General features: G+C 34.8%; 91 protein-coding genes (1 of these 91 cut by a window edge). 59 read left to right on the forward strand and 32 right to left on the reverse strand.

Annotation, left to right across the window (positions count from 1 at the left end; all coding sequences use genetic code 11):
- A protein-coding gene (locus FLP_RS11375) for a type II toxin-antitoxin system RelE/ParE family toxin (protein WP_065449631.1) crosses the window boundary here: on the forward strand, window positions 1-39 show its 3' portion. Its footprint begins 252 nt before the window's first position; 39 of the gene's 291 nt are visible here — the last part of the coding sequence; its start codon lies beyond the left edge, outside the window; it ends in the stop codon at window positions 37-39.
- A gap of 99 nt (window positions 40-138) precedes the next feature.
- Window positions 139-1,026 carry a carbon-nitrogen hydrolase gene (locus tag FLP_RS11380; protein WP_065449632.1) on the forward strand — a complete coding sequence of 296 codons (888 nt, stop codon included), beginning with the start codon at window positions 139-141 and terminating at the stop codon, window positions 1,024-1,026.
- A 128-nt stretch (window positions 1,027-1,154) separates the two neighbouring features.
- On the opposite strand, the gene FLP_RS11385 is transcribed toward FLP_RS11380, so the two are convergent.
- Both FLP_RS11385 and FLP_RS11390 read right to left on the reverse strand, forming a co-directional pair.
- Window positions 1,155-2,420: an OmpA family protein gene (locus FLP_RS11385; protein ID WP_065449633.1), complete on the reverse strand. Its 1,266-nt coding sequence runs from the start codon at window positions 2,418-2,420 to the stop codon at window positions 1,155-1,157.
- 220 nt (window positions 2,421-2,640) lie between these two features.
- Window positions 2,641-4,170, reverse strand: a complete 1,530-nt coding sequence (locus FLP_RS11390; RefSeq protein WP_065449634.1) for a choice-of-anchor I family protein — start codon at window positions 4,168-4,170, stop codon at window positions 2,641-2,643.
- A gap of 186 nt (window positions 4,171-4,356) precedes the next feature.
- Here FLP_RS11390 and FLP_RS11395 point away from each other — a divergent pair, with 186 nt between their 5' ends.
- On the forward strand, window positions 4,357-5,397 hold the full coding sequence (locus tag FLP_RS11395; RefSeq protein WP_065449635.1) for an agmatine deiminase family protein: 1,041 nt from the start codon (window positions 4,357-4,359) through the stop codon (window positions 5,395-5,397).
- 411 nt (window positions 5,398-5,808) lie between these two features.
- Here the strand turns inward: FLP_RS11395 and fahA are convergent, their stop codons facing one another.
- A complete protein-coding gene (gene fahA / locus FLP_RS11400; protein WP_065449636.1) occupies window positions 5,809-7,092 on the reverse strand; it encodes a fumarylacetoacetase in 1,284 nt (427 codons plus the stop codon).
- A 108-nt stretch (window positions 7,093-7,200) separates the two neighbouring features.
- Here fahA and glyA point away from each other — a divergent pair, with 108 nt between their 5' ends.
- The 4 genes from glyA (at window position 7,201) to FLP_RS11420 (ending at window position 11,101) form a co-directional block, all read left to right on the forward strand.
- Window positions 7,201-8,475 (forward strand): serine hydroxymethyltransferase, encoded by a 1,275-nt coding sequence (glyA, locus tag FLP_RS11405; protein WP_065449637.1) that lies wholly within the window; start codon window positions 7,201-7,203, stop codon window positions 8,473-8,475.
- 166 nt (window positions 8,476-8,641) lie between these two features.
- A complete protein-coding gene (locus tag FLP_RS11410; protein WP_065449638.1) occupies window positions 8,642-9,235 on the forward strand; it encodes a MiaE family protein in 594 nt (197 codons plus the stop codon).
- Window positions 9,236-9,540: 305 nt separating this feature from the next.
- The gene (locus FLP_RS11415; RefSeq protein ID WP_065449639.1) at window positions 9,541-10,581 is read left to right on the forward strand and encodes a GMP reductase; all 1,041 of its coding nucleotides are present in this window, start codon (window positions 9,541-9,543) and stop codon (window positions 10,579-10,581) included.
- Window positions 10,582-10,603: 22 nt separating this feature from the next.
- On the forward strand, window positions 10,604-11,101 hold the full coding sequence (locus FLP_RS11420; protein ID WP_083195848.1) for a GNAT family N-acetyltransferase: 498 nt from the start codon (window positions 10,604-10,606) through the stop codon (window positions 11,099-11,101).
- Window positions 11,102-11,287: 186 nt separating this feature from the next.
- On the opposite strand, the gene FLP_RS11425 is transcribed toward FLP_RS11420, so the two are convergent.
- A complete protein-coding gene (locus FLP_RS11425; protein WP_065449640.1) occupies window positions 11,288-11,866 on the reverse strand; it encodes a pentapeptide repeat-containing protein in 579 nt (192 codons plus the stop codon).
- 330 nt (window positions 11,867-12,196) lie between these two features.
- Here FLP_RS11425 and aspA point away from each other — a divergent pair, with 330 nt between their 5' ends.
- From aspA to FLP_RS11460, 7 genes are all read left to right on the forward strand, one after another.
- Complete coding sequence (gene aspA, locus FLP_RS11430) at window positions 12,197-13,606, forward strand: aspartate ammonia-lyase (protein WP_065449641.1); 1,410 nt, start codon at window positions 12,197-12,199, stop codon at window positions 13,604-13,606.
- A 160-nt stretch (window positions 13,607-13,766) separates the two neighbouring features.
- Window positions 13,767-15,032, forward strand: a complete 1,266-nt coding sequence (locus tag FLP_RS11435; RefSeq protein ID WP_065449642.1) for a BamA/TamA family outer membrane protein — start codon at window positions 13,767-13,769, stop codon at window positions 15,030-15,032.
- Window positions 15,033-15,159: 127 nt separating this feature from the next.
- Window positions 15,160-15,780: an outer membrane beta-barrel protein gene (locus FLP_RS11440; RefSeq protein WP_065449643.1), complete on the forward strand. Its 621-nt coding sequence runs from the start codon at window positions 15,160-15,162 to the stop codon at window positions 15,778-15,780.
- 168 nt (window positions 15,781-15,948) lie between these two features.
- Complete coding sequence (locus tag FLP_RS11445) at window positions 15,949-16,623, forward strand: response regulator transcription factor (RefSeq protein ID WP_065449644.1); 675 nt, start codon at window positions 15,949-15,951, stop codon at window positions 16,621-16,623.
- Window position 16,624: 1 nt separating this feature from the next.
- On the forward strand, window positions 16,625-18,028 hold the full coding sequence (locus FLP_RS11450) for a sensor histidine kinase (RefSeq protein WP_065449645.1): 1,404 nt from the start codon (window positions 16,625-16,627) through the stop codon (window positions 18,026-18,028).
- A gap of 77 nt (window positions 18,029-18,105) precedes the next feature.
- The gene (locus FLP_RS11455; RefSeq protein ID WP_065449646.1) at window positions 18,106-18,828 is read left to right on the forward strand and encodes a hypothetical protein; all 723 of its coding nucleotides are present in this window, start codon (window positions 18,106-18,108) and stop codon (window positions 18,826-18,828) included.
- Between the two features lie 48 nt (window positions 18,829-18,876).
- Window positions 18,877-19,824 carry a bestrophin family protein gene (locus FLP_RS11460; RefSeq protein WP_065449647.1) on the forward strand — a complete coding sequence of 316 codons (948 nt, stop codon included), beginning with the start codon at window positions 18,877-18,879 and terminating at the stop codon, window positions 19,822-19,824.
- 250 nt (window positions 19,825-20,074) lie between these two features.
- On the opposite strand, the gene FLP_RS11465 is transcribed toward FLP_RS11460, so the two are convergent.
- The gene (locus FLP_RS11465) at window positions 20,075-21,493 is read right to left on the reverse strand and encodes an aminotransferase-like domain-containing protein (protein WP_065449648.1); all 1,419 of its coding nucleotides are present in this window, start codon (window positions 21,491-21,493) and stop codon (window positions 20,075-20,077) included.
- A gap of 102 nt (window positions 21,494-21,595) precedes the next feature.
- Between FLP_RS11465 and FLP_RS11470 the strand changes: the two genes are divergently transcribed.
- Together FLP_RS11470 and FLP_RS11475 are read left to right on the forward strand one after the other, a co-directional pair.
- A complete protein-coding gene (locus FLP_RS11470; RefSeq protein ID WP_065449649.1) occupies window positions 21,596-22,513 on the forward strand; it encodes an EamA family transporter in 918 nt (305 codons plus the stop codon).
- A 456-nt stretch (window positions 22,514-22,969) separates the two neighbouring features.
- A complete protein-coding gene (locus FLP_RS11475; RefSeq protein ID WP_065450255.1) occupies window positions 22,970-25,231 on the forward strand; it encodes an acyl-CoA dehydrogenase family protein in 2,262 nt (753 codons plus the stop codon).
- Between the two features lie 267 nt (window positions 25,232-25,498).
- Here FLP_RS11475 and FLP_RS11480 read toward each other — a convergent pair whose 3' ends face one another.
- Window positions 25,499-25,843 carry a 5-carboxymethyl-2-hydroxymuconate Delta-isomerase gene (locus FLP_RS11480; protein WP_065449650.1) on the reverse strand — a complete coding sequence of 115 codons (345 nt, stop codon included), beginning with the start codon at window positions 25,841-25,843 and terminating at the stop codon, window positions 25,499-25,501.
- Window positions 25,844-26,082: 239 nt separating this feature from the next.
- Between FLP_RS11480 and FLP_RS11485 the strand changes: the two genes are divergently transcribed.
- From FLP_RS11485 to FLP_RS11495, 3 genes are all read left to right on the forward strand, one after another.
- Window positions 26,083-27,726: a DUF6377 domain-containing protein gene (locus tag FLP_RS11485; protein WP_065449651.1), complete on the forward strand. Its 1,644-nt coding sequence runs from the start codon at window positions 26,083-26,085 to the stop codon at window positions 27,724-27,726.
- A 212-nt stretch (window positions 27,727-27,938) separates the two neighbouring features.
- On the forward strand, window positions 27,939-30,155 hold the full coding sequence (locus FLP_RS11490; protein ID WP_065449652.1) for a glycoside hydrolase family 3 C-terminal domain-containing protein: 2,217 nt from the start codon (window positions 27,939-27,941) through the stop codon (window positions 30,153-30,155).
- 336 nt (window positions 30,156-30,491) lie between these two features.
- Entirely contained in the window at window positions 30,492-31,625 is a 1,134-nt protein-coding gene (locus FLP_RS11495) for an acyltransferase family protein (RefSeq protein WP_065449653.1), read from the forward strand.
- Window positions 31,626-32,274: 649 nt separating this feature from the next.
- On the opposite strand, the gene FLP_RS11500 is transcribed toward FLP_RS11495, so the two are convergent.
- Together FLP_RS11500 and FLP_RS11505 are read right to left on the reverse strand one after the other, a co-directional pair.
- Window positions 32,275-33,381, reverse strand: a complete 1,107-nt coding sequence (locus FLP_RS11500; RefSeq protein WP_065449654.1) for an NADH:flavin oxidoreductase — start codon at window positions 33,379-33,381, stop codon at window positions 32,275-32,277.
- Between the two features lie 6 nt (window positions 33,382-33,387).
- Window positions 33,388-33,690, reverse strand: coding sequence for an ArsR/SmtB family transcription factor (locus FLP_RS11505; RefSeq protein WP_055097872.1), 303 nt, complete (start codon window positions 33,688-33,690; stop codon window positions 33,388-33,390).
- A 249-nt stretch (window positions 33,691-33,939) separates the two neighbouring features.
- Here FLP_RS11505 and FLP_RS11510 point away from each other — a divergent pair, with 249 nt between their 5' ends.
- The 3 genes from FLP_RS11510 (at window position 33,940) to FLP_RS11520 (ending at window position 35,410) form a co-directional block, all read left to right on the forward strand.
- Complete coding sequence (locus FLP_RS11510; protein ID WP_065449655.1) at window positions 33,940-34,434, forward strand: TlpA family protein disulfide reductase; 495 nt, start codon at window positions 33,940-33,942, stop codon at window positions 34,432-34,434.
- Between the two features lie 197 nt (window positions 34,435-34,631).
- Window positions 34,632-34,913, forward strand: a complete 282-nt coding sequence (locus FLP_RS11515) for a lysozyme inhibitor LprI family protein (protein ID WP_165606665.1) — start codon at window positions 34,632-34,634, stop codon at window positions 34,911-34,913.
- A gap of 23 nt (window positions 34,914-34,936) precedes the next feature.
- Entirely contained in the window at window positions 34,937-35,410 is a 474-nt protein-coding gene (locus tag FLP_RS11520) for a hypothetical protein (RefSeq protein ID WP_065449657.1), read from the forward strand.
- Between the two features lie 139 nt (window positions 35,411-35,549).
- Here the strand turns inward: FLP_RS11520 and FLP_RS11525 are convergent, their stop codons facing one another.
- From FLP_RS11525 to FLP_RS11535, 3 genes are all read right to left on the reverse strand, one after another.
- Window positions 35,550-36,305, reverse strand: coding sequence for an SDR family oxidoreductase (locus FLP_RS11525; protein ID WP_065449658.1), 756 nt, complete (start codon window positions 36,303-36,305; stop codon window positions 35,550-35,552).
- A gap of 299 nt (window positions 36,306-36,604) precedes the next feature.
- Window positions 36,605-38,011 carry a dihydrolipoyl dehydrogenase gene (gene lpdA / locus FLP_RS11530; protein WP_065449659.1) on the reverse strand — a complete coding sequence of 469 codons (1,407 nt, stop codon included), beginning with the start codon at window positions 38,009-38,011 and terminating at the stop codon, window positions 36,605-36,607.
- A 369-nt stretch (window positions 38,012-38,380) separates the two neighbouring features.
- Window positions 38,381-38,770, reverse strand: a complete 390-nt coding sequence (locus FLP_RS11535) for a hypothetical protein (protein WP_065449660.1) — start codon at window positions 38,768-38,770, stop codon at window positions 38,381-38,383.
- Window positions 38,771-38,980: 210 nt separating this feature from the next.
- On the opposite strand from FLP_RS11535, the gene galA reads away from it, so the two are divergent.
- The gene (galA, locus tag FLP_RS11540) at window positions 38,981-41,815 is read left to right on the forward strand and encodes a beta-galactosidase GalA (protein ID WP_065449661.1); all 2,835 of its coding nucleotides are present in this window, start codon (window positions 38,981-38,983) and stop codon (window positions 41,813-41,815) included.
- A gap of 131 nt (window positions 41,816-41,946) precedes the next feature.
- Here the strand turns inward: galA and FLP_RS11545 are convergent, their stop codons facing one another.
- Window positions 41,947-42,396, reverse strand: a complete 450-nt coding sequence (locus tag FLP_RS11545) for a PaaI family thioesterase (protein ID WP_065449662.1) — start codon at window positions 42,394-42,396, stop codon at window positions 41,947-41,949.
- A 73-nt stretch (window positions 42,397-42,469) separates the two neighbouring features.
- Entirely contained in the window at window positions 42,470-43,060 is a 591-nt protein-coding gene (locus tag FLP_RS11550; protein ID WP_065449663.1) for a TetR/AcrR family transcriptional regulator, read from the reverse strand.
- A gap of 369 nt (window positions 43,061-43,429) precedes the next feature.
- On the opposite strand from FLP_RS11550, the gene FLP_RS11555 reads away from it, so the two are divergent.
- From FLP_RS11555 to FLP_RS11580, 6 genes are all read left to right on the forward strand, one after another.
- Window positions 43,430-44,299, forward strand: coding sequence for a helix-turn-helix domain-containing protein (locus FLP_RS11555; RefSeq protein WP_065449664.1), 870 nt, complete (start codon window positions 43,430-43,432; stop codon window positions 44,297-44,299).
- 187 nt (window positions 44,300-44,486) lie between these two features.
- Window positions 44,487-44,903, forward strand: a complete 417-nt coding sequence (locus FLP_RS11560) for a (R)-mandelonitrile lyase (RefSeq protein ID WP_065449665.1) — start codon at window positions 44,487-44,489, stop codon at window positions 44,901-44,903.
- Window positions 44,904-44,996: 93 nt separating this feature from the next.
- Window positions 44,997-45,401 carry a cupin domain-containing protein gene (locus FLP_RS11565; RefSeq protein WP_065449666.1) on the forward strand — a complete coding sequence of 135 codons (405 nt, stop codon included), beginning with the start codon at window positions 44,997-44,999 and terminating at the stop codon, window positions 45,399-45,401.
- A 202-nt stretch (window positions 45,402-45,603) separates the two neighbouring features.
- Complete coding sequence (locus FLP_RS11570; RefSeq protein WP_065449667.1) at window positions 45,604-46,656, forward strand: NAD(P)-dependent alcohol dehydrogenase; 1,053 nt, start codon at window positions 45,604-45,606, stop codon at window positions 46,654-46,656.
- Window positions 46,657-46,905: 249 nt separating this feature from the next.
- Window positions 46,906-47,754: a helix-turn-helix domain-containing protein gene (locus FLP_RS11575; RefSeq protein WP_065449668.1), complete on the forward strand. Its 849-nt coding sequence runs from the start codon at window positions 46,906-46,908 to the stop codon at window positions 47,752-47,754.
- Window positions 47,755-47,891: 137 nt separating this feature from the next.
- Window positions 47,892-49,250, forward strand: a complete 1,359-nt coding sequence (locus FLP_RS11580) for an amidohydrolase (protein ID WP_065449669.1) — start codon at window positions 47,892-47,894, stop codon at window positions 49,248-49,250.
- 260 nt (window positions 49,251-49,510) lie between these two features.
- Here the strand turns inward: FLP_RS11580 and FLP_RS11585 are convergent, their stop codons facing one another.
- Window positions 49,511-50,098 (reverse strand): DUF4142 domain-containing protein, encoded by a 588-nt coding sequence (locus FLP_RS11585; RefSeq protein ID WP_065449670.1) that lies wholly within the window; start codon window positions 50,096-50,098, stop codon window positions 49,511-49,513.
- Window positions 50,099-50,272: 174 nt separating this feature from the next.
- On the opposite strand from FLP_RS11585, the gene FLP_RS11590 reads away from it, so the two are divergent.
- Complete coding sequence (locus tag FLP_RS11590; RefSeq protein ID WP_065449671.1) at window positions 50,273-51,157, forward strand: XAC2610-related protein; 885 nt, start codon at window positions 50,273-50,275, stop codon at window positions 51,155-51,157.
- A 98-nt stretch (window positions 51,158-51,255) separates the two neighbouring features.
- Here FLP_RS11590 and FLP_RS25465 read toward each other — a convergent pair whose 3' ends face one another.
- Complete coding sequence (locus tag FLP_RS25465; protein WP_165606666.1) at window positions 51,256-51,405, reverse strand: hypothetical protein; 150 nt, start codon at window positions 51,403-51,405, stop codon at window positions 51,256-51,258.
- A 330-nt stretch (window positions 51,406-51,735) separates the two neighbouring features.
- Here FLP_RS25465 and FLP_RS11595 point away from each other — a divergent pair, with 330 nt between their 5' ends.
- The 6 genes from FLP_RS11595 (at window position 51,736) to FLP_RS11615 (ending at window position 58,421) form a co-directional block, all read left to right on the forward strand.
- The gene (locus FLP_RS11595) at window positions 51,736-52,053 is read left to right on the forward strand and encodes a hypothetical protein (protein WP_065449672.1); all 318 of its coding nucleotides are present in this window, start codon (window positions 51,736-51,738) and stop codon (window positions 52,051-52,053) included.
- Window positions 52,054-52,230: 177 nt separating this feature from the next.
- Entirely contained in the window at window positions 52,231-55,764 is a 3,534-nt protein-coding gene (locus FLP_RS11600) for a T9SS type A sorting domain-containing protein (RefSeq protein WP_065449673.1), read from the forward strand.
- A 190-nt stretch (window positions 55,765-55,954) separates the two neighbouring features.
- A complete protein-coding gene (locus FLP_RS11605; RefSeq protein WP_065449674.1) occupies window positions 55,955-56,194 on the forward strand; it encodes a DUF7218 family protein in 240 nt (79 codons plus the stop codon).
- Between the two features lie 134 nt (window positions 56,195-56,328).
- On the forward strand, window positions 56,329-57,414 hold the full coding sequence (locus tag FLP_RS11610; RefSeq protein ID WP_065449675.1) for a DNA topoisomerase IB: 1,086 nt from the start codon (window positions 56,329-56,331) through the stop codon (window positions 57,412-57,414).
- 109 nt (window positions 57,415-57,523) lie between these two features.
- A complete protein-coding gene (locus FLP_RS25130; protein ID WP_078007499.1) occupies window positions 57,524-57,685 on the forward strand; it encodes a DUF1328 family protein in 162 nt (53 codons plus the stop codon).
- An 88-nt stretch (window positions 57,686-57,773) separates the two neighbouring features.
- On the forward strand, window positions 57,774-58,421 hold the full coding sequence (locus FLP_RS11615) for a DUF5661 family protein (RefSeq protein WP_065449676.1): 648 nt from the start codon (window positions 57,774-57,776) through the stop codon (window positions 58,419-58,421).
- Between the two features lie 221 nt (window positions 58,422-58,642).
- Here FLP_RS11615 and FLP_RS25470 read toward each other — a convergent pair whose 3' ends face one another.
- Window positions 58,643-59,158 carry a hypothetical protein gene (locus tag FLP_RS25470; RefSeq protein WP_065449677.1) on the reverse strand — a complete coding sequence of 172 codons (516 nt, stop codon included), beginning with the start codon at window positions 59,156-59,158 and terminating at the stop codon, window positions 58,643-58,645.
- A 184-nt stretch (window positions 59,159-59,342) separates the two neighbouring features.
- Window positions 59,343-59,654: a hypothetical protein gene (locus FLP_RS11625; protein ID WP_065449678.1), complete on the reverse strand. Its 312-nt coding sequence runs from the start codon at window positions 59,652-59,654 to the stop codon at window positions 59,343-59,345.
- Between the two features lie 191 nt (window positions 59,655-59,845).
- On the opposite strand from FLP_RS11625, the gene FLP_RS11630 reads away from it, so the two are divergent.
- From FLP_RS11630 to FLP_RS11640, 3 genes are all read left to right on the forward strand, one after another.
- The gene (locus FLP_RS11630; protein ID WP_065449679.1) at window positions 59,846-60,418 is read left to right on the forward strand and encodes a YciE/YciF ferroxidase family protein; all 573 of its coding nucleotides are present in this window, start codon (window positions 59,846-59,848) and stop codon (window positions 60,416-60,418) included.
- Window positions 60,419-60,492: 74 nt separating this feature from the next.
- A complete protein-coding gene (locus tag FLP_RS11635) occupies window positions 60,493-61,224 on the forward strand; it encodes a DNA-formamidopyrimidine glycosylase family protein (protein ID WP_065450256.1) in 732 nt (243 codons plus the stop codon).
- Window positions 61,221-61,934 carry a DUF72 domain-containing protein gene (locus FLP_RS11640; protein WP_065449680.1) on the forward strand — a complete coding sequence of 238 codons (714 nt, stop codon included), beginning with the start codon at window positions 61,221-61,223 and terminating at the stop codon, window positions 61,932-61,934. Before FLP_RS11635 ends, FLP_RS11640 begins: the two co-directional genes overlap by 4 nt.
- A gap of 252 nt (window positions 61,935-62,186) precedes the next feature.
- Here FLP_RS11640 and FLP_RS11645 read toward each other — a convergent pair whose 3' ends face one another.
- Window positions 62,187-62,687: a pyridoxamine 5'-phosphate oxidase family protein gene (locus tag FLP_RS11645; protein ID WP_065449681.1), complete on the reverse strand. Its 501-nt coding sequence runs from the start codon at window positions 62,685-62,687 to the stop codon at window positions 62,187-62,189.
- A gap of 255 nt (window positions 62,688-62,942) precedes the next feature.
- On the opposite strand from FLP_RS11645, the gene FLP_RS11650 reads away from it, so the two are divergent.
- Window positions 62,943-63,374: a response regulator gene (locus FLP_RS11650; protein WP_065449682.1), complete on the forward strand. Its 432-nt coding sequence runs from the start codon at window positions 62,943-62,945 to the stop codon at window positions 63,372-63,374.
- Window positions 63,375-63,382: 8 nt separating this feature from the next.
- On the opposite strand, the gene FLP_RS11655 is transcribed toward FLP_RS11650, so the two are convergent.
- Complete coding sequence (locus FLP_RS11655; protein ID WP_065450257.1) at window positions 63,383-66,586, reverse strand: PAS domain S-box protein; 3,204 nt, start codon at window positions 66,584-66,586, stop codon at window positions 63,383-63,385.
- A gap of 228 nt (window positions 66,587-66,814) precedes the next feature.
- On the opposite strand from FLP_RS11655, the gene FLP_RS11660 reads away from it, so the two are divergent.
- Together FLP_RS11660 and FLP_RS11665 are read left to right on the forward strand one after the other, a co-directional pair.
- A complete protein-coding gene (locus tag FLP_RS11660) occupies window positions 66,815-67,153 on the forward strand; it encodes a hypothetical protein (RefSeq protein ID WP_065449683.1) in 339 nt (112 codons plus the stop codon).
- 464 nt (window positions 67,154-67,617) lie between these two features.
- Window positions 67,618-68,451, forward strand: coding sequence for a hypothetical protein (locus FLP_RS11665; RefSeq protein ID WP_065449684.1), 834 nt, complete (start codon window positions 67,618-67,620; stop codon window positions 68,449-68,451).
- A gap of 479 nt (window positions 68,452-68,930) precedes the next feature.
- Here FLP_RS11665 and FLP_RS11670 read toward each other — a convergent pair whose 3' ends face one another.
- Together FLP_RS11670 and FLP_RS11675 are read right to left on the reverse strand one after the other, a co-directional pair.
- On the reverse strand, window positions 68,931-69,194 hold the full coding sequence (locus FLP_RS11670) for a SemiSWEET family sugar transporter (RefSeq protein WP_065449685.1): 264 nt from the start codon (window positions 69,192-69,194) through the stop codon (window positions 68,931-68,933).
- A 206-nt stretch (window positions 69,195-69,400) separates the two neighbouring features.
- Window positions 69,401-70,249 (reverse strand): SDR family oxidoreductase, encoded by an 849-nt coding sequence (locus FLP_RS11675; RefSeq protein ID WP_065449686.1) that lies wholly within the window; start codon window positions 70,247-70,249, stop codon window positions 69,401-69,403.
- A gap of 301 nt (window positions 70,250-70,550) precedes the next feature.
- On the opposite strand from FLP_RS11675, the gene FLP_RS11680 reads away from it, so the two are divergent.
- From FLP_RS11680 to FLP_RS11700, 5 genes are all read left to right on the forward strand, one after another.
- Entirely contained in the window at window positions 70,551-71,765 is a 1,215-nt protein-coding gene (locus FLP_RS11680; RefSeq protein ID WP_065449687.1) for a hybrid sensor histidine kinase/response regulator, read from the forward strand.
- A 97-nt stretch (window positions 71,766-71,862) separates the two neighbouring features.
- Complete coding sequence (locus FLP_RS11685; RefSeq protein ID WP_065449688.1) at window positions 71,863-75,432, forward strand: response regulator; 3,570 nt, start codon at window positions 71,863-71,865, stop codon at window positions 75,430-75,432.
- A gap of 164 nt (window positions 75,433-75,596) precedes the next feature.
- The gene (locus FLP_RS11690) at window positions 75,597-75,962 is read left to right on the forward strand and encodes a response regulator (protein ID WP_065449689.1); all 366 of its coding nucleotides are present in this window, start codon (window positions 75,597-75,599) and stop codon (window positions 75,960-75,962) included.
- 5 nt (window positions 75,963-75,967) lie between these two features.
- Window positions 75,968-76,777 carry a CheR family methyltransferase gene (locus FLP_RS11695; RefSeq protein WP_065449690.1) on the forward strand — a complete coding sequence of 270 codons (810 nt, stop codon included), beginning with the start codon at window positions 75,968-75,970 and terminating at the stop codon, window positions 76,775-76,777.
- The gene (locus tag FLP_RS11700; protein ID WP_065449691.1) at window positions 76,759-77,343 is read left to right on the forward strand and encodes a chemotaxis protein CheB; all 585 of its coding nucleotides are present in this window, start codon (window positions 76,759-76,761) and stop codon (window positions 77,341-77,343) included. Before FLP_RS11695 ends, FLP_RS11700 begins: the two co-directional genes overlap by 19 nt.
- Before the next feature lie 187 nt (window positions 77,344-77,530).
- Here the strand turns inward: FLP_RS11700 and FLP_RS11705 are convergent, their stop codons facing one another.
- Together FLP_RS11705 and FLP_RS11710 are read right to left on the reverse strand one after the other, a co-directional pair.
- Window positions 77,531-78,304, reverse strand: coding sequence for a porin family protein (locus tag FLP_RS11705; RefSeq protein WP_065449692.1), 774 nt, complete (start codon window positions 78,302-78,304; stop codon window positions 77,531-77,533).
- A 10-nt stretch (window positions 78,305-78,314) separates the two neighbouring features.
- The gene (locus FLP_RS11710; RefSeq protein ID WP_065449693.1) at window positions 78,315-79,436 is read right to left on the reverse strand and encodes a hypothetical protein; all 1,122 of its coding nucleotides are present in this window, start codon (window positions 79,434-79,436) and stop codon (window positions 78,315-78,317) included.
- 318 nt (window positions 79,437-79,754) lie between these two features.
- Between FLP_RS11710 and FLP_RS11715 the strand changes: the two genes are divergently transcribed.
- From FLP_RS11715 to FLP_RS11735, 5 genes are all read left to right on the forward strand, one after another.
- Window positions 79,755-80,078, forward strand: coding sequence for a DUF6660 family protein (locus tag FLP_RS11715; protein WP_243397529.1), 324 nt, complete (start codon window positions 79,755-79,757; stop codon window positions 80,076-80,078).
- Window positions 80,079-80,174: 96 nt separating this feature from the next.
- The gene (locus FLP_RS11720) at window positions 80,175-83,357 is read left to right on the forward strand and encodes an efflux RND transporter permease subunit (protein WP_065449695.1); all 3,183 of its coding nucleotides are present in this window, start codon (window positions 80,175-80,177) and stop codon (window positions 83,355-83,357) included.
- 154 nt (window positions 83,358-83,511) lie between these two features.
- Window positions 83,512-84,708: a TolC family protein gene (locus FLP_RS11725; RefSeq protein ID WP_243397528.1), complete on the forward strand. Its 1,197-nt coding sequence runs from the start codon at window positions 83,512-83,514 to the stop codon at window positions 84,706-84,708.
- Between the two features lie 145 nt (window positions 84,709-84,853).
- Window positions 84,854-86,041, forward strand: coding sequence for an efflux RND transporter periplasmic adaptor subunit (locus FLP_RS11730; protein WP_243397527.1), 1,188 nt, complete (start codon window positions 84,854-84,856; stop codon window positions 86,039-86,041).
- A gap of 284 nt (window positions 86,042-86,325) precedes the next feature.
- Window positions 86,326-88,332 (forward strand): heavy metal translocating P-type ATPase, encoded by a 2,007-nt coding sequence (locus FLP_RS11735; RefSeq protein ID WP_065449697.1) that lies wholly within the window; start codon window positions 86,326-86,328, stop codon window positions 88,330-88,332.
- Between the two features lie 70 nt (window positions 88,333-88,402).
- Here FLP_RS11735 and FLP_RS11740 read toward each other — a convergent pair whose 3' ends face one another.
- The 9 genes from FLP_RS11740 to FLP_RS11780 form a co-directional block, all read right to left on the reverse strand.
- Window positions 88,403-89,053, reverse strand: coding sequence for a GNAT family N-acetyltransferase (locus FLP_RS11740; RefSeq protein WP_089477438.1), 651 nt, complete (start codon window positions 89,051-89,053; stop codon window positions 88,403-88,405).
- A gap of 44 nt (window positions 89,054-89,097) precedes the next feature.
- On the reverse strand, window positions 89,098-89,496 hold the full coding sequence (locus FLP_RS11745) for a tautomerase family protein (protein WP_065449698.1): 399 nt from the start codon (window positions 89,494-89,496) through the stop codon (window positions 89,098-89,100).
- A 62-nt stretch (window positions 89,497-89,558) separates the two neighbouring features.
- Window positions 89,559-90,209 (reverse strand): VOC family protein, encoded by a 651-nt coding sequence (locus tag FLP_RS11750; RefSeq protein ID WP_065449699.1) that lies wholly within the window; start codon window positions 90,207-90,209, stop codon window positions 89,559-89,561.
- 369 nt (window positions 90,210-90,578) lie between these two features.
- On the reverse strand, window positions 90,579-91,721 hold the full coding sequence (locus tag FLP_RS11755; RefSeq protein ID WP_083195882.1) for a cytochrome-c peroxidase: 1,143 nt from the start codon (window positions 91,719-91,721) through the stop codon (window positions 90,579-90,581).
- A 140-nt stretch (window positions 91,722-91,861) separates the two neighbouring features.
- Window positions 91,862-93,211, reverse strand: coding sequence for a hypothetical protein (locus FLP_RS11760; RefSeq protein WP_123921668.1), 1,350 nt, complete (start codon window positions 93,209-93,211; stop codon window positions 91,862-91,864).
- A 100-nt stretch (window positions 93,212-93,311) separates the two neighbouring features.
- Window positions 93,312-94,769 carry a RagB/SusD family nutrient uptake outer membrane protein gene (locus tag FLP_RS11765; RefSeq protein ID WP_243397526.1) on the reverse strand — a complete coding sequence of 486 codons (1,458 nt, stop codon included), beginning with the start codon at window positions 94,767-94,769 and terminating at the stop codon, window positions 93,312-93,314.
- A 4-nt stretch (window positions 94,770-94,773) separates the two neighbouring features.
- The gene (locus FLP_RS11770; protein WP_065449702.1) at window positions 94,774-98,133 is read right to left on the reverse strand and encodes a SusC/RagA family TonB-linked outer membrane protein; all 3,360 of its coding nucleotides are present in this window, start codon (window positions 98,131-98,133) and stop codon (window positions 94,774-94,776) included.
- A gap of 10 nt (window positions 98,134-98,143) precedes the next feature.
- Window positions 98,144-99,247, reverse strand: coding sequence for a FecR family protein (locus FLP_RS11775; RefSeq protein ID WP_065449703.1), 1,104 nt, complete (start codon window positions 99,245-99,247; stop codon window positions 98,144-98,146).
- A 67-nt stretch (window positions 99,248-99,314) separates the two neighbouring features.
- The gene (locus FLP_RS11780) at window positions 99,315-99,914 is read right to left on the reverse strand and encodes an RNA polymerase sigma-70 factor (RefSeq protein WP_065449704.1); all 600 of its coding nucleotides are present in this window, start codon (window positions 99,912-99,914) and stop codon (window positions 99,315-99,317) included.
- Between the two features lie 789 nt (window positions 99,915-100,703).
- On the opposite strand from FLP_RS11780, the gene FLP_RS11785 reads away from it, so the two are divergent.
- The 7 genes from FLP_RS11785 to FLP_RS11815 all read left to right on the forward strand — a co-directional run bounded on the left by FLP_RS11785 (window position 100,704) and on the right by FLP_RS11815 (window position 115,297).
- On the forward strand, window positions 100,704-102,719 hold the full coding sequence (locus FLP_RS11785; protein WP_065449705.1) for an alpha-amylase family protein: 2,016 nt from the start codon (window positions 100,704-100,706) through the stop codon (window positions 102,717-102,719).
- A 10-nt stretch (window positions 102,720-102,729) separates the two neighbouring features.
- A complete protein-coding gene (locus tag FLP_RS11790) occupies window positions 102,730-104,700 on the forward strand; it encodes a sialate O-acetylesterase (RefSeq protein WP_065450261.1) in 1,971 nt (656 codons plus the stop codon).
- A gap of 15 nt (window positions 104,701-104,715) precedes the next feature.
- Entirely contained in the window at window positions 104,716-106,920 is a 2,205-nt protein-coding gene (locus FLP_RS11795) for an alpha-galactosidase (protein WP_065449706.1), read from the forward strand.
- Between the two features lie 62 nt (window positions 106,921-106,982).
- Window positions 106,983-107,999 (forward strand): GntR family transcriptional regulator, encoded by a 1,017-nt coding sequence (locus FLP_RS11800; RefSeq protein WP_065449707.1) that lies wholly within the window; start codon window positions 106,983-106,985, stop codon window positions 107,997-107,999.
- Between the two features lie 3 nt (window positions 108,000-108,002).
- A complete protein-coding gene (locus FLP_RS11805) occupies window positions 108,003-109,595 on the forward strand; it encodes a solute:sodium symporter family transporter (RefSeq protein WP_065449708.1) in 1,593 nt (530 codons plus the stop codon).
- Between the two features lie 1,117 nt (window positions 109,596-110,712).
- Window positions 110,713-113,739 carry a SusC/RagA family TonB-linked outer membrane protein gene (locus FLP_RS11810; protein ID WP_065450262.1) on the forward strand — a complete coding sequence of 1,009 codons (3,027 nt, stop codon included), beginning with the start codon at window positions 110,713-110,715 and terminating at the stop codon, window positions 113,737-113,739.
- A gap of 25 nt (window positions 113,740-113,764) precedes the next feature.
- Complete coding sequence (locus FLP_RS11815; RefSeq protein ID WP_065450263.1) at window positions 113,765-115,297, forward strand: RagB/SusD family nutrient uptake outer membrane protein; 1,533 nt, start codon at window positions 113,765-113,767, stop codon at window positions 115,295-115,297.
- The last annotated feature ends 46 nt before the right edge of the window (window positions 115,298-115,343 follow it).

The raw sequence follows: 115,343 nt of genomic DNA on the forward strand, positions 1-115,343 counted from the left end.
ATATTTTCAACAAAACGGGATTCTGTAAAGCAAATATAAAAGGGCCTAATGGGCTCTTTTTTTATTACTACTAAGTACATAAAACGCACTTTGCCATTCCTTTAAAAATTACTATTTTTGCACTCTAAATTTTATGTCATGCCGAAAAGAAAATATAAAATAGCCGTTATCCAGTTAAATCTGAACGACGTTGCCGAAAATAATCTTAAAAAATGTATCAGCTGGGTTAAAGATGCTGCAAATAAAGGTGCAGAAGTAATCTTGTTACCTGAATTATATAGCAGTCATTATTTTTGCCAAAGCGAAGATGTAGACAATTTTGCATTAGCAGAACCACTTTACAGTACTTCATTTATTGCTTTTAGCGAATTGGCAAAGGAATTGGGTGTAGTAATTATTGTTCCTTTCTTCGAAAAAAGAATGGCTGGAATTTACCACAATAGTGCTTACATAATTGATACTGACGGAACAGAAGCTGGATTATACCGCAAAATGCACATTCCGGATGATCCCCATTTTTATGAAAAATTCTATTTCACACCGGGAGATTTAGGTTTTAAAGCAATTGAAACCAAAAAAGGAAAAATTGGAACTCTTATTTGTTGGGACCAATGGTATCCGGAAGCAGCGCGTATCACAGCTTTAAAAGGAGCTGAGGTATTGTTTTATCCAACTGCAATTGGATGGCATCCTAAAGAAAAAGAACAATATGGCGAAAACCAATATGGTGCCTGGATGAATGTAATGAAAGGTCATGCTGTAGCAAATGGTGTTTTTGTTGCTGCTGCAAACAGAATTGGTTTAGAAAAATATATCGAAGGAACAGAAGGAATTCAGTTTTGGGGAGCATCGTTTATTGCAGGACCACAAGGCGAGATTTTAGCTCAGGCTTCTCACGATCAGGAAGAAATTCTAATTGCTGAGGTTGATTTGGATCTTCAGGAAAATGTACGTCAGAACTGGCCGTTTTTCAGAGACAGAAGAATCGATGCTTTTGGTGATATTACTAAAAGAGCCATTGACTAAATTCAGTTAATTCAAATAAAACAAAAAGGACGAAATCTACATTTCGTCCTTTTTTTTATTCTCTTAGAAACAAAAAAAATCCGCTTCAGAATATTCCGAAGCGGATTTTTAGAAAATATATAATAAGATTATTTTACTTTAAAAGTAACTCTTCTTACGATTTGACGAGCTTCTTTAGAATCTTTGTTCACAGAAGTATCTTCACCGTTAGCAATTACATTTAATCTTGAAGCATCAATTCCAGCGTTTTCAGCTACTTTTTTCACAGCTTCAGCTCTTTTTCTTGATAATTCAGTGTTGTAGCTTGAACTTCCAATTTCGTCAGCATATCCTACGATATCAGCAGATTTTCCTGGATTGTTTTTCAAGTATTTTACTAAGAAGTCAACACCAGATAAAGAAGCATTTGTTGGTTTAGATGAGTTAAAGTCAAAATAAACATTAACATATCCTCCGTTGATCAATTCTTCAACAGTATTGTTTGTTGCAGTTTGACTACCTTGTCTAACATAAGTTTTATCTAAGTAGCTTTCTAATTCATCCGGAACACCATTTTGGTTGGTATCAATAGATTGTCCTTTAGTATTTACAGCAACTCCAGAAACAGTATTAGGTTCTAAATCGTATAAATCAGCAACACCATCTTTATCAGTATCAATAAGACCAGTTTCGATAGTTGTTACTCTGTTTTCTAATTGGTTTAATCTTTCATTTTCTTCAGAATACCAGTCAGCATGTTTTTCGTTTTTACCTAAGTAGAAAGTCAAACCAACAGAAGCGTTTAATAACACACCATCTAATGAACCTGTAGTTGGAACTCCATGACCATCAAAGTTATGATTTTGTCTTCCGTTAACAATACCAGTAAGGTCTCCTGTTAAAGCGATTCTGTTACTTAGTCTCACTTGACCTGTTAATCCCATGATTCCATGCCCCATGTAATCTTTTCCGTCAAAACCGTCATCATTGCTTAATTGAGAAACACCAAAACCACCATGTGCTAATAAACCAAAAGTGTTTGTCCAGGTTTCAAAGTTTAAAGCTCTACCAAGGTTAATTACCCCTTGTAAACTTGCTCTGTAATACTTGCTGTCGAATTCCGGCGTGTTGTCGCGCTCTTGAAATTGGTCGTACCCAACATCCAGTTTCAAACCAAATTTAGGATTAAACATATATCTTACACCTAAATCTGCGTGAAACGGACTAGCAGTTTCTGTAGAATAACCAGGAGTTATTGCTCTAAGAGGTTTGTTTAAACCACCATTTAACTCTATAGACCATCTATTGTATGCAGGTTTTTCAATTGTAGGTTGAGCTGACGTCGTTGCCATATTTTGTGCACCCGCAGCAAATGTTAGTAGTAAAAGTGATACTGAAGCTAATTTCTTTTTCATGATATCCAAATTTTAATTTAATTGTGATTATTACGAGTTTTTCGTTTTAAACTCAGGACAAAATTATACTACGAGTTTCAGAATGTGTTCTATTTGGTCTTACATAATTCCCACCTTTTGGGTTTTATTTATGTAAATCCGTTAAAAGAATCAGAATTTTGAACAAAAAAAGGGAGCTAAATTTATATTTAGCTCCCTTCTCTAATTGTAAATGTGAAAGTTATTTTAAATCTGGCTGGTAGATTTTTATTGTTCCATCTCCCTCACTACTAACAACTAACAAACTTCTTTTTGTTGGACTTTTAGAAGCAGGAATGAATAATATTCCTTCTGGAGCATCTCCGGTTTTTACAGTTTGTAAATATTGAGGCGATGCAGGATTTGTTACATCATAAGTCATAAAAACATCTGATCTTTCTAAGCCAACAAACAGAATATTCTGACTTCCCATCTTAACAGCTACTACAGCTTCAGGTTCTGAGCCTTTATCATCGCTGCGTTTGTTGTCATAAGTTCCAAAATCATTTGATTTTTTATCAAGGTCATTTTTACTATCGTAAACAATTTTTCCGGTATTTCCGTTCCAGATCGAGAAAGAACGTGCTCCAAAAGCGACCATTTCGTCAAGATCGCCGTCACCATCAGTGTCCCCCATGTCGGTAATTAAATTTAATCTTCCTAAATTGGTTTCTAATTTTAAAGTTGCAGCATCAGGAAAAACAGTTGCATCAAGCTTCATGTCTTTCATTCTTTTAATGTCACTATATGCAGTATATTCTCTGGCGTCGCCTTCGTTTGCTGTAACAAAATAAGGAACATTATTGGCAGAAAAATGACTAATTGCGTCTGGCATGAACATACCTTTTACTTTCCATGGACTAAAAACGGCTGTTTCATTTTTGTCACTTACAGCAATAGCATTTTCGGCAGTATTAAAGTCTTTAAAACCTAAAGGATAAATAGCTGTAATGGTTTTAGATGTCAAATCTACTTTTGCCACACCATTATTTTCCTGTAATGTTACCCAGGCAGTTTTAGAATCATCAGAAATCGTTACATATTCAGGTTCGATATCCTGAGCGAAGCTTTTAGCGAATTTAGAAACTCTAAAACCTTCTTTTTGTAAAGCAGCAGACTGGCTGGCAAAAGAAGCGAAATCTAAAGTTGTAACCGCATAATTATTAGCGACTTCAATAATAGAGATAGTTCCGTTAGGATCTTGTAAATAATCGGTGCTTGGTTCCCCTTCATTAGCGGTCATAATATATTTTCCGTCAGGCGAAAAAGTAATCATATCAGGCAATGCGCCAACAGTAATTTGTTTGATTAAGCTATAATCAGTAGTATTAAAAACAACCACTTTACCATTTCCTTGTTTATTTACGGTTGATTCTAACGCAACGGCTAATTTCCCATCAAATACTGCCACACTATTAGAAGCGCCTTCATAAGGAGTTAGATCTATTTTACCAATTTTAGTTGGTTTTGTAGGATCCGTTAAATCAATTACATCGATTTGGTTTGTTCCGCTATTGTTTACAGTAAAAAGTTTTTTTGTTTTTTCATCGAAAGCTGTAATCTCTGCTGCACCTTCGCCGCCAATAGTTACAGAACCAATTTCTTTAAAGGTTCCCGGGTTTTCATTTACAACAACTTCAGGTTCTGGTTTGCTTGAATTCTCATCATCATTATTATTACAGCTTACCATTATAGATAAAGCGGCTAATAACGTAATACTTAGTTTCTTCATTTTTGTGTTTTTTAGTTTTGCCAAATGTAATTAGCAGATTTTGGTCATATATTAAGGCTGTATTAATTAATCTTTAACTTAAATTTTATCAGATAATTAATCTAAAACCAATATCATTTTGTCTCGACTATTTTATAATCCTTCCGAATGCTTATCTTTGTATACTTTCAAAATTAGAACCTCTTTATGTCAACAAATAATAGAAGATTTCCAGCAGAATGGGAAAAACAACAAGGAATTGTATTATGTTTTCCGCATAATGGTAACGACTGGCCAGGAAAATACGAAGCTGTTCAATGGGCTTTTGTAGAATTTATAAAAAAAGTAGCCACTTTTGAAACTGTTTTTTTGGTCGTAGCCGATGAAAAACTAAAAGAAAAAGTAGCCGAAATGTTAGAAAGAGCACGCGTAAATAGTGCGAATGTATCTTTCATAATTCATAAAACAAACCGAAGCTGGATGCGTGATTCCGGACCAATTGTAGTAAAAAATGGTTCGAAAAGGGAAGCGTTGAATTTCAATTTTAATGGTTGGGCAAAATATAAAAACTATCAGTTAGATAAATTCGTTCCTTCTAAAATTGCTGATTTTATAGATGTTCCCTTGACACAAGTTGTTTATAAAGGAAAACCGGTAATTGTAGAAGGCGGTGCAATAGATGTAAACGGAAGAGGAACTTTACTAACTTCTGAAGAATGTTTGATGCATCCATCAATTCAGGTTCGAAATAAAAATTTTACCAAAGAAGATTACGAAGCTGTTTTTAAGGAATATCTGGGAGTTACAAACGTAATTTGGCTTGGAGACGGAATAGAAGGAGACGACACACACGGACACATCGACGATTTATGCCGATTTGTAAATGAAGATACGATTGTAACAATTGTTGAAACGGATAAAAATGATGCTAATTATAAGCCATTACAAGATAATTTGAAACGTTTGCAAAATGCAAAATTAGAAGACGGAAAATCGCCTACAATCGTAGCATTACCAATGCCAAAACGTGTAGACTTTGAAGATTTAAGATTACCGGCAAGTTATGCTAATTTCTTAATCCTGAATAATTGTGTTTTGGTTCCTACTTTTAATGATAGTAATGATCGTGTAGCTTTGAATATTTTATCAGAATGTTTCCCTGACAGAGAAGTAATAGGAATAAGCTGTATTGATTTTATCTGGGGATTCGGGACTTTGCATTGTTTGAGCCAGCAGATTCCGGCTTAGGTTTAGCCACGAAGACACAAAGGCAATAAGTTTTTTTGTGTTTTATGTATAATTTAATCTCGCAATCCTGATAGCTATCGGGAGCAGAGTAGCAAAGATTTTATTTCTAAGTTTTTTGCATAGCCCCTAGCTTCAGCTAGGGGAAAACGATTTGAATATAAATAAGGCTTTAGCCAAACTAGATTAGTTTGGTTAAAGCCTTTTTGTTTGCGTTAACTATTTCCATCCAGCTAAAGCGGGACGCTATTTAATCTTATTTTTTAAATAAAATTTTGAATCTCGCAATCCCGATAGCTATCGGGATTGCGAGATTCAAACATAAAAGTATTTGCTCAAAATAAAGCATAAAAAAACCTTGGCGACAACCAAGGTTTTATATTTTTATATCTCTTCAGATAATTTATCTGCTCTTCATGGTCTGATAAAGGGCGGTAACAATTGGCTGGCTACCTCTCCAAAACCAAGTCTCACTTCAGCATTTTCGCAAAAACCTCTAATAATAACAGTATCGTTATCTTCGATAAACTTACGTTCACTGCCATCTTTTAATTTCAATGGATTTTGTCCACCCCAGGTTAATTCTAACATAGAACCAAAACTATCCGGAGTTGGACCAGAAATTGTTCCTGAACCCATCATATCGCCAGAATTTACACGACAACCATTAGAAGTATGGTGTGCTAATTGCTGTGCCATTGACCAGTATAGATATTTAAAATTTGATTGAGAAACTAGAGTTTCTTCTTGATTTTCAGGTTGTATAGAAACTTCTAAATGAATATCAAAAGCTTTTTTTCCTTTAGTCTGTAAATAAGGTAATGGTGAAGGATCTTGTTTTGGGCCTTTAGTTCTAAAAGGCTCCAAAGCATCCATAGTTACAATCCACGGAGAAATTGATGTTGCAAAGTTTTTGGCTAAGAATGGTCCTAGCGGCACATATTCCCATTTTTGGATATCGCGCGCACTCCAGTCATTTAGTAAAACCATACCAAAAATATAATCTTCGGCTTCATAAGTTGGGATATTTTCTCCCATTATGTTTACGTCAGTCGTAATAAACGCTGTTTCCAGTTCAAAATCTACCAAACGAGACGGTCCAAAAACAGGATATTTCTCGCCGGCCGGTAAAGTTTGTCCCATTGGTCGGTGCACCGGAATTCCGGACGGAACAATAGTCGAACTTCTACCATGATATCCTACAGGTATATGTAACCAGTTTGGTAATAAAGCATTTTCAGGATCGCGGAACATTTTTCCTACGTTTGTAGCGTGTTCTTTACTGGAGTAAAAATCAGTATAATCACCTATTAATACAGGTAATTGCATCTCGACATCATCGATTTTAAAAATAACAATATCGCGATCTTTTGTTGAATCTCGTAGCTGTGAATTGGTTTCGTCGAAAATATCGGCAATGCGATTTCGAACCAGACGCCATGTTTTTTTTCCGTCAGAAATAAAATCATTAAGCGTGTCCTGCATGAACATATCATCAGTTAAATCTATTCCTGAAAAATAGTTTAATTGTTGTAGAGCCCCTAAATCTATAGCGTAGTCGCCAATTCGTGTTCCTACTGTAACGACATTTTCTTTAGTAAGAAATACACCGAAAGGAATATTTTGAATAGGGAAGTCGCTATTTTCTGGCACTTCTAACCATGATTTTCTTTTGGTATCGTTAGCGGTTATTGGCATGTGAATGTTAATTATTTGTTGAAAAATTCTATGTCAAATATATCATAATCTAGCAGTTTGACAAACGTTTTTTTGTATTTTTGCAGGAAATTAACGAAAAACGAAAAAATGCAACGCGACGAACAAATTTTTGACCTTATACTAGAGGAACAAGACAGACAAATTCACGGATTAGAACTTATCGCTTCAGAGAATTTTGTAAGTGATGAGGTAATGGAAGCAGCTGGTTCTGTTTTAACTAACAAATATGCCGAAGGATATCCTGGCAAAAGATACTACGGAGGTTGCGAAGTAGTTGACGTTATTGAGCAAATTGCAATAGACAGAGCTAAAGAATTATTTGGTGCTGAGTATGCAAACGTTCAGCCTCACTCAGGATCTCAGGCCAATACAGCAGTTTACCATGCTTGTTTAAATCCTGGTGATACTATATTAGGTTTCGACTTATCTCATGGTGGTCACCTGACTCACGGTTCTCCTGTAAACTTTTCAGGTCGTTTATACCGTCCCGTTTTTTACGGAGTAGATGCTGAAACAGGTCGTTTAGATTATGATAAAATTCAGGAAATTGCAACTAAAGAGCAACCAAAATTAATCATCGCCGGAGCATCAGCTTATTCTCGTGATATGGATTTTGAGCGTTTTAGAGTAATTGCTGATAGCGTTGGAGCTATTTTGTTTGCTGATATTTCACACCCTGCAGGTCTTATTGCAAAAGGATTAATGAATGATCCAATTCCTCACTGTCATATTGTTTCTACAACAACTCACAAAACTTTACGTGGACCACGTGGAGGTTTGATCTTAATGGGGAAAGATTTTGAAAACCCTCAAGGTTTGAAAACTCCAAAAGGAGAAATCAGAATGATGTCTTCATTATTAGATCTTGCTGTTTTTCCAGGAAATCAAGGTGGACCTTTAATGCATATTATCGCTGCTAAAGCGGTTGCTTTTGGTGAAGCATTAAAAGATGAATTCTTTACTTATGCTATGCAATTGCAAAAAAATGCAAACGCTATGGCTGATGCTTTTGTAAAAAGAGGATACCAAATTATTTCTGGCGGAACTGATAACCACATGATGCTTATTGACTTAAGAAATAAAAATATTTCTGGTAAAGAAGCGGAGAATGCATTAGTAAAAGCAGAAATCACTGTAAATAAAAATATGGTTCCATTTGATGATAAATCACCATTTGTAACTTCAGGTATACGTGTAGGAACAGCAGCAATCACAACTCGTGGTTTAGTTGAAGAAGATATGGAAACTATCGTAGCTTTAATCGACAGAGTACTTGCTGATCACACAAACGAAGCAGTTATCGAGGAAGTAGCTGGCGAAGTAAACGAAATGATGAGCGAAAGACCGATTTTCGTATATTAATAATAAAATTTGAAACTTAATTGTTTCAAGTTTCAGGTTTCAAGTTTAAAGTTTTGTGAAGCGCAAAAAACGCAAAGCAAAACTTTAAACTTTTTTCGTTCCTAAAAGAACCTAATACTTAGAACTTGAAACCTGAAACAAAATAAAACCTGAAACAAAAAAGATCATGGGTGTATTAAGATTACAATTGCCAACAGACCCAAGATGGGTAAATATTGTAGAAAAAAATATTGAAGAAATCCTGACAGATCACGCCTGGTGCGAGCAAAAAGCAGCAACAAACGCGATTACCATTATTACCAATAACTCTGAGCATCAGGATTTGGTCAAAGATTTATTGGCTTTAGCCAAAGAAGAAATCGATCATTTTGAGCAGGTTCACAATATTATTATCAAAAGAGGATTAAAGTTAGGACGCGAGCGTAAAGACGATTATGTAAACGAATTGTATTTATATATGAAAAAAAGCGGTGACGGAAGCCGTGTTTCAGGTCTTGTAGAAAGATTATTATTTTCAGCCATGATCGAAGCCAGAAGCTGCGAACGTTTTAAAGTTTTATCCGAAAATATTCAGGACGAAGAATTAGCCATTTTCTACAGAGAATTAATGGAAAGCGAAGCCGGACATTACACTACCTTCATCACATACGCCAGAAAATACGGAGTGGGAATTGACGTTGAAAAACGCTGGAGAGAATGGCTAGCCTACGAAGAATCTATTATTTCAAATTACGGAAAAGGGGAGACGATTCACGGGTGATTTTTTTAGTATTCAGTCTCGGTTTTCAGTCTCAGTCTAAAACTGATTACTGTGACCGCGATTGAAAACTGAAGTAATTTGTCACGTTGAGCGAAGTCAAAAAAATTTCCAATTAAAAAGTTTTTGCGGATCTCTGTGCAATCTCAGTGAATCTCCGCGAAATAAAAAAATCCGTATAAATCCGCGTTTTCGCGATAGCGAATCCGTGTCATCCGTGTGCCAAATTAACCACAAAGTTTAGCAATCTAAAATCTGCAATCAACAATCTAAAATTGTATATTTGAGAGTAACCAAAACTTAAAGCCATGAGAATAGAAAATGATCTGAAATTAGGATTTAAAGATGTAATGATTCGCCCAAAAAGATCAACACTCAAAAGCAGATCGGAAGTTTCTTTAGAACGAAATTTTAAATTTTTGCATTCTACCACAAACTGGACAGGAATTCCTATTATGGCGGCAAATATGGATACCGTTGGTACTTTTGAAATGGCAGAAGTTCTTGCTAAAGAAAAGCTTTTCACAGCAATTCATAAACATTATTCACCAGAGGAATGGAAAACTTTTTTATCAAAAGTTAATCCGGATTTCTACGATTATATTGCTATTAGTACCGGAACCGGCAAAGATGATTTTGCCAAAATTGGTCAAATTATTACCGAAAATCCGTTACTAAAATTCATTTGCATTGATGTTGCAAATGGCTATTCAGAGCATTTTGTGCAGTTTTTAAAACAAACCCGGAAACAATATCCGGACAAAGTTATTATTGCCGGAAATGTTGTGACAGGCGAAATGGTCGAAGAATTATTATTGGCTGGAGCCGATATTGTAAAAGTGGGCATTGGACCAGGTTCTGTTTGTACCACACGTGTAAAAACAGGAGTAGGGTACCCACAACTTTCAGCCATTATAGAATGTGCCGATGCCGCTCACGGTTTAGGCGGGCATATTATAAGTGATGGTGGATGCAGTACTCCGGGCGATGTTGCCAAAGCTTTTGGCGCAGGTTCAGATTTTGTAATGTTAGGCGGAATGCTGGCTGGTCATACTGAAAGTGGAGGTGAGCTGATCGAAATCAAAGGCGAAAAATTCAAACAATTTTACGGAATGAGTTCAACAACCGCAATGGACAAACACGTTGGAGGAGTTGCAGAATACAGGGCCAGCGAAGGTAAAACCGTTAAAGTTCCTTTTAGAGGAAATGTTATTCATACCGTATTAGATATTCTGGGTGGTTTACGCAGCACTTGTACCTATGTGGGCGCTTCAAGATTGAAAGAGCTAACAAAACGAACGACTTTCATCCGCGTAAGCGAACAGGAAAATCAGGTTTTTACTAAATAATAAAAGCATTTTAAATAACAGTATGATTACGATTACAGCAGCAACAATAAACGATATTAAGCAAATTCAGAATATAGTAAATATTACATGGCCCATAACTTATGGTGAAATCCTCTCAAAAGAACAGCTGGATTATATGTTGACGCTATTTTATTCTACTGAAGCTCTAAGTGACCAATACGATAAAAAAGTACAGTTGTTTTATATGATTGATGAAGATGATACTAATATTGGGTTTATCGGAATTGAACATCATTATAAGGGAAAAGCGATAACTAAAATTCATAAAATCTATCTTTTGCCGGAAACCCAGGGAAAAGGAATTGGAAAAAAAGTGATTGACGAAATTGGAAAGTTAGCTTTAGAAAATAATTCAAAAGCACTTTTACTAAACGTAAACCGATTTAATACAGCTTTAGGATTCTACAAAAAAATAGGTTTTGAAGTTATTGAGGAAGTGAATATTGAGATCGGAAATGATTATTTGATGGAGGATTATGTGATGGAGAAGAAGCTGTAATTTTTAGCATTTTTGTCATTTCGAGGAACGAGAAATCCTCGCAAGTAGCTCCGTTCCTAATAGTCAATCTTTGTAGAGTTTCTTACGAGGATTTCTCGTTCCTCGAAATGACAAACTAGGATTAAAATGCTTGTCTAGTGTTGTAAATTAATTTTCACAAACTAATTCGTGAAATCCGTGTTTGTTTTAACTCACCACAACATCATGCTTAAACAACAACCCTTTTACTTCTTTCAAAGCAAAAACAGCTTTCTTTAGTTTGGTTTTTGATGGATCAATAGTATAATTATAGCTGGTTTTAAAATCAGCTTTGTTGGCGATGGCTTTGTCGAATTCTGAACGGTATAAGTCACAATTGTCAAAAAGAACGCTCGTAAGATCTGTAGCCATAAAATCGACGGCAATTAAACTACAATTGTTAAACGTTGTTCCTTTGATCTTTAAGGTATAAAACTTCGAAAAATCCAGTATGCAATCATAAAAATGAACTTCGAAAATAAGTTTGTCGCACATGGCAAAATTAACTTCTTTAATTTCGCATCTATTAAAAGTGGCTGTTCTAAAAGAGACATAGTTAATCTTTGCTTCGCTAAAAATGCAATCATTAAAAACACAATCAATAAAAGTAACGGCTAAGAAAGTACAGGCCGAAAAATTACAATTATTGAAAACACAGCATTCAAAATCCTTGAAGTTGACATCATCTCTACCATAAATAATAGTGTCGTATTCTTTATCAAGAAAATATTCAGATTCTTTTTTCAATGTTATTTTTAATATTATTTGAGAGCGAAAAGATAATAATTACGTTGCATTAATTGATGAGGAAATATCATTAATTTTATAATTCAAAAAATATTGTTTTTCTTTAATATTTTAAACAGAAGTACTTGATTTTTGTGGAATAGGCGACGTTTTTTTAATGCTGATTTTTTATGAATATGATATTTTTAAGGCGTTAAAATGATAAGTGTTTAATTTTAAGGCTTTATTTTTGTAAAAATTTATTAATATTTAATTTAAAATGTTTTATTATAATACTATTTTGCTGTAGCTTTACACTGTTTTTAAGTTAAAACGTAACACTTATATTATATGGGATCAACAAGAAAAGAACATGATTTTTTAGGAGAATTAGACATTCCTAATCATTTATATTATGGTATCCAAACCTTCAGAGCTGTAGAAAATTTTAATATTACAGGAATTCCAATTTCAAAAGAACCTTTATTTATCAAAGCGCTGGGTTATGTAAAAAAAGCAGCTGCTTTAGCCAATAAAGATTGTGGAGCTCTTGATCCTAAAATTGCCGAAGCAATTTGTTACGGAAGCGATCAGGTTATTGCCGGTAAATTCGATCAGGAATTTGTAAGCGATTTGATTCAGGGTGGAGCAGGAACTTCAGTAAATATGAATGCGAATGAAGTAATCGCCAATATTGGTCTGGAATATTTAGGTCATAAAAAAGGAGATTATAATTTCTTGCATCCAAATAATCATGTCAACTGTTCTCAATCTACAAATGATGCTTATCCATCGGCGTTTAGAATTGCGCTTTACATGAAAATGGAAAGTTTTATTAAAACATTAGAAGGCTTAGAAGTTGCTTTTGCTGCAAAAGGAGAAGAATTTAAAAGTGTTCTTAAAATGGGAAGAACCCAATTGCAAGATGCTGTTCCGATGACTTTAGGACAAGAGTTTAGATCATATGCGACTACAATAGGCGAAGATGTTCGAAGATTAAAAGAAGCTCAGAGTTTGGTTTTAGAAATCAATATGGGAGCAACTGCAATTGGTACAAGAGTAAACGCACCAGAAGGATATCCTGAAATTTGTGTAAATTATTTGGCCAAAGAAGTTGGAATTCCTTTGACGCTTTCTCCGGATTTAATTGAAGCTACGGTTGATACAGGAGCTTACGTTCAGATTATGGGAACATTAAAAAGAACAGCGGTAAAAATTTCTAAAATCTGTAACGATTTAAGATTATTGAGTTCAGGACCAAGAACAGGTTTCAACGAAATCAATTTGCCGGCACGTCAGCCAGGATCTTCAATTATGCCAGGAAAAGTAAATCCGGTAATTCCGGAAGTCGTAAATCAGACTTGTTTTTATGTAATTGGTCAGGATTTAACGGTTACTATGGCGGCTGAAGCAGGACAATTACAATTGAACGTAATGGAGCCGGTAATTGCTTTTGCGATGTTTACCTCTTTAGATTACTTATCAAATGCAATTCAGACTTTAATTGATAAATGTATCGTTGGAATTACTGCAAATGAAGCTCATTGCTATAATCTGGTAATGAATAGTATTGGAATTGTAACACAATTAAACCCAATTTTAGGTTACGAAGTAAGTGCCAGTATTGCTGGTGAAGCTTTAAAAATGAACAAAAGCGTTCATGAAATTGTTGTGGTCGAAAGAAAACTAATCACGCAGGAAAAATGGGATGAAATTTATTCACTAGACAACCTGATCAATCCAAAGTTTATAACAAAATAAGAAAAAAGAGATATCAGTTTAGAAAGCCGTCAAATTTATTGACGGCTTTTTTTATGTTTTAAAATTGAGTTTTTTGTTGAATTTGTATTGTAAAATATTGAAAATAAGGCATATATTTACATAAGGTTTGATTGTTATTTCGAAAAATTAAAACTTCCAGATGGTAAATTTTTTAAAAAATAATTATTTTCATCATTATAAAATCTTAGGGTTACTCTTTTTTATTTCATTCAATTCGATAGCGCAAACAGAGACCATTAACCCGGAATTATGCCCTCCCAGAACAATTTTAGAAATCTTTAAAAAGAAAGATTCTACAGCTGCAGTTAAACCTTCAAAAAACAATTTTTTCCTTATTATTCCGGCAATTGGTTCTCAACCCGCAACCGGATTTTTTTTTGGTGCAGTAGCGCAATATACTTTCAAAGGAAAACAAGCATCAGATAAATATTCGATTGCTAATTTAGGAATCACCTATACCACAAAAAAACAATGGCTGGTAAATGTGAAAAATAATATATTACTGAAAAATAACCGAATTTTCCTGAGTGGAGATTATCGTTTGTATATTTTTTCGCAGCCTAATTACGGTTTAGGAACCGATATTCTCCCGCATCAAAGCAATAAGAATCATTTTAGTATAGATTCGATTGCCCAGCCTATGGATTATGATTATTTTAAATTTCACCAAACCGTTTCTTTTGAAGTTTATAAAAACTTTTATGTAGGCGGAGGAATAAATCTCGATTGGTACTCTAGTATAAAGGACAAAGATCTTGATGTCGAAAACGAAAAATATACTTACCATTATAATTACAGTCAGAAACATCGATTTAGTGATTTAGAATATTTTCTAAATGGTATGAGCCTTAATTTAGTATACGATTCACGAGACAATCAGGTCAATTCTACCCGCGGCTGGTTTGCCAATATCAATTATCGTTTTAATCCTGTTTTGTTTAATAATCAACAATACAGCAATGTTTTATATGCAGAATACCGTCATTTTATCCCGGTTTCAAGTAAGAATGAAAGATATATTTTGGCACTTTGGGCATATGGACAATTTGTAACCAGAGGAAAAGTGCCCTACCTCAATTTACCCGCAATAGGCTGGGATCAGCGCAGCCGAAGCGGGGAAGGGTATACTCAGGGATTGTTTAGAGGTGATGGTTTAATCTATTTTTCGACCGAATTCAGGTTTCCAATAACTTGCGATCAAATGATTAGCGGAGCCGTTTTTACCAATTTTGTAACAGCAAGTAATGTCGATAATAATATTTCTCTATTCAAATCAATTCAGCCAGCGGCAGGTCTTGGTTTTCGCATTTTGATCGACAAAAAAACACGTACCAATTTAATTGTAGATTATGCTTGGGGAAATAATTCAAAAGGCTTTTATCTCAATGCAGGTGAAACTTTTTAATTTGTAATTATTTAAATTATAGGCATTTATGTTTTTATTGTGAGAATTTTATCTTAAAAAAATGTTTAAAATTTAGAAAGGAAAAACTTAAATTTGAGGTTCAATTAACTTTCTAAAAACAAACATTATGAAACAGTACGGTTTTTTATTGGTTCTGTTCCTGTTGGTAATAGGAGCGAACGCACAAGATACAAGATCTTTTTCTCTTAATTTGTATGGTGGTTATAACTTTTCAGATGAGATCGATTACGATGGTTATTCTGCTACTATTGATGATGGTTTTCAATACGGTGCAGGGTTTGAATATTTCTTTTCGACAAATAACTCTGTTGAGCTAAAGTATTCAAGACAAGATTTAAAAATACCTTTTTATGACCCCGCAGGAGTCCAGATTAATGCTGGAAACGATAAAGGAGCCTTCAATTTTATTTTAGCAGATTTTACCCATTACTTTGATACAGGCTCAAATTTACTGCCTTATTTAGGAGCAGGAGCCGGAGTGGGGATTGTAGAAACACCTCAAGGAGGAAGTGGTACTTATTTTGCCTGGGATGTAAAAGGAGGAGTGAAAATTAAAACAGCTTCATCAGTTTCTGTAAATATTAATGCCTATTTACAATCGATGTCGGCAGCAGTTGGTGAGAGTTATTACTGGACATATTGGTACGGACCGGTTGCAGTTGATGATTATATTTCTACTTTTCAGTTCGGGCTTGGAGCAGTATTGAGTTTTAATTTTAAAAATTAAAATATTCCCCCATAAATCATCCTTAAAAATATAAAAGCATTCACAATTGGTGAGTGCTTTTTTTATTGTTACAAAAAGCTATTGTTCATAATTAAATCATAATTTATAACTATTGTGATTTATATTTTTAAACTCAATACCTATTTTTGTTATTCAGACCACTCATTTATGAAATTATTAATAGTCGAAGACGAACCAAACCTTTTATCTATTCTGCGTAAAGGATTTGCCGAAAACAACAACGAAGTTAGTGTTGCCATGGATGGCAAAACAGCTCTCGAAATGCTTCATAATTATAATTTTGATGTTGTAATCTTAGACGTTATGTTACCGGATATTAACGGTATTGAAATTTGCAGACGTTTGCGTGCCAGCAAGAATTTTGTGCCAGTTTTGCTTTTAACAGCTCTGGGAACTTCAGAAAATATTGTAACCGGACTTAACGCCGGTGCCGATGATTATTTGGTTAAACCCTTTAAATTTGGAGAACTCGATGCAAGGGTTAATGCATTGCACAGAAGAGCACATCAGGAAACAGAACGAATTGACAGTATTACAGTAGGTGATTTAGAAATAAATGCCCGTGCTAAAACCGTAAAAAGAGAAGGAGAATCTATTATTTTAACGGCCAAAGAGTTTAAATTACTGTATTATTTAGCTAAAAATAGCGGACAGATTGTTTCCCGCGATCAAATCTTAGATAATGTTTGGGATATTAATTTTGATATGAATACCAATGTTGTAGACGTGTATATCACCTATCTGCGAAAAAAAATTGATAAACCTTTTGCAACCAAACTGATTCATACCATGAAAGGTTTAGGTTATGTTATAAAACCATAAAATGGATATAAGAAAAAAAATTACTTTTACTTATGTAGCGCTTTCCAGCTTTAGTACACTATTGTTGTGTATTATTGTATTTGTCTTGTTTCAGGAAAATAATAGATATCATTTCTTAAAACGATTAGAAGACAGGGCAAAAATTGTCGCTTCAATTCATTTTCAAAACGATCCTGAAAAAATAAAGTATTATAAAAATCTTAAAAAAGACGGACTTGAAGAACTTATAGAAGAAGAAGAATTTGTTCTAAAGATAAACAGCGCTAACAGTTTTGATTATAATACGAACTTAAATTTGCCCAATGAGTTTTACACCAATGTTCTAAAATCCGGCGAAGATTATTTCGAAAAAGATAACAAATATTATTTAGGACAAGTTTTTACAGAAAGAAGTCAACGATACATTGTAATTGTGGGTGCACGCGATCAAAAAGGCCCTACAACAACAATTTATATTGTAAAAATTATGCTTTTTGGCGGTATCGGATTTATATTTCTGGCTTTTTTCTTAGGGCGCTTTCTCGCAAAACGAGTGATTAATCCTGTAGCTAGAATTACCAGGGAAGTAAATAGAATTAGTGCCTCTAATCTTCATAACAGATTACCCGAAGTAAAAAACTCAGATGAAATCTCAGATCTAACTGCAACATTTAATGATATGCTGGACCGTTTAGAAACCTCTTTTGAGATTCAGGCCAACTTCATCAATAATGCTTCGCATGAATTAAAAACGCCAATAACCACCATTATTGCCGAGTCTGAAATTATGCTTCTTAAAGAACGCGCAGTTCCGGAATACATTCAGTCATTAGAAAATATCTACAGTCAGGCTTCTAAACTAGGCAACCTTACCGAAAGTTTACTAAAACTTACTCAAACCGGTTACGACGGAAAAAAACAAGTACTGGATATCGCGAGAATCGATGAGTTATTAATGGATGTAAAATCAGATTTAGACAAAATTTATCCTGATAATCGTGTGAGTATGAAATTTAATTTCGCTCCAAACGATTCTAATCTCTTATTAATTCCGTGTAATAAACCACTTTTAGAGCTGGCCATTAATAATATCGTTACTAATGGTGTAAAATATTCTGATAACAATGAAGTTTTCGTAACACTTTCTGCCAATCAGGAAATGATTAAAATAGCAATTAACGATATTGGTATTGGTATTCCTCCGGAAGATATTCCGCATTTGTATGAACCTTTCTTTAGAGGGAAAATTGCAACCAAATATATTGGTTATGGTTTGGGGCTTCCATTAGCATCAAAAATCATTCGCATGCACGATGGCGAAATACAAGTTCAGTCAGAACAAAATAAAGGGACTATTGTAACCATTGTTTTTAATAAATCAAAAATCAAAAAAAACAACATTAAAAATTCTAATGTTGAATCTTAGAAAGTTCTAATTTTATATTAAGACCCTTCTAATTTTAGTGAAGTTATTTTGTATGTATAAACTAAACGATTATACTTATGAAAAATTTCCTTATACCTACCACTTTAAAAGATGATACTATTTGTGCTGTAAAATCAGCAATTAGCCAGGCAAAATCATCAGATTGCGAAATCATTTTAATGATTGCTTCTGAGGCCCCTGATACTTTTTCTTCTTCAGGTTATTTGCGTGAAATGCGTACCGGACTTACAGCAAATCAGGAAATAGTACTTGACACCTGTCGCTATATTATAGGGCATACGCCAAACTGTAAAATAAAAGTACAAAACCAGTACGGTCTTTCGTCTCCCATTTTCAAACGTATTATAGATGTTTTCTCTGTAAAATTAGTCATTCTTACACAGTCTTATAAACAAGAAACAAAACGAATTCACCAATACCTGATTCAATTAGCGGCCAACCAAAAGTGCCCAATATTGCATTTAGGACCAGAGCAGTACAAAGAAGATTTTAATAAAGCACTTTATATCGAAAATGCCCGTGCAAATATGCATGTAAAAGATGTTCAGCAATTTTTGAATGAAAACTTTTCATTTGAAATTGTAAGCCAGACTGCCAATTTTGATGACAACTACGAAAAATTTGCTCCTTATTTATCCGAAGCAATTTCAAAATACGATATCGATTTGCTGGTAGAAACCCGTAAAGGAGAGAAAATCAAATTCAAGAAAGTAAAAAAAGAAGATATGAACGAGAGATTAGGACTTCCGGTTTTGTCTCTTTATGAAGAAATGGCATAATACCTAATTACTGCCGAAAAAATATAAGTTTAATTTAAAACCGAAAATATGTTATTAAAGAAAAGAATACCAATGAAGTACGTTCTCGGGAAAATTAAAGTAGAAATTACATTAGTTTTGGCGTATACGATATTGTTTGAAGTTTTTCACAATTACTTCATCAATCTTCCCGTAGATATCCCAATTGCAATTCCAACAATGATTGGAACCATTATATCCTTATTATTGGCTTTTAAGTCTAATCAGGCATATGACAGATGGTGGGAAGCCCGAATTGTTTGGGGGGCGATTGTAAATGATTCCAGAACATTGATCAGGCAGGTACTAACATTTTATAAAGACCCTAATTTTTCTGTAGAAGCAAATGAATTCAAAGAAAATTTTGCCAAAAGACAAATTGCATGGTGTTATAGTTTAGGAGAATCTTTGCGAAATAAAGATGCCTTAAAACCTCTTGAAGGCCTGATAAGCGATGAAGAATTACGTTTTGTAAAAAATCATCAAAACATACCCAATGCAATTTTATTATTGCATGCGAGAGATCTTCGAAATGCTAAAAATGACAAACGTATTAATATGTATCAGCAAGTCGAAATCGATAATACTTTATCAAGACTGTGTGATGAAATGGGGAAATGTGAGCGAATTAAAAACACCATTTTTCCAACGACGTACAGTATGTACATCAGATTGACATTGTGTTTGTTTATTTTATTGCTGCCTTTTGGATTAATTAGTGTATTGAGCTGGTTTGCGATCCCATTAATTACCGCAATTGCTGCCGCTTTCTTTTTGATCGAAAGAATGGCGATTCACTTGCAGGATCCATTCGAAAACAGAGCTACAGATACACCTGTAACTACTATTGCCAATACTATTGAAAGAAATATAACTCAGATGATGAACGAATACCAAAGCGAATTTGATATTATCAATGAATTTCATCTTCAGCCTGAGACTAAAAAAGCGGAAAACAACGCTTACTTTGTTTTATAATTAAAAATTGATTTTGGTTTCTCAATTTGTTGCCGGACAATGCTATTTACAGCATTGTCCGGTTTTTTTTATATAAATATTTTCATGTTTTTTTTCAGGACTTCGTTCAGGATGAAAAACAAAAAATCTGTGTAAATCCGTGTTTTTGCGAAGCAAATCCGCGTCATCCGTGTGCCATGACAAAGATTGTCGAGCTTCGTGTGTGATCCTTCCTTAGTGCAAAGATGACAACATTCTGCAGAGTTTATTATCATCGATGCAGCAATCTACCTAAAATTTGTATAGATTGTCTTAATTCATTCGTCCATACCAATCCAAAACTCAATCGCATACAATTCGAAAACTGATCCTGAAAAGAGAAAATTCTTCCGGGCGCAATACTAATCTTGTGCTGCATCGCCAAATGATAAAAGGCAGCAGTGTCGACTCTTTTATCCAATTCTATCCAAAGAAAAAATCCCCCTTGCGGCTGACTTACTTTTGTTCCTTTTGGAAAAGATTCCAAAACCGTATTGATATAATTAGTACAATTATGATTCAATATCTGACGTATTTTTCTAAGATGATTTTCGTATCGTCCATTTTTTAGAAAATCTCCCACAACCTGATGTGTAATAGTAGGAGAGGAGAGTGTATGGTAAATCTTGTTGCGTAATATTTCTTTTTTAAATTTCCCCGGCGAAACCCAGCCTACACGATAACCCGGCGCCAGCGTTTTCGAAACCGAACTACAGCAAAGCACAATACCGCTCTCGTCATAGGTTTTACAATTCGTTGGTCGGCTTGCGCCAAAGTACAAATCGCCGTGAATATCATCTTCGATTAATGGAATATTATAAAACTCCATCAACTTAACAACTTCTATTTTATGTTCGGCCGGCATCATGCTTCCGGATGGGTTACTAAAATTACTCATCAACAAACAAAGTTTTACCTTTTTAGACGAAAGTGCTTTTTTTAACGCATCTAATTCAATTCCGGTTGTCATGTTTGTTGGCAATTCCATGATGTACAATCCCAACGATTTGGCCAGTTGCAGAATTCCAAAATAAGCAGGGCTTTCAGTAATGATAGTATCTCCCGGTTGGGTCAGTGTCATCAAACAATGCGAAATCGCACTCGTGCAGCCGGGCGTTGTAATAATATCTTCCTCAGATAATGATCCTCCCCAAGTAAAAGACCATCTTGCAATTTCCCGCCTTAAATTCTGATTCCCTTTTACTTGCTCATAACTCGTTCCGCTATTAGGAAGTTGTCGCATTGCCTGAACCATTCCTTTATTTAATTTCGCAATAGGCAGCAATTCATTCGACGGAAAACCCAAAGAAAGCATTGTAATATCAGGATCGGTCATATTACCATACACCTGATCAATTAAATCTTCCCGATCAACATTAGCACATTTTAAAATTGGACTGCTTGGCGAAGGCTCAGGAATCGTTCTGGCCGAAATATTGCTCACATAATAACCGGATTGCGGTCTTGATTCGATCAACGATCTGCTTTCGATTTCATAATAGGCTTTACTTACCGTGCTCATGCTGTAACCTGTTTCGGCGCAGACTTCACGTATCGATGGCAGTTTGTCACCCACATTCAAAACACCGGATTTTATTTGCTTTTCGATTCTGTCAGCAAACTGAAGATACAAGTAATTTGGATTTTTCATAAATAAAAACTGTTATGGTGCAATTTACAAAAACTGTATCTGTATTGCTGTTTTATTTTTTAGAAATTTGCTTTAATAGAAAATTAAACAAAAACAACATTTGTGAAAACAACAAAATACTACATAGCTGCCATTACCTGTTTTGTAATCTGGGGATTTTTTAGTCTGGTTTTAAAACCCATACACGACTATGCCTCTCTGGATATTTTGTTCTACCGCGTTTTTAGCTGTAGCATTCTTATGTTGATTATTGCTTTTACTTTTAAAAGAAAAAGAATAAAAGAAGCAATTCAAAACTTCAAATCGTTGCCTACTTTTGAGAAACGCAAAACCATTTTATTGAATATTGGCGGAAGCGTGTTTCTAATGGCCAACTGGTTTACATTCATTTATGTAATGAACCACGTTAGCGTAAAGGCGACATCATTAGCCTATTTGGTTTGTCCTATTTTAACCACTTTACTGGCTTATTTTATTTTGCATGAAAAACTCAGCAAAACCCAATTGATCGCTGTTGGGTTAAGCATTTCCGGCTGTGTACTTTTATCGTATGCCAATATTATGGATATGTTTTTTAGCATCATTATAGGATCAACCTATGCATCTTATCTGGTAAGTCAGAGAGTCAATAAAGGTTTCGATAAATTTATAATCCTAACGTTTCATATTACTTTGGCAGCATTGCTTTTATTGCCATTTTATCCCATATACAGCGGGCCGGTTCCAACCGAATTTAAGTTTTATTTCTGTATAGAAACCATTGCGATATTGTTTACCATTTTTCCATTGTTTCTTAATTTATACGCCTTGTCTGGAATTAATTCTTCAACCGTTGGAATGCTTTTAAATATTAACCCAATGATTGCTTTTCTATTGGCGATGTTTCTGTATAAAGAACAATTTGGACTAATACAAATCATTGCTTACGGAATTGTTTTTCTCGCAGTTTTGGTTTTTAATTCACATCATATTTTTGCCATGAAGCAAAAGTTTACACAATATCCAAAGATTCTAAAATAACGTGAGGTTTTTTATATTTTTTATTGGTTTAAAATATAAATTACCAGAATCTTAACAGGATATTTAAACAGGAATGATTATTTTCATTCCTGTTTTTTTATGCAATAAAAAGAATAAAAAAATACCACTCTCGATAGCTATCGGGATTACAGATTAAAAGGATTTTTTTTAGCCACGAATTCACGAATTTTTCAATCTATTTGGGCGCAATCATTCGTGAATTCGTGGCTATTTTTAAAATAATGAAACTAATTTTAATTTGTGATCCCGATAGCTATCGGAATTACAGATTAAAAGGATTTTTTTTAGCCACGAATTCACGAATTTTTCAATCTATTTGGGCGCAATCATTCGTGAATTCGTGGCTATTTTTAAAAATAATGAAACTAATTTTAATTTGTGATCCTGATTGCTATCAGGAGTGGCAAAAAAATACAAACTGAACAAACTATTTATATGAAAAATACCAAACTCCAAGCCTTTATTCCGTTATTTTATTTAGTGTGGTCTGATGATTTACTAACTCAGAAAGAGTTTACCACGATCAGGAAATTTATCAATGACCTCACCTGGCTTTCGCCCGAAGAAAAACAACAATTAGTATCACGATTAGATATTTCAAATCCGCCTTCGCGAAATGAACTCACCCAATGGAAATTGGATATCGAAAACAGCATCCAAAATAAATCCGATATAAAATCCATTTTTGATATTGCTGTGGCACTTTCAGAAAAAGATATAGATATTTCGAAATTACAATCTGATTTTATAAAATTAGAGAACGATCTTGGAATTTTGGGAGAAGAAGCGCTTCAGAATTTCAAAACAAAAAGTAGTTCATTTACAGCAAACTCTCAAACCAATGCTGATTTTGATATTCAAAAGATAACAGCCATTTTAAATGGTAAAGAAGCTGCGATAATCAATAAAGTAAAATCAGTAATTTCAAGACCTGAATTTGCTTATGAAACTTCTACAGATATCAATGTATACCGCCAAACAGTATACAATTGGTGTAAAATCCTTGCAGAAGAAAATCTTGGAAATATGGCCTATCCAAAGCAATACGGTGGCGGAGAAAACATAGCCGATTATTTTGCCATAATGGAAACCCTGAGTTATCACGATTTGAGTTTAGTAATCAAATTTGGTGTTCAGTTTGGACTGTGGGGAATGAGCGTTCAGTCGTTAGGTACAGAGAAACATTATGCCAAATACTTAAAAGATATTGGAACCTTAAAAATTCCAGGATGTTTCGCCATGACCGAAACTCATCACGGATCAAACGTAAAAGGACTGGAAACCACAGCAACTTACAATCATAACGATCAGACGTTTACGATTCATACACCCAATAAAAATGCACAGAAAGAATACATTGGTAACGCAGCAGTTCACGGCCAAATGGCAACTGTTTTTGCTAAATTAGTCATCGACGGTCATGATTATGGCGTAAATGCTTTTGTGGTGCCGTTACGCGATACAAACGGAAATACTTTAAATGGAATTACGATTGGCGATTGCGGACATAAAATGGGATTAAACGGAGTAGATAACGGAACGATTAGTTTTGACAACGTGGTGATTCCGAAAGAAAATATGCTCGATCGTTTTGCTTCTGTAAATGATAAAGGTGAATTCGAAAGCCCAATCCCGAGTGATAACAGACGTTTTTTTACCATGTTAGGTACTTTGGTTGGCGGACGAATCGGGATTCCGCGTTCTGCTTTGGCTGCAGCCAAATCCGGATTAACAATTGCCATTCGCTACAGCGATCAAAGAAGACAATTTGGGCCAGAAGGCGGATCAGAAGTTCCTATTTTAAATTACAGAATGCATCAGCGAAGATTAATTCCGCCTTTGGCTAAAACCTACGCCGTACATTTTGCTTTGCAATACCTTACCAATCGCTTTTTAAATAAAACCGAAGCCGAAATGCAGGAAATCGAAGCTTTGGCAGCCGGAATGAAATCTTATTCGACATGGAGCACTAGAGATATTCTGCAAGAATGCCGTGAAGCTATTGGAGGAAAAGGATATCTGTCTGAAAACCGAATAGATGCTTTAAAAAATGATACCGAAATATATACCACTTTTGAAGGCGATAATACCGTTTTGATGCAATTGGTGGCTAAGAATCGTTTAGCTGAATTCAGAAAATCATTTGGAGAAATGGGTTCTTTGGGAATCATTAATTATGTGTACGAAAATGCAAAAACAGCATTCACAGAGAAAAATCCAATTGCTACCCGAAGAACAGATGACGAACATTTATTAGATCCTGAATTTCATTTACAGGCTTTCATTCACAGAGAAAAAACAATTTTAGCTTCGGCAGCACGACGTATCAAAAAATTAGTTGATGGAGGTTTAGAACCTTATGATGCTTTTAATGTTGTACAACATCAAATGATCGATGTGGCTCAGGCGTATTTGGAAAGAGTTGTTTTAGAACAATTTCAATTGGCTATAAAAGAAGTAGAAGACATTAAAACAAAAGAAATACTAACAAAACTGAACCAGTTATATGCGCTTTCCCAAATAGAAAAAAACAAAGGCTGGTATCTTGAAGACGGTTATATGGAAGCTGTAAAAACCAAAGCAATCCGTAAAATAGTCAATCAATTGTGTTGGGATATTCGACCGGATGCGGTTTCGTTGGTTAATGCTTTTGATATACCGGAGAGTTGTTTAGCGGCGCCAATTGCCGTTCAATAAAGGTTTATAAAGCTGATACTTTATTAGCCACGAATTCACGAATTTTTCTTTATCTATTATTGATAATTATTCGTGAATTCGTGGCTATCTATTTATTCAGGAACTTTGTCAAAGTTTATTTCATTTTTGTCATCCCGAGGAACGAGGGATCTCCGTAAGAAGCTCCGCCAAGACAATCGTCAGTCTTTGTCGAGTTTCGAGTGTGATCCTTCGTTCAGGATGACAAAATTGTGGTTTTGTTATAACTTTTTTATATCACAACAAGCTTTAAATCATTGTTTTATTAAAATAACTCGCCTTCTCAAAATCTTTTATATTGATAGAAATCACCGGAACTTCAGGAAGTACTCGATTCAGTTTAGAAACAATTACTTTCGAAAGATTTGCTTTTTGCTCAACATTTCGGCCTTCCATAATATAAGCAAAAACGTGAATAAAATCTTTTATGGAATTTCCGTTGTTATAATACGAAAAGGGATTAATGCGAACCTTGATCTCAGCTTCATCAAAAAGACCAGTAGATAATGCTGCATTAAAAACATCCTGCATAATATCATCTGCAGATTTTAATCGAATAACGTTTTCTGAACAATCAATAATAAAATGAGGCATTTGTGTTGGTTTTTAGATTATTGTAATAGAGTTTTATCAAATTTACAAAAATCCGGTTGATAAAATTATTTTTAACAGATAGAAAGTCAGAGTTTTGGATTGAAAAGGCGATACCTGAAAAATTTCTTTTAACACTTGATTTTTCTGTTACAAAAAGTCAAAAAGTGCGACTTATCAAATAGTCTATTTTTATACCTGCACTTTCTTATATTTGTAAGTCTCATTATATCATAATTGTTTTGAAAAATTATTTATTGTTTTGTTTATTCGTTCTTTTAGGCAGTCCTGTTTATTCATCAGACAGCACTGATACTATTTTGGCAAAGCTCAATGATGCTTTAAAAAATAAAGCACATTATGTCAGGCTTAAAGAAGAGCGTATTCTGAATTTTAAAAAAATCAAATCAGACGATTTAACTCCGGAACAAGAATACAATTACAACAAAACTTTATATACAGAATATCAAAAGTTCAACTCAGATTCGGCTATATTTTATGTGAAAAAGAATCTAAAAATTGCCGGTGAACTTCAAAATAATGAATTGCTGAATTTAGCCAATTTGCAATTGGTAACACTTTTTTCTTCCTCAGGAAAATACAGGGAATCTGAAGCTATTTTAAAAAGCATTGATAAAAAAACACTTTCAAAAGCATTGCTTCCCAATTATTATGTAGCCTACAGGGAATTTTTTGAGCATTATGCCGCCAATAGTTATGATATAAAATACATTCAGAAAATAAGGGAATATCGTGATTCTTTGATTGCTGTTTTAGATCCCAATACGTTAAATTATCAGATCAATAAAATTCAGCAGGGAATGTCCCAAAAAAAACTGGTAAATGCAGAGCAGCAGTTGCAGCAATTGTTTGCCAGTATTAAAGAAGATAATCCTCAATATGCGATGGTAACTTATCTTTTAGGAAGTATTTATGAAGCAAGACATCAGTTAGAACCACGGAAAAAGTTTTATGCGCTTTCGGCTACGTCAGACCTAAAAAATGCCAATAAAGATAATGCGTCACTTCAGGAACTGGCATTGGTTTTTTATGAAATTGGTGATGTAGATATGGCGTATAAACTAACACAATCGGCTATTGAGGACGCACTTTATTGCAACGTTCAGTTTCGTACACTTTTAATGTCAGAGGTTTATTCGATTATAAATACCGTTTATTTAGAAAAAGAAGCCAAAAGAAAAACCGAGTTGCAACTGTATTTGTTATGCATCAGTTTACTTTCGGCATTTTTGATTGTGGCCATTATTTATGTCTACAAACAAATGAAAAAAGTATCCAGAATCCGTGGAGAACTTTACGAAACCAGTCAAAAATTGGCCGTATTAAATAAAGATATTACAGAAACCAACAATCAGCTGCAGGAACGTAACGCACAATTATCAGAATCGAATCATATTAAAGAAGAATATATTGCGCATTTTTTCAGTCTTTGTTCGACTTACATCAATAAGCTGGAAAATTATCGTATTATTTTAAATAAAAAAGCAACCGCAAAACAGTTTGATGAGATTTACAAAATGCTTAAATCAACGACTTTGGTTGATAATGAGCTCGAGGAGTTGTATAAGAATTTTGATATTATCTTTCTTAATTTGTATCCCACTTTCGTGAAAGATTTCAACGCACTTTTGATCAGGGAGGAACAAATTGTTTTAAAACAAGGTGAATTGCTGAATACCGAACTTCGTATTTTTGCTTTAATCCGTTTAGGAATTACTGATAGTGTAAAAATTGCGGCATTCCTTCGTTACTCTTTAAGTACAATTTATAATTATCGTACCAGAGCTCGAAATAAAGCTGCAGTTTCGAGAAATGATTTTGAAGAAATGGTCATTAAAATTGGTTTAATTTCATTGAAAGTGTAATTATTTATTTTAAAACTACTACTTTTTTTAGGGGGTGTATTTGTTCAAGTATTTGTAAATCAAATATTTATTTTTTTGTTCCACTACTTTTTTTCGTTTGAAAATTAAAAACGAACTATAACGTTTTAGCTTTACAATATTATTAAAAGGTAATAATGACCTTATTACTGCCTTTTAAATTATACATTAAATGCTTTAATAAATTAATAGTTATGTTTAAAAACGTTAAAACAATTGTTGTTTTACTTTTGTTGAGCTCTATCGGTGTAAATGCACAGAGTAAAGTTCCGGTTTATCTGGATGATAAAAAGCCCATTAATGAGCGTGTAGAAGATGCTCTTAAAAGAATGACGACAGAAGAAAAAATTGCCATGATTCATGCGCAATCTAAATTTAGTTCGCCAGGTGTACCACGTTTAGGAATTCCTGAAAACTGGATGACTGACGGACCACACGGAATTCGTACCGAAGTAAAATGGGACGAATGGGATCAGGCAGGCTGGACAAACGATTCTTGTATTGCATTTCCGGCTCTTACAGCACTTTCTGCAACCTGGAACAAAGAGTTGTCTTCTTTATATGGTAAGTCAATTGGGGAAGAAGCGCGCTACCGTAATAAAAATGTATTGTTAGGACCTGGGGTAAATATCTACAGAACGCCATTAAACGGTCGTAACTTCGAATATATGGGAGAAGATCCTTTTCTTGCTGCAAAAATGGTTGTTCCTTATATAAAAGGAGTACAAGCAAACGGAGTGGCTGCCTGTGTAAAACATTTCGCTTTAAATAATCAGGAAACAAAACGTAACTCAGTAAACGTAATTGTTGATGATCGTGCTTTGTACGAAATCTATTTACCTGCTTTTAAAGCGGCAGTTCAGGAAGGTGAGGTTTGGGCAATTATGGGTTCTTATAATAAATACAAAGGACAGCAATGTTGTCATAATGAATTTTTATTAAATGACATTCTTCGCGGAGAATGGGGATTCAAAGGTGTTGTAGTCTCAGATTGGGGCGGAGTTAATGATACCAAACAATCTATTTTTAATGGTCTTGATATGGAGTTTGGTTCCTGGACAAACGGACTTTCGTGGGGAACAAGTAATGCATACGATAACTATTTCTTAGCCAAACCATATTCTGAAATGATTACAAAAGGGGAAGTTGGAACGAAAGAATTAGATGAAAAAGTACGTCGTATTTTACGTTTATCATTTCTTACTACTATGGACAGAAACCGTCCGTTTGGATCTTTTGGAACACAAGAGCATGCAGATGCAGGCCGTAAAATTGCCGAAGAAGGAATTGTATTGCTACAGAACAACAATAACATTTTACCAATCAACCTTTCTAAAACAAAGAAAATTGCGGTTATTGGAGAAAATGCTATCAAAATGATGACTGTAGGTGGAGGAAGTTCTTCACTTAAAGCAAGATACGAAATTACACCTCTTGAAGGATTAAAGAAAAGAATTGGTAACCAGGCAGAAATTGTTTACGCACGTGGTTATGTTGGTGATCCAACAAGTAATTATAATGGAGTAGTAGCAAAAGTAAGTTTAGAAGACAAACGTTCTCCGGCAGAACTGACTGCCGAAGCTCTTAAAGTAGCCAAAGATGCTGATATCGTTCTTTTTATTGGAGGTTTAAACAAAAGTGATAATCAGGATGCAGAAGGACATGATCGTAAAGAGTTAGGCTTGCCATACGGTCAGGACAAATTACTTACCGATTTGGTTAAAGTAAATAAAAATGTAGTTTTTGTAAATATTTCAGGAAATGCTGTGGCAATGCCGTGGGTAAAAGAAGTTCCGGGAATTGTACAAGGATGGTTTTTAGGTACAGAAGCAGGAAATGCTTTGGCTAATGTTTTGGTTGGAGATGTAAATCCTTCTGGAAAATTATCTTTTACTTTCCCTGTAAAATTAGCTGATAACGGCGCTCATGCTTTAGGAGAATTTCCTGGTGGAGATGAGGTTAAATATAACGAAAGTATTTTTGTAGGTTACCGTTGGGCCGATAAACAAAAAGCAAAACCATTATTCTCTTTTGGTCACGGTTTAAGCTATACGACTTTTGCTTACGGAAAAGTAACAGCAGATAAAAAACAAATGTCAGCCAGCGACAAGATTACATTTTCTGTAAATGTAAAAAACACAGGATCAAGAGAAGGTTCTGAGGTTGTTCAGCTTTATATCAGCGATTTAAAATCTTCATTACCACGTCCGATTAAAGAATTAAAAGGATTTGAGAAAATTTCGCTTAAAGCGGGAGAAGAAAAAACAGTAATTTTTACAGTAGATAAAACAGCTTTAAGCTTTTTTGATGATAAAAAACACGACTGGGTTGCTGAACCGGGAGCTTTTGAAGCAATCGTTGGAGCATCATCTACAGATATAAAATCAAAAGTGGGATTCTCACTTCAATAATTTCATTATTTCTAAATTGGTTGGTTGTAAAGCTGCAAGTGTAAAAATTTGCAGCTTTACTTTTAAAATAATCTCACCATTTAATGATTTCACCATTAAGATATTAAGAAAATTAAGCTTTGTGTTTGCTGTACTTGAAAGTTTTATTAGTAAGGAAATTAAGTATTGTGTTTAATATGTATTGTGGAATTAAACTCTTTTTTTGTTTGTTCTTTGACAAACTTTGCGAACTTTTCAGTTATGTATTTAAAGAAAACTATTACTGTTTAGAAAAAATCTTATTTTAGCTCACACCAAAAAATAAAAACTAACCTTTAACCATCAAAAAATATTTTTATGAGTTCACCTTCTATTGATATTAAACCAAAGAAACATTATGAAATTCTGGACGGACTTCGAGGAGTCGCTGCGATTTTAGTAGTGATTTTTCATATTCTGGAGGCCCATAACGGGGGAAGCCGCTTTAACCAAATTATCAATCACGGTTATCTTGCTGTAGATTTCTTTTTCCTTTTATCAGGATTTGTTGTGGCATACGCTTACGACGATCGCTGGGGAAAATTAACCCAATGGGAATTTTATAAACGACGCTTAATTCGTTTACAGCCCATGGTTATTATGGGAATGATCATTGGAGCGATTTTTTACTATTTTCAGGCATCCAGTCTTTTTCCTTTAATTGCAGGAATGGAAGCTTGGAAAGTGATTCTAACAATGGTAATTGGGTTTACATTACTTCCTATTCCGCCATCATTAGAAATTAGAGGCTGGGGCGAAATGCATCCGTTAAACGGTCCTGCGTGGTCACTTTTCTTTGAATATATTGCCAATATTTTATACGCCGTGCTCTTTCGTAAATTCTCGAATAAAGTATTAGCAATCTTTGTTTTTATATTTGCAGCAATGTTGGTAAATTATACCGTTTTTGGACCAAAAGGAGATGTCATTGGAGGTTGGTCTTTAAACCTGGAACAAATGAATGTTGGTTTCACCAGATTATTATATCCGTTTTTTGCCGGAGTTTTACTTTCGCGTTTAGGAAAATTAATTCACTTAAAAGGTGCTTTCTGGATTTGCAGTATTTTAATTCTAATACTCTTTTCAGTTCCAAGAATTGGTGATGAAAACACTTTATGGATGAATGGTTTATACGAATCAGTTGTGATAATTCTTTTGTTTCCATTAATTGTTGCCATTGGAGCAGGAGGAGAAATAAAGAATCCACTTTCAATTAAAATATGCAAAGCTTTAGGCGATATTTCATATCCAATTTATATTATACATTATCCGTTAATTTACTGGTACACAGCATGGGTTATAGACAATAAAGTTCCTTTAAAAGACGGTTATATGGTAGGAATAGGTGTTCTGGTTGCCAGCATCACAATAGCTTATTTATGTCTGAAATTTTACGATGAACCTGTACGTAACTGGCTTCAGAATAAATTTCAAAAAAGAAAAATTTCTTAAAAGGAGGGACAAAGGTTTACAGGCTCAGAGGGACAAAAGGTAAAACTTTGCTACTTTGAACCTCTGAGCCTTTGTACCTAAATAAAGATATTGAATTTCTTAATTTTGTTAGTTATAGATATTCAAAAAAGGGGTGAAACTTCATGTTTTCATCCCTTTGTTTTTTTTGTAAAAGGTACAAAGGTGTAAAGGTTCAAAGCAACAAAGGGAAATTTTGTGATTCCAATTTTGATCCCTTTTGTATTTATAATTTCATGTTGAAATAAATAAGTAAAAAAAGCAAACAATTGTAAAATGCCAATTTAGAACGTATAATTGTACATAAGCATAATTGTAGAGATGCACAGCAGTGCATCTACCCAAAGTATATCGACAAAGAAGAAAAACAAAACTTAGAGATTCAGAGTATTTTTTTGCCGCAGCATAAAATAATTTTGAATCCGTGTAAATCAGTAAAACCCGCTTTATCTGTGAGAAATTAATTTTCAATGCATGGTGTAGACGCACAGCAGTGCGCCTCTACGATATATATGCCGAAAAGATTGGTAAATATAAAAGGGATAAACAATGAAGTTTATCCCTTTTTATATTTTAGTTCAATAACAAACTTAGTACCTCAGAATCTTAGAGCCTTAGTACCTTTAAAAAATTATTCTAAAACCAATGCTCCCAAAGCTTCTTTAGTGAAACCTTTCAATTGATCGGTTTTTCCCGCTTTAATTTTAGCTACCCAATTCGGGTCAGATAAAAGAGGTCTTCCTACTGCAACCAAATCAAAATCGCCTCTGTCGAAACGTCTGTTTAATTCTTCTAATGAAGTTGGTTCAGAACTTTCTCCTGCAAAAGCTCCAAAGAAATCACCAGAAAGTCCAACAGAACCTACAGTAATAGTTGGTGCTCCGGTTACTTTTTTAGCCCATCCTGCAAAGTTCAAATCAGATTCTTCGAATTCAGGTTCCCAGAAACGGCGTTGAGAACAGTGTAAAATATCAACTCCTGCATCTACAAGAGGTGTTAACCAGGCTTCTAATTCCTGTGGATTTTTAGCCAGTTTATAATTATAATCAGAAGGTTTAAATTGAGAAAAACGCATGATTACAGCGAAATCATTTCCTACTTGTTTTCTGATTTCTTTTACCACTTCAATAGCAAAACGATTTCGTTCCGGAAGTGTTTTTCCTCCGTAAATATCTTCACGTAAATTCGTTTCGGCTCTAAAGAATTGGTCAATTAAATAACCGTGCGCTCCGTGAATTTCGATCGTATCAAAACCTAATCTTTTAGCATCGGCGGCAGCCTGACCAAAAGCAAGAATGGTCTCTTCAATATCTTTCTCGGTCATGGTTACACCATTTCTAAAATCAGGACGGTTTAATCCTGACGGACCTTCAAAAGGAACTGGCGGAACCCATCCGGATTGGTGATTGTCCATAATTCCCATATGCCATATTTGTGGTCCCATAGCACCTCCGGCAGCATGAACTTCGTTGATTACGTTTTTCCAGCCGTTTAAAGCTAAATCGCCATAAAAATGCGGCACATTAGCATCATTAGATGATGAAGCTCTGTTGATAACAGTTCCTTCAGATAATATTAAACCAACTTCACCTTCAGCTCTTTTTTGGTAGTAAGAAGCTACTTCATCAGTTGGAACTCCGTTTGGAGAGAATGAGCGCGTCATTGGCGCCATTACGATTCGGTTTTTAAGATTTAACGTTTTTAAGTTAAATGGAGAAAACAGGTTGTTTGTACTCATAGTAATTTACAAATTAGATTGAATTAAGTTACTGAGTGCTTCAAAGGCACCTTCGTTGCGTTTATAGTAAGTCCATTGTCCAACACGTTTAGATTCTATAAATCCGGCGCGTTGTAAAATAGAGAGATATTCAGAAACAGTCGATTGCGTCAGGCCAGCTTTGGCTTGTATTTGCCCCACGCAAACTCCGTGTTCAAATCCGGCATGCTGGAGCTGATCCGGAAAATTGATTTCAGGTTCTTTTAACCATTCCAGCATTTGCAATCTGGATTTGTTGGAGAGTGCCTTAAAGATTTCTATTGGTTCCATCGTGCAAATATATCGACTTTTCCCGATATGCCAATTTACAAGATAATTATTTAATAAAAAATTAAGATGAAGGAAGGTGAAAGCGGGAGATTTTAATAAAGAAAATTTATATTTGCTTGTGAAAATTAATCTCGCAAAGGCGCCAAGACACAAAAAATAAAAGCTTATAAGAAATAAAACTTTGCGGCTCTGCGCCTTTGCGAGATTTAAAAAAAAAACAAGCCCCCAAATAAATAACTTAATCAAATTATGAAGAAAACTTTACTTATTCTAGGACTTTTATTGTGCATAATAACGACGTCAAAAGCTCAGGTTGTGGGAACCGATGTTGGTGATATTGCCCCGGAAATCGATCTTCCGGACACAAAAGGAAATAATGTGGCACTTTCGTCTTTAAGAGGAGATTTAGTTTTAATCGACTTTTGGGCTTCATGGTGCGGGCCTTGTATAAAAGAACATCCGCAATTAATAAAATTAAACAGTACCTACGCAGGCAAGTTTTCTATTTACAGCGTTTCTATGGATACTAAAAAGCCGCTTTGGCTGGGCGCTATCGCAAGGCAAAAATTGACATGGACACAAGTAAGTGATTTGAAATATTGGCAATCTCCTGTTGTTGGCGATTATATGCTGCAATCAGTACCTTTAAACTTTTTAGTAGACAAAAACGGAATCATCCTGGCTAAAAACATTCACGGAAAAGCTTTGGAAGATATGCTTAAAAGTTTGTTGACGGCGCAGTAAAAAACGGGAACTAATCAAAACTTTGAGTATATTGCTATTTCAAAAAAAGTATAACAATAAATGACTATATCATCATGATTCAAAGATCAGTATTCCTATTCTTTATTTTGGCTGCATTTCAGTGTAGTGCACAAACAATAGAGACTGTTAATAAGTTTAAAACCTCTTATCAGCATTGTTTAAACAGCGGTAGCGGTATGAAAAATTGTGCGATTGAATATTACAATCAATCCGATAGTTTATTGAATGTTGCTTACAGGAATTTAAAACTAAAATTAAGTTCTAAAGAACAATCCCGATTAAAAAAAGAACAGTTGGACTGGATAAAAAAACGCGATCTGTATTTTGAAAACGTATATTCAGATACCAAAAAAGAAGGCCATTTTATTGAAGGAAGCAGCGATTTTGATATGGTTGTTTTTGACGAAAAAGCAAATTATGTTTTTACAAGAGTAAAAGAACTTATAAAAAGACTGTAATTTGTTTTTTAAATAGTACTTAAATGGAATCAAAACTCAGTTTATCTGAATTTCGCAGAAGATTAGAAAACAATACAGAAATTGGTTCTCTAAAAGTAAACTTAAGCCTTTTTAGAATATTTCCCAGATTTGGAGAAAGCAAACCATTTTATGGACTTTTTGATGATAAAAGTTTTCGCCTGACTATCAATTCCAGAACATCGCCAACTTATTTTATTATAAGAGGAAATTACAAGAATATCAATAATGTTCTTAAAGTAAGTTATATCGTTGAACCCAACAGTAAATTTCAGTTGATCTGGACAAGATTTTCTCCCGTAGTTTTTCTAATCGCAATAAATGTCTTTTTTCTTTTTTTTGGAAGAGGACTCAGAAGAGCCACCACAATTGTAAGCTTGTTTTTGCTTATTCTCATTTTTTATTCAAGATGGAAAGAAGAAAGAAAGAGAAAAAAATTAGAGCGTAATTTTGCCAGGATTTTTGAGATTAAGATGTAAAAGGGTTCGATTGTTTCAGGTTTTCTTTGTTTCATGTTTCAAGTTGCCTGTATTCTCAATCTCTCACATTGTTACCTTTGTCAAAGTTTTAAACTTTGACAAAGGTTGGGAAAACCTGAAACCTGAAACCTGAAACCAATTATTTCCTATTCGCGTTCATTGCCTGTAACGCATTTTCAGGAGAAGACAAATACAATTTATAAAAATCAGCTGTTGGGCCAACATGAATTTCATATGTATCAGTTTCTATTCCTTGTTTAAGCTCTAAAGCAACTTGTTCCGGACTTATACCATTTTCACCACCAATTGCTTTAGAAAACTCAGTATTTACTAAAGGAGGCATCAATTCAAAAACCTTTACAAGTGGCTGTTTTTCCTGTTTTTCCAATGAAACCCTTAATACCTGAGAATAGGAGTGAAGCGCCGCTTTACTTACCGCATAACCCGGAAGTGTATATCCGGGAGAAAAAGCAGCAATAGACGAAACATTTACAAAAGCAGCTTCGGGCTGTTTTTGAAGCAAAGGCAGCAATTTTTCGGTAAGTCTTACAACCGAAAGATAATTCGTCAGGATTTCTTCACTGGCTTTTTCGAACGCATTGGCATTTTCATCTGTTAACTTAAAATAGTGGGCTAACCCCGCATTGTTAATTACAATATTTAGGTTAGGAAAATCTTCGTTTAATTGTTTTGTCAGTTTTAAGACATCGGCTTCTTTGTTAATGTCTGAAACTATTCCGGTTACATTTTTTAAACTCAAAACTGCTTTTTCCAGTTTTTCGGCATTTCTTCCTGTAATAATGACTTTATTATCAGCAGAAAATAGTTTTGCAATTTCGTATCCAATGCCTGATCCGCCGCCAGTAATTAGAATAGTGTTGTTTGAAGTTTTCATTTTATTTTTAGTTTAAGGTTTTCTTCATTTCAGGTTTTACTGTTTGCTGATTTAACCGCAAAGCACGCAAGTATTTTTATAATATCTTGTATTGACAAACGCAATGAACGCAAAGCTTTATCAATTAACTTTACGAACTTATCTTTTTTAGATTACAGCGAATAAAATAAAAAATTGGCGCCTTTGCGAGATTAAAAAAATTTACCGAACCTTGCCGTGAATCTTGCATGCTGTGCGGTTAAATTTGTGTTCTCATTTCAAACCTGAAACCTGAAACAAAGAAAACCTGAAACAAATTTTTAAATATTTATAGCTCCTTGTCCCGATGCAATCATATAGGCTTCTTTCAGGGTTTCAGAGTAGGTGGGGTGCGCATATGAAATTCTGAACATATCTTCGTCTGTTACTTCATATTCCATTCCTATAACGCCTTGCGCAATGAGATCTGCGGCTCTCGGGCCAATGATGTGCATACCTAAAAGTTCGCCGTATTTAGGATCTGAAAGTACTTTCGAGAAACCATCTTTTTCTAAAGCGGCCCTCGCTCTGGCACTTGCCGAAAACGGAAATTTCCCTACCCGATATTCAATTCCTTTTTCTTTCAGTTCTTCTTCAGTATAGCCTACAGAAGCGACTTCCGGCCATGTATAAACCACTCCCGGAATCAATCTGTAATTAATGTGTGGTTTTTGTCCGTTGATCGTTTCGGCTACAAATATTCCTTCTTCCTCTGCTTTATGCGCGAGCATGGCTCCGGCAACCACATCGCCAATAGCATAAATATTTTCGGCTTTGGTTTGCAGTTTTTCATTGGTTACAATTCGGCCTTTAGTATCTACTTCTACTGGAGTATTTTCTAATCCTAATCCTTCAGTATACGGCTTTCTTCCCACGGCAACCAGACAATAATCGGCAGTAATTTCTTGTGTGGCATTTGCAGTATCAAGAAAAGTAACCGTTGCATTTTTACCGTTATTTTTAGCCGATTGTACTTTATGACTAAGCAAAATCTTGATATTTTGCTTAGAGAATATCTTTTTGAGTTCTTTTCCCAGTTCTTTATCCATTGTAGGGATCAGGCTGTCGGCATATTCAATTATGGTAACTTCAACTCCAATTCGGGCATAAATAGAAGCCATTTCTACGCCAATTACACCGCCGCCAATAATGACCATTGTTTTGGGTTTGTCAGGAAGAGAAAGTGCTTCAGTCGAAGTTATAATTCGTTTTTTATCGATTTCGACTCCGGGAATTGTAGCTGGTTTCGAGCCTGTTGCAATAATATAATGCGTAGCGGAAATAGTAGAGGAAGAGCCGTCTGTTGCTTTTACATTAATTTCTTTATCATTCAAAAAAGAAGCAAATCCTTCAAAAACTTCAATTTTATTCTTCTTCATCAAAAAGTTTAGTCCTGCAATATTTTGCTCTACAACTTCTGATTTTCTTTTGATGAATTGCGGAAAGTCGAGACTTAATTTTCCTGTTATGATGCCGTGAGTGGCAAATTTGGTTGCAGCTTCATGATAATGTTCTGTGCTGTCAAGAAGTGCTTTTGTAGGGATGCAACCTACATTCGTACAAGTGCCGCCTAGTGCTTTGTATTTTTCGACGATAGCCGTTTTATAACCCAATTGCGAACATCTAATGGCCGATGCATATCCGCCAGGCCCTGAACCAATAACAATAATATCAAACTTTGTTTCCATAGAATAAAAGATTAGTTATATTTTCAAAAGAACTTTGTTGACAGCTTTATTGCTCGTGAATAACAAGTAATAAAGAAGTCCTTTTTAAGTCTCTGAAATATAAGGAATTATATTTTATTAAGGAAGAGGCTGTATTGTTTTTTATATGATTAATGTATTGATTTAGTGCTGATTAATAATCGGTTTGGAATTTTGGAGGAAGAGGAAAATTACAGCAGAAAATGGTATATTATATAAAAAAGGAAAAGTTCACAAAGCTTTGTACTGACTTAGCTTTATGAACTTAACTTCTTTTAAAATACCAGATAAAAATATTTTCATTTGCTGTAATAAACAAATATCAGCGAACAGGAATTTTTTTTTACAAACTCAATTTAATCTTTCTTCATGATTTTTTTCACCGCCAAAATTATTCTTCAGCAATTCTCTAACCTGAAACTGGGTTTTGTTTCGGGTGATGTTTTGCCATTCTTTAAAATCAAAAAGATGAATTTTTTTTGCATTCGGGTTGGTAACAAATGAAAGCCTTGCAATCGAATATTTATAATACTTTAATTCGTGCGATATATGTCTGTTGGGCACAACAACAAGTATGGTTTCCCATTTCAGGAAATTTGTCGCCGGCGGGATATCTTCTCTTTCTGTTAAGCCAAGTGATTCAAAAAAGGCAATTATTTTTTGATCATTTAGTTTATCGATTTTTTGGTCAATGCGCTTAATAGTATTAAGAAGCGTATTTTCGTCTTTAATAACACTCATGATAATACTTTTTTTATTTGAAATTCAAGATAAAATTACATTAAAAGACAATAATTTAACACAGGATAGCGCGTAGAATGATTCTAAATTTTTTATAGTCTAATTTTCAACATAAGTATAAAAGTATATACGATCATATTTTGATAAAATACTATTATTTTAATAGGTTTAAAAACAATATTTTTATCGCTGCTAGCTAACCACATTTTTATGAAAACTACTTCTGCCAAAAAAATACTATTGTATTTTATCTTTTTGATATCTATTGCCTCATTCGCTCAAAATAAATCAGATCGGGAATTAATTTTAATCGATAAAGACTGGCGTTTTTCGTTGGGCCATTTATATGATACAAAAAAAGATTTCGGTCATGCCGAAGGCTATTTTTCATACTTAACCAAAACAGGATTTGGAGACGGACCGGCAGCCAAAGATTTTGATGACCGTGCCTGGCGAAAACTCGATCTGCCACACGATTGGGCTGTTGAACAGGAATTTAGCGAAAAAGGCAGTTTCAGCCACGGATTTAAAACCGCAGGAAAAGGTTTTCCTGAAAAGAGTATTGGCTGGTATCGAAAAAAAATCAATATTCCGCAAAGCGATCAGGGAAAAATTATCTCGCTGAAATTTGATGGTGTTTTTAGAAATTCGAAAGTATTTTTTAACGGCTATTTCCTGGGAACAGAAGAAAGCGGTTATAATGGTTTTGAATATGATGTGACGGCCTATGTAAATTATGGTGGCGAAAATACAATCGTTGTTCGCGCAGACGCTTCGATGGAAGAAGGCTGGTTTTACGAAGGCGCGGGAATTTACAGACATGTTTATCTGCAAAAAACAAACCCAATTCATATTGCTCAAAACGGAACTTATGTAACATCTGACATTAAAGAAAATTTGGCAGAAGTTACTGCTAATGTAACCATTGAAAACAAAGGGAATTATAAAGGTCCGATTGAAGTTGTTCAGACGATTTTTGATCGTGAAAGCAAACAAGTTGGATTTTCTTTTGAAGATGTAAATGCGCCTGAATTTTATAAAACAGGTAATTATATTTTAAAATTGACTGTGAAAAATCCACTTTTATGGGATATTGAAAGTCCTAATTTATATCGTTTGATTACTCAAATTAGAAAAGACGGAAAATTAATAGACAGCTATGAAACGAGTTTCGGAATCAGAACAATCAAATTTGATCCTGAAAAAGGTTTTTTTCTTAACGGAAAAGCTATAAAACTAAAAGGTACCAATAATCATCAGGATCATGCCGGAATAGGAACTGCGTTGCCGGATGAATTGCAATATTACCGTATAAAAAAGCTGAAAGAAATGGGTTCGAATGCGTATCGATGTTCGCACCATCCGCCAACGCCCGAATTACTAAAAGCCTGTGATGAACTCGGAATGCTGGTAATTGATGAAACCCGTTTAATGGGAATTAATCATTATCATCTCAATGATTTAAAACGTTTAATCGAGCGCGATCGCAATCATCCCAGTATTATTTGCTGGTCGGTAGGAAATGAGGAATGGAATATTGAAGGCGGAATCGTGGGCGAACGCATTACGAATGTGATGCAGGAATTTGCAAAAAGTTTAGACGCTACAAGACCTGTAACTGTTGGAATCAGCAGTGGTTTTAAAAGTGGTATTTCGTCTGTAGTCGAGATTATGGGCTATAATTATATGGGCAACGGCGATATCGATGCCCATAGAAATGAGTTTAAAAATCAACCCGGAATGGGAACAGAGGAAGGTTCTACATTTGCGACCAGGGGAATTTATTTTACAGATGATGCCAAACATTACCAAAGTGCGTATGACAAGAAACCCCGTCCAACTTTTTATAGTATCGAAGAAGGCTGGAAGTTTTATGCGTCAAGACCTTATCTGGCGGGAATGTTTATCTGGACCGGTTTTGATTATCGCGGAGAACCAACGCCTTATGGATGGCCCTCGGTGACATCTTATTTTGGGATGATGGATGTTTGCGGTTTCCCAAAGGACAATGTATTTTATCTAAAATCATGGTGGGGAAATGTTCCTGTTCTGCATATCATGCCACATTGGAACTGGAGTGGAATGGAAGGCAAAGAAATCGACGTTTGGGTACATTCGAATTGTGATGAAGTAGAGCTTTACCTGAATAAAAAGAGCCTGGGAAAAAAGAAAATGGAACAATACGGCCATTTAGAATGGAAAGTAAACTATACACCCGGAACGCTGGAAGCCATTGGATATAAAAACGGCAAAAAGATTGTGACCGATATTCAAAAAACAACCGAAAATGCTGAAAACATTAAACTTTCTGTAGATGCTGAAAATCCTTCAAATGCAAATGTTTCCGTAATAACGGTTGAAGTTTTGGATAAAAAAGGGTTGCATATTCCAACGGCAAACGATGAGATTACATTTGATATTAAAGGCGGAAAAATTTTGGGCGTAGGAAATGGTGATCCAACATCATTAGAAAAAGATCAGTTTATTGATGATATTACTCTTGTTCCTATTACTAATTTTGAAGAAAGAAAACAGGCATATGTTGATAATGCAAATCAATCTGCTTTGGATGAATCGAATGCATGGAAGGAAGCTTTTAAAGACAGAGATTATAAAAATCAGGCTTCGGCATATATTTACAGAGGAAAATTTGAGTTGAAAAATAATTTACAATCAAATAGTGTTGATTTCTTTTATAAAAAAATTGGCGTAAACGAATCGGTGTTTGTCAACGGAAATTTGGTTACTGCCAATACAGATGATCCTCAAAAATACCATCTTAACAAATCGGTTTTAAAAGAAGGAAGCAATATCATAACAATCAGGGCTTCGCCTTTGCAAAAAGTAAAAGATTGGGATGTTATGAATACAGATCCAGGAATTATCAGAGTAATAACGCCATCAGAACCTTGGAAACGTAAATTGTTTAACGGTTATGCTCAAATCATTGTTCAGAAAAATGAAAGCGGAAGCGAAGTTGTTTTATCGGCTTCCGCCAAAGGATTAAAGCCAACTGTTTTGAATATTAATCAAAAGAAAAACTAGGAATATAATTTTATACGCAGAGACATAGATTGATAGTTAAAAAGGATAAAGAAATAAATTTGTTTCTATAAATCTATGTTTCTGTGTGTTTAAAAAATCAAGCCTTTATTAAAGAAGATAAAAAAAATCAGTTACAATTCTTTCTTGACAATATTAGTTTTGAGAAGATTAGAAGTGGCCCTTGCAATTAATCTCGTTTGATCCTTATTCCAGATTTCGCATTGCGCATTTACGATTTGTTTTCCTTTTCTAATAATAGCCGTCTTTGCCAGAATCGTATCTCCAACAAAAGCAGGAGCAAAGTAATCTACAACAAGATTTATAGTCGTGTAAAAAGTTTCTTCATCAAGAGAAAACATTGTCGCGCCAATGCAATCATCGGCAATAGCAGCCGTAACCCCACCGTGCAGGCTCTTTACCGGATTCGACATTTCCTCACGGACTAAATATTTAAAAGTAACCGTGCCTTCTTCGGCAACGACTACTATAGGTTTCATCCAAAGCATAAAAGGCGATGGAGATGCTATAAATTCTCTGTCAATATGATTTTGCAATACTTGTAATCTCGTTAGTTTTTCCATTAAGTTTATATTTATATTTTAATACTGATCGGTATATTTTTATTCAAAAAAAAGCAATTTTTACTGATTATTTTTATTCTAAGTCGTCGATGATTTTAGTTAATGAAAGCATGATGTTAGATAAGTTCGAAGAATTTCCGGTGATTTTAGCAATCATTACAGCACCTTCGATAATAGCGATTATGGTTAATGCTGTTTTCTCAGAATCAATATTTTTGGCTTTAAATTCTCCTGCTACAATTCCTTGTTCGATAAAGTTGACGAGTTTATCTTTCCAGGCAAGAATGGTATTTTCGACTTTTTTTCGCAAAACAGGATGTGTGTCGTCAGCTTCTGTAGCGGTATTAATAATAGGGCAGCCGCCTTTTGTAACCAGTAAGTCGTAATGATCAGAATATAATCTTGGGTATACCAATAGTTTGTCTTTATAAGAAGTTTGCTTTTCTATTTCGCTGGCAAAAATATCCTGAAGCTCTTTTACATTAAATTTAAAAGCAGCAATTGCCACTTCATCTTTATTTTCGAAATTGCCATAAATGCTTCCTTTTGTAAGTCCGGTTGCTGCAGTAATATCACTCATAGAAGTGCCGCTGTATCCTTTCATATTAAAAAGAGGAGCCGTTTTCTCGATAATAAAATTCTTTGTTCTTTCAGCTTTACTCATAATTGGTAATTTAAACACAAATATATACCGATTGGTATAATTTTACAATTTTTTGGGGAGTTATTTTGTTTGAGGTTTTCTCTGTATTGTATTGAAAATTAAAGCAGATTATTTTTACCACAGAGTTACACAGAGTTACACAAAGTTTTTCACAAAGATTCACAGAGAATGAAAATAAAAAGAATAATCACAGATTAAAAAGATGTCGAAAATCTGTGCTGATCTTTTTAATCTGTGGTTAAAAAACTTTGCGAAACTTTGTGAAAAACTTTGTGTAACTCTGTGGTTAACTTTTTATTCTCATTTCAAACCTAAAACAAAATAAAACCTGAAACTATTTTTTTTATTTGATTTTCATAACTTTGCAAAATGAATAATCAGACAGAAACTCAGAATTGCGATTTTACTTCAGATTTAAAGCTGAAAGGTTTTAAAGTATATCAGATAAATGGAGATCAAAGTAAAATTCCGGTTTACAGCCGCAGGGATTTTTATAAGATTTGCATTAATACCAGTAAAAGTGTTATACAATATGCTGACCGCGGAATAGAAACCGACGGAACGATTCTGTTTTTCGGTAATCCGATTATTCCCTATTCCTGGGAAACTATTTCTGAAGGATACGAAGGTTATGCCTGTGTTTTTACAGAAGAATTTCTAAAAGCAAAAGACCGATCAGAAACACTTCATGAATCGCCTTTGTTTAAAATAGGAGGCACGCCCATTTTTTCTTTAAATACTGAACAAAAGCTGTTTATAGATTCATTGTTTGAGAAAATGATTCAGGAATATGAAACCGATTATGTTTTTAAAGATGATTTGATGCGCAGCTATGTCAACCTGATTATTCATGAATCGATGAAAATGCAGCCTACAGAAAATTTCTTTAAACATAAAAATGCCTCTTCGAGAATTACCTCATTATTTTTAGAATTACTGGAAAGACAATTTCCTATAGAAACAAAAAATGAACCCCTGGCGTTAAAAACGCCTCAGGATTATGCACAAAGTCTGGCTGTACACGTAAATCATTTGAACCGTTCTGTAAAAGAAATTACCGGAAAGCCAACAACAGCACATATTACCGAGAGAATCATTGGCGAAGCCAAAGCATTGCTGCAACACACAGATTGGAGCATATCGGATATTGGCTATTCGCTTGGATTTGAATATCCGAGTTATTTTAATAATTATTTCAAAAGACTTACGGGAACGATACCAAAATCGTTAAGATCGTAAATTGTTTCATATTCTTAATTTTTTGTTTGAATATTGTTATTTCTGATTATCGTTGCTAAAGTAATTTTGCCCTGAAATAATTAGTATTAACCTCTATCGGTTTTTCGCTGACTAAATATAACTTCTACAAAGCGCATTCTAGCTTTATGATTTAGTTTCCAGCACTGATATACAAAACAAAATAATTATGAAAGAACCAGAAAATCAATTAAATGAAACTATTTTTCCTAAAGGAGATCTAGCTTCAGCGGATTATTTTACAGGAAAAGCATGGGTGAAAATGTTGGTTCCAAATGATCCGGTTTTAAATACTGCAGTGGGTAATGTAGTTTTCGAAGCAGGTGCAAGAAACAATTGGCATACACATCCAGGCGGGCAAATTCTAATTGTAACACAAGGAACAGGATATTATCAGGAAGAAGGAAAACCAATTCAGTTGCTTCAGGCAGGTGATGTTGTAAATATTCCGCCCGACCTAAAGCATTGGCACGGAGCTTCTCCGGATAGTGAATTTACCCACATTGCAATTAGTACCAATACCGAAAAAGGTATTGTAGACTGGCTTGAACCAGTAACTGACGAACAATACAATAGCTTTAAATAACTAAAGTAAAAGTGTTGTTTGGAGAGATCTAACCATTAATTAACGGTTTTGTTAGATCTTATTTAAATAAAATCAATCTCAAAAAATCTATTTATGTCAACACTTTATACTTCTGCTATTGAAGAGGGAAAAATCCCTAATACTTTCATGACTGGTAATGTTTCTTATAAAAAACAAACCAGCAATATTCATCCGGACAATACCATGATTAAAGAAATTTCCTTTGAGCCCGGTTCGAGATGCAAATGGCATATTAATGCAAGCTTACAATTATTTATCGCAACAGACGGAATTGGTTATTTTCAGGAAAAAGGTACTGCCATTCGTTTGCTTCATAAAGATGAGGTAGTTACCATTTTACCTGGCGTAGAACATTGGTATGGCGCAACACCTTTTAGCAAATTTTCGCACATTAGCATTATTACAGAAATAGATAAAGGAAAAGGAATTTGGTTAGAAAGTGTAACCGATGAAGAGTATTTTGCTTTTGGAAAATAGTCTAAGTTTCTGAGTTGCTAAGATTCTGAGTTACTAAGTAAAAAACGGAGAATCTTAAAAACATATTTAAAAAGAAAATTTTGCAACTCTGCGACTTTGAGCGAAAAAATATTTTTTTTCACGCAACATAAAGAAAAAAAACTTTGTGTCGTAGCGCCTTCGTGGCATTTTTTAAACCTGAAACTTAAAAAAAATACTTTTAATGGAAACAAAAAACATAAAAGCCTTTGGAACAGAAGCTGCCGAAGCACCTTTACATACATTAGACATTCAGCGTAGAGCGGTATTATCGCATGACGTAGAAATTGAAATTTTATATTGCGGCATCTGCCATTCCGATTTACACTCGGCGAGAAACGAATGGCACGGAACTATTTACCCAATAGTTCCCGGACATGAAATTGTGGGTCGCATAACAAAAGTCGGCGACCACGTAAAAGGTTTTAAAGTGGGCGATTTAGCCGGAGTAGGCTGTATGGTCGATTCTTGCAGAGAATGTGAGCATTGTAAAGACGGATTAGAGCAATTTTGCGATCCTGGAAACACATTAACGTTCAATTCTCCTGACGTTCATTTAGGCGGCCAAACTTTTGGAGGGTATTCTCAAAGTATCGTAGTCGATGAAAATTATGTATTGCATATTTCAGACAAACTAGATCTTGCAGGAGTTGCTCCTTTATTATGTGCCGGAATTACAACTTATTCTCCGCTTAAACACTGGAAAGTGGGTCCCGGACAAAAAGTGGGTATCGTTGGTATTGGCGGTTTAGGACATATGGGAATCAAATTAGCAAAAGCAATGGGCGCTCATGTCGTTGTTTTTACTACCTCATTGTCTAAGACCGAAGATGCAAAACGTTTGGGTGCCGATGAAGTTGTATTGTCTACAGATCCGGAACAAATGGCGAAGTATGCCAAATCGCTTAACTTTATTTTAGACTGTGTATCGGCGGAACATAATATAGATTCTTATTTGAATTTACTTAAAGTAGATGGAACTCTTACATTAGTTGGCGCTCCTATGGAACCGCTTCCGGTAACGTCATTTAGTCTTTTATTAGGCAGAAGAAGTTTTGCAGGTTCTAATATTGGCGGAATTGCCGAAACTCAGGAAATGCTTGACTTCTGCGCAGAACATAACATTACGGCAGACATCGAAATTATTGGTGTTAATGAAGTAAACGATGCTTACGAAAGATTATTAAAAGGAGATATTAAGTACCGTTTTGTAATTGATATGGCTTCGCTTAAGTAACTAAGGGACTAAGGTTCTGAGATTCTAAGTTTAAACTTTTTGCCTTTGCTTTTGCTAGCTCAATTTCATTAAGTTAAGCTTAAAAAAAAAGAATCTCGCAAAGGCGCTAGGAAGCAAAGTTTAAATACATTGTTTATAATAAATGCTTAAAAAGGTCTGACTTTATAATGTCAGACCTTTTTTTATTCTTTTAAAACTTATATCATTTAATTATTTAATTTTGAAACTGAACAACTAAATCTCTTTCTTTTGCAAAAGCATTCTATTCCTGTTTTATCTGTTGGCAATATACTTGGAGAAGAAACTTTGGGGATTACCTTATTTCGTCATAGTGTTAAAGGAAGAAACGAATTCGAGCAGCCACATAAGCACGACTTTTATCTGGTATTTTTTGTAGAGAAAGGTTCTGGATTTCACAATGTCGATTTTACACAATATACAGTAAATGATTATCAGGTATATTTTATCAGGCCCGGACAAGTTCACAACTGGTCGCTTGATGTTGATACTTCGGGTTTTCAGCTGATGCTTTCGGCGGATGTGGTTAGTATTTTTTCGAATTTAGGAAAATTTCCTTTTTTTGGGCAAAGTGTTCCGTCTTGCCTTTCTTTAGATAAAAATGAATTTGAGGAATTTAAAAATCATTTGCATGAAATAGAATTACTATTATCTGATAACGATACACTTACCAAAGAAATAGTTTTACTCCGTTTGCATTTACTCCTCAAATTATTGCAAAAGCAATATTTGAATCAATTTCCTGAACACGATTCATCGACCAAGCCTGAGAAAATAATAAAAGGCTTTACTATTTTGATTGATGATTATTTTAATAAAGAGCCTTCGGTGAATTTTTATGCCGATAAATTAAATATTACCTCTAATTACCTCAATATTCTTTCGCAGAAATATTTAAAGGTTCCGGCAAGTGATGTCATAAGGCAAAGAACCATTCTTGAAGCCAAACGTTTGCTTACCAGTACCGATTTGTCTATAAAAGAAATCGGCTACCAACTTGGTTTTAATGATAATACTTATTTTACCAAAGTCTTTAAAAAATATGCCGGAAAAACTCCGGGTGATTTTAAAAAATTATAATTTTTACCATCTTTCTCCGCAATATTACCGTTATCATTTTAAGTTTATAACGATTTTTGCAATGTAATAATACTGTTGATTATTAGGGTGTTATTGTAAAAACATATAACAAACTCAAAGAAGATAAAATATAATTTATGGAAGAGCATACAATAAGCCGAAAAAAATTCTTAGGATTAGGAGCTGCAGCAACCGGAGCCGCTTTGTTTTCGGGAATTGGAGGAAATGCCGTTGCGCAGGTTTTACCCGAAGAAAACAAAACAGCTTTAAACGAATATCTTTTAATGAATGTACGATTAGAAGATGGTTTTGAATACAACGATAAAAATGAAGTAATTGCTACTAAAACTGCGCTTTATACTATTCATATTGCCAATGGTAAAATAAAAAGTATAACGACAGGAAAGTCGGCTTTGAAGTTGAAAACGGTTGATGCCAAAGGATTTTTGATGCTTCCGGGATTGCGCGATATGCACATTCATATTGATAAAACGTACTATGGCAGCGGAATCTGGAATGCAGCGCCAAGAAAAGGATATACAGTAAAAGATATGATTACGCTGGAGCAAAAGTTGATTCCGCAATTATTACCGGATTCTCAGCATAAAGCCGAAGAAGCCATTAAACTAATGCAAAGCCAGGGAAGTTATTTTGCGCGTTGCCAATGTAATATTGATCCCGTAAGCGGACTAAAAAGTCTCGAACATTTACAAGCAGCTTTAGATAAAAATAAAGATAATTTTGGATCTGAAATTGTAGCTTTTCCGCAACACGGAATCTTATATTCAAAATGTGAACCTTTGTTAAGAGAAGCGGCTTCGATGGGAATTGATTTCATAGGCGGACTTGACCCAACAAATGTCGATGGCAATATGGAGAAATCGCTTGATGTCATGTTTCAAATTGCAATTGATAATAATAAAGGTGTCGACATACACTTGCATGAATCGATACCATCTGGTAAAGCGGCCATCGAATACATGATTAAAAAAACCGAAGAAAATAAACAGTTACAAGGAAAAACCTATATAAGTCACGGTTTTGCGCTTGCCAAAATGGATGCAAAAGATCTCGAGAAAATCGCCGAACAAATGGGAAATCTGGGAATAGGAGTAGTCTCAGGAATTCCGATTGGGAAAACGATAATGCCAATTCCAACATTGAAGAAGTACGGCGTAAAACTAATGACAGGAACCGATAGTATTGTCGATCACTGGCAGCCTTTCGGAACTTGTGATATGCTCGAAAAAGCAAAATTATGTGCGCAGCTTTACGGCTGGACAGACGAGTATAATTTAAGCAGAGCTTTGCATGTCGCAACAAAAGATGAAATTTTACCCCTTAACGATGCCGGAACCCGCGTTTGGCCAGCAGTCGATAACGAAGCTAATTTTATATTAGTAAAAGCAAGTTGTTCCGCCGAAGCCGTAGCACGTTTACCTAAAAGAGAAGGAGTTTTTTATAAAGGGAAAAAGATTGCTGGGGATCTTTCTTAAGGTTCTAAGGTCCTGATATTCTAAGTTTTTCAAACCTTTTGATGTTTCATAGTCCATCCTTACACAATCCGATATAATGAGTGAACTTAAAAAGACGCACTATAATGCATCTCTACGATAAATTATTGTCTTTTTTTGAGTCTAAGAAAAAAAACTCAGAACCTTAGCATCTTAGCCTCTCAGAATCTTTAAAAAAAAGAAACCCCTCAAGCAATTCAACTCTTGAGGGGTTTTTGAAAATAAATAATAACCAATTAAATTTATTTTTTATCTAAATTTTGTTTTAGCAATTTCGCATGCTCTAAATGAGCGGTTAGCGGTGCTATATTATTCGATGCCCAAAGCTTAACATCATTATCAGTAGCATCTTTTGATGCTTTTTGCAATTTGTCAATTGCTTTTTCGTGACCATCGATCATCATGTCTACGAATTTTTTATCAAAATCAAGACCTGATTTTTCGTTTAATTTTTTATACTCTTCTTGTCCGTCTTCAGTTAAAGAAGTTGGTAGAGTAAAATTTTTAGCTTTTGCCAAAGCGCTTACTTCAGATGCTGATTTAGTATGCTCGTCAACAAGCATTTTACCAAATTTTTTCACTTCTGCATTAGTACCTTTTTGTTGCGCTAATTTTCCAAGTTCAATCTCGGCTAAATTAATTTCTGCCTGATCCACTAAAAATTCAGAATCATCTTCTTTATTATTAATAGTATCAAATTTTGCTTCGTTTGCATCTTCAGCTACTTCTTTAGGATCTTCTTGTTTGTTTTCATTTTTACAAGAATTTAAAGATAAAATAAGTAATCCTGCTCCTAAAATTGCTGTTCCGGCTAAAAGTATTTTTTTCATGATTTAATCGTTTAAATGTTATAATGTAAAATTATTCAGATTGTGTGAAGAATGTCTTACAGTATTTTTGGATAATGTTACAGGATTTGAATTTTAACAAATAATGCGTGATACAAATAGTATTATATTCGCAAAACAAAAAGCGACATCATTTTAACCGAATCAAATTATCCTATGATAACAAACAATGAAGTATCAAGAATATTTATCGCATTCCTGCTTTTAATTTCTATTCATTTATCTGCACAAATAACTTATACAGGCTTTATAGATAAATATCCAATAGAATTTATAACTGATATTGATTCTGAAGGTTCGGGAAATGCCATTTATGCTTATACAAATTACGATACACCAATTCAAATAAGCGGAACTCTTAAACAGGGAATACTAACCTTTTATGAAAAAGATAAAAATGGTAAAGAAACTGCACAATTGATTTTTGAAAATTTCGACTCCAAAAACAAAAAGCTGGAAGGAAAGTGGCAAGATTTAAACACAAATAAAGAACTTCAAATTAGTTTAGTGAAAGTGTTTGAAATTGACGATGCAGGTTCTGAATGGAAAAATAAAGAAATTTTGCAGCCTGTTTCTTTAAAGGGGAAATATTTTAAATTGGTGCTTTCAAAAAAGAAAGATGATTCTCCCATGATAACCGGAATTAAAATTCTGGAAAAAAAGACAGACAAGCTAATTCAGCAAATAGCATTAGAATGCCAGTTATGGGGACTAAACAATATAATGGTTGATGATTATAATTTTGACGGTATAGAAGATTTCTCTGTTTTTGAATCCAGTTATGCCGGCCCTAACACTTCAAGATTGTATTTTTTATATAATCCTACAACAGGCAAATATTTTGAAAGCAGTTTTAGCGGAACTTCGTTACAATTTGACAGCAAAACAAAGAGAATTTCAGAACACAACCAATGTTGTGCAGGCAGAAGTGTTATTACTGCAGAATATAAAGTAGTAAACAATAAAATGGTTTTAATAAAGCAAACCTGTATGGAATATGATGATAAAACGGGAGATTATAAAAAGGTAAAATGTGATTGAGTGTTTTTTTGGATTGGGCTTGATTGCGTAATGAATTTAGAGGTTTGAATCCCAGCTGGCGAGCATCTTACATATTTACACTTAACCCTACAATAGATTTACAATTCAAATTGTTCCCAAACATAGGTATTGCAGACTTGTTGCTCTGAAAGAGCTTTAGCAATAGCATGGTGCGAAGCACTATGAACAAGAACATTCTTTTTTTTAGCCCTGTAAGGGCGAACGCCTAATCGCAAAAAAATCTTCATTAAATTATATTATTATTTTCTGACAAAGTCATCTTTTCTTAAAATATATAGTACTTATTTTCTTTTGTCTTTCAGGACGATTATCTCGCTTAATTGAGTTCTTATTGCATTGCATTACGCTAAATATTATTAGGCTTTTAGCCTGTTTTTTAAGCCTTCGAGCACTTCTGTTGCCTCCAGTGAGCATAAAGTTGTTGGAAATCTAAATAATCAAAAAACGCATGTCTGACCGTTTTCGGCAAAAAGATAGTTATAAAGTTTACATCAAAAGTTTTGTTCAATAGTATATATTTATAACGACTAAAACATAACGCCCAAAAATAACCACAAATGATTAATATAGATTTTAAAAAAGAGAAGGGTAAAATTGATGAAATTATCAATAAGGCTTTAGCAGATTATCAAAATGAAATAGATGTCATTACTATTGAAGACTGGACTTTAAAATCTAAAGAATTATTTATAGACAGATCCTATAATGGATATAATTCTCAAAGTACACAATTCATCAATAATAGTTTTCCGGATGTTACAAGCGCGGTAGACAGTAATGCGAGATTGATATTGTATCTGTATACATCAGAAAGAGATTTTGAGTTTGATTTGATTAAAAAACAATTAATCGAAAAAATTAAAAAATCTATATAACAGAAGTTTTGCAAAAGCTATTTGCAAATTAGGAATTACAAGGCTTATATAACAAAGAGTAAAGAGTTATCTAAAAACTGTTGAACTTTTCATGTCTTTTAGTGATAATTGATATTAATTTACTAAGTTCGTTCGAAAATTTAACAAAAAGAATCCGCACTAAAACTTCAGTAGCTTATGAAAAAAAAATTACTCTTCTTTTTATTTATTACCACAGCCGTATCAGCTCAAAATGGTTATCAGGAACATATTGTAATAGATAAATCTTTTGGTTCTCAAAATCCACAGGCGGTTGCCACGGCGGACATTAACGGAGATGGTTTTTTGGATATTGTTACCGTTGCAGGCGATGAAATTGTTTGGTATAAAAACCTAAACGGATCAGGTGATTTTAGCAAACCTATAACAATTTCAGACGCTTCGGGAGGAAGAATTGATGTTTTTGATGTCAATAAAGACGGATTTTTAGATGTAGTTTTTACGGGAAAATGGTCTGCCAAAGGCGATGGTGTTTACTGGATAAAAAATACAGACGGGCAGGGAACTTTTAGCAGTCCTGTTTTAATTTATGCGGCTAATAATATTAGCGATACGGGTTTAAGCGCTTATCAGATTATAGATATAGATAATGACAATGATCTCGATATACTTATTATGACCGCAAATAATTATTCAAGCAGTTGGTTAAATTGTTTAAAAAATGATGGTTCCGGTAATTTTAAGATTTCAACTCTTATTACAGATTTTTTGAGCTTTTCTGCAATAGATATCAATGGAGATAAATTGCCGGATCTGGTGATTAGATATACCAATCATTTAAAAACATTTATACAGCAAACTGACGGTTCGTTTACTTCATTGGCCACGATAACCCCTTTTTCGATGGAGAAGAAATTTCTGGGTGAGGATATTGATAATGACGGTGATCAGGATATTGTTTTTGTTTATGACAACGGAGGTTCAGTAGATATAAAATGGTACGAAAATAAAGATGGAAAAGGGACATTTAGTGGCGCTAAATTTTTAGTGAATGTACCAGAATTTTCTGGAATCTATAATGCGGAGTTTTATAGAATTTTATTAACAGATTTTGACGCAGATGGCAAAAAAGACATTCTGTTTTACTATACCAAAGCAAATAAAGTAAGTTGGTTTAAGAATAATGGCGCCGGTACTTTTGGGGCAGAACAAATTATAAAATCGATTTCATCGCGCCTTTATAGTTTTGCTGCAGGCGATATGAATAACGATGGCAGCAAAGATGTAGTCGCTATTTTAAACGATGATGTTGTTTTTTTTAAAAATACTGAGGGAAAAGGTGTTTTTGAGGAAATAAAGGTTTCGAAATATGCCTATGGAATTCATAAGATAGTTAGTGGAGATCTTGATGGTGATGGAGACATTGATATTGTATCAACATCTTATAATAAAAAAATTACGTGGTATAAAAACACAAATGGTTTAGGCGATTTTTCGGGAGAACAATTTATTATCTCAGATGAGATAAACATACCTGGTGATCTTTTTGTTATGGACATTGATAATGATGGTGATTTAGATGTAGTGGCGACAAGTTTAGTATACGGTTCTCCTGATGTTGTTTCCATTTTTTGGTCTGAAAATGATGGAGCAGGAAATTTTTCGAAGCAGCGACTTATTGCATCAGGTTCAGATGCAAAGTACATACTTTTTACAGATGTTAATAAAGATGGAAATATTGATGTAATTGCTACTTTAAGCAGAGACAAAGTATATTTAATTAAAAATTTAGGAAAAGGGGCTTTTGCAGAAAAAATAGCATTGCCATATAACAGCACATCTGATATTAATAATTGTTTTATAGAGGACTTTAATCAAGACGGAAATATTGATTATGCTGTAGTAGATTATGGAAAAATATTTTGGTATGAGAATGACGGATCCGGAAATTTCACCACAGAACATGTTAAGGATATTACTAAAGAAAAGGTATACATTCTTTATATGGCTGATTTAGATAATGATAAAGATCTTGATTTTGTATATCGTGATAGCAATAGAAATGTTGGCTGGTTCGAAAACTTAGACGGAAAAGGCAATTATGCAGTAGGTAAAATTTTATTTACAAGTGCAAAAGCAATTTCGACATTATCTTTATATGATGCTGATAGCGATGGAGATATTGATATTGTATACAATATGATAACCGAAACGGCTACAACATGGCATGAAAATTTAGGTGCCGGAAAAATGTCACCTGCTAAGGTTTTATCCAGTACGACTATGAATTTAACACCCGATACATTTGCTGATTTTAATGCAGATGGGCGTTTGGATAAATATGCAGCTGATATCAAGGAGGATAAAATAGCCTGGTATGAAAACCTGGGACCTTTTAAAAACACCATACGCGGAACAATTCGTTTAGATATTGATAATAATAGCTGCGACAGTAATGATCCAAAAGCTCCGTTATTATTGGTTTCTACATCAAACGGAACTAATACATTTTCGACATTTACAAAACAGGACGGAACTTATGATTTTATTGCAGATGTCAATACTTACACAACTTCTGTAGTGTCATCGCTAAAAGAATATCCTGCAACACCTGCTAAATATGTCTCGACATTTACGGCCAAAAATCAAAACGAAGTAGTAGACTTTTGTTTAGAACCAAGTTCATTATTTGAAGATTTAGAAATTAGAATGTATCCTTACGGAGAACCAAGACCGGGATTTACATCAAAATATAAAATTCATGTTACTAACAATGGTACAAAAGTCAAAAGCGGTTTGTTATCCTTGAAATTTGATGATTCGAAACTTGAATTTATTTCTTCAGGAGACCAGATAGATTCAAAAACAGCTAATACGATTCAGTTTGCTTATAAAGATTTGAAAGCATTTGAAACAAAAACGATTGATGTAACCTTTAAAGTTTTTACAATTCCTACTACAACTTTAGGAGATAAACTATCTTTTAATCTTGCGGTGCCTGTTCCTGCAGATACTAAACCTATTGACAACGAATATGTTTTAAAGCAAATCGTTGTAGGCTCATATGATCCAAATGATATTCGAGTATTAGAAGGAGAAGAGGTTTTGATAGACAACGCCGATGAATATCTGCATTATATTATTCGTTTTCAGAATAAAGGAAATTCGTATGCACAAAGAGTTAGAGTTTCAAATCTTTTAGATGATAAACTGGACTGGACTACTCTTAAAATTGAAAGTTATAGTCATAATAATACCGTAACCATAAAAGATGGTAAAGAAGCTGATTTTACTTTTGATGCCATATACTTGCCTAGTGCTATAACAAACGAAGAAGCATCAAATGGGTATATTGCTTATAAAATCAAACCAAAATCAAATGTTTCGCTGGGAGATATTTTTAACAATGACGCAGCTATTTTCTTTGATTATAATCCTGATATCAAAACCAATACAGTGAGTACCAAAATTGTAGACAAACAGTTGGGTACTGATGATTTTGTAATTGAAAGTATTATTGCGTATCCAAATCCAACAAAAGGATTGTTTACTGTCCAGTCAAGAGAAAATACAATACAAAAAATGGTAGTTCATAATACTTTAGGACAAGTTGTTTTAAATTCAAAACAAAGTAATAGTGTTGATTTGTCGTCTTTAGTAAACGGAATTTATTTTATAACCATAACAGATAATAACAACAAAAGCACAACAATAAAAGTGGTTAAAAATTAAAAACTGCTTTCTTTTAAATTGTAAAAATCCCATTCTGCAGCTGTAGAATGGGATTTTTTTTACTACAAATATCCCACATAGATTTAATTATGAAAATAAAACCAAGAATTATATAACAGAGAATTCCTGCTTTTTGAAGAATTTTGGGAATAAGATATTTCTAAATCATTAACCTTAAATTTTTTCAGTCATGCCAGATGCAAGAATTCAAAACGAAAAACAGTACCAAGCTCTTTTAGAAATAGGCTATAGCAAAGAAAAAGCAGCCCGAATTGCTAATACGCCTGATGCAGGTGAAAAAGGTGGAAGGGCAAAACCTTATGATGAATGGACTAAAGCCGAATTGTACCAACAGGCCATGAAAGTGGGAATTCCGGGACGTTCTTATATGAGCAAGAAAAATCTGGTTCAGGCATTACGAAATAACTAAAAAATACAGCAATAATTAAAGTATAAAATAAAAAGCCACAAGAGGATTGATAAACAGAATATATCGGAAAATAAACTCTTTTACATCCTGATCCCGATCGCAATCGGGAGTGGCTAATAAATAACCAAACGACCATGAATGCAGCTGCAAAAACTGAAAAACTAATGAATCAATTGATCAAAACACCACATTTGGTGATTGAGAAATTAGATTTAGTTTATATCAATAATCAAAAGTTGCCAATTGTACGATGCGAAGGAGAAGATGGTTTTATTTACAAAAAAAATGGTCGTTGCATTAAGCGAAAAAGCGAATTGAAACGCTTTAGCAGTTTGGTGCTTCCGCCGGCCTGGGTAAATGTTCAGATTTCGGATCTTCCAAACGGACATTTGCAAGCGGTAGGTTTGGATATTAAAAACCGAAAACAATACAGATACCATCCCAAATGGAATTTGATTCGTAATCAAACCAAGTTTTATAAAATAGCCGAGTTTGGAACCAAACTGCCTTTGATTCGAAAACAAGTCGATGAAGATCTGGAAAAAAAAGAATGGTCGAAAGAAAAAGTGGTAGCATTAGTAATTCGTTTAATGGAAGAAACCCATATTAGAATTGGAAATGAAAAATATGCCAAAGACAATAAATCATACGGACTTTCAACTTTAAGAAAACGCCACATCAACATCAATAAAAATTCACTCCGATTTGAATTTACAGGAAAAAAAGGAGTACAGCATACCATTACAACCCGAAATAAAAAATTGATAAAATTGGTTAGTCGTTGTGAAGAAATCCCGGGTTGGGAAGTTTTTAAATATTATGATAAAAACGGCGAACGAAAAGTATTAGACAGCCATATGGTCAACGAATATCTGCATGAAATTTCAGGAGAATATTTTAGTGCAAAAGATTTTAGAACCTGGGCAGCGTCGATCGTGTTTTTTGAAACCTTAATGGAAATTGGTACAACAACAGACGAAAAAGAAATCAAGAAAAATATTTTATCCGCCTTTGACACCACTGCTCAGGCTTTGGGAAATACCAGAAATGTATGCAAGAATTATTACGTTCATCCTTTATTGGTTTCAACCTACGAAGATGGTTCGATAGAGCAGTATTTCGACAGAGCAAAAAAATGCCGAAGCAACAGAGAACATTTTTCGCACAGCGAAATCGCCTTTTCAGAATTAATTCAAAATTATCAGATCAACTTGTTGTAAATCAGGTTTGATTGTGCTAACAAAATATTGTTTAGAGTTAATACATCTCTTTAAAAAGTATGAAATTTGAGTAACAAACAAAATCATTATTAACTAAAATCACAAGCTTATGTTACGTTATACAGTCATTTTTGTTATTCTTGCGATCATCGCCGGAATATTTGGTTTTGGTGGAATTGCCGCCGGAGCCGCAAGTATCGCTAAAGTTTTATTCTTCATATTCTTAGTTTTATTCATTATATCTCTAATTAGCGGAAGAAAAAGTATTTAGTCAGCAAAATTAAATAACAAGTAAAAAACGACACATATATCTCGGTAAATGTGTCGTTTGCATTTTCAAAAAAAATAAAAAAAGAATTATGGGAACTAAAAGCGGTGCTTATCAGGATGTATACATCAAAAGAGATGATGAGATGGTAAGCTTAAAAAACGATGTGACAGATTTCTGTGAAAAATATATAAAACCTGTTCATCCTGAAAATTGGGATTGGTCGACACGCGATTTCGATAATCCGGAAAATGATCCTACTGTGGCCGAAGCAAGAGCGATAGGAAACGTTGTTTTTAACGATTTAAACGATCAAAAAGAAACAGCTGTCGATTTGTCTACGATGAACAATGTTGAGTCGATTAAAGCATATTTAAATCCAACAAGCAAATACGAAGCTTTTAATATGGAAGAATTTGCTTTTGCATTGAAAGTGGAACTCGAACACGGGAAAATTAAAGATGTTAATGTAACGAATAATCATCCGTTTTTAACGGCTATGATCGCATTGGCACATATGACCGAAAGTTTGACGTATTACAAAAGATTGAAAGTAATGGAAGCTGAAGGTGAAATTTACGAAATCATGCGTAAAATGGAAAAAGTACAAACCGGTAAAGACAAATTATTAGATGAACTGATAAAAGCCGAAGAAGAACTAAAAGAGGCAAGGGCAGGACTGGCAGAACGTTTGGAAAAAATGGATGATATTCCCGTTTTGGAGATTATTGGAGATTAAGGTTTAAAAAGAAGAAAGAACAAAGAAGAAAGAACAAAGAAGAAAGAACAAAGAATATAGAGTATAGCACAAAGAATATAGGGCAAAGAATATACTGTAAAATAAAGGTTCAAAGAAATAAAACGACAAAGTTTTTAAACTTTGAATCTTTATTTCTTTGAACCTTTGTCACTTTATTAAAATCGTTCGAGTCTTTACTCTTTCTTCTATATTCTCTCCTCCTAAAATTTCCTCGGATCATTATCAGGATATTCTACATCTTCTTCTTCCTGAACATCATCTTCGATATATTCAGTTTCCTCTTCCTCTTCTTCGTCATCGATATCTTCCAGGACATCTTCTGTTTCATTAAAATCTTCTTCCTCTCTTTCCAGAGAAGCGTCAGACGGATTGTCCAATTCGTCATCTACATCGTCCACATTATTACCGTTTTGATCCAGTTCTTCTTCGTACAAATCATCGGTATTAGAGTTGAGGTCATTTTCGCTATGAAAATCATCCGTTAGATCATCTTCATCATCTGTAAGTTCGTCCGGGTTAGGAGTATCGGGATTATGGCCGTTTCTAACGGTGTAACCGCGTTCGGCTATTTCGCTATTATCCGTATCGCTTTCTTTCATGTCGTCGATATCGTATAATTCTTCGTTCATAAGATTACTTTTGTCCGTATTTTGATTCTGATTTTCAGGAATTCGGTTTCCTTGTATCATGCTGTTTTTTTGATCTGTAGTATTCATGACGTTTCGTTTTTAATATTACTATATACAAATCTAATAACGAAAGCAGGCAATTCTATTATAGAATTATAACGGGTAATTGTATAATTAACAGATGGTTAAGTTTGTGTTGATTATTACAAAAAAAAGACCATTACCCTGTAATAGTCTTTTTTAGCATTTTTGTTTAATGATTTCAAAATCATTAATTATCGTTTCTTTCTAAGTCGTCATCATCAAAATGATCTTCATCTTCGATATGCTCTGTTTCGTCAAGATCATCAGCGTCAATAATTTCGAATTCCTCATCCGGATTATTACTGATATAATCATCTTCATCAACAACTTGTTCTTCGTTAGGAACATTTTCGTTTCTAATGATATTGTCTTTTTTAAGAAGTTTATCAATAGCATTATCGATTAAAATTGCGGTATCAATGTCTAAATGTCCTCTTTGATATTTTTGTTGAAAATAAAGTTCAGCTTCCTGATATGTTTGGTCTATATGTGTTTCCATTATACTGTTTTTTTTTAAAATTGTGATACTACAAATCTATCTCTCAATCTTAAAAAATAACTTACAGAATTCTAAAATCTAGTTGCATAATATGCAGGTGTTTAGAATACAACTTTAGTAAATAATCATATAACTTGTCTGATTATCAAGGTGGTAATTTTATCTCATATTAATTAACAAAAATTATCGCCATGAAAAGTACAGATAGTAAAAACGAGACCGCTTCTAAACCAGAAGCCAAAAAAGGAGTAACAAAAGCAAAATCAGATGCAGCGTCCGGATTGACGGAATTGTTCGAAGATGGATTAAAAGACATTTACTGGGCAGAAAAAGCTTTGACTAAGGCAATACCCTTAATGACTAAAAACGCAACGTCAGCAGACTTAATTGAGGCTCTAAACAGCCACTTGACCGAAACAGAAGAACATGTAACACGATTAGAACAGGTTTTTCAATTAATTGGGCAAAAGGCTTCGGCTAAAAAATGCGATGCAATGGCAGGCTTAATCGAAGAGGGAAAAGGAATTATTGAAGAAACCGAAGTTGGAGTTGTACGTGATGCCGGTATTATCGCAGCAGCGCAAAAAATTGAGCATTACGAAATTGCTACTTACGGTACTTTAAGACAATTTGCAGAAACACTTGGTCTGACTGAAGCGGCCGGTATATTGGAGCTAACATTAGACGAAGAAAAAGGAGCCGATAAAAAATTAACCGAGGTTGCGGTAAATGCCATAAACATTGAAGCTGCCGAAGCAGATTAATTTTGAACAGAACAATCTAAAAAGTGCAGCTTTACGTTGCACTTTTTTTAGTTTATAATTTTAAAATAGAAATTATGCCAGAAGGTCCGTCAATAATGATTTTAAAGGAAGAAGTACAGCAATTTTCAGGAAAAAAAATAATAGAAGTTTCTGGAAGTAGTGCTATTGATATGGAGCGTCTTCAGGGTAAAACCATTCAGGACTTTAAAACCTGGGGAAAGCATTTTTTAATTTGTTTTGATGATTTTACTGTAAAAATTCATTTACTCATGTTTGGAACTTATCGAATAAACGAACGAAAAGAAGCCAAACCAAGATTGAGTATGATTTTTTCTAAAGGCGAACTCAACTTTTATACCTGCTCTGTCAAAATTCTCGAAGGCGATATTAATGAACATTACGATTGGAGCGAGGATGTAATGAATGAAAATTGGAATCCAAAAAAAGCAAAACAAACCCTGGATAAAAATCCGGACGTAATGATTTGCGATGCTATTCTTGATCAGAACATTTTTTCGGGAGTAGGAAATATTATCAAGAACGAAGTTTTGTACCGATGTAAAACTCATCCCGAATCTTTGGTGGGTAAAATTCCGCAAAAAGATTTAAAAAATATCATCAACGAATGTTCGGTTTATAGTTTTGAATTTTTGAAATGGAAGAAAAAAAATGAATTAAAAAAACACTGGCTCGCTTACACAAAAAAAGTTTGCGTTCGTTGTGATCTTCCAATTCATAAAGAGCAAACAGGGAAGAGGAGTAGGAGAAGTTTTTTTTGTACCAACTGTCAAAAACTACACAAATGAAAAATCAGGTTTTAATGGGCTGTTCAAGCTTTAATAATAGGTTTTGGAAGGGAATTTTTTACCCTGACAACTTGTCACGGTCAAAGTGGTTCGAGTTTTATTACCAGCATTTTAACACGTATGAGTTCAACGGAAGCTTTTATAAGTTTCCAACGGTCAGAATATTTCAAAATTGGTATAATAAAACACCCGAAAATTTTATTTTTTCTGTAAAAGCACCAAAAGAAATCACCCATTTTAAAAAATTTATTGATTGTGAAGACCGAATTAAAGAGTTCTATACTATCTGCGAAACGGGTTTAAAAGAGAAATTGGGCTGTATTTTATTTCAATTTCCGCCCAGTTATAATTTTAGTACTGAAAAACTCGCTCAAATCATGCAAAATTTAGATGTAAAGTTCAAAAATGTAGTCGAATTTCGTCACGAAAGCTGGTGGAATGAAGAGGTATGGAATGCTTTCCGTGAGCAGAATATTACGTTCTGCAGTGTTAGCCATCCGCAATTACCCGACACTATTTTTACAGATTTTCCGCTTATTTTCATAAGACTTCACGGAAAACCCAAGATGTTTTACTCGAGCTATTCAACTAAAGAATTACTTGATATAAAAGACGCAATACTTTTAAAATCAGCGTTTGTGTATTTTAATAACACTGCAAGTGAAGCAGGGATTTTAAATGCTTTAGAGCTAAAACATATGTTGGAATGAGGTTTTTGGTTTTAACCGCAAAGAGCGCAATCCCGATAGCTATCGGGATACGCAAAGTTCGCAAAGTTTTTTAGCCACAGATTAAAAGATTAAAAGGATTTTTAAAATCTGTATAATCTTTTAATCTGTGGCTAACTTTTTTAAATTCTTAGCGAACTTTGCGGCTCCAAAAAAAAGCCCGCCAAGAAATAAATCTTAGCGGGCTTTGCGTTTATCCTGGCGCTCTTTGCGGTTAAATTATCCTTATAAAAACTACAATTTTAAATTACCTTCAATACCGTCGTCCATTGTTTTTCCTGTTACAAAAGCTGTTGCCATTTTAGCAATTGCAACCATTTTTCCATTTTTATTATTCCAGTAATATCCATCTTCCGGAACAACTTTTATAACGCTTAAGTTAGGATCGTCTTCTCCTTCGGGCATCCAGACTTTCACGATAGGATCCCATAATTCCTTAATTGTTTCTCTATCGTAGGATATACTTGCGGTACCGTGTAAGGTCAGGAATTTATCATGTGGTTCAGCGAAGAATAACTCTACCTGAGGGTTAAGGCTAATCTCAGCGTTATGACTGCTGTTTCTGTCTGATAAAAACCAAAGCTGGCCTAAATCATCAATTTTTTGTACAGACATTGGTCTTGATTGTAGTCTGTATTCGTTATAAGTACAAAACATACACGTTTTAATGTTTTCTGCAAGATCTTTTATTTTATCTACAGCAAATTCGTTCGTAAGGTCTTTATGATCTCCCATGATTTTATTTTTTATGATTTATTAAATGATTTTTCGATTAATGTTCTCATTTACTGAGTACTATAATAAGTGTTTTAATATAAACTTGATAATAGTAAAGTTGATAATTTTATGACTTTTGAGCTTACACAATTAGATTTAAAAATTATGAGATTTCAATTACTAATTTCTTTATTGATAATTTAAAAGGCAGTGATTAATCTAGAAATTTGGTTATCTTTGAACACGAAAAAAATCCAAATTTAGAAATACCATATGACTGATTTTACTATATTTTATACTGATGATGATGAAGACGATTTGAGCATTTTTACAGATGCAGTAGAATCATTATCAAAAAAAATACAGCTTCAGACCTATTCTGGAGGCGAAAAGTTATTGAATGCTATTTACAATCCGCCGCCAACACCACATGTTGTTTTTTTAGATTTGAATATGCCGGGTAAAAATGGATTTGATGTTTTGACTGAATTGAGAAATTCAAAAGTAAAAAATGATATTCCGGTAATTATTTTCTCGACTTCAAACGAGCCAAGTATCATTGAAAGATGCCGTACACTAGGGGCTAGCTACTTCATTACAAAACCTGTTTTGATGAAAGACATCATTAGATCTATTGAGCATGCATTAGAAATCGATTGGAAAAAATTCAATCCAACCGCTCAAAACTTTGTTTATAAAACGTAATTAAAATATTATAATTCAGGAATGTAGATATCAAAAGTGGCACCTTTGCCTTTTTCGCCACTTGCCGTAATAAATCCTTTATGGTTTTCTACAATCTTTTTCACAATTGCAAGGCCAATCCCTGTTCCAGCAAATTCAGTTTCTGTATTCAGACGTTTAAAGACCTCAAAAATACGCTCCCTGTACTCCGCATCAAAACCAATTCCGTTGTCCGAAATTTTCATGTGATAGTACATTCTTTCAGGATAATTTATGTCTTGTTTAATGCTTTTTCCGATGATTTTTTCGGCACGAATTTCAATAACAGGATCAACATTCTTCTTAGAGAATTTTAAAGCATTCCCAATCAGATTATGCAGTAATTGTCTGAACTGAAACGGAATAATAGTTGCCTCCCCCAAAGGATGAAAATTAACAAAAGCATTCTTTTCTTCGATACGGTCTGAAAAGTCACTTAGTATTTCCTCTGCAATATCATCCAAATTGGTTTTTACAAAGACCCTTTCGGCAGAGTTTGTTCTTGAATATTCTAAAAGATCCTGAATTAAAGTCTGCATTCTTTTTGCCGAAACTTCAATTCTGCTTAAATATGTTTTGGCTTTCGCCGAAATATTCTGCTCGTCTAAATCAGACAATCGGCTTGCAAAAGTTTGAATTTTACGCAACGGTTCCTGTAAATCATGACTTGAAATATAAGCGAAAGACTGCAGCTCAATATTCATATTAATAAGATCCTTGTTTTTGAGTTCAAGTTGTGCTGTGCGCTCCTGAACTTCTTTTTCGAGTTTAGATGTAAAATCTTTTTGATCCTGAATATCAGTGCTTGTACCCACCCACATTTGAATTTTTCCCTGATCATCTTTTTGCGCAATTGCCCTGCTTAATTGCCACCTGTATTCGCCATCATGACGACGAAAACGATGCTGCAGTAAAAAATCATTTCCGGTTTTTATAGCTTCCATCCAGGTATTTACATTGGCTTCCCGATCCTCAGGATGTACAATTTGCAGCCAGCCTTTTTTCTCAATTTCATCAACAGGAATTCCGGAATAGGTATAAACAGATTCATTAAAATAATTAAGATTACCCAATGCATCACTGGTCCAGATATGCTGTGGCATAGAATCAGCAAGTAGTCTGAATTTTTCTTCGCTCTTAATCAAAGTTTGCTGGCTGTTTTTTTCGTCTGTAATATCCATTATTGTGCCCAGCATTTTTACAGGATTTTTACTCTCGTCAAAAAATATTTTACCATGTGCTTTTATCCAGCTCACAGAATTATCGGGTTTAATAACGCGGGCTTCATATTTATAAATACTGGTTTTAAGAGCCACTTTATAAGCTTCCTCTAAAATAATTGTATCATCAGGATGAATCTGACTTCGAATTTCCGGGCGTGTTATTTTTACCGTTTTATCATGCCCAAAAATAGCAGCAAGGTTTTCTGAGTAAATTAAATCCTGCGTTACAAGATTTACATCCCAAGTTGCAATTTCGGCAATTTCTGCAGCTAATCTGGCACGTTCTTCGGCATTTTCAACCTTTTTACGGGCTTCAACTTTTGAGGTTACATCATTTACTGTCACCATTACGCCGGAAGCTTCACCTTCTTTTTCGAGTAAGGGAGTGTATTGATAATCAAGATAAAACTTTTTGAGTTTACCTTTAATATTTACATACGCAATCGCTTCATTTTCACGAACAATTTTTTTGTTCAGTATAACCTGATCCAGTAATTCGGGATATTTTTGTTCTAATAATTCGGGGAATACCTCGGTTATAGGTTTTCCAATAGTTTCTTTTTTCTTTTTTTGCCAGATGGTTTTCATCATGGCATTATTGGCCATTTCGATGATATGGTCTTTTCCTCTAAAAATTGCCATGGCAATAGGAGAATCCATAACTAAATTTCGAAAAGCCTTTTCACTCTGTGTTAAGAGATAGCGGGCTTGCACAGCCTTGGTAACTTCGTGCGCCACAATAATAACGCCCACTATATTGTTTTCTTCTTTTAAAGGATGAAAAACAAGATTAAAATAACCAACTTCCTGCTTGCCATAACGATTTAAAGTCACCTCTAATTCATCTGAATAGTAAGGAATTCCGTCTTCGTAAACTTTTGAAAGCAACGGAAGAACAGTATCTTTAGCTTCAGGAAGTGTCGCAAAAACAGGTTTGTCAAGAATATCTTCTTCTGTTTTATCGATAATTTGAAGATACGTAGCATTGGCCATTTCGACCACCAAATCTGCACTTTTAAGAATTGCAATTCCAAGCGGAAGTTGTTTTACGGTATCTCTAAATCTTTTTTCACTTTCTTCTACAGCCGTTCTGGCAATTACCTGTATCGTAACATCATTTGCGATGGCAACAATTCCTGAAATAGAACCGTCTGATTCTTTTAAGGCTTCATAAACCACATTGATAAAGGTGTTTACAATCTTGCCTTTTCGGGTTAGCTTAACCGGAAGTTCGTAAGCGGTAAATCGTTCTCCTGTAGTATAAACGTTAAGTAAAACATCTTCTAATCCCTGACCTTTAACTTCGGGTAATGCTTCAAAAATGGGCTGATTAATAACGTCTTCAATCTTTCGTTCCCAGATTTCGAGCATTAGCTCATTGGCAATTTCTACAACATAATCTTTTCCCCTAAAAATGCACATGGCGTTAGGAGTCTGTAAAATATTATTAAGGTAACGTTGGTTGTTGTTTTCCAGATTTTTACGAATATTAACCTTATTAGTAGTTTCATCGCAAATTACCAGAACCCCATTTACTTTTCCTTCATCATCGATTACCGGACTATAACTAAAGGTCCAGTACACGTCTTCCATTTTTCCGTTTCTGTATATGGGTAAAAGCTGGTCTTCGTGCCAGGTGGCTTCGCCTTCAGTAAGCACCTGATCGATTAGCGGTTTTATAAAATCCCAGATTTCCGACCAGTATTCAGCACCTTTTTGTCCTAATATGGCAGGATGTTTTCCGTCGTTACCAAGGCTTGGGCGATACGCATCATTGTAAAAGCAAATATGATCCGGTCCCCAAAATAAGAACATAGGGAATTTTGAGTTTAAAAGTATTCCTAAAGTTGTACGCAAACTTTGCGGCCATGATTCAACAGGGCCAATAGAAGATTTGCTCCAGTCTTTAGCACGTGTCAGCGCGCCCATTTCGCCTCCTTTGGCAAGAAAATCGTGATTTTTAGTAATCATTAAAGTCATTTTTGTTTCTGGTTAAAACAAGAAAGTATTTGGTAATAAATATAATATTTCTATAATAGATAATATAGAATTGTTAAAATTAGTAAATTAATTATTGATTTCTTTTTTGATTTTTTGAATGAGGTAATTTTTAAATCTATTGAGTTAATTTTATTTGTAATCATTCATGAAATTTGAATTACAAATAGATTTGAAAAAAATCTTAAATACAATAAAGTCATGAAAAAAGAGCAAAAACACGAAACCGATTATATCAAAAAATATCAGGAGCAGGGATATACTTCTAATTTTTTATTTGAAGGAGGAACTTTATTAGACTCTGAAACGAAATATGCTTATCAGCCAAATGAAATTTTTATTGTAGCACATCACCGTTATGAAGGAATGAGTGATCCTGATGATATGTCTATTTTGTATATAATTGAAACAAAAGATCAGATAAAAGGAACACATTTAATAGGTTATGGCCCAACGGCTGATCTCGAAGAAGCTGAATTTTTTAAAGATATCCCAAAGGCAAACTATGCTAAAAACGGTGATATCAATGAACTTACATAAGAAAAGAAAATAGATTAGTATTTTTTTATTTTGCTGGGGAGCAGTTGTTCCGGATTTATCCGGGGCAGCTGCTTTTGTTTTTATAAGGTTCTGAGGTTTTTGCCACGAAGGCGCTAAGGCGCGAAGAATTTAATTGCTAAATGTTGTAATTAATCTCGCAAAGCCGCAGCGAGTAGCAAAGAAAAAAAGGAAAAGAGGAAAAATCAAAAAGCTTTGCGACTCTGCGGCTTTGCCGAGATTATGACAATTAAAAAACTTTGTGCCTTTGTGTCTTCGTGGCAAAAAAAGCAAAAGTGTTTTCATGAAAAAAAAAGCACTTGTAAGAATTATGAAATATCTGACTGAAATTGTATAAAGCTTTGATTAACAATATTTATGAAATTTGAATTATCAAAATAAGATAAAACCAAATTTAATGTTTGTGCTTAAATATGTACGAACCAGTTTATTAAAATCAAACCATTATGAAAAAACTATACTTAAATACAGGAGGATTCAATTCTATTTTTAATGACCTTAAAGATAGTTTTAATGCCGAATTGATTACCGATACTAATAACGAATACAAATTGACCATCATATCAAAGTGGGCAAAAGGAACTATTAGCGGTATTTGTTTTGAAAACAAAATGTCTCACATGCATTTTGATCTTGTATTTAATGAGGATGTATCTCTAAGCGTAGAAGCTTTTAAATCTGCACCGGTGCTTTTTGCTTATTGTGAAAACGGAAATTTATCACATAGTTTTGGTGCAAATGGTGAGAAAAAAAATATTAAAAAGAATCAAACCGGAGTTTTGAGCAATACATCAGTTATAAATAGTGTTTTGTATTTTGAAAGTCATAAAAGAATTCAGTTTTCTTTGATCGGAATGCCAACAGTGGCGGGAGAAGACTGTCAGAATTTAGAAATGATTGCGCAATTAAAGAAAAGATTCATGTCTGAATCTGGAAATTTTATTTATACAGGATCAGAGAGTTTAAAAGTAATTCAGAAATGGCAAGAGCTAAAAGCGCTTCCGCAACAGGGAGTTGTTAGAAACCTGCTTAAAAAACTGATTCTGAAAGAGATTATCGAAATGGAGATAGCCCAACATAGTTACAATTACATGAGTACGTTTGATCCTATTGTTAATTTAGCAGCAAGACAAATTAGCGGAATTAAAAGAATCTCACAAATGAATATTGTTGAAGCAATTAATGCTGCAGGATTAGCAAGTCGAAACTATTTACCGCGTATTTTTAAAGAAAAATATCATTTATCGTATAAGCCATACAATCAAAAATTAGCTAGCTAATAAGCATTATATATACTACTTCTTTACGAAAAAAAACAGCTTTCTACGAGCTGTTTTTTTTATGTTTGAACTGCGAGTAAATGGCACACGGATGACACTGATTCGCTTCGCGAAAACACGAATTTTCGCGGATTTTCTATTTGAGTCTTCCTTAAATTTGTGTTGAAAAAAACTTTCCAATTTTGTGGTAAATGGCACACGGATGACACGGATTCGCTTCGCGAAAACGCGGATTGTCGCGGATTTTATATTTTGAGTGTTTTTTAAATTGTGTTGTGCTGAAAAAAACTTTGCAATTTAATGTCTTTGTGGTAAATGGCGCACGGATGACACTGATTCGCTTTGCCAAAACACGGATTGTCGCAGATTTTTCTATTTGAGTCTTTGTAATTTGTAAATAAAAAAAACTTTGTGCCTTAGTGTCTTCGTGGCAAAAAAAAACTCAGAACCTTAGCATCTTAGACTCTTAGAACCTTCCTTTAACTCTCCTTTTCGTAATAAATAATAAAATAAACCATTATCAAGTTCAGGCAGAAAGAGACACTGTTGGTAATTATAATAGGCAAATCGTTTTTTAAAATGCCATAAATAATCCAAACTAAAATTCCGAAAGTCAGGATGCTAAAGGTTTTAAGTGAGATTTGTTTCACTTTTTTAGTTTTCCAGACTTTTATAATCTGCGGAATCACTGATATCGTAACGCAGGTTCCGGCGAAGAGGCCAAGAATATCTATTAAATTCATTTTTTTTTGTTTTTAAGGTGCTATGGTTTTGCCACGAAGGCACCAAGTCGCAAAGTTTTTTAATTTCAAATCTAAAAATAACTTTATATAAATTAGTGAATAGAACTTTGGTACTTTGCTCCCGATCGCTATCGGGATTGTGCGATCTAAAAGTAAAATAAATTCAAAAAAAACTTTGCGCCTTAGTGCCTTAGTGGCAAATTAATCTATCCTCCAATCATTTCGCCGCCATTAATATGTATAAATTGCCCAGTAATATAACTGCTGTCTTCGCAAGCCAGAAATACATACGCAGGAGCAACCTCTGATGGCTGTCCGGCTCTTTCCATGGGATTGTCTTTTCCAAAATCAGATAATTTATCAAAACTCGCCACAATCAAAGGAGTCCATATTGGGCCTGGAGCTACTCCGTTTACCCGTATTTTTTTCTTGGCAAGCATTGTCGATAATGATCTGGTGAAACTCACGATGGCGCCTTTTGTACTGGCATAATCTGCAAGATGTTCGCTGCCGCGATACGCCGTGACAGAACTAGTATTTATTATCGTATCGCCTTCTTCTAAAAACGCAAGCGCGGCTTTTGTAATATAGAAATAAGGATAAATATTGGTTTCGAATGTTTTATGAAGCTGGGTTGCGGTGATATCTTCCAATTCGGTTTGAGGAAATTGTACCGCGGCATTATTTACTACAATATTTAATTTCTTAAAGTGCGTATGGCATTTTTTTACGGCACTTTTGCAAAATTTTTCATCTTTGAGATCTCCGCTAATAATAAGGCATTCGCGGCCTTCTTTTTCAATTAGTGCTTTTGTATCCTTGGCATCCTTATCTTCTTTAAGGTAAACAATGGCAATATTGGCGCCTTCTCTGGCAAAATGTACGGCAACACTTCGTCCAATACCACTGTCGCCGCCGGTTATAAAAGCTACTTTTCCTAATAGTTTTCCGCTTCCAACATAGTTTTCTCTTATTACTTCAGGTTCCGGATGCATTAGATGTTCGTTGCCCGGAAGGTTTTGTTTTTGTTCGGGAAATGTTTTCGTCTTTTTCATAACTTGTAATTTTAAAGCAATTAATCTGACTCTAAAATAGTTAATGATAATTCAATGCATTAACTGAAAGAAATTTAAGATTATCGCAATAAAAAAGCCTTATATAATTTGAATATAGAACATGGGAATTATGTAACGAATTAAATTCTCGATAAAAGATCAGTTTCCTTTTTTTTTATAAATTTGAAGGTTTGACTAACGTTATCTAAAAGTAGGATCAGCTATTTTTAATGGCATTTTTCAAAGTTATTTCAAACCAAAAATAAATTTTAATTCATAAAACTTTACTCCCCCAACCAGTATGGTATTAATCGTTGACGATATAAAGGCAAATATTATTGCCTTGAAGAAAACATTAGAGCTACATGATATTGATGTAGATACTGCAGAGTCTGGTGAAGAAGCCCTAAAGAAAATTTTAAAGACAGACTATTGCCTGATTATAATGGATGTTCAGATGCCGGGACTTGACGGTTTCGAAGTGGTAAAAATTCTTTCGGGTAACAAACGAACCAAAGACATTCCGGTCATTTTTCTATCAGCACTTAATATCGAAAAAAAATATATTTTTAAAGGATATGAAACTGGTGCAGTTGAATACATTACCAAACCTGTTGACAGTGATTTACTGATTTTAAAAGTAAAAACATTTTTAAAACTGTATGAGCAGCAAAGGGAATTAAAGGGCATAAAAGAATTACTTTCTAAAGAAATAATAATAAGAAAAGAGGCTCAGGATAATCTCGAAATTAAGATCGCCGAAAGAACCAAGGAACTGGTTTTGAAAAACGAAGAATTAGAGATGAAAAATCACGAACTCCAGCAATTTTCCTGGGTCGTTTCGCACGATTTAAATGAACCCATCCGAAAAATCCAGATCTTTATCAAAATCATCAAGGAACTTTATCTGGCCGATGATGCAAAAGCAGTTGATTACGTCAATCGTACCATAAAATCGGCTGAAAGAATGCAGACGCTGATTACTGATTTACTGGCTTATTCAAGATTATCATCGCAGGTAAAACCCGAAGTAACAGATTTGAATGTGGTGCTGCAGGAAGTTTTATCTGATTTTGATTATTTGATCGAAAGAAAAAATGCCATCATAAAATCGAATGAACTTCCTACGATAGATAGTATTCCGAGTCAGTTGCGTCAAGTTTTTCAGAATTTGATCGGGAATGCTTTAAAATTCTCAGGAAATGCTCAACATCCATTAATCGAAATAACTTCGGAAATCATTTCGGATAAATCATTTGACAGTCCAACTTCCCCGGAAGGGAAATTTTGCAGAATTACAGTAAAAGATAACGGAATTGGTTTTGATGAAATTTATCTCGACAGGATCTTTATTATTTTCCAGAGTTTAAATGACCGCCAGTCGTATGAAGGAACCGGAATTGGATTGGCAATTGCTAAAAAAATCATCGAAAAACATAACGGATTAATTACAGCAAAAAGTCAGATAGGTCAGGGGGCAAGCTTTATTATTATCCTTCCTTTAAAATACGAATAAATAAAAAATCCGTAGCGTAAAAAAAGATGCGGAAGTAAAATATAAATTAAAAAAACAAAAAGCACTGCGAAGTATCATATCATTTTAAATTGAAAATATGAAGAGTAATTTTAGAAGAAATTTATTAATAAGTTCATTAGTTTCCTTAATAGTATTAATGGTCAGTTCCACGGCCTCATTTCTTAGTATAAAAAGCTTGTTAGACAGTAATTCGTGGGTAAATCATACTCAGGAAGTTATTTACAACCTAAACGAAGGTTCTGCTGTAGTGACTGAGGCGCAAACCAGTATGCGCGGCTATTTGATTGCGGGCGACGAACAATTTGTAGACCGATATAATGATGCAGAGGCAAAATCTAAAGTTTTTTTCGAAAAAGTAACAGAACTTACAGTTGATAATCCGGCGCAGCAAATGCAGTTAAAGGAATTAAAAGTGCTTCGAGAAAACTTTTTCAAATACTTAAACAATCAAATTGTAAAAAAACGCCTCGGAAAAAACGCCGCAACATTTGATCTTACCGAAGGTCGAAATATGATGAATGATTTGCGAGTGCAAATAAAATCGGTTGAAAATACTGAGCAAGGCCTTTTAAAAGTACGCAACGAAAATTCAGAACGTTACGGTACATACAGTATTGTCCTGATTATTGTAGCGTTTATTATCGCTTTTGTTATTTCGATTGTCTTTTTGATGCGAATTTTGAAAGATTTCAACGAACGCGCTTTACTTCAGAACGAATTAGAGAAAAAAGACCGCGAAACTGCGCAAAGAATTGAAGTGATAAGTTCTATTGCAAGTAATATTTCGAACGGAAATTATGATATCAGAGTAGATGATAATAAGAGTGATGCTTTAGGAAGTGTGGGAGAATCTCTAAACAGTATGGGAATTTCCTTAAAAAGTTCTTTTGATTTATTGTCTCAAAAAGAATGGCTTCAAACCGGTATCGCAAATCTTAATAATGTAATGCTGGGCGATAAAACGCTGCAAAAATTATCAAAAGATGTTATCGAATTCGTGTGTCAGTACACCAATAGCAGTGCAGGGGTTTTATATGTTTTAGAAGATAATGAACTTTTTATTGCAGGAGGATATAGCTATATAGCGGGCAAAAATCGCGAACGCATTCAAAAAGGCGAAGGCTTAATTGGTCAGGCTATTGTTTCAGGAAAGATTCTGGAATTGAAAGAGTTATCTCCGGATAATATTCAGATTAATTATGCTTTGGGGCAAATAAAACCAACACATATCGTAGCAGTGCCGTTACTGGATACCAGAATCGAGGGAGCAATAGAATTGGCGAGTGTTTACGGATTTTCGGATTTGCATTTAGAATTTTTAAAGAGCGTTTCAAACAACATAGGTATTGCTATTAAATCGACTCAGAACAGAAAACGAGTGATGGAATTGCTTGAAGAAACCAAATCTCAGTCTGAAGAACTTCAGGTGCAGCATAGTGAATTAGAAGCTATTAATGCCGAATTAGAAGCGCAAACAGAAAAACTTCAGGCTTCTGAAGAAGAGTTACGAGTGCAACAGGAAGAGTTAGAGCAAACTAATGAGGAATTGTCTGAAAGAAGCGTTTTACTGGAAGAAAAAAACAATGAAATTCAGAAAAAATCTGAGGCTTTAGAACTTACAACCCGTTATAAGTCAGAGTTTTTGGCCAATATGTCGCACGAGTTAAGAACACCTTTAAACTCTATTTTGCTTTTAAGCCGTTTGTTATCTGAAAATAACAATAAAAGCATGGTGGACGAAGAAATTGAATTTGCAAAAGTAATTCAGAGTTCAGGAAATAGTTTGTTAGGTTTAATTGATGAAATTCTGGATTTATCTAAAATCGAAGCCGGAAAAATGGAACTTGAATTCCTGGATGTTTCGACTAAGGAAATTACAGATACGTTATGGAATTTATTTAATCTGGTAGCGAAAGAAAAAGGTATTGAATTTGAAATTCTTACGAAAGATGCGCCAATTGTCATTAAAACAGACAAAATGCGTTTAGAGCAAATTCTTAAAAATTTAATTTCAAACGCGATTAAATTTACCGAAAAAGGAAAAGTAACTTTAGAAATTAAAATTAATACTGACGACGATAAAATTATTTGTTTCATCGTAAAAGATACCGGAATTGGAATCCCGTTAGACAAACAGCCTTTAATTTTTGAAGCGTTTCAACAAGCCGATGGTTCTACCAAACGTAAATACGGCGGAACCGGTTTAGGATTATCCATCAGTCGTGAATTGGCAAAACTGCTTCGCGGAGAAATTATCTTGCATAGTAAGGAGAATGAAGGAAGTTCGTTTACCTTATGTTTACCGGTTTTTGGATCTGCAGTTCATAAAATTAATGTAGACAGAATTCCGCCAACAGAATTTACAGAAATAGAACCGGAAGAAAAAACGCCGACGAAGAAAAAATACATCAGCGAAATTATTCCTGCCGAGATTGAGGATGACAGAGATTCAATTGTGCCTGGAGATAAAGTAATCCTGATTGTTGAAGATGATATTAATTTTGCAAAGTCGCTTTTAACATTTACCAGAAAAAAAGGATATAAAGGCGTTGTTTCCGTACGTGGCGATTATGCTTTAAACTTTGCATTGCTGTATAATCCGGTTGGTGTTTTATTAGATATAGAATTACCAATAAAAAGTGGTTGGGAAGTTTTAGAAGAATTAAAAAATCATTCGGCAACCAAACACATGCCGGTTCATATTATGTCATCGCATAAACTAAAACAGGAAAGTTTACTAAAAGGTGCTGTAGATTTCTTAGACAAACCGGTCGCTTTCGAGAAAATTCCGGACGTGTTTTTACGAATCGAGCATATCATAAACAAAGAAGCCCAAAAAGTTTTGATTATAGAAGATAATCCAAAACATGCAAAAGCTTTGGCATATTTCTTAGAAACGTACAATATTAATTCAGAAATAAAAAGCGAGGTTTCTCAGGGATTAGAAGCTTTAAACAAAACCGAAGTAGATTGTGTGATTCTTGATATGGGAATTCCGGACAAACATGCGTACCAAATTCTAGATGGCGTAAAGAAATCTCCGGGATTAGAAAATCTTCCGGTAATTGTGTTTACAGGAAAAAGTTTGTCGATGAAAGAAGAAGTGAAAATTAAAAAATACGCCGATTCGATTATTGTAAAAACCGCACATTCTTACCAAAGAATGTTAGACGAAGTTTCGCTCTTTTTGCATTTAGTAGAAGATAAAAAAGATCCGAAAGAACAAAAAGAAAGCCATAAAAAGCTAAATTTACTAAATAATATCCTGCACGATAAAAAAGTATTAATTGTGGATGATGATGTGCGTAATATTTATTCATTAACAAAAGCATTAGAAGTTTTTAAAATGAATGTAATTACAGCTTTTGATGGTAAAGAAGCCATTAAAATTCTGGAAGAACACACAGATACTGATATTGTTTTACTGGATATGATGATGCCTAATATGGACGGTTATGAAACAGCCGAAAAAATACGAAGCATTCCTACATTCCTGAATTTACCTTTAATTGCCGTTACAGCCAAAGCAATGACAGGCGACAGAGAAAAATGTATCAAAGCCGGAGCATCAGATTATATTACAAAGCCGGTTGATATTGATCAGTTGCTTTCGTTGTTGAGAGTATGGTTATATGATAAGATATAATAAAAAAGTTAGCCACGAATTGCACGAATTATCACAAATAAGGATTTAATTAATTAGTGAAAATTCGTGCAATTCGTGAAAAAAAAACAAACAAATAATTCGTTACAAAAAAAACAAACAAATAATTCGTTACAAAAAAAACAAACCAAATAAAAGTGGACGAAATGAATAAAAAAAGACTCTTAATTATTGATGATGACTCTAGAAATATTTTTGCTTTAGAGCACACTTTACGTGCAAAATCATTCGATTGTTTGTCTTGTTTAAGTGCTGAAGAAGCTTTGAAATTATTGAGTACTGATGAACACATCGATGCTGTCCTGATCGATATGATGATGCCCGAAATGGATGGTTATGATGCTATTCCGTTAATAAAAGCATTGCCTGACAGGAGATCAACTTATGTTGTTGCGGTAACAGCCCAGGCGATGACAGGAGATAAGGAAAAATGTTTAGAGGCTGGCGCAGATGCTTATATTTCTAAACCTGTTGATGTAGATAAATTACTGCTTATTTTAAGCAAAATGTAAGAAGTATGATTGAGGATATTGAGTTAGAAACGCTTATCAATGAGATATATGAATATTATGGTTTTGACTTTAGTAGTTATTCACGCGCTTCTCTAAAAAGACGAGTAAACAGATTAATTCATCTTGATGGATTTAGGCATTTTCATGAATTTCTTTCAAGAGTTCGTTATGATCCTGAATATTATAAACGAATGGTCGACGAAATCACAGTTAATGTAACCGAGATGTTTCGCGATCCTTCTTTTTATGCCGTGGTTAGAAATGAAATATTGCCCTTACTGGGTACCAAACCTTTTATCAGATTATGGCATGCAGGATGTTCTACAGGAGAAGAAGTCTATTCGATGGCCATTATGCTAAAAGAAGCCGGTTTGCTCCATAAATCTTTAATTTATGCAACAGACATTAATGCCACTGTTTTAGAAACAGCCAAAAAAGGAATTTTCCCTTTGCGAATGATGAAAGAATACTCAGAAAATTATCGCGATGCAGGCGGAAAGGAAGATTTTTCTAATTATTATATCGCCAATTACGGTATTGCTAAATTTAATGAAGAACTGGCTGAGAAAATGGTTTTCTCACAGCATAATTTAGTTTCAGATACTTCATTTAATGAGTTTGATCTTATTTTGTGCCGTAATGTTTTAATTTATTTTGATAATAATCTTCAAAAAAGAGTGATTAATTTGTTTGATGAAAGTCTGTCTGTTTTAGGTTTTCTGGCCCTTGGAACTAAGGAAACCATAAAATATTCTATTCCTATGAGCAAGTACAAACAGTTGGACAAAGAGAAAATATGGAGGAAAATAAAATAATAGCAAATTGTAAAGTAGTCATAATAGGAGGGTCTGCAGGAAGCTTAAATGCCTTAATGCAAATTTTGCCTGATCTATCACAATTAAATGGTTTTGCTGTTGTAATTGTTTTGCACAGAAAAAGCACAGACGATCAGACTTTAGAGGAATTAATTGCTCTGAAATCCAGTATTACCGTAAAAATAGTAGAGGATAAAGTGCCTCTTGTACCGGGTTACATCTATGTCGCGCCATCTAATTATCATTTATTATTCGAAAAAAATGATACTCTTTCATTAGATATCTCAGAGAAAATCAATTACAGCCGTCCAAGTATCGATGTTTCGTTTGAATCCGCCTCAGAAATATATGGAGAAGCTTTAGTTGGAATTTTATTGTCAGGTTCTAATACAGATGGAACTTATGGTTTAAAAGCTATTAAAGCAGCAGGAGGAACCATTGTCGTACAAAACCCAACAGTAGCAGAGATGCCTTTTATGCCTCATAATGCCATTTTAAACACTAATCCTGATTTTGTTTTAGACAATCAGGAAATATTAGAATTATTACGTTCTATAAATATTTAATAATCTTAATCAAGATTTGGCATATGCCGCAAGGCACTAAATGTTGGTAGTAAGAATAAATTTAGCGTGCCGTAGGTACGCAATAGTTATCTTTTTATAGTTAAACTACTGAAAGATAGTATATTGTAAGTGTGATTTTAGTGCCTATGGGCACAAATTGTAGCATTTTAGACCTTGATTGTAACCACTATTTTTTAGGTTTTACTTCCTCATCTTCCGGAAGAATAACCTTATTCAGTTCCGCTTCTTTTTCAGCTCTTTTTTGTGCCGCTTTTCCTTTTCCAATAGGTAATCCTGCCGTTACATACAAAGATCTGTTATAAACATCGGGTCCGTCGCCTTTCATGACAGGAACCAGCCCGTAGTAGTATTGCACTGTTACGTTTAAGCCATTGCCAACATTCATATGATAACCAACACCAAGGGCAACTCCGGCATCAATAACACGAATCTGGTCACGGATATTCTTTTTATATACGACATCGTCTTTTCCTACTTCTTTTTTAAATTCATCAAAAGCTTTCGCTAATAAACCAAGCTGAGGTCCTGTTTTTATATAGATTCTGTTTTTAAACTGATATTTAATTAAAATAGGAACATTAAAATACCTGATTTCGCGATTCACACTTCCTCCGGCAAAAGTATTATCCAGATTTTCATCGTTCAGCGAATACACCGGAATTCCGTGCGCACCCATTGGCGATTTTACGATTACCCCGGTATTAATCATCCATGCAGGATTTTTTTTAGATCGAATGTCAAAATAAAAGCCCAAATTAAAGCCTACATTCGTTCCTGAAGATTCAAGACCTGAAATTTCAGAAAAATTCACACCACCATCCAGACCAAATTCAAGAAAAGGAGAATTCAGTTTGTCTCCAAAAATTAAGGAAATTAAAACTTGCGAGCGTGCAGATGTCATGCTAAAGAAAGCGATAAGTACTAATACACCTTTTTTCATATAATTGCGTTTAAAGTCCAAAACGATACTGAAGACCAGCTAAAACCTGAGTTCGGCTTCCTAAAAAACCAACTTCTGCGCGAAACATCATGTGTTTATTATATTGAAATTGAGAACCTATCAGAAAGTTCCACATATCCTTAGGCGCTTTTTGAAGCGAATATTGTATAGTCGAAGAACCTGCCGTGCTCAAAGCGCCATCCATCGTTGTTAAAAAAGTTCCTGCTTTTTCTAATGCCCGATCTGCAGTATTGTGTTTGGCAATATTGACCGGATTTGCTTGTTGTGCAGGCGTTAAAGCATTCCACCATGTATCTACTTTTGCTTGGTTTTCAGAAACTTTGTCTAATCCGCTATCGACCTTACCTTGTGCGCCATCTAAGTCAATAACATCAGATAAGGCAATATTTCCGTTTGTATCGCCCGATATGTGTACCCTAAACGCACCTACCCAAAGGGCAATATTTCTTTCAGGTTTACGCAATTTAAAAGTCTTTCCTAATCTTGGTCCAAAAATATATGAAAAAGCAGGTTTATCCAGAGCGCTTACATCTGTCCAGCTCATATTCATGTCTAATGCAAACCAACCGCCTCCTATACCTATCGTCGGTGTCAGACCCAGTCCAAATGTGGTGGCATTAAAATTGGCTTTTGTGCTAAAACTCGCCACCTGCGACCAATTATTGTCAGCATCAGGAACCCAGATTCCCGCATTAATTTTAGTTGTTGAGTTTGCTTTTCCAAAAATTCCATAAACATTCAGGAAAGGTAACAGCCAGACATCGGGTCTGATAGTTAGTGCGCCGGCTTCAACTGATGATTTATCAAAACGAACTATTTCGTCTAAATTATATAAAGGTCCGTTATTAAAACCTACTTCTAAATCTTTGATTGTAATTTCAGAATCCTGCCAGAAATAATTTATTGAAAGTCCGGCTGAATAAGGTAATTTATACCCTTTTTGTGCCACTTTTTCTCCCCAAATAGGCAAGGCGTATGGATATTTCTCTATTTTAAGACTGTCTTTTAATTCCTTATTTTTTTCTCCTACTATTTTTTCGGTGTAGACCTGTCCAAAAATTTGAATGCTAAATAATAATAAAGAGGCTGATATTAGTGTCTTACATTTCATTGAATTTCGTGTTTATAATTGTTAATTAATAGAACTGCGTAAAATAAATATGTACTAATGTATTTTAGGAAAATTTCGGCTTATCTTTTTGTATTACAGGCGGGTAAGAAATTAGGCTTTTAGATAGTTGAACTTAATTTATATGTTAATTATTGTTAAAGTTAAATAAATTTTCTTACCATTTATCATAATTTTTAAGAAAGTACCACCTGTCAGTCAACTTTTTTTGATCAAATTTTCAGGAAGTTTCTCTTTTTTACCAACATCATTTTCAAATATTTAGATTTTTATAATAGAAATATATCTTACTTTTGTGTTGTGAAATGGATAACAATCATATTATCGATTTATTTAATGGCGCTCTCCAATATGCCTTGTGCAGATATGGAAGTAAATAGTGCTGCTCATAAAACAGCACAATTTTCATCAGAAGCACATCATACGCACGATAAAGACAATGATTTGTGTTCTCCTTTTTGCGCCTGTAACTGTTGTGGCGCGCAGGTTTTAAGTTATCAGGCGCATTTGAATTTTGAATTTCCTGTCTCACATCTCATTATTTCGATACCATTACCCAATTACAATTCTGTTTTTGCTTCCAATTTCTACGGAAGTATTTGGCAGCCCCCTCAAATAGCATAATGATTGCCTGATTAATTTCAGGTTAGAGAGTTGTGGATTTTCCACAGAAGTAATAGGCAGAAATGTGCCTAATTTCTCACGTCATTATACCTTAAAATGTTAGATAAAATCATACAATTCAGTATAAAGAATAAGTTCGTTATACTGTTATTTACCCTTGTATTAATAGCTTGGGGAAGCTATTCGCTCAAACACTTACCACTGGATGCTTTACCGGATATCACCAATAATCAGGTACAGATCATCACAACGGCACCTACTTTGGCCAGCCAGGAAGTCGAACAACTCATAACGTATCCACTGGAACAAGCGGTAAAAACAGTTCCGGATATTATAGAACTCCGTAGTATTTCGCGTTTCGGACTCTCGGTTGTTACCGTTGTTTTCGAGGACGATGTCGATATTTACTGGGCAAGAGAACAGATATTTCAGCGCTTAAAACAAGCTGAAGAAAACATTCCTGATTATGCAGGATCGCCTGAATTAGCGCCTATTACCACAGGTTTAGGCGAAATTTACCAATACGATGTTTACGCCAAAAAAGGCTATGAAAACCAATACGACGCGGTAAAACTAAGAACCATTCAGGATTGGATTATTATTCCGCAATTGCAGGGTGTTAAAGGTGTTGCAGATGTAAGTACCTGGGGCGGAAAACTAAAACAATACGAAATTGCTGTAAACCCCAATACCTTAAATAGTCTGGGTGTGACGATCACAGAGATTTTTGATGCTTTAGAAAAAAACAACCAAAATACGGGCGGTGCTTATATCGAAAAAGATCAGCTGGCGTACTTTATCCGCGGTGTCGGAATGGCAAAAGGAGTACAAGATTTAGGAAACGTAGTGGTTAAAAACCGAAATGGTTCTCCCGTTTTAGTGCGCGATGTTGCCCAGGTTCGCGAAGGCGTTGCATTGCGTTACGGAGCATCAACCAAAGACGGAAAAGGAGAAATTGTTTCCGGAATGGTGTTGATGTTAAAAGGTGAAAACTCCAGCGCAGTGGTAGATAGAATCAAAGAAAGAATGATTCAGATCAATAAAAGTTTGCCCGAAGGCGTAGTGGCCGAAGCTTTTATTGACCGCGGAAAACTAGTAGATAATGCAATAGGAACGGTCACAAAAAATTTACTTGAAGGCGCTCTGATCGTGATTTTTGTCCTGATTTTATTTCTTGGTAATCTTCGTGCCGGTTTAATCGTGGCTTCGGTAATTCCGTTAGCCATGCTTTTTGCTATTATATTAATGAATGCCTTTGGCGTAAGCGGAAACTTAATGAGTTTGGGCGCAATCGACTTTGGAATCATTGTCGATGGAGCAGTCATTATTGTCGAAGCTACGATGCATCATTTGCAGCAATTGAAACGAAAAAAAGAATTATCGCAAAGCGAAATGGATGTAGAAGTCTACAATTCGGCTTCGAAAATCAGAAACAGTGCGGCCTTTGGAGAAATCATCATTTTAATTGTTTATCTGCCAATCCTAGCTTTGGTCGGAACCGAAGGAAAAATGTTCAAACCGATGGCTATGACCGTTGGTTTTGCCGTTGCCGGAGCATTTGTGCTTTCGCTGACTTATGTACCTATGATGAGCGCTTTATTCTTATCTAAAAATACAGAACACAAAGAAAACTTCAGTGACAGAATGATGGCTCGTTTAGAGGCCTTTTATACACCATTATTAGAAAAAGCACTTCAATTTAAAAAGATTGTTCTGGGAATATCAGTTGGTTTATTTGCCTTTGGATTAATTGTCTTTAATAGTATGGGAGGTGAATTTATCCCAACGATCGAAGAAGGTGATCTGGCTATAAACGCCACCATCATGACCGGAAGTTCGCTGACGCAGATGGTTGAAACGACCACAAAATACGAACAAATATTAAAAGCTAAGTTTCCTGAAATAAAAACTATCGTTACCAAAATAGGAAGCGGAGAAATTCCAACAGATCCAATGCCTATTGAAAGCGGGGATTTAATTATTGTTTTAAAAGACAAAAAAGAATGGGGTCGAAAATACCACAATTGGGAAGAATTGGCTAATGCCATGAAAGAAGAAATGGAAGTGATTCCGGGTGCCAACATTGAAATTTCGCAACCCATACAAATGCGTTTCAACGAATTAATGACCGGAAGCCGAAGCGATATTGCCATCAAAATTTTTGGTGATGATCTGGAAATCCTTGATGCCAAAGCTGCCGAGTTAATTTCGAAGATAAAAAATATCGAAGGAATTGGAGATCTAAAAGCCGATAAAGTAACCGGTTTACCGCAAATCACCATCAAATACGATTACAATAAAATTGCCTTATACGGATTGAATATTTCGGATATCAATCAAATTATACGTTCATCATTTGCGGGAGAAAGTGCCGGAAAAATTTACGATGAAAGCAAGAGATTTGATGTCGTTGTGCGAATGAATCAGGACAATCGAGCTGATATTACCGATGTAAGTAATTTGTTTATCCCTTTACCAAACGGTCAGCAAGTACCGCTTTCACAAGTGGCCACAGTGGATTATGAACAAGGTCCGGTACAAGTAGTTCGTGAAGACGGAAAGCGCAGAATCACCGTTGGATTAAACGTTCGCGGCCGCGATATAAAAAGTGTAGTAGAGGAAATTCAGCTAAAACTGGATAAGAACTTTACACTTCCTGCAGGTTATTACGTCACCTACGGCGGACAATTCGAGAATTTAATCGAAGCGACAAAACGACTTTCGATCGCGCTGCCAATAGCACTGGGATTAATATTAGTGTTGCTTTATTTCACTTTTAAAAGTTTCAAACAAGCAGCATTAATTTTTACCGCCATTCCATTATCTGCCATTGGTGGTGTTTTTGCCCTCTGGCTGCGGGGAATGCCGTTTAGTATTTCGGCAGGAATTGGTTTTATTGCCCTCTTCGGAATCGCGGTTTTAAACGGAATTGTATTAATATCCTACTTCAATCAATTAAAAACAGAAGGAATATTAGATCCGCTGCAAAGAGTTTTAATTGGAACCAAAACCAGATTACGTCCCGTTTTAATGACAGCAGCCGTAGCTTCTTTAGGATTTTTGCCAATGGCATTGTCAACAAGCGGCGGAGCAGAGGTGCAAAAACCTTTGGCAACCGTAGTTATTGGAGGTTTATTCTCTGCAACCTTATTGACACTGATCGTTTTACCGATTTTGTATTTAATGCTGGAGAAATTTAACAGCAAAGAACGCAATGAAGATTTAACCACAGAGAACGCTAAGTTTTTCACAGAGGATACAAAGAAAAAAAAAGATTAAAATGAAAACACGAAATAATATAAACATCAAACCTTTTGCGAACTTTGCAAAAATAGTTTTGCGAACTTTGCTTTTAAAACTTTTTTTACCGTATTCAAAAGCCTTTGTGAACTTTGCGAATCCTTTGCGCTCTTTGCGGTTAAATCCAGCCCAATTGGCAAATAAAACTTTGTGGTTAAGCATATTCTTATTGGTTAGCACGCTTTCGCAGGCACAAGAAAAAATAAGCTTAGAAAAAGCCATAGCACTTGCCAAATCAAACAACATAGACTTAAAAATTGCCGATAAGGAAATAGAAAAACAAACCGTTTTAAAAAAGACTGCATTTCAGCCCGATCCACTCCAAGTACAATATCAGGGCGGACAATTCAACAGTGCCGATTACGACCACAACGTTTCGGTTCAGCAATTTTTCCCAATGGGAAACATTACAAAAGCCAATCGTCAATTGCAGGAAGAGTTGGTAAAACTGGCTGAAAAACGAAAAGCTTTATCTGCTTACGAAATAGAAAAAGCCGTAACCTTGTCGTATTACCAATATTTGTACGGCGTTTCGATTCAGAAATTGAACTCGGAACTCAATGATATTTACACCAAATTCCTAAAGAATGCCGAACTCCGTTTTCAAACCGGAGAAAGCGGTAATATCGAAGTAATCAGCGCTAAAGCGAAAGTAAAAGAGATCGAAACGCAAAAAGCACAATTAGAATATGATTTGGCGATTTACCAAAGGCAATTGCAATTTTTTGTTCAGACCGATGAAAATATAATTCCGGATGATACAACATCGTTGCAATATATTATGCTGCAAGAAGCATCAAACCCAAAAGCAGAAGTTTTAATGACCGATTATTACCAACAGCAGATTTCGGTATATCAAAAAGAAGCCAATACGCACAAAGCAATGCGAACGCCTAAACTGGGATTGGGATATTTTGCGCAAACCATCAACACCGAATCGTTGTTTCAGGGGTTTACTGCCGGATTGCAAATTCCGTTGTTTGGGGGCGTAAATTCGGCGAAAGCCAAAGCATCAGAAATCAGTATTGCGCAGTCAGAATTGGCTTTAGATAAAAATAAATTAACGCTCAATCTGCAAAAACAAGAATTAGAAAATAATTTCAGTAAACAGCAAAAAGCATTAGAGTATTATCAAAAAGAAGGATTGCAGTACGCCGATCAGATCATCAGTACGGCACAAAAAAGTTATGCAAATGGCGATATGAGTTATTGGGCATACATCAGTTTTTTGAATCAGGCAATTGATATTAAAAAACAATATACAGAAGCAACCCATACTTTTAATCAAAGTGCAATCGAGCTGCAATTTCCAACTATTAAAAACAATTAAAATGAAAAATATAGTTAAAAACTTAACCGCAAAGGAGCTTAATTTAACCACAGAGAACGCGAAGGAGTTTTCGCAAAGTCCACAAAGTTTAAACTCTTTGTGTACTCTGTGTTGTTCTCCCTTTGTGAACTTTGTGGTAAAAAATATGCGCTTTCTTTATTTTATAATATTTGCGCTTACCTTAATAAGCTGTAATGAAAAGAAAGCAGAAGAATCTCAGGAAGAAGAAAGTTCGCAAACAGAAGTCGCTTTAAACGAATCACAATACAAAACCGTAGGAATCGAAACTGGATTTGTAGAAAACAGAAATCTGAATAAAGTCATAAAAGCCAACGGTTATACTACAGTTCCGCCGCAAAACTCTGCCGAAGTTTCGACTTTGATAGGAGGAACCGTGAAGGATATTTTTGTTCTCGAAGGCACTTATGTCAACAAAGGAAAAGTTTTGGCGACGATTCAGAATCTGGAAGTGATCGAAATGCAGGAAGATTATCATTCGGCGACAGCCAATATCGAATATCTGCAATTAGAATACAATCGCCAGAAAACCTTAAGCGATGAAAATGTAAACCCAAGGAAAGTTTTTCAGGAAGTAAAATCAAAATTGGCAGCAGAAAGAGCGAGAGCACAGGCAGCAAAAAATAAATTGGATGCCTTGCATGTAAGTGCAAAAGGCAGTACTTCGCTGGTACCTATTGTAGCGCCAATAAGCGGTTATGTGGGGAACATCAAAATTGCAAAAGGAGCGTATGCGCTAACCGGAATCACATTGTTTGAAGTAGTCGATAATAGCCAGATGCATTTGGATCTGAATGTGTATGAGAAAGATTTAGGTTCTATTTCGATCGGACAAGTTATTGATTTTGTACTGACAAATCAGTCGAACAAATCGATAAAAGGAAAGATATTCGGAATCAATAAATCATTTTCTAACGAAAGTAAAACCGTTGCCGTTCATGCCAAAATCGAATCAGATGATGCAAAAGGACTGATTCCGGGAATGTATGTTTCGGCCAATATTAATATCATAAATGCTACCGTGCCCGCATTGCCAAAAGATGCTGTAGTGCGAAACGCAGATAAGTATTTTGTTTTTGTTCAGGAAGATGATCATAAAGACGACCATCAACATGAAGAAGGAAAAGAGGAAAAAGGTGCAGTACATGAAAAGGAAATTCATTTTAAAGCCATTGAAGTAATTCCCGGAACAACAGATTTAGGCTTTACCGAAGTGAAATTTGTAGATAAAATTGATCCGGATGCGAAGATTGTGACCAAAGGCGCTTTTTATCTGCTTTCGGCCATGAAAGGCGGAGGAGAGCATAGTCACTAAATTTTTTAGGAGCTAAGTGGTTGAGATGCTAAGACGCTAAGTTTTTTTAGCTGGTGTAGCATTTACTCGCAAAGGCGCAGAGGCGCAAAATTTTCTAGTATTATCTTTTTAAGTTTTAATATAGAAAATCAAAAGAAACTTAAAAAACTTTGCGACTCTGCGTCTTTGCAAGATTAAATAAAACGCTACTTATAGACAATTGGCTCAAAATCCGTAAATTTAGAACCTATTTAAACAAAGTTTAAAACTTTAAACTTGAAAAAATAAAACTTGATACTCATTTTATGGAACACATACATACAGAAGAAAAAATAACAAAAAAGAAACCGAAACAATCTGCCTGCTGTTGCTCACATGACGAACCTGTTCATTCTGATAATGACGGACACGATCACGGAGACGGACACGATCATGAACATAATGCTGAGGGCAGTTTGTTGAAATTATTTTTACCCGCAATAATCTCCTTTGTTTTATTGCTTATCGGTATTGGGCTTGACAATTATTTTCCGCAGACCTGGTTTACGGGTTATGTTCGAATTGCCTGGTATATCGTGGCTTATTTACCGGTTGGACTTCCGGTTTTGAGAGAAGCGTACGAAAGCATTATGAAAGGCGACGTTTTTTCAGAATTTTTCCTGATGTGCATTGCGACAATTGGTGCTTTCGCAATAGGCGAATATCCCGAAGGTGTTGCCGTAATGCTGTTTTATACCATTGGAGAAAATTTTCAGGGATTGGCGGTAAGCCGTGCGAAATCGAATATTAAAAGTTTACTGGATCAACGTCCGGACGAAGTCAATGTTTTAGAAAATAATGTTGCCACAAAAGTAAAAGCGGCCGATGTTGTGATAGGATCTGTAATTCAGCTTAAAGCGGGAGAAAAATTAGGTCTGGATGGCGAATTATTATCGGATACTGCTTCGTTTAATACGGCGGCATTAACTGGTGAAAGTAAACCTGATACCAAAGTAAAAGGAGAAACAGTTCTGGCCGGAATGATCAACGGAAATACGATTGCACTGGTAAAAGTAACTACGGCTTATAAAGACAGTAAATTGTCTAAGATTCTGGAAATGGTACAAAATGCCACGACCAAAAAAGCGCCTGCCGAATTGTTTATCAGGAAATTTGCCAAGATTTATACGCCAATTGTAGTGTATCTGGCAATTGCGATTTGTTTGTTGCCGATGCTTTTTGTAGATAATTATGTCTTTAGCCAATGGCTGTACAGAGCTTTGGTTTTTCTGGTAATTTCATGTCCTTGTGCCTTGGTAATTAGTATTCCGTTAGGATATTTTGGCGGAATTGGCGCGGCGAGTAAAAACGGAATTCTGTTTAAAGGAAGTAATTTCCTCGATAGTATTTCAACCATTCAGAATGTTGTAATGGATAAAACCGGAACCATGACTGAAGGTGTTTTTAAAGTTCAGGAAGTTATTATTCAGGAAGGTTTTGATAAAGCCGAGATTCTGAAACTCGTTAATGTTCTCGAAAGCCAAAGTACGCATCCCGTTGCAACGGCAATTCACAATCACGTGGGGCAGATTGATGCTTCAGTTGAGTTGAAAAACGTGGAGGAAATTTCCGGACATGGTTTAAAAGCCGAGATCAACGGAAAAGAATTGCATGTGGGGAATTTCAAATTGATGGATAAATTCAAGATTTCATATGATATTGATCCAAATTCGGTTGTTTATACGACGATTGCCATTGCGTACGATAACAAGTTCGCAGGATATTTGACCATTGCCGATGAAATTAAAGAAGATGCGCAGCAGGCAGTAAGCAAACTAAAAGCATTAGGCGTTAAAGTAACCATGCTAAGTGGCGACAAAACCAATGTGGTACAATTTGTTGCGGATAAATTAGGCATCACAAATGCTTTTGGAGATTTGCTTCCGGAAGATAAAGTGAATAAACTCAACGAGATTAAAGCCAAAAACGAAACCGTTGCTTTTGTTGGAGATGGAGTAAATGATGCGCCTGTAATAGCCTTAAGTACCGTGGGTATCGCAATGGGAGGTTTAGGAAGCGATGCCACGATCGAAACCGCCGATGTTGTGATTCAGGACGATAAACCAAGTAAAATTGCGATGGCGATAAATATCGGGAAACAAACCAAAAAAATTGTCTGGCAAAATATCACGTTGGCTTTTGTCGTAAAAGCTTTTGTACTGATTCTGGGAGCCGGCGGACTTGCCACAATGTGGGAAGCTGTTTTTGCCGATGTTGGAGTAGCGTTGCTGGCGATATTAAATGCCGTAAGGATTCAGAAAATGAAGTTTTAAATTAAAAAAAGCTATAAAGAAGCCGTTTCAAATACAATTTGAGACGGCTTTTATATTTAAATGTGATTTTTTACTCGTATTCAGGAATAACAACCGACGTATACAAACTATACATTTCCCATCCCAAAGACTCGTAGAATGCTTTACCTTCTTCTGTGGCTACTAAAAAATTATGATGTACATCATTCGCTAATGCAATCTTTTCAAGTTCTTTCATCAGGAAAGAGGCAAGACCAATCCTTTTATGATTAGATCCAGTCGAGATTCTATCGTAAATTGCTACATCATCAACAAGAACAACATGTCCTGTTGAGGCTAGCTCTCCCTGTTTCGTTACAATTCGAACAAGATAAGTAGCATTGTAATGTTCAAATTCCAGCTTATAATTATCACTTAAAGTACAGTTCCGAAAATCCATTTGATGAAAACAAGCCATCATATATCCTTGAGGCTGAATAATCCATTTGGGATGTATTTGATTTTTAAATTCATCAGGCGAAGAACAAACTTTTAAGAAAATACCGGGTTCATCAATAGATTTTGATAATTCAAGAAAATCATTATTCAGTTCAGCAAATACAAAGCGTCTTTTTTGATTAGGATAACCAACTTCAACCTTAAATCCTGATTTGTATCTTTCAGGTAATGGCAATTTTCTTGATAATGACCAGGCTGTCAGCCATTTTTCTAAAATACTACGAAGAATATTTTTTTTAATCATATGCTAAAACCGGAATTATAAAGTTATAAAAGCAATCTGTATAATTATTTTTTCAAATGCGTTGGAATCTGAATTTCTCCGTTACCAAAAGACCAATTCTCTAAACCATTATTTTCTAATAAAACAATAATGACATTATTGATTAAAATCTCGGTTGAGGTCGAAATTCGTGTCGTAATCTGATGGTATAATTTTTTCTTTTGTTCTAAGGTTCTTCCTTGTCCTGCCGTAATTTGCACGTAAATAATATCTTCAGAATGTGAAATCCCAAGATAACTTTCAGGATATTTTATCTGATGCGGTTCCAGTTCTTCAATGACATGAAAATAATCGTCTTTTGGGATATTAAATTCGGCTATTAAAGATTCATGAATAGATGCTGAAATAGTATTTTTTGTTTCTAATGAAAGCTTTTTGGGAAGACTGATTCTAACGAATGGCATTTTTTTGAAATTTAAATTTTTATAAAAATAAGGAATAGTAAGCGATGGAAATAAGAATCGTATTAAAAATTTAATTCTATTTTATTCCCTTTATTCTCAATTCTAACGGCTGTTTTATTACTTTCAGAAGGTGTTTGCGTAGGATACCAATTTCGATCTGGTTTCACGATAATTAGTAAACCTTCATCATCACCAACAGCTGAGAAGAGATCGGTATTGTCATTCTTGCTAAAAAAATCTAATCCATGTTCTTCGATTAATTGATTTCCTAATTTTAATGGATTTTCATTTACGATTCCAATTTCACTAATATTTAAAATAGCTTTAGAACTGAATGCTTCTGTTTGCGCATTATCAAGATCGTGTCGGGCAATAAATTCTAATAAATTGCCATTATTGTCGTAGAAATAAACCGCATTGGCATTCCAGTTTTCGAAATTGGTAATGACTTTTTGATCTTCAATAAAAATTAAATCTACTTTGCTTTTACACCAATCAATGGCTTCGTCTAACTTGTTTTCCGGAATATTGAAAGCAAAGTGATAAATAGATTTAAACTCAGGATTTTCTAAGAATTCAAGAACCGAATTGCCTGCCTGAATGCTCACCGAATTTTTGGTTTTTTCTATAATAGGAAGATCAAGAATGTCTTTATAAAAAGTGGCAGTTTGTTGTATATCGCTAGATTGAATTTGAATATGTTCTAACTTCATGATGGTATTTTTTATAAGAAGAAAAAAAAGCTTCTTTCGTTTCAAACAAATTTAAGAAATGATAGAAGGATTACGATTCACAAGCTATTTTATACTTCAATGAAAGGATAGTAAATTATGATTAAAGTTTATCTTATTGTAATGCCTAATTTTTTAAACACATAGAAACATAGATTTAAAACTGCAATTTAGATACTTTTAGAAAATCATGATTTTTTCACAAAGTGCTATGAGATTTATTTTTAGTGAAACGTCTTTCTGCATTTAGTTGAGCTATGTTTCTATGTGTTTAAAATAAAAAAAAGCCCATTTCATAAAAGAAACAGGCTTTGTATATTTGAAAACTTTGGGGCAATTTGCAAATCATTTTTATTTCGGCATTGTTGGCGTCATAATTCTTCGTGTTGGTGTACTCAAAGTTTCTATAAAAGCCAAAAGATCGCTGATTTCTTCTTTGTTTAAATTCAGTTTTTTAAGCATAGGATCTGCTTTTGGAATTAATGAATCTCTCGCTGTTCCCAGATATTTTTTCTGAACAGGAGACGGGTTTCCTAAGTTGTACAATTCCACCACATCCAGTAAAGTCGGGAAATGTCCGTGATGCATCCAGGGTTTTGTATTGGCCACTTCACGCAATGTTGGCGTTCTGAATTTGCCAATGTCTTTTACATCTTTGGTCACATTATAGCGTCCGAAATCTTCATTTTTTGTTCCGAATAAAGTTTGACCGTCATTATGAAACTGATTGTCACTGAAATAAGGCGTATTATGGCAATTGATGCATTGCGCTTTGGTTCTGAATAAATGCAGGCCTTTTACCTGAGCATCTGTATAGGCTTCAGACTTTCCGCTAATGAAATTATCAAATTTACTTTTCGGGCTATTAATCGATCTTTCGAAAGTTGCAATGGCGTATTGTATTCTTTGCAGATTAACTTTTTTGTCTCCAAAAGCCTCAGTAAAAAGAGGATTGTAACCTTTTATTTTAGCGATTTTATCAACGGCAATTGTCAGTTTTTCATTCATTTCAAGCGGATCTCCAATCGGGAATTGCGCCTGATCTTCCAAACTCTTTGCTCGTCCGTCCCAAAATAAGGATGTGGCATACGCCGAGTTTAAAATCGTCATCGAATTACGTTTCCCCGTTTGGCGATCGTGACCAAAAGAACGCGTTAAATTATCTGTCCAGCCCAATTCAGGATTATGGCACGAAGCGCAGGCAATTTGTCCGCTAAGAGACAATCTGGGATCAAAAAATAATATTTTACCCAGACTTTCTTTTTCTTTCGAGTATCGGTTATAATCCGGATACGGAACAGCAGGAAGCACGCCGATATCCTGAAATGTAGCTTTATCGACATTTTCGTGTAGTTCCGCTGCCGGCCATTTCGTAGCATCTCCGCTGGAATATAATTTTCGCAATTCCTGAATGTCTATATAATCAGGCTGTTCAACGCTTTTATAAGCCGTTAAACTCAAGAGTAATAGGAGTGGGAGGATTAGTTTTTTCAATTCTTTTGTTTTTGTTTGATTTGTTTCAGGTTTCAAGTCCGTTTTCAGTCTCAGTCCCAGTTTGCGTTTTCAAAAAACTTTGTCAAAGTTTTAAACTTTGACAAAGTTAGTGCGACTGCGACTGCGACTGCGACTAAAATCTAAAGCGTAACTTCCTTAGGACACGGGATACTTAAAGCTGTTGGTTTTGGATAAACTCTATTATTATACATTCTGTATTGTGTCGAAACGGTTCCTCCAAAGAGTTTATCGTTTGTGAGTTTTAGCTCAAATGAGATTTCAAACAAACCGGCACTGATTTCCTTATAAGTACCTTCACCTGAAATTGCAATGATGTGAGTATTTGAGGCACTGGATCCAATAGTTAAATCCTGCGGAATCACCAATACGGTTCCCTGCGTTTTGCTGTTTCCGTTTTCGGGAAAAAATTCTAAAGCAGAAGTAATATTAAATCCCGGAGAAATAGCAGCAGATCCACTTTCGTTTGAGAACCATCTTTTTAAGCCAAAAGAGTTTATTGTATTTGTTCCGGTAGCAACATTAAATCCAATTTTAAAGGCATCGTGGTACACATCGTCATTAGGATTTGCTGTTCCTTTATCGCTGTAAAGTATTGCATTCTCATTGTCCTTCGTTACCACAACAGGAAAGGTTAAAGCATTAAAAGTCTGCCATGTGCAATTTCCGTTGTTGTTAAACCAGTGTTCGCCGTAGGTTAAATAAAAAGCATTCGTAGGATCTGTAAACTTTGACGCGGGATATGCCTGTAAATCCCGTGGTGATTTTGTTGGTTTTACAATTGTTAAGTTAATGCTTCCGGTTGCATTGTAATTTGGAATATTTACTAAGGTTATTTTTGACTCATAACGCGCATCATCATTCTGAAGATCTTCCAGCAATGTCAAATGATAAGTTACAGAACTTCTGTTATCTCCATAATCATCATGAGTAAGGGCGTATTCGAAACCATTTTGAAATTTAAAAATTGAAGCATTCTCTATTTCAGAAGGAAAAAATCCGTTAGGGAAATTTACTTTAAAATCGATTGTCTCGCCAACTACGCCTTGTATTACATATTGATTAACCGGAAAAGTATAATTGGTTTTAATTTCACCTAAATCAATTTTGAAAGTATCATTTGGATATTCTGTATTCAGGTTTCCGATATGAACTGCAGGATCAGATACCGTTTCTAATTTTAAAGTGATACTTTGATTGTCCGTCCATCTTTTATCAAAAGAAACAAAAATGGTATCCGTTACTTTGTTTCCTTCAAATACTAATTGACTGACCGGGTTTGCTGTAAAGATTTCGTTATCGCCAGTCGATGAAACTGCACTAAAATTGGCCGTTACAGCACTTTTAAGATTACGGGTTGTTAAGGCAACCGGAACTTTTAACGTTTTTACAGAGCTGTTTACATAAGTAGATTGAGGTGCCAGACTTCCGTTTACAGAAGGATATTCTAAAGGCACGTTATCTTTTGCCAAAAAATTAAACCTTAAAAAAGGATCTATCTCAGAACCTAATTTATAATCGTCTTTGGAGCAAGAAGTTATTAATAGAGCTATAAACAATATGCTAAATATCTTAATACGAGTCATTTTGTTGTAAGTTAGGGTTAAGATTAGTGTTGAACGTTGGTATTGGCAGAACAAATTTTAAAGAAGGATATGCCACACTGCAACTAGTAGAAATACAACCGTCATTTCTGGAAATATTTTTATGATTGCGTACGAGATCAAAGAATAAATGGCCTTCAAAACAAAGTTCTTTTCTTCTTTCTAAAAGAATATTTTCTTTAAGATTGGCTGTATTGGTTAGCAAAGTCGCATTTGCACGGGCGCGAATACTATTAATATCTGCCATTGCTTCACCTGGTTTATTGGTTTCTAAAGCTGCTTCGGCGCGGATTAAATACATTTCGCTTAATCTAAAAGCAACATAACCGGCATTATTTTGGAATTTTTTAGTGAAGTTGTAATTCACAGAAGTAAGAACGCCATTTACTAATGTTTGAAGTGATTGTGTAAGTAATAGTTGTTTTCTTAAATCTGTATTTTCATAAAGAGTAACCAAATCATCAGAAGCAACATATTTATTGTAACTGGTTGCCGAAGTATATCCAAAATAACTTGACATAGAATTGCCGGCAATACCTTCTGAATCTCTTGGAATCGAAAATTCTAATAAAATTTCAGAAACCGGAAGATCTGTTTTTGCCCATTCTGCAAGGTAATTTTCTTTTTCTGTTAACCTAATCCCGGAATTTGTGATGACATCATTTGCAGTTTCGTAAGCATTTGTCCAGTCATTTTTTTGCAGATATACTCTTGCCAGCAGCGCTTTTGCACTGTTAAGGTTGAAATAAGAGTAAACTGGGCCTGAAAGTACTAAAACAGAGTAATTGTCAATTGCTGTTTTTAGATCGGTTATAATTAAATTATACGTATTGGCTACAGTTTCTCTTTCGGGATATTCTATTCCTGCTTTTATTGATTTTGTGTTGTAAACAATCCCTAAATGAGAAGCATCTGAGGTATAACTATAATTTTGGCTGTAAACCTGCGATAAAAGAAAGTGTGCATAAGCTCTTATGGTCAATGCTTCTGCTTTAATTTGTTTCTTTTCTTCGTCAGTCGCATCGGTTAGGGCGGGAGTATATTCTAAAATTAAGTTAGCCTGATTGATGATATCATAACTTGCGTCATAAAATGATTTGTAATTACTGGTAAGCGCCAGATCATCAAAGGAATAAACCTGCTCAATATTCCCTGATGGAGAAATTTGTCCTCTGCTGCTTCCGGAAGCTGTTGGGGTAAATTTTAAATTTCCTCCTTGCAAATCAGCATAAACAGCAAAACGTTCATTTTTTACATTAGCTTCAAGCTCAGTATAAAGTCCGGTTAAAGCAGTTACTACTCCTTGCTTGTTTTGCAAAAGCTCATCGACAGAGGTTTGAGTTCCGGGTTCCTGTTCTAAGAAATCACTGCAGCTTTGTAGTGAGAATATCAGGAAAAAAAGTGTGATGTATTTTGAATATTTCATTTCTTTAAAATTTAGCATTAACTCCCAGCGAGATTGTTCTTGCCTGAGGATATATAAAACTGTATTCTCGTATTCCGTTCATTCCTTTCGGACTTTTTTCCTTATACCAATATGCCACATTCGAAGCATCTGCAAAAACAGACAGAGCATCCAGAAAAGTATTTTTTAGGGGTACATTATAACTTAAATTAATATTGCTGATTCGGACATAAGTACCGTCATATATGTACTTACTTAAATTAGGAGTAATAGGTGAAGATGTTACAGCTGACTGTGAAACATTATCACCTGGATTTCTCCAGTAATCGTATGCATTTACAGAAAGATTTCTATTTAAAGTATTGGAATACTTGTCAATATAAACATCACCAACAAAGACATCGCCTCCAAGTTGAAAGTCACCTCTTACAGATAAGGTTAGATTATTATAAAATGTAAAACTGTTATAAAAACCTCCGTAGGCATCTGCCTGTGTGTCACCAATTGGTACCCAGTCTGCAACAGTATGAGAATCATTATACGTTTTGGTATCGTATATTTTCCCATCCTTTTCTACAAGATCTCTACCTGTAGCGGGATCAACTCCAACCCATTTTATTCCCCATAAAGTAGTTGTGCTATAGCCTATTTTTTGTGCTAAGGCAAGATTTCCTAAAGCGTAATCACTTCCTAAACCTTTTAGATCGGTTACTTTACTTTCGACTGTAGAAATATTGAATGTTGTAGTCCATTTAAAAGCATTACTTTTTATCCATTTAATTCTGGTAGTCAATTCAAAACCTTTATTATACATGCTTGAGGCGTTTAACTGAACAGAATTATATCCGGTTTCTGTTGGGATATCTCTTGTTGTAATTAAATCGGTTTTGTTGTCATAATAATATTCTAAAGTCAATTCGATTCGTTTAAAAATATTAAAATCAAAACCAACATTAAATTTTGTGTTTTTTTCCCAGCTTAAATTCCCGTTTGGAGCAGCACCGGTCGTTGCTCCGATATACCCGTTATAATTGTTTTGGCTAATATTATATAAACCTTTCGCTCTGTAAGAACCAATTCTTGAATTTCCGGTAGAACCGTAACTCACTTTAAATTTTAAGAAATCAATCCATGTACTTGACTGTAAGAAATTTTCATTGCTTGTAATCCAACTAAAACCTGCGCCGCCATTAAGAGCAACGTTTGTATCATCTCCAAAAACAGAACTTTCGTCACGTCTTAAATTAGCTAAAACATAATAACGTTTTTTATAGTTATAATTCACCTGAGATAGAAATGAAACTCTCGAATTATAGCTAATTTCACCTCTGGAACTCTGTCCGGCTTTAGATTCATCAACCAAAGGAGTTGCAGGATTATCATCTCTGACAGCATCACTGATTTTATTAATTTGATCCGGATTGACAAATCCTACTCCGGATTTAAAATTGAAATCTGTTTTATCTTCAGATAATTCAAAACCTGCGACACCATCAATTTCATGATTTTCGTTTAATTGTTTATTAAATAGAACTTGTCCCTGCCAGTTCCATTTTGTCGAATTTCGTTGATTGAGAATTCGGCGTCCCCATGCAGGATACAAAATTCCGTTAAGTGTAAAAGATCCATTAAACTGACCACTTTCATTTGCAGCAGAAAAATAGCGATCCTGCTCTTTATCTGTATAGTCCATCCCGAAAAGCGTCGAAAATTTTATAGCCTTACTAAGCTGATACGATAAATTTAAACTTCCAAGAAGACCAAATGTCTGCGACTGATTTTTATTTTGTTCAATAGCAGCCAGCGGATTTCCTCTTGTAATACCGCTTACTCCCAAATCTGCATAAGAACCGTCTGCATTGTAAACTGCGAGAGTTGGCAAATAAGCAAAACTAGAAAAGATATTTGGGGCATCTTTTTGTACGTAACTTGGATTCAGCATTAAGTTGGCACTCCATTTCCCTGAATTGAATCCCAGATTAATTCCTGCGTTTAATTGTTTGGTATCATTACCTAGTTGAGGTTCATCAATTTTTAAATAGCTTACGTTCGTACGATAGGAGAATTTTGAAGTCGATCCCGAAACATTAAAATTGTATTTGTTATATATTCCGCTTCTGTTTAAAACCTCGAACCAATCTGTATTTATACCATTATAAGCAACAGGAGTATACCCTGTTGTGGTATTTTTCATGTAATCATTTCTAAGTTCAGTAAATTGTTCTCCACTTAGATATTTAATTCTGTTAATAGCAGAAGAAATTCCCAATTGGTTAGAGAAACCAAATTGTGTTTTTCCTTTTTTTCCTTTCTTGGTTGTAATTAAAATTACGCCATTTGCACCGTCAGCACCATAAATACCCACTGCGGCAGCATCTTTTAAAACGGATATCGTCTCAATATTTTCAGGAGCAATTTTCATTAATGGGTTGGCTAAATCTTCGGAAGTATCACCACTCCCGTTAAAAGAGATAGCGTCAATCGCATATTCTTCACTCATTACAACACCATCAATAATAATTAATGGCTGCGTAGAAGTTCCGGTTTTTGCTCCGGTTAAAGAAGATAATGTTCCTTGTCCACGAATATTGATTTTGACCGGACCACCAACCCCAGAAGTATTTTCGACCATTACACCGGCAATTTGCCCCGTAATCATTTTATCGATACTTTCTGAAGCTTGCTCAACAGCAATATCTTTTGCATATAATGTAGAAATACTTCCCACAATCTCTTCCTTTAGCTTTGTAGTACCATAAGAAGACGTAATCACAACCGGATTTAATTCATCTGTAGCTTCTTTCAAATAAAAAACAAACTGCTTTTTGTCATCTGCTTTTTGTAATTGAGGTTCCATTCCTAAAAATCCAACTTCAAGCACCAAATTGTTGATGTCGTTTCCTTTTAACTGATATACAAATTTTCCGTTAAAATCAGTTATAGCGCCCATTCCGGTTCCTTTTATACGAATGGTTGCTCCGGGAAGCGGCTGTTTGTCTTTGGCTGTGTAAACCGTTCCGCTAATGAATCTTTCTTTTTCATCAGAAGATGTCGCAGCTGATGCAGCAGGAGTAGCGTTCGTTAATAAAACCTGTTTTTTCTGGATATAAAATGAAATATTTTTACCGGCAAATAATTGCTTTAAAGCAGTTTCTAAAGTTACATTCTGAACATTAATATCTGCCAGTTGATCCGCATCAATTTTTCGGGCGTTATAAATAATCCTAAAATCGGTTTGTTCTTCAATGGCTTTAATAATCAAACTAATAGGTTTGTTTTTAAGCTGTAAACTGATGTTTTTATTCTGAGAAAAACCTTTAAAACTGGATAAAAGCAAGGCTAGGAAAAATAGAATTTTCCTTAAATCGTGTATCGTAAAAGTCATGTTTATTTAGTTATGGAAGATTGGTAATGGTTATCGTATTTCCTTTAACGGAATAATTAAATGGTGTGTCACGTTTTAGAAGTTCTAAAATGTTTTCGACACTGGATTCGCTAATTTTAATCGTTCCTGTAAAATTCTGTCTGGCCAAAACAGCATTTTCGTTGATAATTTCAACGTCGTAGGTACGCTGAATTATTTTAGCGATGGTGGAGAATGGGGTATCTTTAAAAGCAAGTTCACCTTTTGTCCATGCCGAATAAAAGCCTGGGTCAACTTCTTTTGTTGTAATTTTTTTGGAGTTATTGTTCCAGGTTGCCATTTGATTGGGCTGAAGCAAAACTGCATTTAGTTTGTTGTCGGCTTCATACATCTCAATACTTCCTTCTACCAAAATACCATTTACACTTGGGTTTTCAGGATAAGCACTTACGTTGAATTTCGTTCCCAAAACTTCAATATCAACCTGATCAGCATTTACAATAAAAGGATGTTCTTTGTCTTTGGCAACTTCAAAAAAAGCTTCACCGGTTAAGTACACATTTCTTTTTCCGTTAATGCCAAATTGTTCCGGATACTTTAAGGTAGTTCCTGAATTTAAACTCACAACAGTCCCGTCAGAAAGGGTAAGTTTAAACTTTTTCCCGTAAGGTACTTTTAGCGTATTGTAAACCACTTCCTGATCCTGAACTTTTCCAAAATAAATAATTTGGTTAGAAAATTTCTTCGCAATCAAATCGCCTTTGTCATTTACAAGTTTCGTCTGATTGTCTTTTGTAATATATTCAGAACGGCCATCGGCTAATTCTAAAACAATTTCTTTTGAAGATTTTGCTTTCTGATTAAAATCGAAAGCTACTTTTACTAATCCGCATAAAACAAGGAATACAGCAGCATATTTCAAATACTGAATGGCTTTCTTTTTAGGCTGAATAGCAATTACCTGAGTTGATGCTGTCGAAATATCTTCAGAAAGTGCGGTTAATGCCCAGGTTTTCTTTAGCGTGATAAAATGCTTTTTATTTTCTTCAGAAGCATCAATCCATTCAAACAGCAGTTGAACTTCTTGTTCTGAAGCTTCATTCGAAAGGTATTTATAAATGATTTCCGATGTCATATTTAAGTTTTTGAACTTCTCGTTTTATTAAGTACACTTCAGAAATAAAATACCCTACCTTTTATTTTTAATTATTACAAATAAGGATAAAAATTAAGAACAAATAATCTGATAATTTGGTTTTTAAAATCTTCAAAGCCTTTGTCATATGGGCTTCTACAGCTTTTAAGGTTACTTGCATTTCTTCGGCGATTTCTGCATTTTTTTTATTTTCGAAACGTTTTTTTATAAAAACTTCGCGGGTTTTGGGCGGAAGATCGCTTATCGATTCCTGAATTAAACGTTCAAGTTCGGTCAATTCTAAAGTATCAAACTGCACTGAGTTTAAGATTTCGATATCCAGTTCTCTTTCTTTTTGGTTTAAAACGTCACTCTTGAATTTATCCTTTACCTTATTATGCCGAATCATATTCAGGCATTTCGATTTGGCATAAGTATATAAAAAAGATTGGATACCGTTTAGCGATTCGACAGTTTCCTTGTTTTGCCACAAATACAAAAGAGCTTCCTGCGCCAGATTTTCAGCTTCATCTTTATCATAAATAAACTGAATACTAAAAGCGGTGATTCTTAGAAAGTATTTATCGTAAAAATAAGTGAAAGCAGTTTCGTCTCCTTCTTTGAAAGATTCAAAAAGATGTAGTTCGAAACTGGAATTATTATTCATTATAAAAGAATCACTTTTTAGAAAGCAATATAGGCAATTTAATAAAAAGACCTTTTTTGCACAGAAAGCGGCAAATATAAAAGTTTATTTATATTAATTCTAAATAAAATTCAAATAAACATCGTTTCAAAAAATATTATTCAGAATAAGTGTAAAAAACGCGTTTATCTTATAAGTTATGAGTAAGTTTAATGTTGCTTTGTGTTTGTTTTTACCATATAAGTTATATAAGTAAGTATAAGCTTTGTGTATTTTGAACCGTGAAAGGTCATATAAGTAATAATCATTGTTGATGAAGTTGAAATAAATAATGATGAATATAAAAGCCTTAGGAAGGAGAAAAATATCGCAGAGAACGCTAAGTTTTTTATTATTCTTAGCTTTTATAAAAAGGTAAAGTTCGCAAAGCTTTCGATTTAGCTTTGCGGACTCCTATGTACTTTTAAAAGAATTTGTTGATGAAAAATCTTTGCGTTCTCTGCGTTAAAAAATAATTGGGAAATTTAATTTTTATATTTCTCCACAATATTTAACGTTGATTTATAAAAAGTATGCAATACAACCTTAAGGTTAACTTATATAACTTATATGGTGAAAAAAACTTTTTATTCAAACTATAAAATTGCGCGAAAGACCTTTAATAGGTAATTATATAACTTATATGGTAAAAAATTTCCACTCAACTATTGGTAACTAAATTTTAATTTGTATCATTGTAGTATAGAATAGTATAATAACTTAAATTTTTATTTAATGAAACAGTATCCTTTCCTACTAAAGAGCTTGTTTATGTCCGTTTTACTAACGTCATTTTTTTGCATTCCGGCATTGGCTCAAAAAAATATTAAGATGACTTTTGGTAAAAGCGGTGTAATTACTTATGATGCAAAACAGAAAACTATTGCCGTTACTCAACACGGGGTAAATGTATTTAGCGGAGCAAAAGCGACTGTAGTAGTAAATGGAAAAACAATTGCAATAAGTTCATATCCTGATGCTCTTTTTGCGAAAGAAACAATTAATGATGATTTAGGAAAAGGACTAAAATATACACTTACTTATAAAGAAAATAGCAAGCCTACAGTAGTCCAAAGTTTTTTAACTTATAACAATAAGGACTATTTTATAACTCAATTAGAAATTTTAGGCAACGGACAAAAAGTAGCAACCAATTATATTGCGCCATTAGATTTAGGAAAAATTGCTTTTGATAAAATAGAAAATCTGCAAACGGTTTTTGTTCCTTATGATAATGATGCCTTTATTAGTTACAATTCTAAAAAATTAGATACAATCGCTCAAAATACAAGTGGTGAGGTTGGAATTATATTCAATAATACATCCCGAAAAGGTTTTATTGTAGGTTCGCTTGAACATACCGTTTGGAAAAGTGCCGTAAAAACCATTAATGAAAACAAACAAGCTTCGTTTTCTGCCTGGGCAGGATATTCAGAGAAAGAAAATACACGCGATAGTATTGCGCACGGTATTGTAAAGGGCGATAGAGTAGCTTCTCCAAAGTTTTTCGTGGGCTATTATTCAGACTGGAGAAATGGGATGGAAGAATATGCCAAAACCAATCGTATTGTAGAGAAACCCTATGTTTTTGCCTGGGACAAACCAACTCCGGTAGGCTGGAACAGTTGGGGAGTTTTGATGGAGAAAATCAATTTTGAAAATACAACGAAAGTGGCAGATTTCTTTGCCAATTCGGTTCCGGAATTCCGTGTTGGTAATACCGCATATATCGACCTTGACTCGTTTTGGGACAATATGGTAAAAGGTGGTTTTACAGGAGATTTTAGTAAACTAAAAGAATTTGCTGATTATTGCAAAAAGAAAGGTTTAGAACCGGGAGCCTATTGGGCACCGTTTACAGATTGGGGATGGAAAGATGGTCCAAATCGTAAAGCCGAAGGAAGTGATTATACGTTTGGCGAAATGTGGACGAAAACCGGAAATACTTATTTTGATTTTGATGGTGCGCGCGCCATCGATCCTACACATCCGGGAACGCTTAAACGTGTTGATTATGTGATCAATAAACTAAAAGAATGTGGTTTTAAAATGATTAAAATCGACTTTTTAGGTCACGCTGCCGCTGAATCTACTTCGTTTTATGATAAAGAGGTAACGACAGGAATGCAGGCGTATAAAGTAGGAATGGAACATTTGGTCAATGCTTTAGACGGAAAAATGTTGATTTACGCAGCGATTTCTCCCAATATGGCCACTTCACGTTACGCACACGTTCGTCGTATTGCGTGCGATGCCTGGAAAACGATCGAGCAAACACAATACACCTTAAACAGTGTCAATTATGGTTGGTGGCAAACGTATTCATATGATTATATCGATGCAGATCATGTTGTTTTTGCAGATGTTACAGAAGGAGAGAACCGTGCGAGATTAATTTCGTCTGTTATTACAGGAACTTTAATTACGGGAGACGATTACAGTAAAGACGGAATCTGGAGCAAGCGTGCAAAAGAATGGTTACAGAATAAAGAAATGCTTAAAATTGTCGAAAATGGGGTAGCATTCCGTCCTGTAGAAGGAAATACAGGAAAATTAACCACCGAAGTTTTCGAACAAAAAATTGGCAACAATTGGTATATAGCTGTTTTGAATTACGGAAATATGCCTAAAAACTATGCACTTCCGTTAGAAAGATTAGGCGTGAAAAAGGGGAACTATAAACTGCAGGATGTTTTTACCGCTCAAAATATCGACGTAAAAAACAACAGTATCAATTTAAGTATTGGTTCTAAAGATGCCCGTTTATTTAAAATTGTAAATCGTTAAATGAATGCTTATGAAAAAACAGTTTTTTAAGAAAACGATGCTATTATTGACGTTATTAATCCTTTCGTCAAATGCGGTTAATGCTAGAGTATCGTTACCTTCTTTCTTTACAGATAATATGGTATTGCAGCAAAAAAGCGCCGTTCCGTTTTGGGGAGAAAGCGATGCAGAATCAGTGAGTATTACCACTTCATGGGATAAAAAAACATACAAAACGAATGTCGAAAATGGCAAATGGAAGGTAGTTTTTAAAACTCCGGTTTATGGAGGACCGTACACAATTTCTATAAATGACGGAACAATTAAAACGCTCAACAATATTTTAATTGGAGAAGTTTGGCTGTGTTCCGGACAAAGTAATATGGAAATGCCGCTGGAAGGTTGGGGAAAAATCAATAATTATAAGGAAGAAATTGCAAACGCCAATTATCCTCAAATACGATTATTACAGGCAGAACATATAGAAAGCACTTTACCAGTAAGTACCCTAAAAGTACAACACGGCGGATGGAATGTTTGCAGTCCTGCAACGATAGCTGATTTTAGCGCAACGGCTTATTTTTTTGCAAGAATGATTTACAAAGAAAAAAAGATCCCAATTGGGTTAATTCATTCTTCGTGGGGAGGAACACTTATCGAAGCCTGGACAAGTTCCGGAGCGTTAACCACCATTCATGATTTTGATGCCGAAATTCAGGCGATGAAATCAGAAGTTGATCAGGAGGCTTTACTGAAAAAGTATAATGCCGATATGACCATCTGGGAAAAGAAATTGACAGATTCAGATAAAGGATTTCAAAACGCAAAAGCCATTTGGGCAACAGCCAGTTTTGATGATTCATCCTGGAAAACTATGCCATTGCCGGCATTTTTTGAAAATAAAGGATTATCCAATTTTGATGGCATAATCTGGTTTAGAAAAAAAGTAAATATTACTACAAACAATGCCGACTTTACCCTAAGTTATTTGGCAGATGACGACGATATGATTTGGGTAAACGGAAATTATATTGGCGAAACCAAAGGTTATAATGTAGAACGTCATTATACAATTCCGTCGAAGTTTCTCAAAAAAGGCGAGAACGTTATAACGATACGAGTTTTTGACGGAGCAGGAAACGGCGGAGTTTACGGAGATGAGAATTTCACTTTAAAATCAGTAAAAGAAACCATTTCATTAGCCGGAGACTGGAAATATAATATTGGCGCAGATATCAAAGATTTTCCTGCTAAACCTTATTTGGCTCAAGGCCAAAACAGACCAAGCGCGATATACAATGCCATGATTGCACCTATAACAGATTATAAAATAAAAGGCGTCATCTGGTATCAGGGAGAAAGTAATGCCGAAAGAGCGTATCAATACCAAAAGTTATTTCCGCTGTTGATAAACGATTGGAGAGACAAATTCAAAGATAAAAAATTACCGTTTTTCTTTGTTCAATTGGCGAATTACAAACAGAAAAAAGAACAACCGGCAGATTCAGATTGGGCAGAGTTGAGAGAAGCCCAATTTAAAGCTTTGAAACTATCCAACACCGGAATGGCGGTGACAACCGATATCGGGAACGGAGAAGACATTCACCCCAAAAACAAACAAGATGTAGGAGGTCGTTTGGCGAGTATAGCTTTGGCGAAAGTATACAATACCAAAATCGATTACTCAGGACCGTTGTATAAATCGTACAACATAAAAGGAAATACAGTTACGGTTGATTTTGATTTTAATAAAAACATAAAAGCCAGAGACGATACGCTTAAAGGATTTAGTATTGCAGGATCAGACCAAAAGTTTTATTGGGCTCAAGCCAAAGTAGTCAACGGCAAAGTCGAGGTATATGCTCATGAAGTACCAAATCCGGTTGCTGTTCGCTACAATTGGGCTGATAATCCTGACGGAAATTTAACGAACGAATCGGGATTGCCTGCATCATCTTTTAGAACAGATATTTGGGCAGGAATTACACAAGAAAAGAAATAAAAAAAATAGAATAAAATGAAAAAACACATTACCACTTTAAGGCAATCTTTTGGGATAGCATTTTTTATGCTGGCGAGTTATTGCAGTCCGGTTTCGGCGCAACAAATTATATCAGTAAAAACAAAAAGTAATGCGCTTGTTTTGCAGGTAACTCCGGGAAAAGAAGTGAACACCATTTATTTAGGAGAAAAATTAGCAAACGATTTTGATTACGTAAAAATACAAAGTCAGTTCAAACAAGGAACAGATTATTCAGGAATTTACAATGCAGCTTATACACCATCAGGTTCTAAAAACTTATTGGAACCAGCGATTGCCGTAACACATGCTGACGGAAATACTTCACTGGATTTGTTATATGTAGACCATAAAACAACAACGGTAAGTACAGGAGTTTCTCAAACCGAAATTACACTAAAAGACAATGTTTACCCAATCGAGGTGCATATGTTTATTCAGTCGTATTATGATACTGATGTTATCGAACAATGGACAACGATTAAGCATTCTGAAAAAGGAAATATTACGTTAAATAAATATGCATCAGCCAATTTGTATTTAAAAGGATACAACAACTTTTACCTGAACCAATATCATGGTGACTGGGCAAAAGAAATGCAGCCTGAAGAAACCAAACTAACGCACGGAATTAAAGTTTTGGATACCAAATTAGGAGCACGTGCCAACTTGTTTCAACCGTCTGTATTTATGGTTTCTTTGGATAAACCAGCTACAGAAGACGAAGGAAAAGTGTTGTTTGCAGGTTTAGAATGGTCAGGGAATTTCCGTACCGATCTTGAATTAGATCCGTTAAATAATCTTCGTGTTATTTCGGGGATTAATAATGCAGCAGCGGCTTATTCACTGGCAAAAAATACAGTTTTTACCACGCCTAAATTTTGGTACACTTTATCATCTAAAGGAAAAGGTAATGCAAGCCGTAACCTACACGACTGGTCAAGAAGTTATAAAATATTAGACGGAAAAGGAAGCCGTATGACATTGCTGAACAACTGGGAAGCTACTTATTTCAAATTTGATGAAGATAAATTAAAAGTACTTATCGCCGATAGTAAAAAACTGGGTGTTGATATGTTTTTATTGGATGATGGATGGTTCGGAAACAATTTTCCTCGTAATAATGATGACGCAGCTCTTGGAGACTGGGACGTAAACAAAAAGAAATTACCAAACGGAATTGGAACTTTGGTACAAACAGCCAAAGACAATCAGGTAAAATTCGGAATCTGGATCGAGCCGGAAATGGTAAATCCTGCGAGTGATTTGTACAAAAAACATCCTGAATGGATCATCAAACAACCGGGAAGAGCAGAACATTATTTCCGTAACCAATTGGTTTTGGATTTATCTAACCCAAAAGTTCAGGATTTTGTTTATGGAGTTGTGGATAATCTTTTTACAGAAAATCCAGAATTGGCATATATCAAATGGGATTGTAATGCGGTGATTTATAACGCCTATTCAAGTAATTTAAAAGACAAACAAAATAATTTTTATACAGATTATGTAACAGGATTGTATAAAGTTCTGGAGCGCATTCGAGTAAAATATCCAAAAGTACCTATGATGCTTTGTTCCGGTGGTGGAGGAAGAGTAGATTATGCAGCTTTGAAATACTTTACAGAATTCTGGCCAAGTGATAACACAGATCCTTTAGAGCGTGTGTATATGCAATGGGAATACTCTTATTTCTATCCTGCATTAACAATTGCTGCACACGTTACAGATTGGGGAAAACAACCTTTGAAATACCGTACCGATGTTGCCATGATGGGAAGATTAGGTTTTGATATTGTAGTAAAAGACCTGAACGAGAAAGATTTGACTTTTGCTCAGCAGGCAATTAAAAACTATAATGCATTGAGCAACACCATTTGGCAGGGAGACCAATACCGTTTGCAAAATCCTTGGGGTAATGATGCAGCATCGGTAATGTTTGTCAACAAAAACGGAAATGAAGCGGTAGTTTTTACTTATTCTGTTAATTCCCGTTACGAAGCAGGAACACATTTACCAATAAAATTAAAAGGTTTGCAAGCCGGACAAAACTATAAAGTAGAAGAAATCAACGTATATCCTGATAAAAAGCCAGTGGTAGAAACCGCTACATATTCAGGTGATTTTTTAATGCAGGTAGGAATTAATCCTAATGTAAATTCTTCTAATACAAGTGTTGTTTTAAAAATTACAAAGGCTTAAAATCTCAAACATTAGTATATATTTGTAATTGATTTCTAAATAAATACCTATTAAAACGTTTTATGAAGCAAATTATCCAACAGATAAAAAATCTGGAATCCATCAATTCCTTATCTAAACATGAGCAATTGGTTCAGGGTATAATTAATGCCATTGATGAAAAAGTGGTTACAAAAGGCGATTTACTGCCATCTGTAAATACATTTATAAGTGAATTGGGTTTTGCGAGAGAAACCATTGCCAAAGCGTATAAAGAACTTGTGCACAGAGGAATTATCGAATCAAAAAACCGATTGGGTTATTTTGTTGCTACCAATGATGTAAAACAAGAGTTAAAAGTGGCTTTGCTAATATTTGCATTTGATATTTTTCAGGAAACGTTTTACGAGAATTTTAGAAAAGGTCTGGGAAAGAACATTCAGCTGGACATCTTTTTTCACCACAATAATTTTGATACTTTCGAAAGTATTGTTCAGAATATAAAAGGAAAATATGGCATGTTTGTTATTGCTCCAATTCCGAGTAAAAAAACACCGGCTGTTTTAAAACAATTGCCTACCAACAGAGTGTTACTGGTAGACCGTTTTATAGAAACAGATGAAGATTATAATTATGTTGCACAAGAGTTTGGAGATTCGTCTTACAATGCTTTTGTGCAGCTTAAAGATAAAATTAAAAAGTACGACGAGATCATTTTCTTCTTTAAACCATCATCTGCTGAACCTGATGAAATCTTAAATTCATTTAAAAGATTCATGAAGGATTATGATATCAAAGGAGTTATCAAAGAAGAGTATGTTTCGGGTTCTTTGGAGAAAGGAAAAGTGTATTTTACGATTCACAATCTTGAACTTTGGGAAATGCTGAAAGACTCCAAAATCAAAGGGCTTAAAATAGGCTCAGACATTGGTTTTATTTCGCATAATGATGATATCGTAAAAGAAATTATTTTTGACGGAGTAACCACATTCTCTACAGATTTCTCTGAAATGGGAAAAAAAGCGGCGAACTTTGTGCTGAATCGTAAAAAGATTCAGGAGATTGTTCCAACAGTTTTAGTTGATAGAAATTCGCTGTAGTGTATGAGTGTATTGTCGATTGTTAGTTTTTTGCTCATTACGGGTTTTATTGCCTTATTTTCAGCTTTAAAAACACGTAAAAAAAAGGTCCAAACTACAAATGGACTTTTTTTTGCAGATCATAACAACAATTTTTTTATAGTAGGAGGAGCATTACTATTAAGTAATATAAGTGCGAATCAATTTATAGGCGAAAACGAATCCATATACACAAACAATATGAGCGTTATGGCATGGGGCGTAAGTTCTGTGCTGGCGATGTTGCTTGTAGCGGAGTTCTTTTTGCCTATTTATTTTCGTACCGGAGCCATGACAATTCCGGATTATCTGGGAAAACGCTACGATAATTCGACCAAAAGATTAGTGTCGATTGTATTTCTGTGCAGTTATGTCGTGAACTTATTGCCAGCCGTTTTATACGGTGGCGCGGTTGCACTTACCGGAATGTTCAATTTTATAGCGCCTTTACAATTAAGCTATTGGCAAAACATCTGGATTATGGTTTGGGTGATTGGGCTAACAGGCTGCGCCTATTCGGTTTTAGGCGGATTAAGAGCAATATCGATAAGTGATACCATTTTAAGTATCGGTTTATTGACCATTGGGATTGCTTTCCCATACTTCGGGTTTAAATTTCTGGGTAATGGCGATTGGTTTAAAGGATTTCATATTTTGCTGTCTCAACATACAGAACATCTCAATGCTATTGGAGGTCCAAAAGACGAAATTCCGCTGAGTACCATTTTTACCGGGATGTTTATCATGAACCTGTATTATTGGGGAATGGAGCAGTTTATTGTCCAGCAAGCACTTTCGGCAAAGAGTTTATCGCACAGCCAGAAAGGGATGGGATTAGCTTGTTTAGGAAAGCTTTTGTGTCCGTTTATTATTAATATTCCTGGATTAGTTGGGGTTCATCTCTATAGTAATCTCGAAAACACCGCTGAGGTTTTTCCTTTGGTGGTAAAAGATACTTTGCCGGGTATTATGATTGGTCTTACGGCTGCAGTTGTTCTTGGCGCAGCGATAAGTACTTTTAATGCCGGTTTAAACAGCAGTAGTACATTGTTCGTACTAAATCTATATAAACCGTGGTTAGAGAAAAGAAACAAAGAAATTACAGAAAAGCATTTGGTCTACACCGGACGAAAATTCGAAATTATTGTTTCGGCTTTGGCGATGTTTTCTGCTCCGTTTATCATGTTTAGCAAAGCAGGATTTTATACCTATTTGCAACAATTGGGCGGAATGTTTTGCGTGCCTATTTTCACGATTATTCTGGTAGGTTTTGTGTCTAAAAAAGTTCCGCCACAAGCCGCCAAAATCGGAATGATATTCTTTATTTTTAGTTATATCATCTTCAATTATATATTAGATATCAAACTGCATTATTTGCATATGCTGGCGTTATTATTTGTGTTTACCACAATATGTATGCTGGTGGTTGCCAGGTTTTATCCAAAATATAAATACACCGAAATCAAAATTGAATCTCTCGAATTATCGCCTTGGAAAAACCGTTATTGGTATTTCGCTTTACTTTTGATGGGGATGGTTAGTATTTTCGTTCTGTTCTCGAAATGGGGGATAGCTTAGGATGAGGTACTAAGGTTCTGAGGGACAAAGGTTCAAAGGTTTTACTATAGGGATGCATGTTTGTGCGTCCTTTTTTGTTTCATTATGAACGAGGGTTTTTATCGTAGAGACGCACAGCAGTGCGTCTAACGCAAAGAAGCTTCACAATTATGATCTGACAATCTTTATAGAATTTCTTTGTCATGGCACACAGATGACACGGATTTGCTTCGCAAAAACACGGATCAAAACGGATTTTTTATTTTACTTGCAAAGTAACCACAATCTTGTCATCCTGACGCAGGAATGATCACACTAGTAATTCCGTAAAGTGATGCCGCAATCTTTGTCGAGCTTCTTGTGTGATCATTCCTGCGTCAGGATGACAAATACTTTGGGGTTATGTTGGGTGAAAAATGTTCAACGTAAAGTAAACGCAGTCTTGTCATCCCGAGGAACGAGGGATCTCCGCAAGAAACTCCTCCTGCAAAATCGCCAATCTTTGTAGAGATGCTGGTGGAGATCCCTCGTTCCTCGGGATGACAAACAAAAAATCCGCGTTTTTGCGAAGCAAATCCGTGTCATCTGTGTGCCATGACAAAGAATATCAACAAAGATTACTGTTGAAAACTGAATATATTAATCATAAGATATGTCTTGTAATGTAAAAACCCCCATCAATGTGTCGGTTTTACGCAAAGAAATTAGGTATTCGTTTTACGATTTTAAGCCTTTAATTGAGATTTTTTTATAATGTTTTTAGTAATAATTTTTTAGAAACCGAGCTCTTATGATGATTATTGCCAAACAAAATTTATATATCGTAAATCGTTACAAAGTGGTTGTTTTCTTTGTCTAGAAGCGTGAATGATTGAATTTTTGTCTGATATTTCTTTATTTTATTGCTTTCTTTTTTTTCTTTTTACTGTTTAAAAGTGCTTATTTATAGTAAAGCCGAAATAAAACGAGGAAAAAAATAACAAATTCTTAAAACATAAATTTGGTTGTTATGAAAATATTTGTATGTTTGTATTGTTGTAGTATAGTATAGTATAAGTCAATTCGTTTTCTCATATTTTAAATGCTCAATAATTCAAAAAACCAACTCAATATTTTATTAACTAAAAACCAAATCATTATGAGAATCGCAATAAGATACTTATGCTTCTTAGTAGTTATGATGTCCGCCGGTACACTTTATTCCCAAACCATCACCGGTAAAGTTACAGATAATGAAAATTTACCATTACCTGGCGCTACAGTTATAGTAAAGGGTACACAGACCTCGACGATAACGGACATGGACGGAAGTTACAAATTAACCAATGTTAAAACTGGATCTACTTTAGAATTTAGTTTCATAGGATTTAATACGCAAAGTGTTTCGGCCAATAATTCGGTTGTAAATGTTTCTTTAAAACCAAGCTCTCAGGAATTAAATGAAGTTGTAATAGTTGGAGCTGTAATGAAAAAAGGAGATCTAACGGGTGCTGTAAGCAGTGTTTCTGGTGATAAACTTAGAGAGGTTCCAACGCCAAATGTGGTGCAGGCGCTACAAGGACGTGCTTCGGGTGTATATGTACAACAAAGTGCTGTACCTGGTCAGTCTGGTACAATAAGAATTAGGGGAAATAATTCGCTGAACTTTGGCGGTAACCCAATATTTGTAATAGATGGTTTGATTACCGACAGCAATTTTGAAAACATAAATCCTGACGATGTTGCCAGTATGGAAGTGCTTAAAGATGCTTCGGCTACTGCACTATATGGTTCAAGAGCAGCAAATGGAGTAATCGTAATTACAACAAAAAAAGGTTCAAGATCTGGAGAAGCAAAAATACAATATGATACATGGACCGGTGTCTCTGAATTTGCAAGAACTATCCCGTTGATGAATGGCCAGCAATTATTTGATCTTAGGGTTGATGCTTATGCGAATCGTTATATGGATGAAAATCCAGGTGCTGATCGTGCTGCTTATGTTAACCAAATTAAGTCAAACGGTTCGACTGTATTTGCGCCTTATGAATTGGAATCTTACAGAACGGGTAAAAGTTACAACTGGTTAGATCAGGTAACACGTTCAGGTTTTCAAACGAATCACAATTTAAGTTTTAGCGGAGGCGGAGAAAAAGGAACTTATTTTGTGAGTTTTAATTATGTTAATCAGGAAGGACTTCTTAAAAACTCTGATTTTAAAAGATACAACGGAAAAATTAACCTTACGCAGGATTTAAAATCATGGCTGCAGTTTGGTACCAATACTACTTTTTCAAGAAGCAAGAGCAATTATCAGGAAGGAAGTGCCTTTGGTGTGGCATTGGGAGCAAATCCATTATTGCCTATAGACGCTAAGTCTACTTATCTTAGATATGGTGAAGTGTTCGACCAGAATCTTTACAATCCGATAAGAAGTCTTGATATCATAAATTCAAGCTCACGTAACAGACTTACCAGTAGTAATTTCTTAAGTGCAAAACCTCTAAAAGGTCTTGATATCAGAACTACTTTGTCTGTAGATATTGCAGATCAGGCAAATTTTGATTATATACCAAGTTATACAGGACAGTCGCTTAGAAATTCTATGGATGGAGAAGCGCATCATTATAGATATTCACAATTCAATTATCAGTGGGATAATACTGTAAGTTACAGTAAAGTTTTTGCTGCAAAGCATGACGTAAATCTTATGGGAGGATTTTCTGTAATGAGTAATTCAGGGAATAGTACTGATGTAAGAGCTCGCGGATTTGTTAGTGATGATTTGACCTACATGGCATTATCAGGAGCATACCAAAAGGATAATGCGCAGTTAAGCTCGAATTTTACCGATTATTCAAACCAATCGTATTTTGCAAGAGCGAACTATACTTATGATGGTAAATACACTATTACCGGTACAGTACGAAGAGATGGTTCTTCTAAATTTGGCCCTAATAACAAATGGGGAACCTTTCCTTCTATAGCAGGAAGTTGGGATATTGCCAAAGAAAATTTCCTTTCAGGATTTGAAAAATTAGATCAACTTAAATTTCGTGTAGGTTATGGTATGGTGGGGAATCAAAATGTAGATGCTTACAGATATTTTGCCTTATATAATGCACAAGTTAGTAATAATTCAGGGACTTACGTGTCTGATAATTATATTGATAATTTTGATTTAAGATGGGAAAAACAAAAACAATTTAATGTTGGATTAGATACTGGTTTCTTTCAAAACAGACTGACTGCAAGTGCTAATTATTTTCATATCAATAATGACGACCTTTTAATGTTGCGTAATATGCCGGTTTCATCAGGATATAAATATAAGCTGGATAATATTGGTGCTACCACTAATGAGGGTATAGAAGTAGAACTTAGAGGTGACATTATTAGAAACAAGGACTTTAAATGGAATGTTTCTGCCAACATATCATCGGCAAAAAATAAGGTTACAAAACTTTATGGAGATGCTACAGAGATCTACAACCTGGGTGGTTATAGCAACAATGAGATCCAACGTACCGGAAACTTTTTCTTAGGTCAATCGGTAAACACAGTGTATGTGTTTCAATATGATGGTATTGCACAACAGGGAGAAAATCTTACCGGAGTAAATTACGGAAGTAGAACTGTTCAGGCTGGGGATATTAAAATTAAAGACCGTAATGGCGATGGTGTAATAAACGATCAGGACAGGTATGTTGTTGGTGATTTGAATCCTGATTATTATGGAGGTTTTTCTACCGATCTTAATTATAAAGGTTTTGCATTAAACGCCGTATTTTCTTATTCAATAGGAGGTAAAAGACCAAGTGGTACCTACGAAAGCTATATGAATTCAGGAGGTATGAGTGCAGCACATACAGATCTTTTAGATCGTTGGACTCCTACCAATACCAATACAGATGTACCAAGAGCTTATTATGGAGGAGGAAGATATACTTTGGGTGAGACCGATAAGGCAATACAAGATGCTTCATTCCTAAGATTAAATGCACTTACATTATCGTATACATTACAAGACAAGGTTGCAGAAAGTGTTTTTCTTAAAAATGTAAGGTTTTATGTAACGGGATCAAATCTATTTATTGTAACGAAATACAAAGGGTATGATCCAGAGGGAGGAGATTCTTATCCAATTTCCAGAATGGTAGTTATGGGATTAAATGTATCTCTTTAATCAAATTAATTTAAAAAATTATTTTATGAAAGCAAAAATTATAGCCTTTATGGCCGTGGCAATATTCTCAGCCTCCTGTTCTTCAGATTTTTTAGAGGAAGAGCCTAAAAGTTCACTTACTGCTGCACAGGCATATGGCAGTTTAGGTAAAATAGAGCCTGTTCTTTTAGGAGCGATTACGAATTGGAGAAATATGCAAAAAGACCGTGCAGGGCTTTATACTTCTCTTGGTACAGACGAAGCGCAACAAGGTGCTTTGCAGGTAACCGGAGATGCAAACCAGGCAGGACTTGATTTGTACAATGGTTTTCTAAGTCAGGAGAATCAGGCAATTGGACAATTATGGAATGACAGATGGCCAGTAATTGAAGTAGCTGCACAAACTATTAGAGCATTAGGGACTAATACCGAAGATGATAGTGCAAAACGTGATCTCTTAATGGGTGAAGCTAGTTTTTTAAGAGCAACATTAATGTTTGAGCTTACACAATATTGGGGAGAAATACCTATTAATGATAAAGCAAAAACAGCAGAATTTGGTTTAAGACGTCAGCCTTTGCCTTTGGTTTATTCTTATATCGTTGCCGATTTGGAAAGAGCAATTGAAAAACTTCCTGTAGCACAAAGCAATCCTGCATTTCCTGCAAAAGGGGTAGCTCAGGCGCTTTTAGGAAAAGTATATCTATATGCTCCTGAAGCTTCAGGACATCGTGATTATACTAAAGCAAAGCAATGGTTTGGAGAAGTTATTACTTCCGGAAAGTATAGTTTATTGCCAAATTACGCAGATGTTTTTAGTCCGGACCACGCTAATTCTTCAGAATCCCTATATGAATGGCAGTATACTAATAACTGGCCTGATAACAACCAGATACAATGGCAGACAGGTTCAAGAGTTTTAGCAAACATAAACCAATATGCTTATTTTGGCGGTTATGATCTTATACTTCCTACTCAATATTGTTATAAAGATAAAACAGATGGCGGAATATGGGAACCAGGTGATGTACGTAAAGAAGCAAGTATTCGTTATGATTTTACTTATAAAGGAGTTAAACCTACACTTCCTGCTGGTTTTGGTGGTGATGAGTTGGATCCACACATTAAAAAATTTGAAGATATTCGTGTAGAAGGAAAACAATCATTTTGGAATTCAGGCAAAAATAAAGCGTATATCAGATATTCGGATGTATTACTTAATTACGCAGAATGTTTAAATGAATTAGGAAACACGACAGAAGCAGAAGGATATGTAAATCAGGTTCGTACAAGAGCGTTTGGAGGAACATTACCTGAAGCAATGAAATGGAGCGGACTTTCCCAATCTCAGTTCAGAGTGCAAATTCTTGACGAACGTATGCGTGAGTTAGCTTTTGAAGGCTGGAGAAGAATGGATCTTCTTCGAACAGGAAAATTGGTAGAATTAGTAGGTGCCCGTAACAAATGGGCAAAACAAAACGGTACAATTGCTGCATTTCATAATCTTTACCCTATTCCTATCGGAGAGATCAAGCTTAATGATGAAATTGGTCCGGAAAACCAAAATCCAGGATATTAATGTTTTTGAAGACAATTTTAATGTAATTTTTTATTTTTTGGTCACG

The sequence above is a fragment of the Flavobacterium piscis genome (assembly GCF_001686925.1).
In the GTDB taxonomy this organism is placed as follows: domain Bacteria; phylum Bacteroidota; class Bacteroidia; order Flavobacteriales; family Flavobacteriaceae; genus Flavobacterium; species Flavobacterium piscis.

Excerpts from the sequence above, each read along its gene's own strand:
- FLP_RS11475 (WP_065450255.1), top strand. The coding sequence starts at position 22,970 with ATGAAAAATACCAAACTCCAAGCCTTTATTCCGTTATTTTATTTAGTG.
- galA (WP_065449661.1), top strand. The coding sequence starts at position 38,981 with ATGAAAACTACTTCTGCCAAAAAAATACTATTGTATTTTATCTTTTTG.
- FLP_RS11710 (WP_065449693.1), bottom strand. The coding sequence starts at position 79,436 with ATGAAATGTAAGACACTAATATCAGCCTCTTTATTATTATTTAGCATT.
- FLP_RS11560 (WP_065449665.1), top strand. The coding sequence starts at position 44,487 with ATGAAAGAACCAGAAAATCAATTAAATGAAACTATTTTTCCTAAAGGA.
- FLP_RS11740 (WP_089477438.1), bottom strand. The coding sequence starts at position 89,053 with ATGATTAAAAAAAATATTCTTCGTAGTATTTTAGAAAAATGGCTGACA.
- FLP_RS11805 (WP_065449708.1), top strand. The coding sequence starts at position 108,003 with ATGAGTGTATTGTCGATTGTTAGTTTTTTGCTCATTACGGGTTTTATT.
- FLP_RS11385 (WP_065449633.1), bottom strand. The coding sequence starts at position 2,420 with ATGAAAAAGAAATTAGCTTCAGTATCACTTTTACTACTAACATTTGCT.
- FLP_RS11810 (WP_065450262.1), top strand. The coding sequence starts at position 110,713 with ATGAGAATCGCAATAAGATACTTATGCTTCTTAGTAGTTATGATGTCC.
- FLP_RS11705 (WP_065449692.1), bottom strand. The coding sequence starts at position 78,304 with ATGAAAAAAGGTGTATTAGTACTTATCGCTTTCTTTAGCATGACATCT.
- FLP_RS11460 (WP_065449647.1), top strand. The coding sequence starts at position 18,877 with ATGTTATTAAAGAAAAGAATACCAATGAAGTACGTTCTCGGGAAAATT.
- FLP_RS11550 (WP_065449663.1), bottom strand. The coding sequence starts at position 43,060 with ATGAGTAAAGCTGAAAGAACAAAGAATTTTATTATCGAGAAAACGGCT.
- FLP_RS11390 (WP_065449634.1), bottom strand. The coding sequence starts at position 4,170 with ATGAAGAAACTAAGTATTACGTTATTAGCCGCTTTATCTATAATGGTA.
- FLP_RS11490 (WP_065449652.1), top strand. The coding sequence starts at position 27,939 with ATGTTTAAAAACGTTAAAACAATTGTTGTTTTACTTTTGTTGAGCTCT.
- FLP_RS11720 (WP_065449695.1), top strand. The coding sequence starts at position 80,175 with ATGTTAGATAAAATCATACAATTCAGTATAAAGAATAAGTTCGTTATA.
- FLP_RS11380 (WP_065449632.1), top strand. The coding sequence starts at position 139 with ATGCCGAAAAGAAAATATAAAATAGCCGTTATCCAGTTAAATCTGAAC.
- FLP_RS11395 (WP_065449635.1), top strand. The coding sequence starts at position 4,357 with ATGTCAACAAATAATAGAAGATTTCCAGCAGAATGGGAAAAACAACAA.
- FLP_RS11685 (WP_065449688.1), top strand. The coding sequence starts at position 71,863 with ATGAAGAGTAATTTTAGAAGAAATTTATTAATAAGTTCATTAGTTTCC.
- FLP_RS11435 (WP_065449642.1), top strand. The coding sequence starts at position 13,767 with ATGGTAAATTTTTTAAAAAATAATTATTTTCATCATTATAAAATCTTA.
- FLP_RS11765 (WP_243397526.1), bottom strand. The coding sequence starts at position 94,769 with ATGAAATATTCAAAATACATCACACTTTTTTTCCTGATATTCTCACTA.
- FLP_RS11415 (WP_065449639.1), top strand. The coding sequence starts at position 9,541 with ATGAGAATAGAAAATGATCTGAAATTAGGATTTAAAGATGTAATGATT.
- FLP_RS11525 (WP_065449658.1), bottom strand. The coding sequence starts at position 36,305 with ATGAAAACTTCAAACAACACTATTCTAATTACTGGCGGCGGATCAGGC.
- FLP_RS25130 (WP_078007499.1), top strand. The coding sequence starts at position 57,524 with ATGTTACGTTATACAGTCATTTTTGTTATTCTTGCGATCATCGCCGGA.
- FLP_RS11600 (WP_065449673.1), top strand. The coding sequence starts at position 52,231 with ATGAAAAAAAAATTACTCTTCTTTTTATTTATTACCACAGCCGTATCA.
- FLP_RS11570 (WP_065449667.1), top strand. The coding sequence starts at position 45,604 with ATGGAAACAAAAAACATAAAAGCCTTTGGAACAGAAGCTGCCGAAGCA.
- FLP_RS11800 (WP_065449707.1), top strand. The coding sequence starts at position 106,983 with ATGAAGCAAATTATCCAACAGATAAAAAATCTGGAATCCATCAATTCC.
- FLP_RS25465 (WP_165606666.1), bottom strand. The coding sequence starts at position 51,405 with ATGAAGATTTTTTTGCGATTAGGCGTTCGCCCTTACAGGGCTAAAAAA.
- FLP_RS11625 (WP_065449678.1), bottom strand. The coding sequence starts at position 59,654 with ATGGAAACACATATAGACCAAACATATCAGGAAGCTGAACTTTATTTT.
- FLP_RS11615 (WP_065449676.1), top strand. The coding sequence starts at position 57,774 with ATGGGAACTAAAAGCGGTGCTTATCAGGATGTATACATCAAAAGAGAT.
- FLP_RS11675 (WP_065449686.1), bottom strand. The coding sequence starts at position 70,249 with ATGAAAAAGACGAAAACATTTCCCGAACAAAAACAAAACCTTCCGGGC.
- FLP_RS11775 (WP_065449703.1), bottom strand. The coding sequence starts at position 99,247 with ATGACATCGGAAATCATTTATAAATACCTTTCGAATGAAGCTTCAGAA.
- FLP_RS11785 (WP_065449705.1), top strand. The coding sequence starts at position 100,704 with ATGTCCGTTTTACTAACGTCATTTTTTTGCATTCCGGCATTGGCTCAA.
- glyA (WP_065449637.1), top strand. The coding sequence starts at position 7,201 with ATGCAACGCGACGAACAAATTTTTGACCTTATACTAGAGGAACAAGAC.
- FLP_RS11735 (WP_065449697.1), top strand. The coding sequence starts at position 86,326 with ATGGAACACATACATACAGAAGAAAAAATAACAAAAAAGAAACCGAAA.
- FLP_RS11650 (WP_065449682.1), top strand. The coding sequence starts at position 62,943 with ATGACTGATTTTACTATATTTTATACTGATGATGATGAAGACGATTTG.
- FLP_RS11580 (WP_065449669.1), top strand. The coding sequence starts at position 47,892 with ATGGAAGAGCATACAATAAGCCGAAAAAAATTCTTAGGATTAGGAGCT.
- FLP_RS11590 (WP_065449671.1), top strand. The coding sequence starts at position 50,273 with ATGATAACAAACAATGAAGTATCAAGAATATTTATCGCATTCCTGCTT.
- FLP_RS11665 (WP_065449684.1), top strand. The coding sequence starts at position 67,618 with ATGAAAAAACTATACTTAAATACAGGAGGATTCAATTCTATTTTTAAT.
- FLP_RS11595 (WP_065449672.1), top strand. The coding sequence starts at position 51,736 with ATGATTAATATAGATTTTAAAAAAGAGAAGGGTAAAATTGATGAAATT.
- FLP_RS11500 (WP_065449654.1), bottom strand. The coding sequence starts at position 33,381 with ATGAGTACAAACAACCTGTTTTCTCCATTTAACTTAAAAACGTTAAAT.
- FLP_RS11790 (WP_065450261.1), top strand. The coding sequence starts at position 102,730 with ATGAAAAAACAGTTTTTTAAGAAAACGATGCTATTATTGACGTTATTA.
- FLP_RS11660 (WP_065449683.1), top strand. The coding sequence starts at position 66,815 with ATGAAAAAAGAGCAAAAACACGAAACCGATTATATCAAAAAATATCAG.
- FLP_RS11655 (WP_065450257.1), bottom strand. The coding sequence starts at position 66,586 with ATGATTACTAAAAATCACGATTTTCTTGCCAAAGGAGGCGAAATGGGC.
- FLP_RS11680 (WP_065449687.1), top strand. The coding sequence starts at position 70,551 with ATGGTATTAATCGTTGACGATATAAAGGCAAATATTATTGCCTTGAAG.
- FLP_RS11695 (WP_065449690.1), top strand. The coding sequence starts at position 75,968 with ATGATTGAGGATATTGAGTTAGAAACGCTTATCAATGAGATATATGAA.
- FLP_RS11795 (WP_065449706.1), top strand. The coding sequence starts at position 104,716 with ATGAAAAAACACATTACCACTTTAAGGCAATCTTTTGGGATAGCATTT.
- FLP_RS11410 (WP_065449638.1), top strand. The coding sequence starts at position 8,642 with ATGGGTGTATTAAGATTACAATTGCCAACAGACCCAAGATGGGTAAAT.
- FLP_RS11635 (WP_065450256.1), top strand. The coding sequence starts at position 60,493 with ATGCCAGAAGGTCCGTCAATAATGATTTTAAAGGAAGAAGTACAGCAA.
- FLP_RS11445 (WP_065449644.1), top strand. The coding sequence starts at position 15,949 with ATGAAATTATTAATAGTCGAAGACGAACCAAACCTTTTATCTATTCTG.
- FLP_RS11610 (WP_065449675.1), top strand. The coding sequence starts at position 56,329 with ATGAATGCAGCTGCAAAAACTGAAAAACTAATGAATCAATTGATCAAA.
- FLP_RS11770 (WP_065449702.1), bottom strand. The coding sequence starts at position 98,133 with ATGACTTTTACGATACACGATTTAAGGAAAATTCTATTTTTCCTAGCC.
- FLP_RS11780 (WP_065449704.1), bottom strand. The coding sequence starts at position 99,914 with ATGAATAATAATTCCAGTTTCGAACTACATCTTTTTGAATCTTTCAAA.
- FLP_RS11670 (WP_065449685.1), bottom strand. The coding sequence starts at position 69,194 with ATGAATTTAATAGATATTCTTGGCCTCTTCGCCGGAACCTGCGTTACG.
- FLP_RS11815 (WP_065450263.1), top strand. The coding sequence starts at position 113,765 with ATGAAAGCAAAAATTATAGCCTTTATGGCCGTGGCAATATTCTCAGCC.
- FLP_RS11520 (WP_065449657.1), top strand. The coding sequence starts at position 34,937 with ATGGAATCAAAACTCAGTTTATCTGAATTTCGCAGAAGATTAGAAAAC.
- FLP_RS11545 (WP_065449662.1), bottom strand. The coding sequence starts at position 42,396 with ATGGAAAAACTAACGAGATTACAAGTATTGCAAAATCATATTGACAGA.
- FLP_RS11450 (WP_065449645.1), top strand. The coding sequence starts at position 16,625 with ATGGATATAAGAAAAAAAATTACTTTTACTTATGTAGCGCTTTCCAGC.
- FLP_RS11555 (WP_065449664.1), top strand. The coding sequence starts at position 43,430 with ATGAATAATCAGACAGAAACTCAGAATTGCGATTTTACTTCAGATTTA.
- FLP_RS11515 (WP_165606665.1), top strand. The coding sequence starts at position 34,632 with ATGAAAAATTGTGCGATTGAATATTACAATCAATCCGATAGTTTATTG.
- FLP_RS11565 (WP_065449666.1), top strand. The coding sequence starts at position 44,997 with ATGTCAACACTTTATACTTCTGCTATTGAAGAGGGAAAAATCCCTAAT.
- FLP_RS11535 (WP_065449660.1), bottom strand. The coding sequence starts at position 38,770 with ATGAGTGTTATTAAAGACGAAAATACGCTTCTTAATACTATTAAGCGC.
- FLP_RS11455 (WP_065449646.1), top strand. The coding sequence starts at position 18,106 with ATGAAAAATTTCCTTATACCTACCACTTTAAAAGATGATACTATTTGT.
- FLP_RS11640 (WP_065449680.1), top strand. The coding sequence starts at position 61,221 with ATGAAAAATCAGGTTTTAATGGGCTGTTCAAGCTTTAATAATAGGTTT.
- FLP_RS11730 (WP_243397527.1), top strand. The coding sequence starts at position 84,854 with ATGCGCTTTCTTTATTTTATAATATTTGCGCTTACCTTAATAAGCTGT.
- FLP_RS11630 (WP_065449679.1), top strand. The coding sequence starts at position 59,846 with ATGAAAAGTACAGATAGTAAAAACGAGACCGCTTCTAAACCAGAAGCC.
- FLP_RS11700 (WP_065449691.1), top strand. The coding sequence starts at position 76,759 with ATGGAGGAAAATAAAATAATAGCAAATTGTAAAGTAGTCATAATAGGA.
- FLP_RS11750 (WP_065449699.1), bottom strand. The coding sequence starts at position 90,209 with ATGAAGTTAGAACATATTCAAATTCAATCTAGCGATATACAACAAACT.
- FLP_RS11495 (WP_065449653.1), top strand. The coding sequence starts at position 30,492 with ATGAGTTCACCTTCTATTGATATTAAACCAAAGAAACATTATGAAATT.
- FLP_RS11465 (WP_065449648.1), bottom strand. The coding sequence starts at position 21,493 with ATGAAAAATCCAAATTACTTGTATCTTCAGTTTGCTGACAGAATCGAA.
- fahA (WP_065449636.1), bottom strand. The coding sequence starts at position 7,092 with ATGCCAATAACCGCTAACGATACCAAAAGAAAATCATGGTTAGAAGTG.
- FLP_RS11505 (WP_055097872.1), bottom strand. The coding sequence starts at position 33,690 with ATGGAACCAATAGAAATCTTTAAGGCACTCTCCAACAAATCCAGATTG.
- FLP_RS11605 (WP_065449674.1), top strand. The coding sequence starts at position 55,955 with ATGCCAGATGCAAGAATTCAAAACGAAAAACAGTACCAAGCTCTTTTA.
- lpdA (WP_065449659.1), bottom strand. The coding sequence starts at position 38,011 with ATGGAAACAAAGTTTGATATTATTGTTATTGGTTCAGGGCCTGGCGGA.
- FLP_RS11510 (WP_065449655.1), top strand. The coding sequence starts at position 33,940 with ATGAAGAAAACTTTACTTATTCTAGGACTTTTATTGTGCATAATAACG.
- FLP_RS11645 (WP_065449681.1), bottom strand. The coding sequence starts at position 62,687 with ATGGGAGATCATAAAGACCTTACGAACGAATTTGCTGTAGATAAAATA.
- FLP_RS11745 (WP_065449698.1), bottom strand. The coding sequence starts at position 89,496 with ATGCCATTCGTTAGAATCAGTCTTCCCAAAAAGCTTTCATTAGAAACA.
- FLP_RS11690 (WP_065449689.1), top strand. The coding sequence starts at position 75,597 with ATGAATAAAAAAAGACTCTTAATTATTGATGATGACTCTAGAAATATT.
- FLP_RS11420 (WP_083195848.1), top strand. The coding sequence starts at position 10,604 with ATGATTACGATTACAGCAGCAACAATAAACGATATTAAGCAAATTCAG.
- FLP_RS25470 (WP_065449677.1), bottom strand. The coding sequence starts at position 59,158 with ATGAATACTACAGATCAAAAAAACAGCATGATACAAGGAAACCGAATT.
- FLP_RS11585 (WP_065449670.1), bottom strand. The coding sequence starts at position 50,098 with ATGAAAAAAATACTTTTAGCCGGAACAGCAATTTTAGGAGCAGGATTA.
- FLP_RS11480 (WP_065449650.1), bottom strand. The coding sequence starts at position 25,843 with ATGCCTCATTTTATTATTGATTGTTCAGAAAACGTTATTCGATTAAAA.
- FLP_RS11440 (WP_065449643.1), top strand. The coding sequence starts at position 15,160 with ATGAAACAGTACGGTTTTTTATTGGTTCTGTTCCTGTTGGTAATAGGA.
- aspA (WP_065449641.1), top strand. The coding sequence starts at position 12,197 with ATGGGATCAACAAGAAAAGAACATGATTTTTTAGGAGAATTAGACATT.